Raw genomic sequence first — 115,343 nt, 5'->3', positions numbered from 1 at the left:
CAATCGAAAAAGCAGCTGATTATAAAATTATGGTGAACGCTCACGAAGCAGTTCGCCCGACAGGAATTGCAAGAACGTATCCAAACTTAATTGGAAACGAAGCTGCAAGAGGAACAGAATATCAAGCTTTTGGAGGTTCTAAACCAAATCACGTTACAGTTTTACCTTTTACACGTTTAATTGGAGGTCCAATGGATTACACGCCTGGAATCTTCGAAATGGATATCAGCAAAATGAATCCTGAAAACACATCTCATGTAAACAGTACAATTGCAAACCAATTGGCATTATATGTTACCATGTACAGCCCATTACAAATGGCAGCTGACACTCCGGAGAACTACAATCGTTTTCCAGATGCATTCCAATTCATTAAAGATGTAGCGGTAGACTGGTCTGAAAGTAAATATATCGAGGCTGAGCCTGGAGATTTTATCACCGTTGCCCGTAAAGCAAAAGGAACAAACAACTGGTTTGTTGGTAATGTAAACGGAGAAACTCCTCGTACATCAAACATCGATTTCAGTTTCCTTGAAAAAGGTAAAAAATACACCGCAACAATTTATGCTGATGCAAAAGATGCGCATTATAAAACAAATCCGCAGGCTTATACTATCAAGAAAATTGCTGTAACAAACAAATCAAAATTATCGCAGTTTTCTGCTCCTGGAGGAGGATATGCGATTAGTATTATTGAAAACAAATAATTTAATTAACCATATAAGAAATGTAAGTCCATTTAAATAGAGATCTCCCCAGTTTTTGTCTTAAATGTTCTTACATTTCTTATATGGTTTAAATTCTACTCACTATGAACAGCCTAAAAATAAACCATCATATCTTTAGATTAATACTATTGGTTTTGTTGTTTTCCGCTTCCGCGAAAGCGCAAATCCAAAAAGTAGAACCGCCATTTTGGTACGCAGGAATGAAAAATTCGGAACTGCAGATTATGTTCTACGGAAAAAATATTGCACAATACGAAGCTTCGGTTTCAAATAATGTTGTGATTAAAAATGTAGAAAAAACAGAAAATCCAAATTACCTTTTCGTAACAATTGATACAAAAGATGTAAAAGCTTCTGAATTGGTTTTCTCTTTCAAAAACAAAAACAAAGTCGCATTTACTCAAAAATATTCGCTTAAAGAAAGGAGAGCCAATTCTGCTGACAGAAAAAGTTACGACGCATCAGACATGATTTATTTAATCATGCCGGATCGTTTTGCTAATGGAAATCCTAAAAACGACAGCGACGCCAATTTAACAGAAAAAGGAAATCGTCAAGACCCAAGCGGACGTCACGGTGGTGATATCGAAGGAATCATTAAAAATTTAGATTATATTTCGTCTCTTGGTGCAACTACAATCTGGAGCACGCCTTTATGCGAGGACAATGACAAACAGCATTCATACCACACTTACGGGCAGTCTGATGTTTACAAAATTGATCCACGTTACGGAACGAATGATGATTACGCTCGCTTATCAGCAGAAATGCACAAAAAAAATATGAAACTGGTGATGGATTATGTAACCAATCACTGGGGAATTACACATTGGATGATCAAAGATTTACCAACAAAATCTTGGATCAATCAATTTGAAAACTACACGCAAACACACCACAGACGTGAAGTAATTACAGATATTCATGCTTCAAAAATAGATCAGGAAGTTTGTGTTGACGGCTGGTTTGTACCTTCTATGCCAGACTTAAATTTAAGAAATCCGTTAGTTGCAAAATACTTAACTCAAAACGCAATCTGGTGGATTGAATTTGCGAATCTTGACGGTTTCAGAGTAGATACTTATAATTACTCCGATAAAACTGCTATGGCAAATTGGGCAAAATCTATTACAGATGAATATCCAAATTTTAATATTGTAGGTGAAATCTGGATGCACAATCAGGCGAATTTAGCTTTTTGGCAGAAAGACAGCAAAATTGGTGCGATTGAAAACTACAATTCAAATCTTCCAAGTGTAATGGATTTTACGCTTCAAAGTCAGATTACTTCTGCCTTCAGTGAAGATGAACCAAACTGGGATAGCGGATTGATTAAATTCTACAACAATTTTGCAATGGATTTTTTATATCCAAACACCAATAATATCTTAGTTTTTGCTGAAAATCATGACACGGATCGTATGAATGAAAAATTCAAATACGATCTTCCAAAATACAAACTGGCAATGACTTTATTGGCAACCGTTCGTGGAATTCCGCAAATCTATTACGGTTCAGAGATTGGAATGGGCGGTGATAAAGGAAAAGGCGGAGATGCTGATATTCGTAAGGATTTCCCAGGCGGATGGGCTGGGGACAAAAACAACGCTTTCATCAAAGAAGGAAGAACGGCTGAACAAGCGGCTTACTTTGATTTCTCTTCAAAATTATTCAACTGGAGAAAAACAAACGAAGCAGTTCATTTCGGAAAAATGAAGCATTATATTCCAGAAAATAATACTTATGTATATTTTAGATATACTGATGCTAAAACTGTTATGGTAATTTTCAATAACAATGCAAAAGAGCAAGTTGTGAAAACAAATCGTTTCAAAGAAAGCATCAAAAACTTTAAATCAGGAAAAGATGTTATTACTGGAAAAACATTTGATTTAAGTTCTGAAATTACTTTAGAACCAAAATCAGCTTTGATTTTAGAATTGGAATAAGCTTTAACCGCAAAGGTTCGCAATATTTTCTGTTACAGATTATCGTAGAGACGCACTGCAGTGCTTCTAAACAAAGTCATTCCGCCACGAATTCACGAATTATTTTTGACAATCTTGAGAATAAAAATTTGTGAATTCGTGGCGGAATCTTTTTATTATAAATCTTCGTTAAATTTAGAATAAATGAAAAAATACACTTTCCTTTTTTTATCTTTAGTATACTTAACAATGAGTTGTTCTGGCTCAAAATCAGTTACAATGAATAACGAAAATACTTCGAAAACACCTTTCGTCTGGGAAGGAGCAAATGTTTATTTTTTACTTACAGATCGTTTTTACAATGGAGACACTTCCAACGACATCAATTTTAACCGAACCAAAACTCCAGGAAAACTTCGCGGATTTGAAGGCGGCGATATCATCGGAATCATCAAAAAAATCGACGAAGGATATTTTGAGCAATTAGGAATAAATGCGATTTGGCTTACGCCGATTGTTGAACAAATTCATGATGGCGTTGACGAAGGAACTGGACTTAGTTACGGTTTTCATGGTTATTGGTCAAAAGACTGGACTGCTTTAGATCCAAATTTCGGAACGAAAGAAGACCTAGCCAATTTAGTAAAAAAAGCACACGCAAAAGGCATTCGAATAATTCTGGACGGAGTTATCAATCATACTGGTCCAGTAACTCCAGAAGATCCTGTTTGGCCTTCGGACTGGGTAAGAACAGGCGTTGTATGCGACTACAAATCTTTTGAAAATACTACAATGTGTACTTTGGTAGAAAATCTTCCAGACGTAAAAACGGAAAGTACTCAAAATGTGGAACTGCCTCCTTTTTTAATTGAAAAATGGAAAAAAGAAGGCCGTTACGAAAAAGAAATTGCTTCGTTGGACGAATTTTTCAAAAGAACAGGCTATCCGAGAAGTCCGAAATATTATATTATAAAATGGCTTACCGATTATATTCTCGAATTCGGAATTGATGGTTACCGCGCCGATACTGTAAAACATACCGAAGAAGGTGTTTGGGCCGATTTTAAAAAAGAATGTGAATATGCATTTGAAACTTGGAAAAAACATCATCCTCTACAAGTTTTAGATCAGAACCCGTTTTACACGATCGCTGAAGTTTATGGTTATGGAATAAGCGGTGGTCAGGATTATGATTTTGGAGATCGAAAAGTCAATTATTTTGAAAATGGTTTTAACAGCTTAATCAATTTTGAATTTAAATGGAATGCTGCGCAAAGCGATTATGAAGGTTTATTTTTTAAATATTCAAATGCGTTGAACAATGACTTAAAAGGATATTCTGTACTTAATTATATGTCATCACATGACGACGGCCAGCCTTTTGATGCAAATCGAGTTAAAAGCATAGAAACAGCTAACAAATTATTACTTTCCCCAGGAATGTCGCAGGTTTATTATGGAGACGAATCGGCAAGATCTTTAGTGATTGAAGGTACTCAAGGAGATGCAACTTTACGTTCAAACATGAATTGGGAGGATATTCAAAATAATCCTGAAACACAGAAAACACTTTTACACTGGCAAAAAATAGGTCAGTTTAGAAGAAATCATCCTGCCGTTGGAGCTGGTGTTCATAAATTAATTAATCCGTATCCTTATACTTTTTCCAGAACATTTACACAAGGCACTTTTACAGATAAAGTAGTTATGGGGTTAGATTTACCAAAAGGAAAAAAAGAACTTCCTGTTGGTGATGTTTTCCCAAACGGAACTAAATTAAAAGACACTTATTCTAATAAACAAGTTGAAGTGATTGACGGCAAAGTCATTATTGAAAATGATTTTGATATTGTTTTACTGGAAAAAATTTAAAGATTTTTCCACAAAGAAGCACGAAGATTTTCGCAAAGATTCGCAAAGATTCGCAAAGTTTTTTTAGCCACAGATTAAAGGATTAGCACAGATTTTGAAAATCATTTTTATTCCTTTAATCTGTGGCTATTATTTTTCCTTTGCTCCTTTGTACCTTTGCACTCTGAACCTTTATAAAATGAATATTTTAAAGATTGCACATCGAGGCGCAAAAGCCTACGAACCTGAAAACACTTTAAAAGCTTTTCAAAAAGCATTAGAATTAAATTCAAACGGAATTGAACTTGATGTTCATTTAAGCGCTGACCAACAAATCATCGTAATCCACGACGAAACAATAGACAGAACCACTAACGGAAAAGGTTTAGTAAACACTTTTTCTCTTTCTGAATTAAAATCGTTTTTGATTGATGGAAAATATCAAATTCCAACTTTAAATGAAGTCTTTGATTTAGTTGAAAAAAAATGTCTCATCAATATCGAATTGAAAGGTCTAGGAACTCCAAATAAAGTGGTACGGTTAATTGAACAATATATTTCAGAAAAAAACTGGAGTTATAATCATTTTATAGTTTCGAGTTTCGATTGGAATATGCTGGAAGAAACTTCAAACCTAAATCCGAATATTCCGATTGGTGTTTTAATAGAAGAAAATCTCGATACCGCTCTGGCCTTCGCTGAAAAAATTAAAGCAAAAGCCATTCATCCTGATTTTCAGTTATTGAATATCGAAAATGTAAAGAAAATTCAAGAAAAAGAATTCTTAGTTTTACCTTGGACAGTAAACTCTGAAGAAGACATTCAAAAAGTAAAAAGTTATAAAGTAGACGGAATTATCTCTGATAATCCAGACAAAATATAAAGTTTAAAATTTTAGCCACAGATTAAAAAGATTAACCCAGATTTGTCTGCCACGAATTACACAAATTTTAATACAATAAATTTAATTCGTGAAAATTTGCGTAGTTCGTGGCAAAGGAAAAATCCTTTAAATCTGTGTAATCTGTGGCAGAAAAAAATTAGTACCAATTTGTGACCCGAGCGATAGTAAACAGGCGAAGCAAATTCGTGGCAACTCAAAAAATATGATTAAAAATTTCGACATAATAATTGTTGGCGGAGGCGCTGCAGGTTTTTTTTCGGCTATTAATATTGCAGAGAAAAATCCGAAACTTAAAATTGCCATTTTAGAAAGAGGAAAAGAAGTCCTTTCTAAAGTCCGCGTTTCTGGTGGTGGGCGCTGCAACGTTACACACGCTTGTTTTGAACCCAACGAATTGGTTAAATTTTATCCTCGAGGCGAAAAAGAACTTCGTGGACCTTTCCATCAATTTTGTTCGGGCGATACAATCGAATGGTTTGAAAAACATGGCGTAGAATTAAAAATCGAAGAAGACGGCAGAATGTTTCCCGTTTCTAATTCGTCCCAAACCATAATTGATTGTTTTTTAAAAGCAACTGAAAAATTAGGCATAAAAGTGCTGACAGGGCAAAGCGTTCAGTCTATTTTCAAAAAAGAAAATCACTGGAAAATTGATACACAAAGTGATAATTTCGCAACAGAAAAATTAGTAATGGCAACAGGAAGCAATCCTAAAATTTGGGAAATGCTTCAGGAACACGGACATGCAATTGTAAGTCCCGTTCCTTCCCTATTTACTTTCAACATCAAAGATTCCCGAATCAAAGAATTACCTGGCGTTGCAGCACAAGTTACCGTACATGTAAAAGATACCAAGCTAGAGTCAACTGGACCTTTATTAATCACACATTGGGGAATGAGCGGTCCTGCAATTCTAAAACTTTCGGCTTGGGGAGCGCGCATTTTACACGATAAAAATTATCAGTTTACGATTTATGTGAATTGGCTAAATGATGTTGATTTTGAAGATGCTGAAAAAATCCTGAAAAATCTAAAACAAGAACACGCGAAAAAAGCCGTTTCTAAAAAATCTCCTTTTGATTTCCCAAATCGATTATGGGAAAGTCTGGTTTTAGCTTCAGGAATTGAAACAGAAACCAAATGGGCTGATTTATCTAAAAATCAATTGCAAAATTTAACTTCTCAACTCACAAAAGCCGAATTTAAAGTAAACGGAAAAAGCACTTTTAAAGAAGAATTTGTAACCGCAGGCGGCATTGATTTAAAAGAAATTAACTTTAAAACCATGGAAAGTAAAATTCATCAAAACCTTTATTTTGCAGGCGAAATTGTAAATATCGACGCTATTACGGGAGGTTTTAATTTTCAGAATGCCTGGACAAGCGGGTTTATTTTGGCTCAAAATATTTAATAGAATGAAATTTAAAGGAATTATTTTTGATTTAGACGGAACATTAGTAAACTCATTAGAAGATATTTCAGACGCAATGAATACCGTACTTACAGGTCTAAATTACCCAACTCATACTTACGACACGTATCAATATTTTATAGGAAGCGGTTTGCGAAATTTAGTGAGCAAAGCTTTACCGGCATCCAACAATTCAGAAGAACAAATTGAAAATTGTTTTGATTGTATGATCGACACCTATCGTGAAGTTTGTACGATTAAAACAAAACCGTACGAAGGCATTGTTGAATTATTAGATAATCTGGCTTCTCAAAATATCAAATTAGCGGTTTTCTCTAATAAAGCCGATGAGCTTACCAAAAAAATAGCTGCAGAAATATTTCCAGATTATTTTGATGCTGCAGTTGGTTTAAGTACCGAAGAATTAAAAAAACCAAATCCGTTTGAGGCGTTGGAAATTAGCAAGAATTGGAATTTAAAACCAGAAGAAATTCTTTTCGTAGGTGATTCTGATATTGATATGCAGACTGCAGTAAATGCTACTATGTTTCCGGTTGGAGTTTCATGGGGATATCGAATAGAAGATGAATTGATAGCGAGCGGCGCAAAAGTAGTTATTCATAATCCTTCCGATTTAATTCAACTATTATAAAGAACATCAGTCACATTTTTTATTCAAAGTCTTACAAATTGAAAACTTTCAGAATTCGTTTTAACAAGAATTTACAGATTCTGTAGGTTTTCATTAAGACAATTCTAATAATTTTACTTTCAACTAAATACCACTAGATGAAAGTAAAATTACTCACCACAATTTCCTTTTTTACGTACCAGTTTTCTATTTCTCAAACAGAAAAATTACTTCACGGAAAAGTTATTTCTAATAATAATCCAATTAATAAGGTTGAGGTTATTAATAAAACAGCAAAAACCAGCACCAGAACCAATGAATTGGGAGACTTCTCAATTATGGTGAAAGAAAAAGACAGTTTACTATTTTTTGTTAAAGATTACTTTTTTACCAGATTAAAAATTTCTCAGGCAAATATGGATCAAAACAATATTATTGTCAACATGGTTGTGAAAGCAGAAGAATTAAATGAAGTTGTAGTAACCAACATCAAATTTCCTCATGTAGGTACGGCTAATGCCTATTCGAATGTAATCCCTTCTTCCTCTTTGCAAAAATATACTGGAGTTAACGACGGAACCATTGTCAATGGTATGAATTTTATTGCCATAGGAGGTTTCATTGCTGATTTATTCAAAAAAGAAAATGAAGCACCTAAAAAGAAAGTTCCTGAAATAAATTTCAAAAAACTTGTAGCTGCATCAATTCCTTCCTCTTTTTTTACCAAAGATTTAAAATTAAACGTAGATGAAGTTGATTTATTTATTGATTTTTGCGATGCAGATCCACAATCTAAAAAACTTTTAGAAAACAATAACGTATTAACTACAATAGATTTTTTGTATGCAAAAAGCGACGTTTTTAAGAAGTTCAAAACAGAATCCCGTCAATAAAACTATTTATTCAGCCACCAAATACTGGCATTCAAAATGGTCGCAAACCCAACCCATGCCAAATACGGAATCAATAAGTAACCAGCTGTTTTGTTGATTTTGATAAACTTTAAATAAGTTTCGTAAATCATAAGCCATAAAAGTGCAATTTCAACTAACGCAAGCATCGGATTTTTAAATCCGAAGAATAAATACGACCAAATTGCATTAAGAATAAGTTGAATTATAAAGAAAAGAAGTGCTTTTTTAACTTCTTCTGTCTGCTCTTTTATTTTATCCCAGACTAATCCCGCAGCAACTGCCATAAAAATGTAAAGAATTGTCCAAACCGGCATGAAAATCCAGTTCGGCGGATTAAAAATTGGTTTTTCAATAGTCGGATACCAGCTTTCTACACTTGGTCTTGTTACCAAACTGGCAGAATATCCTACTGCTAAACAAATGGTTACAGCGATTACGATCTTAACTATTTTATTCATTGCATTAAATTTTGTATTCAAAAATAGTCAAAAGAAATTTTTAAACCATATAAGAAATATAAGTTCATTTTAGAAAACCCAACTTATATTTCTTAAATAACTTATATGGTGAAAAAATTTAAAAACTATCTTTGCCAAAATTTTACAATTCATGTTAACAGCAGCTGATTTTATACCAAATTCATATACTTCAACAATCGAAAACGGAAACTTTGAATGGAGCGCTCCAAGCAATATTGCCTTAGTTAAATATTGGGGAAAAAAAGACAATCAAATTCCAGCAAACCCTTCGGTAAGTTTTACGCTTAACAATTGTAAAACAATTACGAAATTGGGCTTTTCAAAAAAAGACAACCACGGAAATTTTTCTTTTGATTTACTTTTTGAAGGAAAACCAAAAGAAGATTTTAAACCAAAGATTCAGAAGTTTTTAGAAAGAGTTGAAGTTTATCTGCCGTTTTTAAAAGACTATCATTTTACGATTGACACTCAGAATACATTTCCACATAGTTCCGGAATTGCTTCTTCAGCGTCTGGGATGGCAGCTCTGGCAATGAATTTTATGAGTTTAGAGAAATTACTGAACCCAGAAATGACAGAAGATTATTTCTATCAAAAAGCATCTTTTCTCGCTCGTTTAGGTTCTGGAAGTGCTTGCAGAAGCGTAAAAGGAAATGTTGTAGTTTGGGGGAATCAGGCCAATATTGAAGGAAGTACTGATTTATTTGGAGTTGAATTTCCATATACTGTTCATGAAAACTTCAAGAATTATCAAGATACAATTTTATTGGTTGATAAAGGCGAAAAACAAGTTTCGAGTACTGTAGGACATGATTTAATGCACAATCATCCGTATGCAGAAAGACGTTTTGCTCAGGCACATGAAAACTTAGATCAGTTAATCAGGATTTTTGAAAACGGTAATTTAGATGAATTTATCAAAGTTGTAGAAAGTGAAGCTTTGACTTTACATGCTATGATGATGACATCGATGCCGTATTTTATTTTGATGAAACCAAATACGCTGCAAATTATAAATGCAATTTGGAAATTTAGAAACGAAACTAAAACTCCGGTTTGTTTTACGCTGGATGCTGGTGCAAACGTGCATGTCCTTTATCCCGAAAACGTTACTGAAAAAGTATTACAATTTATTCAAGACGAATTAGTTGTATTTTGTCAGAATCGTCAGTACATTTGCGACAAAATTGGCGAAGGCGCAATCGCATTATAATTTTGCGTATCTTTAATTAAAATTTTGATTATGGACATTCAATTAGAAAAACTTGAAGCGATGAATATGTTGAAAGAAACTAATGATCCTTCAATCATTATGGCTGTTGCAAAATTGCTAAGAAAAGAGAAAAAAGACTGGTGGAATGAGTTGACAGATGAACAAAAAGCAGATGTAGCTCAAAGTGAATTAGAATTTGAAAAAGGAGAATTTACTAGTTTTGAAGAGGTGATGAAAAAATACAGGTAGTGAATCTTAAAGTAAATATTTCAAAAACAGCTGAAAAGAATTTAGATGCTGTTTTAAATTTTATTGAAAATAAATGGTCTAAGAAATCGAAAGAGATATTTTTGTTGAAACTTCAAAAAGCAATTTCAATAATAAGTATGAATCCTGAAATTTTTCCTAAATCATCAGTAAATAAAAAATATCGAAAATGTGTCATAACAAAACAATCAAGTCTCTTGTATAGTTTTGTCTCAAATGAAATCAGGATTCACAATATTTTCGACACACGACAGGACCCAAATAAAATAAAAAAAGACATAAAATAAATCATGAAAGGACCATTATTTTACTCAAAAATATTACTCTTTGGAGAATACGGAATCATCCGCGACTCTAAGGGACTTTCTATTCCTTATAATTTTTACAATGGTGCATTAAAGAAGTCTGAAGAGCCTTCTGCAGAAGCTATGGCATCAAACAAAAGCTTACAAAGCTTTACTGCTTATCTGGAAGTTTTACAGACACAACAGCCAGAATTGGTTACTTTTGATCTGGAAACTTTAAAAAATGATGTTGAAACTGGTATGTATTTCGATTCTAGCATTCCGCAGGGATACGGGGTTGGAAGCAGCGGTGCACTTGTTGCTGCTATTTATGATAAATATGCTACCAACAAAATCACAGTTTTAGAAAACTTAACACGAGAAAAACTATTACATCTAAAAAATGTCTTCTCTCAAATGGAAAGTTTTTTCCACGGAAAAAGTTCTGGTTTAGATCCGTTAAACAGCTATTTGAGCATTCCGATTTTAATTAATTCTAAAGATAATATTGAAGCAACCGGCATTCCGACTCAAAGTTTTGACGGGAAAGGTGCTGTCTTTTTATTAGACTCTGGAATAGTAGGCGAAACAGCTCCTATGGTTAACATTTTCATGGAAAACCTAAAAGACAAAGGTTTCCGTGCAATGCTAAAAAATCAATTTGTTAAATATACTGATGCCTGTGTAGAAAACTTCCTGCATGGCGATATGAAGTCTTTGTTTACGAATACTAAAAAACTTTCTAAAGTTGTTTTAAATCACTTTAAACCAATGATTCCAGAACAGTTTCATGGAATCTGGCAGCACGGAATTGACACAAACGATTATTACCTAAAACTTTGTGGTTCTGGCGGCGGCGGTTACATTCTTGGTTTTACAGAAGATTTGGAACGTGCAAAAGCATCCCTAAAAGACTATAAATTAGAAGTCGTTTATCAGTTTTAATTCTCTAAAAGCAAAAGTTATTTGAGTAGATTTTCATAAGTTTTCATCCTAAAAAGTTATTTATTATGAAAAGTATTTTAAAAATATTCAAAGCAACTTTTTTAGGAGGAATTCTGTTTTTAGCACCTTTAGTCGTACTGCTTATTATTCTTGAAAAAGGATATGGCATTATTCAAAAAGTCACTCTTCCGCTTGTAAAAAATCTACCGAGAGTACATGTTTTAGGAATTGCACTGCAAGAACTTGTTGGAATAATAATTATAATCGTTTTTTGTTTCGCTGCAGGTTTATTGTCAAGAACTGCAAAAGCTAAAAAACTGATTCAGAAATTAGAAAACGGAATTTTAAGTTTTGTTCCCGGATATTCATTTATGAAAAATATGAATGAAAACATTATGGGAATTGAGTCTAACCAAGATTTAAAAGTAATTCTCGTTCCTACAGATGCCGGCTGGCAATTTGCATTTTTGATAGAACAAATAGACGAAAATAGTTTTACTGTTTTTATACCCGATGCTCCAAATCCGTGGAGTGGCTCTGTTGTTTTTGTTGAGAAAAAAGACATCAAAAACGTTGAGATTTCGCAAAAAGAAGCACTGGCATGCATCAGAAAATTAGGCTATGGCTCTAAAGAATTGTTAAAAAACAAACTGTAAATTTTTATAATCAAAAATATCCTTTAACTTCCCTTATCTAAACCTTTACAAACTATTTTATATGTTAAGCAGACAGCACAAACTTTTAGTAATGAAAATTGTTAGTCTGTTTTCTGTAGTAAGGGGTTACAATATTCCAATTATAGTTTTAGCGCAATATTTATCGGCTATTTTTATTTTGGCACCAGAAATTAGGGCGCTGGATATTCTTCTTGATTTCCATTTATTTCTAATTGTTTTTGCTTCGGCGATTACGATTGCTTCGGGTTATATTATCAATAATTTTTACGACAGCCAGAAAGATTTAATTAATCGTCCCAACAAATCAATGCTGGACAGATTAGTGAGTCAAAAAACTAAATTATCGGTTTATTTTTCTTTGAATTTTCTTGCTGTTTTAATGGCTTTTATTGTTTCTTGGAGAGCATTTTTGTTCTTCTCGGGTTATATTTTCCTGATTTGGTTTTATTCTCATAAAATAAAAAAATATCCAATTATCGGGAATTTAATGTCTGCACTGCTGGCTGTTACTCCGTTTTTTGCGATTTTACTCTATTTCTACAATAAAATTTCATTTGAAGAAATTGAAAATCATATGAGTCATTTTGTGGTAATTTCGGCACATGCAGTTTTCTTGTTTTTACTTTTGCTGATTCGAGAAATGATTAAAGATTTGGAAAACTTGAAAGGTGATTTGGTAACGGATTATAGAACAATTCCTGTTTTGTATGGTGAAAAAATCTCTAAGCAAGTTATTACTGCTTTAACGATTTTAACCATTTTACCTGTTTATGTTTTAATAAATATTTACGATGTGGGTTATATGGATATTTACTTTTATGCCTGCTTTGGGGTTTTGCTTTTTTTCTTGATTTATTTATGGAAATCGAATTCTAAAGAGCAGTTTTTAATGCTTCATAATGTTTTGAAATTCTTAATCGTTTCGGGTGTTTTCTGCATTGTTTTGATCAATCCAAGCGTTTTATGGCATGGGCGTGAATTGATTTCTAATTATTAATTTTTTTATTCCACTGAGATACACCAAGAGTTTCGCAGAGATTCACGAAGATTTTCTGGGGTTGCTTTGTGTAAACTTTGTGAACCTTTGTGCAATAACTTATTCCAAAATATTTAAAAGAAGCCAATTGTTTGAAATCTAGCCCCGATTGAAGTGGAAATCTTTTTATTTTTTTCTTTAAAAAATAAAAAATTGGAATGGAAAGCGGGAAATAATGCCTGAAAAAAAGCCAATTGTGATGCTCCTTACTTCTTAAAATTTATTGCTATTAATCTAAGAACATTGAACTTAAGATTTATTAGCAGGAAAAAACTATCTTTGCACAAATTAATGATTTTATGAACAACAAGGAAGGCAATAATAAAAGAGGCGGATCTAGACCAAACAGCTCAAGATCAAACTCTAGTAAGCCAAAACCTCCTATGGCGAAACGTGCGCAAGGGCCGAAAAAAGTGAAACCGGAGGTTAAAGCCGCTAATGCTGCTGCGGAAGAAAAAGTAAAAAAACAAAATCAGGCTCCGAAAAGACAAAAGGCTTCAGATGAAATTCGTTTAAACAAATACATCTCGAACTCTGGTATTTGTTCGCGTCGTGATGCTGACATTTATATTCAGTCTGGAAACGTTAAAGTAAACGGTGTTCCAGTAACTGAAATGGGATATTTGGTAAAATTGAATGATGTAGTAAACTTTGACGGTGTTACTTTGACTCCTGAAAAGAAAGAATATATTTTATTAAATAAGCCTAAAAACTTTACGACAGCTCTGGATGAAGGTCAAGAATATCGTAACGTTCTAGAACTTGTTCGTGGTTCTACAAATGCAAAAATTGCTCCAATTGGAAGAATGGATAAAAATACGACTGGTTTATTGGTATTTACAAACGATACAGATATGATCCGTAAGTTTACTTTACCAAATCAAAAATCGTCTAAAATTTATCAGGTTTCTTTAGACAAAAACTTAAAGTTTGAGGATCTTGAAAAAATCAGCAAAGGTTTGGTTCTTGACGGACACCGCGTTTTTGTTGAGGAAATTAGCTATATTGATAATGAGCCCAAAAGCGAAATCGGACTTAAACTTCGTACTTCGAATGTAAAAGTGGTGCGTTCTATTTTTGAGTCTTTTGAATATAATGTTTTACGAATTGATCGTGTTGCATTTGCTGGTTTGACCAAAAAGAATCTTCCTAGGGGAAACTGGCGCTTTTTGACTGACCAAGAGATCATCAATTTGAAAAACGCTAAATAGTTTTTCAAATTTTGTTATAATGAATCCTGTTTTCTTTGAAAATGGGATTTTTTTATTTTAGAAACTAAAGAAATTATGTCCGAAAAGGGTAAAAATTGATCTTCCGATAGATTGGTTTTTATCTTCTACTGTTTCGTAAGATGAAAAACCGAGGATGATTTTGATTCCAGGAGGAATACTGTTTAAAATGTCTCTTTTTTGGTCTTCGAGAAGTAATTTTAAACTTTCTAGTAATTGAAGATTATTTCTTAAGTAGGAAACTACAAGCAGTGCTGAAAAGTTAAGTATTTCTCTGGCTGTTTCGCTTTTAATACCGACTTCGTTTGAAACCATTTCTGAAATTCTTCCCTTTTTATTCGAGAACAATTCCTTAAGTAATGAATTTCCTTCTAAACGGTAACAATCATCAACTGATAAAATTCTACCTGCGTTAAAGTCAATTTCTTGGTAAAAAGTTGAATCTTCTTTTATCATCGAGGCTATTTCAGAATAAAAATCAGATTCTTCGGCTTTGTTGTAGAGTCCCATTAAAATTGTACCGATCGAGACATCAATTCCTTTTATTAAAAGGGCATCATTTTCAAAATAAAACTTGTTCAACTTGGAGACAACATTAGATGAAATAAAACGTCTAAGTTCAATTTGTAGGTTTGGGGTCATACGCGTTAACTTATTAAAGAAACATTATTTAAATTTGTTCAAAATAACCGATAAAGTGAGGCTTTTTATCGTTTATTGTGATAAAAATATAAAATAAATTAACATTTCCAAAAAATAAGTTAAAAATTTACATAGATAATAACCTCATGTTAACATAAAAAATGCGTAAACACCTGTAAACACAACCCTTTAGAACTCAAACACAAAAGATAAAAAAGTTAAGAAAATTTTGATGTTTTTATAAAAGGTAACGCAGAAGCTAGAAAAATGTTATATAATTAAAACAAAATGTTTCGATATTTCCACATTACGCTTAAAAAAATGCCCAAATAGACTACACAAAACATAAAATTAATAAAGCTCGAAGCAAGAAACCCAAGCAAGGAACCTGTTGCCGCTTTTAGTGCCCGTTTATGATTTTGTGAGTCGTATAACAATTCTCCGACAAGTGCTCCCAAAAAAGGTCCGATGATAACTCCAAAAGGAATTGGTGCCAAAATTCCGATAATTAAACCAATATTTGTCCCCCATATTCCATACGAACTTCCGCCGAACTTTTTTGTCCCCTGCGATGGGATTACGTAATCTAATATTGTTATGATTACCATTAAAACAAAAGTTATTCCTAAAACCCAATAATTATTTTCTACTGCTTTGGTTAGATATAGCAAAAGCAAACCCACCCAGCAGCTTGACAACCCAGGCAAAACAGGAAGAAAACTGCCAAAAATGCCAACAATCATGCATATAAAACCTAGTGTAACTAAAAGTAAATCCATATAGTTTTGATAAATTTGTTCTTACAAATTACTACTTTATTTTTTGCTATACAAACTTTAAAATTGTACCTTTAAAACATGAAGATTCCGCGTAATTGAAAGAATCTCTAAAAAAAATAATTGTATTTTTGTTTATTCATTCAACATTAAAATCTTGAGGCCGTTTTCACTTTTTTTCATCTGTATTATCTTTAATTCTTGTCAATATTTTGAGAAGCAGGTTCCGTCTGAAAAAGAATTACTTCAAAAAGAATTGAAATCGATCAACTGGAAAGAAGTAGACGAATACCCATCTGTCTCAAACTGCGAAAAAATAGCCGATAAAAAACTTCGCCAGCAGTGCTTTTTTGATGTAATGTCTGATCTTATTGAAGAAAAACTTAATGTTGATACTTTATCGATTATGTACCCAGAATTGGACACTATTGAAGTAAAAGTAACAATTTTTCCAAATGCAACTATGAAGTTTGAGCCTCAGTTTCCTAAAGATTCTGTTGCCTATGATACTATAAAAATTGACAGTATTCTGCATGCGCGTCTTGTTGATTTTCCAAAAGTAAATCCAGCTATAAAACGAGGCATTCCCGTAAAAACACAATTTATTCTGCCTGTAATTTTGAAAGCAAAGGAATAGTTTTACCCTTTTATGTAAAGTTATTTCATAAAGCGCCTGTCTTTCCATTCGTACGAACCAAATAAGCTATACAAAGCTACACTTGTACTAAAAAAAGGATAAAACAAACTACTCAATAAAAAGCTTTTAAGCCTTGTATTCTTTAAAAACTGATTTGTTTTTGAAAGCAAAACAAAATCAACCATAAACTTTAAAAAAGCAAATAAAACAAAAAACGGATAATTTAAAATTTGGAAGAGAAATAACAAAAAAGCAATTACAAAACTCAAATTTCCAAAGAAAACAACGAATCCCATAAATTTCCCGTAGCTACTTTTATACGAACTCGTCTTGGCCGCCCAGCGCACTCTTTGATGAAATAATGCTTTCCAGCTTTCTGTTGATTTTGTAGTTACTATGGCTTCTTGAGCTTTTAAATAATGAACTTCATTTGGAAATTTTTCAATTGCTTTTTGCAGTAAAAAGACATCATCTCCACTTGCAATAGTCTCATTTCCAGTAAAACCATTTAAACTTTCAAACAATGATTTGGTGTACGCAAAATTAGCTCCGTTACACATAAAACCTTTGTTCAAACCAAAACTTCCAATTGTTGCGCCTTGTAAACTTGTCAAATCTAATTGCTGAAAATGATGCAGAAATGAATCTCCACATTCATACGTTACTGCTCCCGCCAGCATCGAAACTTTATTTTCCTGAATATAATTATCAAAAGTTAAAAGCCAGTTTTCTGGAACAAGACAATCAGCATCTGTGGTAATTACCCAATTGTTTTTTACGTATTGCATTGCAGTCGTAATAGCATCTTTTTTGGGCGATTTTGAAACTCGAATATTGTCTATTTGTGAAATGTGAAATGTGAAATGTGAGACTTGAAATTTCTCTCTCGAATTATCATCGACTAAAATTACTTCAAATAAATCTGTTGGATAATTTAGTGTCGAAAAGCTATTTAAAAGCTTTGGCAGGTTTTCTTCTTCATTTCGAAACGGAACTATTATGGTAAAACTTGTCTGTGGCTTTAAATCTTTTTTTTGATATTTTTTGACTTTGAAAAAACCATAAATTAGCAAACTAATGTTTACAATGTAAATAGCTAATATGGCAAACAAAGCAAAAATCATGCTGCTGTTTTCGTTTTAAAATTCAGCACAAAATAACTCCCTAAAAATACTGGTAATACAACATTTAAAAACCACATCAAAGTGCTTATAAAAATGACAATCCATTCGTTAACGCCAAGAATTCCGAAAAAATAAATAGCGACGCTTCCTTTAACTGCAAAATCTAGAAACTGAAATGTCGGAAATGATGAAGCTAAAAAGTATACTGATGTAATTGCTGCCATTAAAGTTAAATAAGGCAGATCGACATCAAAAGCTAAAAACAAAAAGTAATATTGGTGCGAAAAAACCAAATATCTTAAAATGCCTAAAAAAATGTTTTTTCTATGAATAGGCTTCGGAATTTCGTTGATTTTATGAATTAGTTTTTCAATTGAATATCCTTTGACTTTTATTTTTTTGATTGAAAATAAAATAATCAGAATTAGCAGAAATCCTCCGAACAAGATTAAGACTGTTTTGGTTGTAATAACATTAAACTGTGCATTGAAATAAAGTAAGCCAAAAATTCCAAAAATGATCGTTAAAATCATTTGGATTCCGTTGCAGATTAAGTTTAGAAAAACAACTTTTTTAGCTTCCGATTTTGGATAATACAAAGCTTTTCCAGCGTACTCTCCCACTCCGTTTGGTGTAAAGATTCCTGCCGTTAAAGCGGCTAAAACCTGCTTAGTGGCTTCGTAAACCGAGATTTGATAAATTGCTTTGGCGAGATTCTGCCATTTTAGAATCTCAAAATAGCGATTCAAAACACTCAAAAGTAATATAAACGAAATGCCTAAAACCGACTGATTTTTTCGAAATAAAACAATGAACTTATTCCAGTCCAATTTGTCGTTGTTGGCCAGCTGATTGTAAATAAAATAAAATGCACCGCCAACAATCAAAAGTTTGATTAGAAGAACTAGGAATTGCTTAGCTTTGTGAGGAATTGAAATCATGCCGCAAAAGTAATCAATTTGGAAATTAGGCAATGTGACAATTAGAAAATGTGACAATTTTCTAAACCTGAAACTTGAAACATCAAACTTGAAACAAAAACTCTCTTGACAAAAGAACGCATCATATTAGGTATTGACCCCGGAACTACAATTATGGGTTTTGGATTGATAAAAGTCATCAATAAAAAAATGGAATTTTTGCAGTTAAACGAATTGCAATTGTCCAAATATGACAATCATTACCAAAAACTAAAAATCATTTTTGAAAGAACCATCGAATTAATCGAAACGCATCATCCTGACGAAATTGCGATTGAAGCGCCTTTTTTTGGTAAAAATGTACAATCGATGTTAAAACTTGGACGCGCACAAGGCGTTGCCATGGCAGCAGGCCTTTCAAGAGATATTCCAATCACGGAATACGAACCTAAAAAGATAAAGATGGCGATTACCGGAAACGGAAATGCCAGCAAAGAACAGGTTGCGAAAATGCTCCAACAGCTTTTAGGATTAAAAGAATTACCCAAAAATCTCGATTCAACCGACGGTTTGGCAGCGGCAGTTTGTCATCACTTTAATTCAGGAAAAGTCGTAGCAGGAAAAAGTTATTCGGGCTGGGATGCTTTTGTGAAACAAAATGAGGACAAAATTAGAAAATGAGATAATTAGATAATTTCTCCGAACTAATTTTCATTATCTAATTATCAAATTGACACATTATCTAATTAAAAAAAATGAGCGGTATCTACATCCATATTCCTTTTTGCAAACAGGCTTGTCATTATTGTGACTTTCATTTTTCGACTTCAATGAAAAAGAAAGATGAAATGGTTTTGGCTTTGTCCAAAGAAATTGGCATGCGTAAAAATGAGTTTGAGAACGATCCCGAATTCTCGGGAGTAGAGACAATATATTTCGGAGGTGGAACTCCTTCTGTTTTGACCAATGACGAAATCAATTTTTTAATTTCAGAAGTTTATAAAAACTATAAAGTCTCAGATAATCCAGAAATTACACTTGAAGCTAATCCCGATGATTTGTCTGCGGAGCGAATTTTTGAATTATCTAAAAGTCCGATAAACCGATTAAGCATTGGTATTCAGTCTTTTTATGAAGAAGATTTGAAGATGATGAACCGCGCTCATAATTCGGTGGAAGCCATAAAATGTTTACAAGAAGCGACAAAATATTTTGATAATATTTCACTCGATTTAATTTACGGAATTCCTGGATTGACAGACGAAATGTGGAAACAGAATATCGAAACGGCTTTGAGTTTTGGCATTCCGCATATTTCGAGTTATGCTCTGACAGTTGAACCGAAAACAGCCTTGAGCAAATTAATTCAGACTGGAAAAATCGCTGAACCGCAAGATGAAGCCGCTTCAAATCATTTTATGATTTTGGTTGAAACGCTCCAAAAAAATGGATTTATTCATTACGAATTATCGAATTTTGGGAAAGAGAATTATTTCTCCAAAAACAATTCGGCTTATTGGTTAGGAAAAAAATATATTGGAATCGGGCCTTCGGCGCATAGTTATGACGGCGAAAAAAGAGGCTGGAATATTGCGAATAATTCATTGTATTTGAAAGCGATTCAAAATAACGAACTTCCGATCGAAACAGAAATTCTGACTATTTCAGATCGCTATAATGAATATATTATGACTGGCTTAAGAACGATTTGGGGCGTTTCTTTAGAAAGAATTGAAAATGAATTCGGTTTGGAATATTTGAATTATCTGAAAAAACAATCTCAAAAATTCTTAAACGACGATTTGCTTTCAATTGAAAACAACATTCTAAAACCAACTTCAAAAGGAAAATTTTTAACGGATGGAATTGCAAGTGATCTGTTTTATTTAGATTTGTAATATAAATCTTAAATGAAATGAATTTAGAAACTGCAATATTAGAAATAAAAAAATTCTGGAATAATGATGATGATTTTCCTTTTGGAGAATCACAGAATAAAAGTCATATTCATCGTTTAGAAAATGAATTTAAAATTACATTACCTCACAATTTAAAAGATTACATAAGCAATTTTGCACCTCTAAAAGATTTTTATTTTTCTACGGTTGGTAATCCAATGTGTATTTATGGAGTTGAAAATCTAAAATATAAGCAAGATGGTTACAACTATAATTCAATAAAAAATACTGAAATTGGCGATTGGAACAAGAACTTTTTTATTTTTGCTGATGAAGGTGCTGATCCTGTTATTGTAGATTTTGAGGATCTGGAAAATGGCATTCAAAAACTTATGCATGGCGCAGGAAATTGGGAAACTGGTACAACAGCTGCAGATACCTTAGGACAGTTTTTACTTTGCAGCGCCGCGCTTCATCACGCCTTAAGCAATTTTGAAGATGAGTCTATAATTGATGATGAAAATGGTTTCAACCTTGCTGACAATGCTGCAAAATGGTACTTCAAAAATATGAGAAATTGGGCGGGCAAATATTATGACGAATGGTGTTCTGTTTTTGATAATCATTAATAAAAAATGGAATTAAAAGAGTCGCAAACAATCTTTAATAATCCTTGGCGCCCTTTGCGTAAACCTTAGCGACCCTTGCGGTTAAATCAACATGATAGCAAAAATCAACAACTTCGAAATCGACTTATCAAAACCCATTGATATCTCTATTCCATTAACCAATACAGACGAAAACCCAATTGCCTGGTATATCGAAAAACCAGTTATTGAACCTGTAGTTTTTGGCGATTGGATCGGAAAAGTTTCGGAAGGAAAATCATCAACGAATTTTAACAATATTTTCTTCAATCCGCATGGTCATGGGACACACACGGAATGTTTGGGACATATTACGAATGATTTTTATAGCATTAATCAATCACTTAAGCAATTTTTCTTTTCTGCTAAATTGATTACCATTGAGCCTGAGAAAATTGGGGATGATCTCGTTATTACGAAAGAAAGCATCTCGACTTCCCTCAATGTGACATCGTTCGAGGCTTTGATTATTAGAACACTTCCCAATCAAAAAGAAAAAAAATCAAGAAAATATTCAAATACAAATCCGCCTTATTTGTCTGAAGAAGCTGCCACTTTCATCCGCGAAAGCGAAATTCAACATTTATTGATTGATTTACCAAGCGTTGACAAAGAACATGACGAAGGCAAATTATTGGCTCACAAAGCATTTTGGAATGTAAAAGACACTCATAATCTTAATTCTGATGCACGACTAAATGCGACAATTACCGAAATGATTTATGTTCCAGACGAAATTGAAGATGGAAATTATATACTAAATCTTCAAATCGCTTCGTTTGAAAATGACGCAAGTCCATCAAAACCAATTTTATATAAGATTTAAAAAGTTTGCCACGACCCGAGCGAAAGCGAATTGGCGAAGCAATTACACTAATTCCCACTAATTTTTACATGCTTGAAGTGAAAAAATTAATTCGTGAAAATTCGTGAAATTCGTGGCAAGAAAAACAATAAACTATGATTAGCGTATCTACTGATAAAACCAAACTCGACGTTCCGTTTATACAAAACTTTTTAAAAGACATTTATTGGGCTGCAGGACGAACTATTGAAGAAGTGCAGACTACAATTGATGCTTCGGTTTGTTTTGGAATTTATTTAGATGACAAACAAATTGGTTTTGCAAGAGTAATTACCGATTACGCGGTATTTGCTTATTTAATGGACGTTTTTATAACCGAAGAACATCGTGGAAAAGGATATTCGTCGATCTTAATTGAAACGATGATGAAGGAACCTCAACTTCAAAATGTCAAAATTTGGAGATTAGCCACAACTGACGCTCACTTTTTATACGAGAAATTCGGGTTTACAAAACTCAATCATCCTGAAAAGATGATGGAAAAAATAGTCTAATAAACACTAATTTTACTAATTGCCAAGAAACACTTTAATTTGTGAAATTGGTGTAATTCGTGTTGAATCATAACTTTTTTATAATATGAATTTAGAAACGTTTTACGAATATTGTCTTTCGAAAAAAGGTGTCAGCGAACATTTTCCATTTGATGAAGACACTTTAGTTTTTAAAGTTGGAGGCAAAATGTTTGCTCTATCTTCTTTATCGCAATGGGAAAAGAACGAGCAATCGGTCAATTTAAAATGTGATCCAGACCGCGCACAGGAACTCAGAGCTGAATATGATGAAATACAACCTGGATTTCATATGAGTAAAGTACATTGGAATACGATTGCTTTAAACGGAAATCTTCCAGACAAATTTGTCAAAGAATTGATCGATCATTCCTATGAATTGGTTTTCAAAAGTTTGACAAAGAAAATTCAGAATGAAATTATCGAATTAGAAAATTAGGCATTACATTTGTAACGTCAGTAAAAAAACTCAGCAACTTAAAAGCTCAGTAACTTAGCAACTTAAAAAAATGAAAGAACAATTTAAAAAATTTCTGAACGAAGAACAAGATCCAAAAGCGATTGAAAAAATCACTTCGAAACTTACAGATTTATTAATGAAAGGCGAAGAAGTTGGATATATTGCAGTGCAAAAAAAGCCTGCTATTACTGTTTTTCCAGACAGCATTGTATTAACAAACAAGCGTATCATTATCTGTAAGCCTAAAAATTTAGGTCTTTCTATGGATTTTACAGATTACACTTGGGATGATATTGCGAGTACTTTTGTAAAAGAAAACATTTTAGGTTCTGAATTTTCATTTGGTACCAAAACAGATTTGGCTGTTTCTATTGATTATATTCCAAAAATTCAGGCTAGAAAAATTTATACTTACGCTAAAGAGCAATTGGATTTATTGAAAAATCCTGTTTCTGCTGCTGCACCAATTCAAGAAACTGTTGAACCAGAATACGAAGACGAAGCTGAAGAAGTTGAAGAAGTAGAAACTGAAGAAGTAACTAGTTTTGCTGAAATTTTGCCTTCTGCACCAGCTTTTACAGAAACAACTTATGAGCCGCTTCCAACACAGCCAGCTGGAGAACGTAAATTAAGTGACTTATCTAAAGAGGAACTTTTTGATAAATTACAGAATTACAAAAAACTCCTTGACAACGGATTGATCATGCAGGGAGAGTACGATGCTTATAAAAAAGAGATTTTAAGTTATATGTAAAATGTACTTTGTGAGAAGTGAAATGACTTCTTACTGAAAATAAAAAAGTCTTAAGTTCATTAGAGCTTAAGACTTTTTACATTTTACAGATTACATTTTACAAATTACATATTACCTTTTACAAAGTCGCTTTCTGCTTTTCTACAAATTTATGCGACTGCAGTTCTAGTAACTCTTTTGCATTTTTACGTTGCAAATCGTAAAGATTTTTATCTTCGGCAATATCTGCATAAACTTTATCGTGCATTTCTGCGCTGGTTTTTACCAATAAATCACGTTGGTATTTATTTTGTGCCAAAGTAGCTTTCATTGCTGTTTCGGCTTCTTCTTGTTTGAAATCGAATTCACCTTTTGGAGCTAATAATTTGGCAATAATTGGAGATGTTTCGATTGCTAGAAACAACAGCATTATAAAAAATGACGGAAGCCAAGGTAGCTTATTTAATGCATTAATACGCGCCATTAAGCCATCGAAACCTTCAATTATAGGCTGAGTCTGAGAGACTTTTTTATCTAAATCGGCTTGAAGTTTTACACCTGCTTTTTCTTTTTCAGCGATTTTAGCTTCGTTTGCTGTTTTTAAAGTTTCAAATTCTTTTAAAGATGCATCGTGTTTCTCGCGTTTTTCTTTATAAACAGGACCTTTTCCTAATTTTTTAGTTCCAGCAGTTCCTTCTGCTTCTGTAATATAAGTAGAATATAAATCGTTAACTTCTTTCTCTTTCTTTACAATATCTGCTTTTAAAGCTGCAATCTCAGCCTTATTTTTATCTAAATCTGTTTTGAAATACGTTCCAATTTGTTTTTTATTGGCCAACTCCATTTCGTTTTTCTCTTTCAATAAAACGGTATTGATTTCTTTTTCGAATATTTTAATTTCCAAAGGTTTAGAAATTACGATTGCAATAATAATCGCTAATAATATACGTGGAGTTGCCTGCAGGAATTCGTCCATAAAACGATCTCTCTTTTTAATGGTAGAAACGATAAATCGGTCCAAATTAAAAATCAATAAACTCCATACAAATCCGAAAATTAAAGCGGGATAAATAGAATCGAAAACGGTAAAAAGCGCATAAGCACTGGCTAAGAAAGCCATAACTGCCGTAAAAAATACAGTGGCGCCAATACCAACATATTTAGTTTGTTCGCCTTCTGAGCAATCTTTCAAGAGGTCTCGGTCGACTCCTGAACATAAGATAAAAAATTGTTTTAACATGATTGATGATTTTTGATTGTGATTGATATGGCAAATTTAGCGCCAAAAATTTAATTCTCAGACAAATAGTTGATTTGTTTTCACTTACCGCTACAAAATTCCTTTTTTTATTGAATGTTATTTTAACATTAATCTATTTCTAATGTTGGGTGGGAATCATAACACTATGTTAATTTTTTTTCAAGGGTTTAGTAATACAAGGGCTTTAGCTTCGCAACCAAAATCAAACTAAACACACACAATGAAAAAATTTTTAGTATTAACACTCTTTTTATTATCTCTAACGGGTTTTGCCCAAAAGGCGATTATATCTGGAAAGATATTAGACGCTGATGACAAACTGCCTCTTCCTGGAGCTATGATTCAAATAGTTGGCGAAAAAAAATATACCGTTTCTGACTATAACGGTCGTTTTGAGTTATTGAATATTAATGAAGGAACTTATAAAGTTGAAGTAAAATATATCGGATATACTTCTTTAACTCAGGAAATAAAAGTTGAACAAGGAAAAAACAATGTAATCGATTTTGCTCTTAAAACCTCTGGAACTGAGCTGAATGAAGTTATTGTTGGAGACATCTTAAAAGGTCAGGCGAAAGCATTAAATCAGCAAAAAAACAATAAAAATATTGGAAACGTAATTTCATCTGACCAAATGGGACGTTTTCCAGATGCCAATGTAGGAGACGCTTTAAAACGTGTTCCTGGTATTACAATGCAGAATGACCAAGGTGAAGCTCGTAATATTATTATTAGAGGTTTGGCGCCATCTTTGAACTCGGTTACTTTAAATGGTGACAGAATTCCTTCAGCAGAAGGAGATAACAGAAATGTTCAAATGGACTTAATTCCGTCTGATATGATTTCTACGATTGAAGTAAACAAAACTCTTACATCTGATATGGATGCTGACGCGATTGGAGGTTCTGTAAACTTAATTACAAGAGCAACTCCAAATGGAGAAAGAATTTCTGCAACACTTGCCGGAGGATATCTGCCAATTCGTGACCACGCTTCTTACACTGCTGGTTTTGTATATGGTAATCGCTTTTTTGATAATAAATTAGGCGCAGTTTTCAGCGGTTCTTACAACAATGTTGATTACGGATCTGATAACATCGAAAACGAATGGGTAAAAGATGATTTTGGAAATGAATACCTACAAGCTTCAGAAATTAGAAAATATGATGTACAGCGTATTCGCCGCAGCGGATCTATTGCTTTAGATTACAAATTTGACGAAAACAACACCATTTTTGCTAATGCAATTTACAACTGGAGAGACGATAGAGAAAACCGTTTCAGAACAACTTATGATGATATTGAACCTATTTACGATGGCGAAACAATTACAGGATTTGAAGGTCGTGTAAAACGTCAGACAAAAGGTGGTTTGGATAACAACAGAAACAAAAACAGAAGATTAGAAGATCAAAGAGTTCAAAATTATTCTCTTCGTGGAGAACACTTAATCAATTCTACATTAGATTTAGACTGGTCTGCAAACTACGCAAAAGCTAGAGAATACCGTCCGGGTGAGCGTTATATCGAGTACCGTCAAAAAGGTTTAGAAATGTTTGAAGATTTATCTAATCCAAAATTTCCATTAATGACAACTGTTGGCGAATCAACAGATGAATTTAAATTTGATTCTGTTACTGAAAATACAGATGAAACAAGTGAAAGCGAATTTGGTGCAAAAGTAAATATCCGTTTTCCTTTTTCTGTAATTGCAGGTGAAAAAGGAAGATTGAGAACAGGTCTTAGACTTCGTTTAAAAGAGAAAGAAAGAAACAATATGTTCTATTCTTATACGCCTTTAAATGATGACATGGAATTATTATCGCAAGTTCCAACAAGTTATTTTGATGGAAAAGATTTTAATCCAGGAAGTAAATATGTTCCGGGAACTTTTGCTTCGGCTTCTTATTTAGGAAGTTTAGACTTAAACAATGCTTCTCTATTTGAAAAAGAAGCAGATCCAGCAGAATATTTAGCAGTAAACTATAATGCTAAAGAAAGAATTACTGCTGCTTATGTAAGATGGGATCAGGATTTTAACGACAAACTTTCTATGGTTTTAGGTTTCCGTGTGGAGAATACTCACATTGATTATACAGGAAACCGTGTATTGGACGAAGAAGAATTAGAGAGCAAAATCAACAATACAAACTCTTATACCAATCTTTTACCAAGCATCTCATTCCAATACAATGCAACAAAAGATTTGATTTTAAGAGCTGCAGCAACAACAGCTTTAGCTAGACCAAACTATTATGCATTAGCTCCTTATGTAAACAACATTGCTGCAGACAAAGAAATCACAGCTGGAAATCCAGATCTTGATGCTACTTATTCATACAATTATGATTTCATGGCAGAGAACTATTTCAAATCTGTTGGTTTGATTTCTGGAGGTGTTTTCTACAAAAGATTAAATGATTTCATTTACAACTACAGCGACAATCAATATACTGATGCTAAATTTGCGGCAGATTTTCCTAATCAAGTAAATCCAATTCCAGCGGGAGAAAACTGGTCATTTTTACAATCAAGAAACGGAGACACTGTTGACGTTTACGGATTCGAAGTTGCTTTCCAGCGTCAGTTAGATTTCCTTCCTGGTAAATTCTTAAAAGGTTTTGGTATCTATTTAAACTATACTTACACAAAATCTAAAGCTAAAGGAATTGCAGATGAGGATGGAAATGAAAGAAACGACATTAGTCTTCCAGGAACAACTCCTCATATGTTTAACGGATCTTTGTCTTGGGAAAACAAACGTTTCTCAGCAAGAATCTCAACAAACTTTACATCTGATTATTTAGATGAATTAGGTTCTGAGTCTTACAAAGACAGTTACTATGACAAACAGTTTTTCTTAGATGCAAACGCTTCTTATAAAATTACTCCAAAACTTCGCTTTTTTGCAGAAGCTAATAACTTAACCAATCAGCCGTTGCGTTATTATCAAGGAGTTGCTGCTCATACGAAACAAGCAGAATACTATCAAGCTCGTTACAATTTCGGATTGAAATTAGACTTGTAAAATCAATCCTAAAAACTACTAAATTAGACAGGACTTAGCGGTTCTGTCTAATTCATTTAAAATAAAATACCAAAATGAAAAATAAATCGATACTTGCTTTTTTACTTTTAAGCCTTGCTTTTACAGCTTGTAAAGACGATAAATTAGCTCCTATTCAACCAAATGCTGTAAAACCAACAACTGTTACCCAAGCATTGCCTCATGATACAGATGATCCCTCGATTTGGATTAACCCAAACGATGCGTCAAAAAGTATTATTGTTGGAACTGATAAAGATACCGACGGTGGTTTGTATGCTTTTGATTTGAATGGAAAAATCCTTAAAAAATCAATTCCGTTAAAACGCCCAAACAATGTTGACATCGCTTACGGAATGATCATTGACGGAAAAAAAGTAGATATTGCCGTTACAACAGAGCGCGAAAGCAACAAGATTAGAATTTTCAGTCTGCCAAATTTAGAACCGATTGACAATGGCGGAATTCCTGTTTTTGAAGGAGATGCAGAAAGAGATCCAATGGGAGTTGCATTATACACACGTCCAAGTGATCAGAAAATTTTTGCTATTGTAGGAAGAAAAACGGGAGCTTCTGGAAGTTATTTATGGCAGTACGAACTTTCTGGAAACGGAAAATTTGCTGCTGCAAAAGTGGTTCGTAAATTCGGGACTTACAGCGGTAAAAAAGAAATCGAAGCTATAGCAGTTGATAACGAATTAGGATTTGTTTACTATTGCGACGAACAAGCTGGAATTAGAAAATACAAAGCAGACCCAGCTTTAAATGATAATAAAGAACTGGCTTTCTTTGGTCAAAAAGATTTCAAGGCAGATCACGAAGGAATTGCGATTTACAAAAAAACAGATTCTACAGGTTACATTTTAGTATCCAATCAACAGGCAAATTCTTTTATGGTTTATCCGAGAGAAGGAGCAAAAGGAAATCCTAACAGCCATCCTTTATTGGCAGAAGTTCCAACTTCAACAATTGAATGCGATGGTGCTGATGTTACAAGTGTAAACTTAGGTCCAAAATACAAAAACGGACTTTTCGTAGCGATGAGCAACGGCATGACTTTCCATTATTATGCTTGGGATTTGATCCAAAAACGCATAGACGAGGCTAAAAAATAAAGATTCAGTGTTGATTTGAAATTGCAGTTTTTCAGTACTTTCCTTTAAACTGTGCTGAAAACTGCGTTTCAATGTCTTTAAAAATTACTCATTGTCGGGCTGAGCGAAGTCGAAGCCCAGTTTCCAATTGAAGCGCCTTTCGACTTCGCTCAGGGAGACAAATAAGCAGTATCAGACATACACAAAAAACAAAAAAAGCTGTTCATCACTGAACAGCTTTTTTTAATTTGAATTAACTAATTCCTTTTATTCTGTAATCGGTGCTCCCGCTAAGATTTCAGCGTTTGCAAACTCTTCAAATTTGGCAAAATTAGCTTTGAATTTTTGTGCTAATTCTAATGCTTTTTGATCGTATAAATCTTTGTCTTCCCAAGTATTTCTCGGATTTAAAATCTCTTCCGGAACATTCGGGCAAGATTGTGGTTTTGCAATTCCAAATACTTTATGATCTGCATACTCTACATTATCCAATTCTCCTTTTAAAGCAGCTGTAATCATGGCACGAGTATATTTCAATTTCATACGGCTTCCAATTCCGTAAGGTCCGCCAGTCCATCCTGTATTGATTAACCAAACTTTTACGCCGGCATCTTTCATTTTTTTGCTCAACATTTCAGCATAACGAGTTGGATGTAAAGGCATAAACGGTGCACCAAAACAAGCTGAGAAATTAGGCTGAGGCTCAGTTACACCAGCTTCTGTTCCAGCAACTTTTGCAGTATAACCAGAAATAAAGTGGTAAGCCGCCTGACCTGGGTTTAATCTTGAAATTGGAGGCAGAATTCCGAAAGAATCAGCCGTTAAGAAAAATATATTTTTTGGATTATGTCCCACCAAACCTGGCTGTACATTATCAATATGAGTTATTGGGTAACTTACACGAGTATTTTGCGTGATCGAAACATCGTCAAAATCTACTTCGTTTGTTCCTGCTTTAAAAACCACATTTTCTAAAAGCGCTCCTTTTTTGATTGCTCTAAAAATGTCTGGTTCGTTCTCTTCTGTTAAGTTGATTACTTTAGCATAACAACCACCTTCAAAGTTAAAAACAGTATTTTCATTTGTCCAGCCGTGCTCGTCGTCTCCGATCAATTTACGTTCTGGATCTGCAGATAAAGTTGTTTTCCCTGTTCCAGATAATCCGAAGAAAATTGCTGTATCTCCGTCTTCTCCAACATTCGCACTACAGTGCATAGGAAGTGTATTTTTGAAAACTGGAAGTATAAAGTTTAATGCAGAGAAAATTCCTTTTTTCATTTCTCCAGTATAACCTGTTCCTCCAATTAAAGCGATTTTTTTAGTAAAATCCAAAATTGCGAAATTAGACTGTCGTGTTCCGTCTACAGCAGGATCTGCCATAAAACTTGGTGCACAAACTACTGTCCATTCTGGAGTAAAATTAGCCAGTTCCGATTCTTCTGGACGTAAAAACATATTGTAACAGAACAAATTTGACCAAGCTGTTTCGGTTACAACACGAACATTTAATCTATAATTTGGATCAGAGCAAACATAAGAATCGCGAACAAAAACTTCTTTGTCTGATAAAAATGCTGTTACTTTATTATATAGCTTTTCAAAAGCTTGAGGTTCAAACGGGATATTTACATTTCCCCACCAAACTTGATCCTTTGTAATATCATCTTTTACAATGAAACGATCTTGTGGAGAACGACCTGTAAATTCACCTGTATTAATTGCCAACGCTCCGGTAGAATTCTCAACACCTTGTCCTGACTGCAAAGTAATCGCATGTAATTCATCTGCAGATAGTTGATAACGAACTTTTGCATTTTCAATTCCTAATTCTTTTAACGAAATCGATTGCGCGAAAACTGTGTTAGTGTCCATAAATTTTAAGTTGTGTGTGATATTTATTTCAGAAGCAAAATTACAGATTAATTCTTATTCGTTTTAAAATAATTAAATTTCACTTTGATTTATACGAAAAAAGAGAAATTTCACTTTAAAAATTACAAAAAGAAAAAAATAACTGCTTCTAATTTGTTTATTTACAACCTTATAAGCGAATTTGTTATATTATTTTAGTTTTAGAACCTAAAATAGAAAAAATTCACATAACTAAAGTTATATGTTATTTATGAGACAAAATTAAAGATTAATTCTTAGACAGAATTTTTTTTTCGGGATTTTATGATTTTCTCTTCAAAATCGTAAAGAATAATAGCGTCCAAGCGATAATTAATAGAAAACCACCCACAGGAGTTGCGAATACTATAATTTTAAAATCAAACAAAGTGTAGTCTTTTGTTGCCAATAAATAAATCGAACCGCTAAAAAGAACGACTCCGGCAACTACTAAATTATAGATAGCTTTTAATGTTTTTTCTGCAATATCTTTTTGCGTAGATAAAAACAACAGAAAAAGAGCGTGGTACATTTGGTAACGAACACCAACTTCAAAAGTATTTAATTGATCAACCGAAAGATATTTTTTTAATAAATGAGCTCCAAAAGCACCCAAAATAATAGCTAACATACCTATAAAAGCTCCAGTAAGAACAATTCTTCGTTTCATGATTTATATCTTTTGAAATTTGAAACAAAAATACTTCAAACAAACCAAAAAACCGCTTTAGTTTCTCGATTATTTAGAATAGAATAACATTATTTTTTTACTCAAAACAAAAAATAAAAATTAACTTTATTCAATTAAAATTGTTATAATTGTAACATTTTAATATATTTGTGTTAAATATTTAAAGCATGAGAAACGTTTTAATAATTGGAGCAGGAAGATCTGCATCTTCTTTGATTCGATATTTGTTGTCAAAATCTAACGAAGAAAAACTGCATTTAACTGTAGCAGACCTTTCATTGAATTTAGCGAAAGCAAAGACACAAAATCATCCGAATGCTACTCCGCTTGCCTTAGATATTTTTAATGCCGAAGAAAGAAAAAAAGCTATTGCCAATGCTTCGATTGTGATTTCGATGCTGCCTGCACATCTTCATATAGAAATTGCAAAAGACTGTCTTGAGTTTAAAAAACATTTAGTTACGGCTTCTTATATAAGTGATGCCATGCAGGCTTTGAACGAAGAAGCTCAAAAAAACAATTTAATTTTCATGAACGAAATTGGTCTTGATCCAGGAATCGATCATATGAGCGCCATGAAGGTTATTGATGAAATTCGATCAAAAGGCGGCAAAATGCTATTGTTTGAATCTTTCTGCGGCGGACTTGTAGCTCCTGAATCTGATAATAATTTATGGAATTATAAATTTACCTGGGCGCCTCGAAATGTCGTTTTGGCGGGGCAAGGCGGCGCAGCCAAATTTATTCAAGAAGGAACTTATAAATATATTCCGTACAGTGCTTTATTTAGGAGAACTGAATTCCTAGAAGTTGAGGGCTACGGGAAATTTGAAGCTTATTCAAATCGGGATTCTCTTAAATACAGATCTATTTACGGTTTAGACGATATTCTCACTTTATATAGAGGAACTATTCGAAGAGTGGGATATTCTAGAGCTTGGAATATGTTTGTACAACTCGGAATGACAGATGACAGTTATATTATTGAGGATTCTGAAAATATGAGTTATCGTCAGTTTGTGAATTCCTTTCTTCCATATCACCCGACAGATTCTGTTGAAATCAAAACACGCTTGATTTTAAAAATTGATCAAGACGATATTATGTGGGATAAACTTTTGGAACTGGATTTATTTAACCCACACAAAAAAGTGAATCTGCCTAACGCTACACCTGCCCAAATTTTAGAAAAAATCTTAACCGACAGCTGGGCTCTTGAACCAGATGACAAAGATATGATTGTAATGTATCATAAGTTCGGATATGAATTAAACGGAGAAAAGAAACAAATTGATTCTAAAATGGTTTGTACTGGAGAAGACCAGACTTATACTGCTATGGCAAAAACAGTCGGGCTTCCGGTTGCCATTGCAACATTATTGATTCTAAATGGAAAAATAACAACTCCCGGAGTACAGCTTCCGATTAAAAAAGAAGTTTATGAACCTATTTTAAAAGAGTTAGAAGAATATGGGGTAATTTTTAACGAACAAAAGGTACCTTATTTTGGATATAATCCAGATTTATTTTAATCTGGATCTGCATGTTAATTTTTAGATTTTTTAGTTTGTAATTTTATCCGCTTCCAGAAATTGAAGCGGATTTTTTTTGTTTTTTAAGGGACAAAGAAGCAGAGGTTCAGAGGGACAGAGTTTTCTGGTAGACTAATCTTTGGCAAAGTTTAAAACTTTGACGAAGAACTTAGTATCTTAGAATCTTAGCAACTTAGAACCTTAATAAAGAAAGCGTTCTCTCCACTTCTTCCAAATCAATATAAAAATTCTCCTCTTTTTGAATTCCAACAACAAAGCTGTAATTGATATTCTCCATATCTGTAGTATTTTTAATGACAGCACTAAAACGATTTGGAGGTTGAAGGACCAAAACCGAAGCTCCTGACTCAAGAGTCATGAGTCCGTGAAATAAATGACTGCCTTCAATGCCTATAAGAATTTTGGCACCAGAACACGCCGAAAGTATTTCTGAAACACTATTCTTGGTAACATCGACAATTTTAAATCCGTATTTTTCTCGGAGTTGTTCGGCGATTTCGATTTCATTCAACATAACCCGGGAAATTCCGGAATTTCGACGCAGGATGAAAACTCCATGATGTGAAGCTGCGGGAAACAAAGACAATAATTTGTTTCTATTAGCAGCGAATCGGGTATGTTTATTTTGATTATTTCCCCAATTATCATCAAAGAAAATAGCATTTTTTAAGTAAGCCGCATTTGTTCGAATTGGATTCATTTCTAAAAATGATTCATATTCAAGCATGTGCGAATAAGGAATAATATTCGAAGTTACTGGAACTCCTTCAGCTGCAGCCAAGGCATAATTAGCACAATCATCGGTCAGCCAAAGTCCAAAATATTGATTGCCTTCTGATGTGCTATAAATTGTAGCATCATTAATTTCTGCTTCTATAATAGCGGGCGGAAAATAATTCATCTTTTTAGAAAGTTGAAAAGAAGGATGAAGTCGGAAATTATGAAGTCCTTTATAAATAAACCCATTCATCATCCAAGCATCTTTTAGCTTATAAGCGCGTGTTGGGGCATGTTCGACACTAAAACCGCCATGCATTGCAGCATAAGGATCATCGGTATAAGCTGTGCCTGTAATGCGTTCTAACTGGCCGTCGAGAAAATAAGCTTTTGGCGAAACGGTGGTATTTCCAGGAGCAATTTCCCATGATTTTGATGCGAGACTTTCCAAAATTTTTCCTTCCCGAAACATCGAATGAGGTTTTTTCAAACCTTTCAGATATCTCGTGTACCCAATGGGCGAAAATCTAACCTTTTTTTCTATTAAGCCCATTCTTCAATATTAAAGCAACATTAAAATAAAATTATAAATTTTTAAAACATGGAATTATTTTCATAATACAAACAAAATGAATGATAAAAATAACTAAATTAAGTTAATTTATTCAATAAAAAACAAAGAGAAAATTAAAAATTTTAATGTTGAAAGTTTAAACCCCGTATTTATAAGAACAAAAAAAATCCGCTCATTTCTAAACGGATTTATATCTTAAAGGATTTGATACTCTTTTCCTTTTTTTTTAACGCAAAGAGCGCAAAGCATTTTTTAAGTACGTTTATAAACGAAAAGTTCGCAAAGCTACATAATGAAGCTTTGCGAACTTTTATAAATTCTTACCTAAAAAATCTTAGCGAACTTTGCGATAAACCTTAGTGCTCTTTGCGGTTAAAATCTACTTAGAAGAAAGCTCCACAAAATACTTGTAAAACAACGGAATAGTCTCAATTCCTTTCAAGTAATTAAAGATTCCGAAATGTTCGTTTGGAGAGTGAATCGCATCAGAATCCAAACCAAATCCCATTAGGATTGTTTTGCTTTTTAATTCTTTCTCAAACAAAGCCACAATCGGAATACTTCCTCCAGAACGAACAGGAATTGCAGGAACTCCAAACGTTTCTGTATAAGCTTTGTTTGCTGCCTGATAACCAATGCTGTCAATTGGCGTTACATAACCTTGTCCACCGTGGTGAGGCGTTACTTTTACCGTAACTCCAGCTGGAGCAATGCTTGTGAAATGTTTTGTAAACAATTCTGTAATTTCTTCCCACTCTTGGTTTGGAACCAAACGCATCGAGATTTTAGCAAAAGCTTTACTTGCGATAACCGTTTTAGCACCTTCGCCAGTATAACCGCCCCAGATTCCGTTTACGTCTAATGTCGGACGAATTGAGTTTCTTTCGTTGGTTACATATCCTTTTTCGCCGTAAACATCAGCAATGTTCAAAGCATTTTTATATTTTTCTAAACTAAAAGGCGCTTTTGCCATTTCAGCTCTTTCTTCTGCAGATAATTCCTGAACTTTATCGTAGAATCCTGGAATTGTAATATGATTGTTTTCGTCGTGAAGAGAAGCAATCATTTTTGCTAAAATATTAATTGGGTTCGCTACTGCCCCGCCGTATAAACCTGAATGCAAATCGCGGTTTGGACCTGTAACTTCTACCTCAACATAACTCAAACCTCTTAAACCAGTTGTAATTGATGGTTGTTGGTTAGAAATCATTCCTGTATCTGAAATCAGGATAACGTCATTTTTCAGTTTTTCCTGATTGCGTTCTACGAACCAAGCCAAACTTGCAGAACCCACTTCTTCCTCACCTTCGATCATGAATTTTACATTACACGGCAACGTATTGCTTTGTACCATTAACTCAAGCGCTTTTACGTGCATGTACATCTGACCTTTGTCGTCACAAGCGCCACGCGCGAAGATTGCGCCTTCTGGGTGAATATCTGTTTTTTTAATAACGGGTTCAAATGGTGGCGAAGTCCATAATTCTAACGGATCTGGCGGCTGAACATCGTAGTGTCCGTAAACTAAAACCGTTGGAAGATTTGGATCTATAATTTTCTCTCCGTAGATAATTGGGTAACCTGGAGTGTCGCAAGTTTCGACATAATCGCAGCCTGCTTTTGTTAAACTTTCTTTTACAGCCTCTGCTGTGTCAATAACATCTTGAGAATATGCAGTGTCGGCACTAACCGACGGAATCTTTAATAATTCGATCAATTCATTGATAAACCGATCTTTATGTTGTTGAACGTAGGACTTAATATTTTCCATTTAAATTATTTTTATAGAAACTCAAAAATACAAAAAAGAGAATTAATAATTTTTTTAAAAAAATGCTTTGAAATTTAGAAGTTATGTTTATCTTTGCACCCACAATTGAGCGGATATGGTGAAATTGGTAGACATGCCAGACTTAGGATCTGGTGCCGCAAGGCGTGTAGGTTCGAGTCCTATTATCCGCACTAAAAAAAGCTTCTGAAGATTTTTCAGAAGCTTTTTTGTTTTTGGGATATTTATATTTATTAAGCATATCTTTTCTATATTTGATTAAATAACATCATTATAAAGAAATTATGATAATAGGAATCTCATCATTTTGCTGGGAGTGTTTCAATGAAACAGAACAAACACCAGAGGACTATCAACGATTAAAACATGAATTAAATTCTGATATTGATTTTGAGGTAGAACTTAATGATAAAAACTTGTATGAATTCATTTGCCCAAAAAAACATCGATCATTAACACAACTTCAAGAGCAAAAATTCGAAATATTATTTGACATCGCGTCATTAGCTTTATTAGATGGATATACTAAAGAAGCTGTTTCTACTTACTCAAGTTCTCTTGAAAGATTCTTTGAATATTGCATTTTAGTTTTTTCATTAAAAAATTCAGTTAAAAGTGGAGATTATGACGGAATGTGGAATTTAATGGCAAAGCAATCAGAACGTCAACTTGGAGCTTTTTTAGCACTTTGTTTACAGGAAGGAATAACTAATAGAATAGTATCAAAAAAAATAGAATTTAGAAATGATGTTATACATAAGGGATATACGCCCTCATCACAAGAGGCAATAGATTATGGTCAGTATGTGTTATCTTTTATTCAAAACACTCTTAAAGAATTAAATCAAAATAGTAGTGATTACTTACAACAAGCAATAAATATTCATCTTACAAAAAACACAAATAAAATACCAAAAAATGTTCGCTTAAACACTGCTTCAATGCCAACAATTATTAGCTTAAGAAGTTTGAATAATGAAGACTATGGCAATGTTCCTCTAATTGATTCCCTAAACTCGCTAAAAGAAAATGGCTTTTACAAACATTTCTACAGAAAGAAAATCCAATAAAAGCAATATTTCCTAGACGGCTCTTCGCATAAAAAACACCAAATCCTATCATTACGAGGAACGAGAAATCCCACTCGTAGCTCCACAAAGATTGGCGATTCGCTTTGAAGAGTTACTTGCGAAGATTTCTCTCCCGAAGCCTCGGGATCGAAATGACAAACTATATGGCAACCTGCATTATAATTCACCTTGACGAAAGGAGATTACAGCAAAATGACGGGTGTACAACATGAAAAAAATTAAGAAACAATATCATTTTGTCGATTTGCTGTTTTCGTTTCTCCTTTCGTCGAAATGAAATGATTCTTCTACTTAATCAACATCCAAATAAGGATCCAGAGCTTCTGCTAATCTATTGAGCCAATAAAAATTATCTTCGAGATTGTTGAATTCAGTTTCTACAGTTTCGCATCCGCGCATGGAACATAACGAAAGAATATAATTTACCTCTCGTATTGTTTTCGCCATGTCTTTTGGATCGATAACATCAGTAAAAAAGGCTTTTAGTCTATTTTCAAGTTCATTTGAAACAATTACTGTAGTCATTATCTTATATTTTGTTCAAATATAATAATTATTGACACAAATTTGTGTCAAAACAAAAAATAATTGTTATGACTTTTGAAATATGAATATTTCAGAAGAAACTTTTATCTCAAATCTTGGAACTCACATAAGACAGCTACGTGAAAAGAAAGGCTTATCACAACAAGCTTTAGCTGATGATTGCGACATTACAAGAAATCAAATTGGGAGAATTGAGAGAGCTGAAATAAATACTGGTATAAAAACTTTAATAAGAATATCAAATGCTTTAGATATTGACCTTAAAGAATTACTTGATTTCCCTTTGAAATAATAATTCGGCTAAAGCCTTTTCCCTTTCAAACATAAAAAAACCTCCAGCTAAAGCAGGAGGCAATTCATCTGATTTATTTATTTTTTTTAAGTCTAGTTTGTCATTTCGATCCCGAGACTTCGGGAGAGAAATCTTAACAAGAAATTCTACAAAGATTGACTTTTCGTTGCGGAGTTACTTGCGAAGATTTCTCTCCCGAAGTCTCGGGATCGAAATGACAAAAAATGCGGAAAAGCTTTACGTCTCTGCTCCGATATCGGAATTGCGGGAGTAAAATCCTCCAAAGCTTAGCAATTCAGAAATTTCTCAAATTATTTTATGTTTTAATCTCTAAATATTCTTATTTTTAAAAAACCAAAAACCTAAATCTGCATATTTTATTTTGTTTTTAAATCTCTAAAACCATTTAGAACACATGAGAAAATACAGATTATTAATTATTCTTTTAGGAATTATTGCGGTTTTTTACTTTGCAAGAACAGTTCGAAGCTTTACCGTTAAACAGGAAATCCGAACTCTTAAATCGGAACATTTTATTATTTCCTACAGCGGAATTTATAAAAGTGAGGCTGAAAAAGTCAGCACTCATCTCGAGAACAATTATGCGAAAATAAGAGAAAATCTAAAAGATGTACAACACGACTTGATAAAGGTTTTTGTTTATGGTTCGCAATACAAATTTAATAGCGCTACTGGTTTAAAAGAAAATACAAAAGGCACGAGCCGTGGTCCAAATGAATTTCATTTTGTGTGGACGAATTGGTTTAATTCTATTTTTCCAGACGATCCGCTCAAAACTGCTCTTCACGAATTTACGCACTGCGTTCAACTCAATATATTAATCGACAGGGCAAAAGAAACAATCATCACCCAAGACCGACTTACTTTTGAAAAGGAATTTGATAAAAAGTTTAAAGCCGAATATCCGCGCTGGCTTTGGGAATCGATCAGTATTTTTGAGGCTGGAGAAGTAAATTCGCTAAGCGTAAAATACGCCAAAAGCAAAAACCTGACTTTAGAAGAGCTTAATAAAAGCAATCAGATTTATAATATCGGCTACACAATCATCGAATATATGACCCAAAAATGGGGAAAAGACAGCCTGCCCAAACTAATTGCTTCATTTGGCAGCATCGAAAAAGCACTTAACATAAAACCCGAGGAATTTGAAAAAGGCTGGATTGCTTTTTTGGAGGAAAACTATTGATTCGGCTAAAGCCTTTTTCTTTTTCAAAACACGAAACCTCCAGCTAAAGCAGGGAGGCAATTCATTTATCTTATTGTTTTTTTAGAGTCTAATTTGCCATTTTGATCCCGAGACTTCGGGATCGAATAACAATACTTGGTGGTAATTTGTGATGAGAAACAAAAACACAAAACACTATTAATCAATAAATTAACACTAAAACCAGTTCACCAAAAAGATTTATTCCGTAACTTTGCTAATCCAAAAAAATCTGCCAAAAACTCTTCTCTTTGCCTATTTGCAGAACAAATTCCCCAAATTTTGTTTCGGTTATAAAATTCGTTTTCAACAACCTAACAATAAACAAAATGGAACCACAACTACAAGAAATTCGGGAACAGCAAAAAGCATCTTGGAACAAATTTTCTCCAGGCTGGAAAAAATGGGATCATGAAATTCTGGATTTTATGAGGCCTTTTGCCGATGAAATCATTCGTTCGATAAACCCAAAAGGATCAGACGTAATTCTAGATGTCGCAGCTGGAACTGGCGAACCAGGTTTGAGCATTGCTGCGATGCTTTCTGATGGAAAAGTCATTATTACCGATCTCGCTGACGATATGCTTACCATTGCCCGCGAAAATGCTTTTAGAAAAGGAATTACAAATGTCGAATTTAAAGCTTGCGATGTCACCGAGCTTCCTTTTTATGACAATACCTTTGATGCGATAAGCTGTCGAATGGGTTTTATGTTTTTTCCTGATATGCTTTTAGCAGCAAAAGAAATGTATCGGGTTCTGAAACCTGGCGGCAAAATCGCAACTGCGGTCTGGAGCGGACCTGAGAAAAATTTCTGGGTCACCGCTGTTGGCGGAACGATTAACAGAAACATGCAGCTCACCCCTCCGCCTCCCGAAGCTCCGGGAATGTTTCGCTGTTCAAAAAGCGGTTTAATAAGCGATATTTTCCAACAGGCTGGGTTTAAAAATACTACCGAAACAGAACTGACTGGCAAATTAAATTGTGGTACTGCAGATGTCTATTGGAATCTGATCACAGAAATTGCCGCGCCTTTTGTCGCCGCACTCAGCAATGCCGATGATGCAATGAGAGAAAAAATCAGACAAGAAGTTTTTACTTTAGTAAATGAAAAATTCCCTGACGGAAATGTTATTATTGATGGAAATGCACTTGTAATTGCTGGAGAGAAATAGTCTTAAAAGTTTTGTCAAGAAAAAACCTTTGTCAAAGTTTAAAACTTTGACAAAGGCATCTCGTACAGTTTGGAATTTGGAATTTATTTATTGGAATTTAATATTTCAATAATCTTATCCACATTAATTTCACTATAATCATTAATATAAAAATCACATACAGGAAGCTGTTCTTTCGTATGTGTACTCAAAACGCCAACAACTTTCATTCCTGCATTTAATCCCGCTGTAACGCCCGAAAAAGAATCTTCGAAAACCACACAATCAGACGGAGAAACTCCCACACGCTCTGCCGATTTTAGATATACTTCTGGGTTTGGTTTATGAAGTGTTACATCTTCGCTGGACATCATCGAATCCATTTTGTCTGAGATTTTTAAAGCGTTTGCAATCAAATCCAGATTCGCACGCGGCGCCGACGTTGCAACAGCCGTTTTAAATCCGCGAGCTTTTAATTCGTTTAAAAAATCCAAATAATGCGGAATCGTATCTACTTTGTCTTTATAAATCTCGCGAAACATTCCTTCTTTTTCGTCTTCGAGTTTCAGCAGTTCTTCTCCCGCAATTGGGCGCTTGAAAAAATGCGTCATGATGTAACTGTTATGTTTTCCGTACATATGTTCTTCGAATTCTTCATTTGTATAAGGAACATTATATTTATCGAAAAACGCCTCAAAAGCCTTCACATGATGCGGATTGGTGTGCGAAATCACGCCATCCATATCAAAAATTACACATTGCTGTTTCATTTTATATTTTTTATTTTTTAACGTTTGCAAGATAGGGTAATAAAGGGTTATTTCACAGAGATTCTCGGAGGTTTTTCGCAGAGATTCGCTGAGATTTTATTTTTTTTCGCGTATTGTTTGTCATCCTGAGGAACGAAGGATCACACTAGAAGCTCCACAAAGATTGGCGAATTTCTGTGCGGAGCTTCTAGTGTGATCCTTCGTTCCTCAGGATGACAAAATAAACTGAGAAAAAACCTGAAACCTGAAACTTGAAACAAAAAAACTATCCAATCCAAATCTTACTTTTAACCAAAGTCATTGTCTGTCTCAAATGCTGATTACATGCTATTAGAATAATCAAAACCACCAAACCATAACCAACAATCGTATAAATTTCCATATCGGCTAATAAAGTCGCTTGTTTCGCAACTGTTCCGAAGACTTTTTTAAGTGCCAAAGTATTTGCGTTATCTGCAGAATATCCTTTTGCCATAAAACTCTGTGTTGCTGAAGCAATAGTTTGCTGTGCTTCGGGATTATCGCCTGTTACGAATTGACTTAATTTTAAAAAGTGCTTTTTGTTTAAAAATACAACGGCATTCTGCATCACGCAAAAACCAATTGTACTTCCCCAAAAACGACCCGAAACTCCAACAATTCCCGAAGAAACCGCCATTTTTGCCGGAACCGATGATGTGGTAAATAAGATGAGCGGAACAAATAAAAACCCAACACCGATTCCTTGCAAAATATACGGAACGATAATATCTGATAAAGCCACATCGGGCACAAAAAGAAACGTAAACCAAAAATGAAACAATGCAATTAGCGAAAATCCAATAATGAAAATAACTTTGGTCGAAACAGATTTCATCAGAAAATAGGCCGCTAAAATAAGTCCGATTACATTTCCTAGCCCGTTTATGTATTGCACGCCCGCAACTCGTGACGGATCCCAATTCCAAATAGAAAACATCGCCGAATGACAAAGACTCAGCGTTGCTCTGCTGATATAGAAAAGAAAAAACAATAAAAACCCAATTCGCAGGTTGGCATATTTAAAGACTTCAAAATCAAAAGTCGGTCTTTTTACCAAGCGTTCTTTAAAGATAAATAAACCTCCTGTGATGAGTGCAATCATCAGCATTACAACCATGTGCGAAGACTCGAACCAATATTTTTTTTCGGCATAAACAAAAAAGTAAGCACCGCAAAGAATGGCAGTTAAAACCAAAAAATAACTCATCCAGTCGATTTGATACAACGGAATTTTCTTTGTGATTCGGTGCCCACGAAAAGTAACTAAGATTAAAAAGACATTCAAAACCTGCAAGCCGCCCGAAACGTACAGCATGTATTTCCAATCGTAATGATCCAGAAACCAAACCGCAATATTCATAATAAATGGCGTTGACAATAACAGCGAACCGTAGTAAAACGAAAAACCTATTATAATGGCATTTTTAGAATTAAACTGCTCAATTAATAATTGTCTGATCGTAATTACCGGAAGCGCCATTAAGATTCCTTCTACAATTCTCAACATTAAAAAAAGATAGAAATTGGTAATATAAGCCGATGAAACAATCGTAATCCCGATTAAGGAATACACCGCCATCAGGTAATTTTTTGCAGGAAAAAAACTCGAAAATCTGCTTTCGATTAAAATTGTGGCGAGTAAAGTTCCGTACGTAACGCACATCGCAAATTGCAAATCTTCTGGCTCGATGTCCAGAAAACTCGCTGCGTAAGTTACGTTTGAAGTATAAACTCCCAATAAAATCATGGAATGCAAAAGGCAGACAAACAAAATAATAATGATTGCCCATTTTGGAACCCAGGATTTAAAAATACTTTTATCTTCCATTTTAGTGTGCCGCGATCACGGTGATATTCATTCCCGCTCTTAAAAAATCGGTTTTTTTGTCAGTGTCTTTTAACTGAATTCGAACTGGAATTCTTTGTTCGATTTTAACGAAGTTTCCTGTTGCATTATCTGGAGGAAGCAATGAAAATCTTGCCCCGCTCGCAGGCGATAAAGAAGCAATTGTACCAACGAAAGTTTTGTCGCTCAAAGCATCGGCTTTAATTTCAACTTCCTGCCCAACGGTTAAATATTGCAATTGCGTTTCTTTAAAATTGGCGGTAATCCATTTTTCTTTGCTCACGATTGAAAGCAGTGATTGTCCTTCTTTTACCAATTGTCCAGGCTGTAAAGTTCGTTTTCCAACCCAGCCGTCGTAAGGCGCTGTAATTATAGTGTATGAAAGAAATAATGCGGCATTATCTGCCATAGCTTGTTTGGATGCGATATTCGTTTGTGTTGTCGGAACATTAGCCTCGGCCACAGAAGTACTTAAATCTGCCGAATGAATTCTATTTTTCATTTCCTGAAAATGTGCCTGCGCCGATTCATAATCTGCCTTTACTTTCTCTAATTGCTGAGAAGTTGCGGCTTCATCCTTCACCAAAGCCTGATATCTTTCGTATTCTAATTTTGTTTTCCAAAGATTCGATTTTGCAGCATCTAATTGCGCTTCGTTAATTGCAGTTGCGCTGGCCGTATTTATCGCATTTTTTTGTGCTACAACGCTGTTTTGTTTGGCGTTTTGAACATCGGCCAAAGCCACATTCAATTTTGATTGATATTCTCTGTTGTCAATCACCACCAAAGTATCGCCTTTATGCACAAATTGGTTTTCATTAAAACGAACTTCCTGTACATAACCTGTAATTCTCGACATAATTGGCGTTACATATTGTTCTACTTGTGCGTCATTGGTTTCTTCGTGATTTCTGTTGAAAACGTAAAACCAAATTCCCAAAATAACCCCGCTCGCCACAAGCGCACACGCAATAACCGTTATTAGTATATGAAACGTTTTGTTTCTTCTAGTTTCATTTTTTATCTTAACCATAAACTCTATATCTTTTCTTGTCTATTTTCTATTATCTACTTCTAAATCTTGCCTCTTGCCTCTTTCTTCTAACTTTTCACATCTAACATCTAACTCTGAGGAAGAATCCCCGCCGTATGAAGCAATTCGTAATGTTTCAGAACTGCATCCAATCGCGTAGAAATTTTGTTGTATTTCGCCTGAAGCAAAGCATTATCGGCATCGACCATTTCCGTTATTAAAACCAATTGATTTAAGTATTTCAGCTTTACAATTCGGTAATTTTCATTGGCTAAATCCAAAGCTTTGTCGACCACCACAAATTTTTCAAGGATTTCCTGATATTGCGTATGCTCTTTATACAGTTGATCCTGAATTTCATCTTTTATAATTTCAGACTGCATTTGCTGCCATTCGATTTTTTTATTCGCCTGTTCTACTTTGGTTTTGTTTTTATACAAAGCCGAAATATCAAAATGTGCTTCAATACCCACCTGCCCTAAAGTGTACAAATACGGATTTGGCGGAAAAAATTTGTAGTTAGGATAATAAAAACCATAATTCCCGAAGAAATTTACCGTAGGCAGATAATTTCCTTTAACCAATTGCAGTTCCGTTTTTTTGATGTTTAATTCTTGACTGGCAATGCGCATTTCTTCGTTTTGCAAAGCTTTATTCATATAAAAATCGTAGGGATCTAAACCATTCAATTCGTCAAGATTAGCTGTTGTATCGATCGCAATTTCTTCGTTTTCCGGAATCTGAAGCAGTGTTTTCAGATCGTGAAGCGCAATTTTAATGTTTTTGGAGTTTGTAAGCGCATTTAGTTCACGATCCGAAAGCTGCAATTCGGCACGAATAACCTCGTTTTTCGTAACCGTTCCATGTTTTTGAAGCGACTGTACTTCTTTCAATCGGCTTTTTTCTTCTTTGATGTTTTCTTCAAAAATCTTCTGAAGTTCCATCATTTTATAAATCGAAAGATAATTGGCTACGACTTCGAGCTCAATATCATTTTCGGTTTTTTCTGTTTTTATTTTCGCAATTTCGCTTTCCTGATTCGCAATTTTGATGGCGTTGTTGATTTTATTTCCAGCATAAATTGGCACTTTAAAAGTTGAATTCACCTGATAAATTTCAGGAATCGCTTTTGTTACTTCTTTTCCATTCAAGAAACCATTTCCTTTGAATTCGGTAATATTAGTAATTCTGGAATACTCGCCGTTTAATTCGATATCCGGCAGGCGGAGTTCTTTACTTTCTTTTATGTTTTGCTCTGAGAGCGTGATCTCCAATTGAGATCGAAGGATTTTTTTGTTGTTTTCTTTAGCCAGTTTCATCGCTTCTTTTAATGAAACCGTATGAATTTCCTGTGCTTGTAAACTATTTAATGCCAATAAAATTAGCAATAGCAACAATTTTTTGAGAAAACAATCGTCTGTAGAATTTGTTATTTTAAGGAACATGAATACATAAATATTTTATACTGCAAAGTTCCTTCATTTTTACGATGACTGATAATTCTAAAAAGTCAATAACATATTCATTTCGGACAAATGTTAAAATCTTATTTTCCGAAAACGTTATATTAAAACATTGAAAAACAATTTATTACAAAATGGATTTGGTTTATGATATTCACGCAGATTTAAAAAACTACAAAATATCCTCCCCATTTAAATAATCGGAAGGTCTTTGTCCTAAAATCTTAAAAAATGTGTTGCTGAAAGTCGGAACGCTATTGTAACCTACTTCTAGAGCTACCTCTTTTACAGAAAGTTTTCTTTCTAATAAAAGTTCGATTGCTTTTAAGATTCTTCTAATGGTATAATATTGAATAAAAGACATTTTGAGATCTTTTTGAAACAAGCGATACAAAGAGCGTTCGCTGTAACCGAATTCGTGAGCAACATCTGCAAACAGAATCGTTTCGCCTAGATTGTTTTCTATGTAACGCAAAATTTTACTAAGCCGTTTGTCTTTGGGCTGAGGCAATTCTAACGGAAGATTATTAGTGCAGATTTGAGGAAGAATTGCTTTTATTGCTTTTGCAATGGTAAAGTTTGGCGTTCCTTTTTTAAGATCACCATTCCAACGATTGGTAAAAAGCATCATTTGCAACAATAAATTATTGACGGGATAAATACCTTCGACCTGATAAAATTCATCTTCTCCTTTTTCAACCGGAAAATATAAATTTCGCATCATCACATTTTCAGATTTCGGCTGAATACTGTGTTCCACTCCACTCGGAATCCATATAAAATGTCTTGCGGGCAGAAAATAGGTTTTGGTCTCCGTTGTTACAAAAACGACATCGCCTTCTGCATAAAGTAATTGGGCTTTATCATGTTTGTGTGTAGGAATAAACAATTCTCCCATCAAATCGTGGTGGCAGTAAATGCTTTTTTTATCAGCATCTACTTTTTTGATGTAATATTTATCTAGCTTTTGACCGGAATGTTCCATTGAAGTATAATGACATATAAATATAAGAAGAAATAAATAGTTTGGAGTGTAAAACAGTAGTGATTTAACCGCAAAGTACGCTAAGATTTAATTTTACTGTACGCATAGAAAACACAAAGTTCGCAAAGCTGGATCAATACAAAGCTTTGCGAACTTTGTGCTTTCTAAAAAAGCATACTTTAAAATCTTAGCGTACTTTGCGGTTGAATCCAAATTGTTATAAAAAAAAAATGCCTATCGTAATGATAGGCATTTTTAACAACTTAGGCGGTCTGGACGGGACTCGAACCCGCGACCCCATGCGTGACAGGCATGTATTCTAACCAACTGAACTACCAAACCCTGCGTTATTGCGAGTGCAAAAATACAACAGAAGTTGGATTCTGCAAGGGTTTTTAGGAATAAAAATTGAGAAATTTTTAATTGCTTAAATTCCAATATTTTAAAAATTGCCCGCAAATTAAAAAAAGAAGAACTTTCTTTCTTTTTCTTAACCGAGAAGGTTTTCACATAGAAATATTTATCATTTTTCTAAACACAGCCCACGGTTTCAGCCATCGGCAACGATTTATATCCATTGTGCTTGCCTTGGTTGAAACCAAGCGCTATTTTCAATATATGAGTAGAAAATCTTTATAGAATTGCTTGCGGAGATTTGCTACGCCAGTTCGCTGTCGCTCGAGTCTCCTTCGTCGAAATGACAAACGTTGTGGAATTGGAATTTGGAATTTAATTTTGAGGCTTCAAAATCTTTGGAATTTGCCTTTTATCATAAAGGCTATAAATCAAAAAAGCCATCCACAAAAGTGGAAAGCTTTTCATTGGTCTAACTACTAAACCAGCTACGAGTTACAAAGTCGTAGCAAAACAACACAACTAATCTTAGATACCGTTTTTGGGCAAAAAAGCCTTTCTTAAAAGAAAGGCTTTTCCCAATATTGCGGTCTGGACGGGACTCGAACCCGCGACCCCATGCGTGACAGGCATGTATTCTAACCAACTGAACTACCAAACCTCTGCGTTATTGCGGTTGCAAAGATAGTACAGAATTTCATTTCTGCAAGTGTTTTTGTAAAAAAAATGAAATAAATTTTCAAATATTTATCCAAAGTTTTGTTTTTCAACCAAATATGTAGTCAATATTTTTTCAAAATTGTCACCAACATTTACCGGAACGTACTTAATTTGGTTCTTAGCACAGGTTAAAGCTAGGTTTTTAAAATAGGTTTCTACCCTTTTTTCGTATTCTGCTTTAACGTTATCTGCAAAAATAGAAACCTCTTCTCCTGATTCTAAGTCAATGAACTTTCTTGGCGTATTGTCAAAATCAAATTTCAATTCGGTTTCATTATCAACCACATGAAACAAAACTACTTTATGTTTATTGTGCTTTAAATGCTGCAAAGCGTTAAAAAGCTTTTCATCATCTTCAGTCTGAAACATATCCGTAAACAAAATAATCATCGAACGGCGATGCATTTTCTCTGCTATTTGATGCAGATACGTAATGGTATCGGTTGTTTTTTTGACTTTTGGCTGCACTAATAATTCTTCCAGTTTATTCAACAGCATTCTATGATGGCGATCGCTTCCTTTTTCTGGTGCGTAATATTCATATTTATCGGAGAAAACGCTTAAACCAACTGCATCGCGTTGTTTCTTTAAGATATTCATTAAAACCGCCGAAGCCAAAACTGCAAATCCGATTTTCTTTTCATAGAATGGCTGATTTGATTTGAGTTCAGGATAATGCATGGAAGAGGAATTGTCAACAATTAAATGACAGCGTAAATTGGTTTCTTCCTCAAAACGTTTCGTATACAAACGATCGGTTTTGGCAAATAATTTCCAATCGATATGTTTAGTGCTTTCGCCTGCATTATACACTTTATGTTCAGCAAATTCAGCCGAAAATCCATGAAACGGACTCTTGTGCATTCCCGATATAAAACCTTCCACAACCTGATTGGCCAGCATTTCAAGATGCTGAAAACTGGAGACTTTCTCTATTTCCGATTCGATTTTCATTCGGTTTCTTTTTTAATATTTTGTGCTTTATAAAGCAAATCTGTCGATTGAAATAATTTCCTTTTTAAAATAGGACTAAAATTAGGGTTTTCTTTTAAGAATCGCTGTACTTCATCAAAGGCAAATTTCGAAGAATATTTTCCAACTGTATTATCCAGCCAGTCTTTCGGGAAGAAAATATCTCCCGTACGCTGAATTTCATCAACCAAATCTAATGAAAATCTGATATATTTTTGTGCATTTTCCTGACGAAGCGGATGATGAATATTCGCTAATCCAACAGAAACCCACGATTCTTTTTCACGGTTTTTATCCTCTTTTAAAGATTCCATAAAAGCATCTCGAATCGATTCGTCTTTGGATAATGATGGAAGCAGAAACTCAAAACGCTTTTGTTTATCAGGATTTGTAAATGTTGTTCTGGTTTTTTCCAAAATTTCATCTGCTTTTGGATGTTTGAAAATTGCGAGATTCATTGCCATGTTGGTATAATCATCTTCGTTTAATTTTAAATTCGGAATCGAGATTTCTCTGTTCCAAACTTTATATAAACTGGCTTTTGCCGAATTAGAATAGGCAATCGAACTGAATAATCCGAACAATGTCTTTTTGATATTGGCTGATAAATTAGCTTGTAAACGTTCGTACAAAATACCTTCAAGCTGTTTCTGAACTTTACTTTGTTGTTTTTCTGTAAAAAATCTCCAATAAATTGTATTTAAATTATTAGATGCAATTCTCAAAACCAATTCGTTTTCTTCTTTTTGAATTGCTTTCAGAAAACAATTAAACGCTTTATCTGGTGAAACATTTTCTAGCAGTGTATTTTCATAAAGATTGCTGTAGCTCGACGCTCTTGCAACCTCATCTTTCAATGTAGAAATATAATCCAAATTATTCCCGTCAAGCGGAAAAACTCCATACCCAAAACCATTGTAATTGTAAACAACGGCAATTGGTTTTTCAAGTCCGACGGCTTCTTTTAAAACGGTGTTTTTATCATTAATATTTATCGTCAGAACTTTTACATCATTGGCATAAACCAAACCAATCTGAAAAACCTGAAGCCAGATATTATTGGAGTTGTCTTCTGCTTTTTGCTGAATGTCAAAAGTTTTAATTCGGTTTTTAGAATCGTATTCAATCTTATCCGTAAAAATCGCTCTTCCAGATTTGTTTACCCAAACGTCACTCCATTTTTTCATATCGAGCGGCGTTTCTGCATCCAGAATTTCTACCAAATTATTCCAATCGGCATTGTCATTGGCGTATTTTTGAATGTAGTTTTGAATTCCTTTCTGAAAAGCTTCCTTTCCCATCGAAGCTTCTAACTGACGCATCATAATTGGCGCTTTATTGTAAATAATGGCTCCGTACAGCGAACCAGCGTCTTTTAAATTCGCCAGATGCTGTTTGATTGGATGTGTTCCTAAAGAACGATCTTCCGCGTAAGCGCTAGGATAATGCGCGGTAAAAAACTGCAGATTATGATTGACTTTCGGAAAAATCGGGTTCATTATTTTATCGGACATGAAATTGGCAAAAACCTCTTTCATCCAAACATCATCAAACCATTTCATTGTGACCAAATCACCAAACCACATGTGTGACGTTTCGTGCGCGATGAGTTTTGCTCGGTTTAATTTTTCACTATCCGTTGCACTGTTGTCCAAAAACAAAGTTGATTCTCGGTACTGAATCGCGCCAACATGTTCCATTCCGCCATATTGAAAAACGGGAATCGAAGCAAAATCCAACTTTTGAAACGGAAACTTATAATTGGTATATTTTTCTAAAAAATCTAAGGATTGCTGATGCAGATTGAAAATAGTATCTGCGCTTACGCGGAATTTTTCTGGACTGTTTTCACGATACAGCATCGTCATTTCTAAACCTGGTTTTTGCGTCGTGCTTTTGAATTTCCCTGCTACAAAAGAGAATAAATAGGTGCTCATTTTATCTGATTCTCCAAAAATATATGTGATAAAATTACCTTTATCGATTTTCTCTTTTACATCGGCTCCAGCCAAAACCGACCAATCTTTTGGTACAGAAAGACTCAATTTGTAAGCAGCTTCTTAATATCCGGCTGATCGAAACATGGAAATAAGGTACTTGCGCGATCTGGAACTAAAAGTGTATATAGAAAATCGTCATTTCTATTTAACGATAAATTACCCGCGATAAAGGAAATTGAAATTGCATTTTTTCCTAAAATTAAACCCGAGGAAGGAATTACAATATGCCCGTTTTGGTAAACAATGGGAAGACTTTTTCCGTTTATGGCAACTGTTTTTATGTTTGAAGTTTTCTCTTTAAAATCAAAAAGTAAAGGCTGACTTAAATCAGATATATTCAAATTTACCGTCAAATGGGCATTTATATTTTCTTCTTTCTGATTGGGAATCTCGAATGACAAATTATACTGAACTTCTGAAATCTGCTTTTTACGAAACTGCGCCAATTGTTCTGAAACCCCATTTTCTAACAGCACACTTTCTTTTTCTTTTGATTGGGAAAAACCATTAGAAATCAACATAAAAAAACAAAGAAAGGTGTATAGAATTTTCATTTTTAAAGGAATATAAGATTTGCTAAAAATAGAAAATAAGTTCCAAAAAAAAGACCTAACAGGTTTTAAAAACCCGTCAAGTCTAAAAAAAACAAAATGTATTTTTAACGAAAAAGGCTTGACTACCGCCAAACCTTTTCCTTTACTAATTCAAAGCTATCCAAAAAAAAGAATTATTCTGTTTGTTGAAATTTAAATGTAACGTCACCTGCATAATAGGTATTACGTGCATTTGTTGGGAAAATAGTTTCTGCAGCCGTACTTGAGATATACGCATATCCTGTAATAGTGATATTTCCAGCCACAATTGGATAAGTCACTGCCGATCCATCTGTTTTTGTTCTGTTGATCCAGCCGTCACTATTTACTGTAAAAAAGTACTCTTTATCTTTAGTTAGTGCGATTGGCGAAATTGCTTTTTCGACTGTAACATTAGCTGTAGCAACATTTATAGTTTCAGATTTTATAACTGTTTTGGTTGCAGCATCCCATAAAGTAACTCTTAAAGTTGGATTTACATCTGGAATTTTTACAATTAAAGAGTTTATTTTTCCCGTTACAGTTGGTTTAAAACTAAAACCATATTCATAAATTCCTGAATTTTTTACATCAACAGCTTTCTGGCTAAATCCAGATCCTGCCATATAAGCGTCTAGAGGATTTTCTTCATTATATTTAACAGCATCTTTATCGTCATCGCTGCTGCATGAAACCGTAGAAACGGCAATTAATAAAAGGGTCAAAATAGTTTTTAGAGCTTTCATAATATATATTTTAATTAATTGATTTTATTTGATTTCAGAATTAAGGTTTGATGTTAAAATGCGCGCAAACTTCTTCGTAACTCATTTTAGAATAATCCAACTTTGCAGTTTTCGCTGTTGCCGTTACTCCGCCAGGAATTAAAATATATCGCCAGCTAAGCGTTGTTGGCAGGTTTACCGTTCCGCCTCCATCATGTCTAAATCTAAATAATTTGATTTTCTGAGGATTAGAAATTGCAGTAATTGTATTTGCAAATCCTCCTGCGGTAGATGTGTATGGCAATGTGTAAGTACCTGATCCAAAAGACACATACACTAATATGGTTCCTTTAGAAAGAATGTCTGTTGATAGTTCTGGTGCATTAATAGTAGTAGACATTCCTGCAGTACCGTCTATAGTTTCTGCAGCTGCTGCTGGTGCTGTTAGCCATGCGCTGTAAATAACATTTGCTGTCCCGGCTGCTCCTGGCGCTCCGTCAGCTCCATTAACACCATCAGTTCCGTCATCGCCGCTGCATGAAATTGTAGAAATGGCTAGTAAGAAAATTGTAAAAATGGTTTTTGAAAATTTCATAACAATTTGGTTTTAAAAAATTAATTAAATACTTCTTTTTTAATTCAATAGCTTTATTTTTGCAACAATCAACAGGAACTTTTTTTTCCTTGTGATTTAATTACAGGACAAATTTGCGCCAATAAGTTCAAGCTAAAAACAGCCAATAGACGAACAACATTTTAAATAGACAGACAACATAAATTAAGTTTGAATGATGAAAAAATACACTTGTATTATTGTTGATGATGACGAAATTGATAGACTTACAGCAGTTTCTTATGCTAAGAAGTTCCCTGTTCTGGATATTTTAGGCGTTTTTGAATCGGCTGAAGATGCTGTTCCATTTTTAGAGAAAGAGAAAATCGATATCTTGTTTTTGGATATTGATATGCCGGGTTTAAACGGAATTGAGTTTAGAAAACAAGCTCTCGAAATTCCAGTTTGTGTTTTTATTACGGCGCATCCTGAACATGCCGTAGAAAGTTTCCAGATTGAAACTCTTGATTTTATCGTAAAACCTTTAAAACTTGATCGTTTTACACAAACTGTAAATCGTATTGAAGAGTTTATGGAAATTAAACTCAAAGCTTCTTTGTTTGAAGCCAGCATTGGCGGTGATACCATTTATATAAAAGAAGGCCACGAACAGACCAAAGTTAAGCTGCATGAGATTTTGTATCTCGAAGCTTTAAAAGATTACACTTTGGTAGTTACAGAACGAAAAAGACATTGTGTGCTTTCGAGCATTGGAAATCTTTTGAAAGAAGATCATTTTCAATCTTTTGTGCGTATCCACAGAAGTTATGCCGTCCAGAAACAATATGTTCAAAAGATAAATTCAACCGAAATTATCTTGAATAATAATGCCGTAATACCAATTGGAAGAAGTTACAAAGAAAACTTAAATTTAATTGCATGAGAAATCTCAAGTTCTTGCTGCTCTTATTTATAAGTTGGAATGCTTTTGCACAGCAGGAACCTAATTTGGCACGTTACAGCACGACAAATGAGAAACTTAAAATTTGGCTTGCATACACTAGAAAAATCTTTGATGCAGAAGATTATCCTAAACTCATAACTGCGGCAGAAAAAGGAATTTCGCTCGCTAAAAATCATAATGCTTATTTAAGCCGGTTTTATATTCAAAGAGGACTCGGATATGAATTTACCAACAATCAATATCAGAAAGCTTTAGAAAATTATGAAATTGCCTGGAAGTACGCCCGCAAAGCCAGACATCTAAAAACCGAGACCACTGCTTTGATGCGTCTTAATTATGTTTATTATTCCGTTCAGGATACTGTGAAGGGCAAATCTTTGATACAATATATTAAACGAGTTGTGGATACCACAAAAAGCGACTACACAAAATCTGTTTTAAACGGGAGTATAGCCGAATACTACCAGAATAACTCGGAATATGAAACTTTTATTGATTATCAATTAAAGGCGATTTCATACAAAAAACTGCTTAAAAGAGACATAGCGAGTACTGAAAACATAGGAATATCCTATCTTCAAATTGGGAGCGCTTATACTAAAATGAAGCAGTTTAAAAAGGCTATCGAATATTTTAACGAAGCCAAACCGTATGTAAAAAACTCTCCGTATGTAAGTGCTTTTTTATGCAACTATTACCTGCACAGCTATGTTGCTTTAAAGCAAAAAGACAGCATTCGAAAATATTACAATTTAGTATATACTTATCCAACAGCAAAAGATTCTCTTTTTATCAATTTGAGTTTTGCTAATCGAAGCATGTCGGAGCATTTTGCAGACGAAGGCAAAATAAATCAAGCTTATAATTTTGCAAAAAAATCTGTTTTCTACGCTCAAAAATCGAATGATCCGGATATTATAATGGAAGCAAATACCAATTTCGGAAAGGTTTTAAACGAAAAAGGAGAATATAAAAAGGCCATTGAAGTATTGAAAAAAGCATCTGAAAAGGCTTTGAAATACGACAAAGAGTCTTTTGTAATGATTAATAAAAAGCTATCTCAAAGTTATGCCGCGCTGGGGCAATGGAAAGAAGCTTATTTTTATAACGAAATCTACAGCAAAAACAATGACGAAATGATGGCACAGTCTGCTAAACAGAATATTGCAAATGCCGAAGCTCGTTATCAGAACAAAACAAAACAGCAGAAAATCAAATATCTTTCTACGGAGAATACAATCAAAAATATTCAAATTGAAGATGCCAAAATACAGCGCATTTTCTTAATTTCTGGAATTACTTTGGTCTGTATTATCGGGTTATTATTATTCAAACAAAATCAAAACAGAAAGAAAACCAATTTAAAACTTCAGGCTTTAAACCAAGAATTGGATGAAGCGAACAAAATCAAAGCGAGATTTTTTAGTATTTTAAATCATGATTTGAGAAGTCCAGTTTCCAACTTGATTCATTTTCTGCATCTTCAAAAAGAAAATCCCGAGTTAATCGACGAAGAAACTGCAATCAGAATGCAGCATAAAATTACAACCGGCGCCGAAAATTTATTATCATCGATGGAAGATATTCTGCTTTGGAGCAAAGGACAGATGGAAAACTTTAAACCTCAATTTAGAAAAACCGAAATCAATGTTTTATTTGAAGAAACTAAAAAACATTTTTCGAGTATAGAAAATATTGAACTGGTATTTGAAAATCCAGAAAATATCATTTTAGAAACAGACGAAAATTATTTAAAAACCATTATTCGAAATCTTACTGGAAATGCCATTAAAGCTTTAGACAAAACTCCGAATGCAAAAATCATCTGGAAAGCATGGCAGGAAAATCAAAAAACTTATCTTTCAATTACTGATAATGGACCGGGTGAAACGCAGGAAAAATTTAAAGCGCTATACGACGAATCTGAAGTTATCGGAATCAAATCTGGTTTGGGTCTGCATTTAATTCGCGATTTAGCAACGGCTATTCATTGTAAAATAGAAGTGAATTCTAAACCAGATGCTGGAACTACTTTTACTATTGTTTTTAAACACATAGATACATAGTTTTATTTTTGAAAAATTCTGCCAAAAAAATCCAATAAAAAAGGTCTGACTTTCGTCAAACCTTTTTTATATCAATCGTAACCTTTTAAAGATTACAATAAAGCGTCTAAACTATCTGCGTAGGTTTGTTTAGGAGCAACTCCTACTTGTTTTCCTACTACTTCACCGTTATGAAAAACCAAAACGGTTGGTATGTTACGCACACCATATTTTGCAGCAAATTCTTGGTTAGCATCTACATCTACTTTACCAACAACTACTTTACCAGCGTACTCATCGCTTAATTGGTCAATGATTGGACCAACCATTCTACAAGGACCACACCATGCTGCCCAAAAATCTACCATTACTGGTTTATCTGATTTCAAAACTACTTCATCAAAAGTAGCATCTGTTATTGCTAATGCCATAATATATTAAGATTAAAATTATGTTTGAATGATTAACTTTCAAACTACAGTACAAATTTAAAAATTTAAAACAAATCAAACACGATTACTAAATTAGTTTTCATTATAAATGTATTGTCATTTATTATCAACTCTAGAATGTTTTTTGATATCTCAATTTACGACATATTAAACTGAAAACCAAACTAATAAAATGTTAATATTTTTTGTAGTATCTTTAATACTCCAAAAGATTTAATCTAAATGCAGCAAATTTTACTTCAAATAAAAACATTTCTTCAGTCTGATCCTTTTAAAAAATATGCCAAACGGTTTGGATTTTTTATTCTGGGGTTAGTCGCAATACTTTTAATTGCCTGCGGCTGCTTGTCTCTTTATTTCAATCAAAATAAAGCCGAAATTATTGCTAAAGTCAATCATAAAATCAATGAAAATATTAATGGAAAATTTCACGTTACCGATTTCCATTATAAGTTCTTAACTGGTTTTCCGAATTTTACTTTGGCTTTAAAAGAAGTAGAAATAAAAGACAATCAATGGCAAAGTCATAAACATACTTTACTAAAAGCCAACGAAATAGAAGCTCGTTTAAATATTTGGAGTTTACTGCACAACGAAATCAACATTCATAAAATTCTAATTAACGATGCTCAAATTTATATTTACAAAGCCGAAAATGGTTATTCCAACGTAAACATCTTTAAGCCGAAAAAGAAAAAAACAGAAACCAATAAAGAAAAACCCGAAACAACGATTGATGAAGTAAACCTCAACAATGTTCATGTCATTATTGATAATCATTTGGGTCATAAATTATTTGATTTTCATGTAGCAGACTTAGATTCAAAAGTCGAGTATGACGATGAAAACTGGCACACTAATTTATTTTTAAAAACAAAAATTAATAGTCTTGCTTTTAATACAGTTCATGGAAGTTTTGCCAAAGAAAAAATGCTCGAAGGTAATTTTGATATTTCCTATTCTGAAGAACATCAAAAAATAGATATTAAAACCCAGAAACTTAAAATTGGTTCTGATGCTTTTGATATTGTGGCTTTTTTTAATATCGGAAAACAAAATTCGCTTTTCGGAATCAATATTGAAACTAATATTTTATGGAAAAATGCTTCTAATTTATTGTCGGGAAATATCAGTTCCAAACTCAATCAGTTTGATTTAAAAAAACCGATCGAAGTTAACTGTGATATTAAAGGAGATCTGAATGTTGAAGGAGATCCCAAAATTGTGGTTCAGGCAGATATTAGAAATAACGAACTTACAATTCCCGATGGCTTGTTTACCAATTGCAGTTTCAAAGGAATATTTACGAATAATTTCAAACCCGAAAAAGGTTTTAGCGATCCGAACTCGGCGATTATTTTAACCCATTTTAAAGCCGATTATGAAAATATTCCACTACAGATTCCTCAGGCAGTTATCAATAATCTGGAAAAACCAATTGCAACTGGATTTGTAAATTCTGATTTTGACATTTCAAAACTTAACGGAATGACGAATGAAAAAATACTGCATTTTGAAAGCGGACATGCAAAAGCTAATTTAAATTTTCAATTTGATATTGTCGATTTGTACATTAACAAACCGCGTTTTACGGGCGAAGTAGCTATCGATAACGCCACATTTGATTATATTCCGAAAAATATTCATGCCGAAAAAACGGCTGTGCAGTTATCGTTTACAGAACAAGCACTTTATATCAAGAAAATAGCTTACAAACATAAAAACAACATCATCCGCATTGACGGAAGAATCGATAATTTTCTGAATCTGTACTATGACGCGCCAGAAAAAATGGTCGTAAACTGGAATATTTACTGCCCGAATATTGATGTCAAACAGTTTTTAGGCATTTTGAAAAATTCTCCATCTCAAAAAATGGCTCAGAAAAAACAAGTAAAAAAGAAAAATGTCAATTTTACGAATCAGCTAAAATCGGTTATCGAGAAATGTACTGCGGTGATTAATCTAAAAGCCGATAAAATTACTTACGGTTCACTTACCGCAACCAACACAAAAGCAACATTGCAAATGCTGAATTCTAAATTGCTTCTTAAAAATGGAACTTTACAGACTTCTGGCGGCAGTATTACCTTTAATGGGGCCATTCAGCCAAGTGGAAACCAATATATTTTTAGTTCGACAGCTCAAGTAAGTCGTGTAGATATTGCGAGTTTTTTAAGGTCTTTCAACAACTTCGGAATCAAATCTTTTAGTCCAAAAAATATTCGCGGCCGCCTAACGAGCAATGCTAATGTTATGGGTTTAATGAACAGCAAAGGCGATTTGATTGTCAACTCCATGAAAGGGAAATTAGATTTTAATGTCAATCAAGGTGCGCTGCTCAACTTTGATCCTATTGTAAAAATTGGCAAGTTTGCTTTTCCGCGACGTGATGTTGAGAATATTACTTTCAGCGACTTATCGGGTTCGCTTAATCTTCGCGGAGAGCAAATCGACATTAATAAATTAACCATAAGCTCGAGCGTCTTAAACTTTGACATAGACGGAATTTACTCTTTCGGCCGAGGCACAAATCTAGCGCTTACGATTCCGCTTCGAAATTCCAAAAACGACGCCAGTCTTTCTACTAAAGAAGAACGAAAAGCCGTTCGCGAACGCGGAATTGTACTCCATTTGATTGCCTATGATAATGATGGGAAAATGAAGATTAAGTGGGGGAAGAAGGATAAGGGGTAATTTTTTTTCTTGAAAAAAGTCTTTTTATAGATTTCAAAGAGCACTTAAATATTTTTATATTTTTACGTGAGATAAATAATACAAGTAATAATTCATGGCAGTAGAAAATTGGACTCGAGAACAAACAGTAGTAGCCTTAAATACGTATTGCAAAATTCCATTTAATAGAGTTTCATCAAATCATCCTGAGATAATCCGGATCTCTAAGATCATAGGCAGAAGCGCTAATTCCTTAAAAATGAAAATCGGAAACTTTGGAAGTTTCGATTTAGAATTAAAAGCAAAAGGAATTGTTGGATTAGCGAACGCAAGTAAACTTGATAAAATCGTTTGGGATGAATTTAGTAGCAATTGGGAAAATCTCGGCTACGAAAGTGAATTAATTATTTCTAATTTTGCAAATAAACCTATTGAAAAAACTTCAAAAATTGATCTCGATAATTTACCATTAGGCAAAGAGAGAGAAGCAATTATAAAAGCAAGAGTCAATCAGAATTTCTTTCGCTCAACAATTCTTTCATCATACAATTCTAAATGTTGCATAACAGGATTATCAATTCCAGATTTCCTTGTTGCAAGCCATATAATTCCCTGGGCTAAAGATGACAAAATTAGATTAAATCCTCATAATGGAGTTTGTATAAATTCAATTCATGATAAAGCTTTCGATAAAGGCTTCATAACTATTACAACCGATTATAAAATAAAAGTCTCCAAGTACTTCAGCGATTATAAATTTGATAATGCTGTAGAAGATTTCTTTTTAAAGTATCAAAATAAATCAATCCTTTTACCTGACAGATTCCTTCCCTCCAAAGAATATTTAGATTTTCATCAAACAACAATTTTTAAAAAATGAAATTTATAACAGAAATAATTTTTGGCAAAGAGCAAATAACAAAATATTATAACAATCAATCCTTTGATGATTTCGAAAAGGTGATTAATGTAAAAAAATACACTTTTGAAACTCAATCAGAAAGGAATGCCTTTTATAGAGGAATGGCTGAAGCAGTTGGCTGGTTAGAATTTGAAGTAATAAAAGAATTTGAAGAGAATAATCATAAAGTTGTAAAAGAAAAAGAAGAAGATAAATTTGATTACTGGTCATTTATTGAGAAATTTTATCCAAGATACTATCAATGCAATAGTGTTTTACTTAGCAACATTTTAACAAAAAAACTTGATGGTGAAGAAATTTCCGAAAATGATAAGAAGTATATCAAAGGGTCGAATGTTAGAAAAGAATTATTAGAAATTGATAAAGAGTTATTATGTAAAGCTTTCGAAAACTACTTCAATACTATTTACCCAGAAAACTAGTAATAGTATATAATTAAAAAGCCACTTCCCAGTGGCTTTTTTAATTTCTATTCAACATCTAAATAAGGATCTAAAATCTCCGCCAATTTATTCAGCCAGTAAAAGCTTTCATCCAGGCTGATATTTTCTTGCTGTAAAAATTCAGTTTCGTGCATTACATTTAAGGCAAGAATATAATTTACTTGTCGAATGCTTTTTGCCATACTTTTGGCATCAATAGAATTGTTGAAGAATTCAGTTAACCTTAATTCTGTTTCTTTTGAAAGGGTGTTTGTACTCATAGTCTGAAAGTTTAGAGAATATAAAACCCGCAAGGGTTAGCTGTCCTACGCCTTTCAGAGCGCTGCGGTTGTTTCCAAGACCGCCAGCATACCACGCGGGCAAAAGTTTAATTGTTTTCATAGTCTGAAAGTTTGAGGACTACAAACATACGAAAACAAAAAATAAATTGTAGGTTTTTTCTTTATTAAAACTTGTTGATTCTAAGTCGCAATCTAAATTACAAAATTGAAAAATAAATCTCCCGAAAATTCATAATATTTCCTTAACTCACTTGGCTTTTCCTTCTAAAATGGATAGATTTGAGAAACAATCATTAAATATAATCCGTTATGAAAGTACAAATCAACACCGACAAGAACATTGATGGACATGCAAGATTAGAAAGTTACTTTTCTGCAGAATTAGAAAAAGGTTTAGCTCGTTTTGAAGATAAAATTACCCGAATAGAAGTTCATTTTGGAGATGAAAATGGAGAAAAATTCAGTCTGCAAGACAAAAAATGCGTAATCGAAGTTCGTCCTGTAAAATTACAGCCAATCACTGTTACAGAACACGCTGATACACTGGAAAAAGCATTCAGCGGCGCTTTGGCAAAAGTCAAAAAATCGTTAACTACAACTTTCGAAAAAATAAAAGCACATTAATATTTGCGCTTATTTCTATAAAAAAGGACGTTTCAAATGAAACGTCCTTTTTGTTTTATATCAATTCGATTACTGATTTATGACTTTGGCAGCGGAGCTCCAACTGCAATATCGCAGCGATGTCCAGGTTTTCCGTGTGCTGGGTTTAGTCCGTCTGCTACTGCGTTATCGGTACTTTCTGTACTTAACAATGCCGGAACTGCATTTGATGGCGGAGGTGTTACGGTAAAACTTTGAGAAACCGATCCGCTTTGTGCTGTATTTGGAGTTGCTGCAGTAGTTTTTGCTGTAGGCGAATTTAACGGCGCTCCAACTGGAATATCACATCTATGTCCTGGCTGTCCGTGCGGCGGATTCATTCCTTTGGCAACTTTAACTGGCGTAGCTGTTGTTGTAACTACCTTTTGTTGAGTCGGATTTACTTGAACAGTTTGTCCTTGAGTCGCTTGTACTTGTTGTGTTGGCGCAGAATTTAAAGGTGCTCCAACAGCAATATCACAGCGGTGTCCTGGCTGTCCGTGTGCTGGGTTCAGTCCTTTTGTATCGCTCAAAACTGTATTAGGGTTTGCTGCTGGAGTTTGTACAACCGGTGCTGCAGCTTTTGTAGTATCTTTTGCAAGTCCTAACCTTACCAATTCAGAGGTTGCTGTACTTTCTTGAGGCTCTAATTCTTTTTTACAAGAAACAAATAATAGAGAAGCTATAGCGAGTGAACTTATAAGTATTTTTGGATTCATTGGGGCGGTATTTAAAAATCTCTCAAATATAATCGTTTTTTCGTGATTACGCCATATAAGAAATGTAACATAATTTATTGTAATGATTTTTTGTTTCACGCAGATTCAGCAGATTTAAAGAGATTTTTTTAGACTCTTTTAAAATCTGCGTGAAACCAGAATTATAAAAACTTCCACTTTCTTATATCAATTATATGGTTCAAAAAAATTAATACCTTTAAACTCAAATAATACATCTCATGAAAAAAACATTTTTATTTCTTTTATTCGTTGCTTCTTTTGCAAATGCTCAAATTGAGAAAGACAAAATAAATCAAACTTTAGATGATTGGCACAAAGCCGCTGCCGACGTAAAATTTGATGCTTATTTCAATACTTTGGCAGAAGATGCTATTTATATCGGAACTGATGCAACCGAAAATTGGCAGAAAAAGGATTTTAAAACTTGGGCAAAACCATATTTCGATAAAGGAACAACATGGAATTTTAAAGCATTAGAACGTCATATCTTTTTTGACAAAACTGGAAAATTAGCTTGGTTTGACGAATTATTGGACACTCAAATGAAAATCTGTCGTGGCTCTGGAGTTTTGGTAAAAGTGGGTAAAGAATGGAAAATCCAGCATTATGTTTTATCCATGACTATTCCGAATGACGAAGTTGATGCTGTAACCAAAATCAAATCTCCAATTGAAGATGCTTTAATAGCAAAGCTTCAAAAGAAATAAAACATTTTAGGCTTTTCTTATTATAAACATAACTTTTATAGCACTTTACGAAACGTATTGAGAAATTAATTTTAATAAATTCGGCAAAAACGATACTTTTTTGTAACTTTAAAATAGGAGACTGTCAAAAAAAGACCCCTTATTTTAAAAAATCAACCAAAATAAAGCCCGCACCTCTATTTTAACAGCCTTCAAAACAAGAATCTTTATTTTTTTTTAACTTTGACCCCAAAAAAAATAGGGTTAACAAAGTATTTTAAAAATGAAAATAGAAAAACGCTGGATTATTTCCTTTATCATGATCAGTGTCGTATGTACGATAGGTGCATTTTGGCCAACAGTAACAGAAAATAGTTATGTCCTATCAGAATTTGGAACTACAGATCATATTGTTCCTGCCGATGTTGCCTGGATGCTTACTTCAAGCTGTCTGGTACTCATCATGACTCCTGGATTATCTTTCTTTTATGGCGGAATGGTTGGTAAAAAGAATGTAATTTCAACTATGCTTCAAAGTTTTATTTGCCTAGGAGTTGTAACGCTTTTATGGGTTGTGGTAGCTTTTAGTCTTGCTTTTGGAGAGCCGGTTGGTTTTGGTTCTGGAGATCATTTTTACAGCTTTTTCGGAAATCCAACAACTTTTGCTTTTATGGATTATGTTGGGGTTCTGCCTCATAAACAATTGGCAAATACGATTCCGTTTATGCTTTTTGCTTTGTTTCAAATGAAATTTGCCATCATTTGTCCTGCGATTATCACGGGTTCATTTGCAGAACGTGTTCGTTTTATTTCTTATTTAGTTTTCATTAGTTTATTTACCATTTTTATATACGCTCCTTTATGTCACGCCGTTTGGTATCCGACAGGTGTTTTAGGAAGCTATTTTGGGGTAAAAGATTTCGCTGGAGGAACTGTAGTTCACATGAGTTCTGGTTTTGCAGCTTTGGCTGGTGTTATTGTTTTAGGAAAAAGAAAAAACAGCCAGCATATTCCAACCAATATTCCATTTGTATTATTAGGAACTGGAATGCTTTGGTTTGGATGGTTCGGTTTCAACGCTGGATCTGCTCTTGCTGCCAACGGAACAGCCGCTATGGCTTTTGCAACTACTACAACCTCATCTGCAGCCGCAATGTTAACGTGGATCTTCTTTGACAGAATGAACGGAAGAAAAGTTTCTGCATTAGGTGCCTGTATCGGGGCTGTTGTTGGTCTTGTGGCGATTACCCCTGCTGCGGGATATATCTCTGTACCAGAAAGTATGTTCTTCGGATTTGTAACGGCTTTGGTTTCTAACACGGCTGTAAATTGTAAATATTCAAAAAGATTTGACGATACGCTTGACGTTTTTGCCTGTCACGGTGTTGGTGGAATTATGGGAATGATTTTAACGGCTATTTTTGCTCACGGAGAAAATGCTAGTTTACTTCACGGAGGCTGGAATGTTTTTGGACATCACATGATGGCATTGGTATTGGTTTCAATCTTTACTTTCTTCGGAGCTTATTTCTTGTTTAAAGTAACCAATTTCATTATTCCGTTAAGGGTTTCTGAGGAGTCAGAACACATCGGACTGGATTTATCACAACACGACGAAACTTTAGATCCAAAATCTAAACCAATTACAGAGCCTCATTACGGTTAATATTTGTTGCCACGAATTTCACTAATATTCACTAATTTCTTTTCGCACTCAGTTAAAATTGATTCGTTAAAATTTGTGAAATTCGTGGCAAAACAAAATATACTTCATAGAAATTCGTTGCTGATAAAATTTAAACCGCAATTACATCTTATCCATTCGTTTATATTCCTTAATTTTGCGGAAAATTTTTGTAAAAGTGGGAAGTAAAAATAAACTTAAGAGATTCAGAGAAAACGAAACATTTCAAAACGTTTTTCAACCAACCAGAGAAGAAGTTGTTGGCGATTTAATACCTTTAAGAGGAAAATGGAATTCTGATTTCTTTAAAAACGATAATCCTTTAGTTTTAGAATTAGGATGCGGTAAAGGAGAATATTCTGTTGGATTAGCTGAAAAATACCCAGACAAAAATTTTATCGGAATTGACATTAAAGGCGCGCGTTTCTGGCGTGGTGCTAAAACAGCTGTTGAAAACGGTTTGCATAATGTTGCTTTTGTACGTACTCAAATCGAATTGATCGATCATATTTTTGCTGAAAATGAAGTAGACGAAATCTGGATTACTTTCCCAGATCCGCAGATCAAATACAAAAGAACCAAACACAGAATGACGAATTCTGAGTTCCTGAAATTATACAAAAAGATCCTGAAAAAAGACGGTGTCGTAAACCTTAAAACCGACAGCGAATTTATGCACGGATATACGCTTGGATTGCTTCATGGTGAAGGCCACGAAGTTTTATATGCTAATCATAATGTTTACAAAAATGAAGGAAGCCCAGAAGTTGTAACTTCAATCCAGACATTTTATGAGAAACAATATTTAGAAATTAACAAGGCAATTACGTATATTCGTTTCAAAATTAAAGACTAATTTTAGTTCTGAAAACTATCTTTTAACCACTTAAACAACTGAATGGTATATCTTACTCCATTACTTTCAGGTTTTATTGCCGCCGCTATTGGGATTATTCCACCAGGATTAATCAACATGACAGCAGCCAAAATAAACTTGAAAGAAGGAAAAAAGAATGCTTTTTGGTTTGTTATTGGTGCGGTTTTGGTGATTTTTTTCCAAGTTTATGTAGCTGTTTTATTTGCTCGTGTAATTGACAACCGCCCAGATGTGGTAACGCTTTTGCGCGAAGTAGGTTTTGTTATATTTTCTATACTTACAATTTACTTTTTGTTTATTGCAAAAGATCCGATAACCAAGAAAAAATCAAAAATAAAGAAGAGTAGTAAAAAAAGCCGATTCTTCCTCGGGATGCTGCTTTCGAGCTTAAACTTTTTTCCAATTCCTTATTATGTTGTGGTAAGTGTCACTTTGGCTTCGTACCATCTTTTTGTATTCGAAAACAATATCATTTTTACCTTTGTGCTCGGTTCGGTAATAGGTTCATTTGCCGTTTTATACAGCTATATTGCCTTCTTCGGCAGAATTGAAAAGAAAACCGATTACCTGATGCGAAATATGAATACTATCATTGGAAGCATTACGGGCTTGGTTGCAATTGTAACACTTTTTAATATTTTAAATTATTATTTCGGTTAATTTTATAGCCACAGATTGAAAGGATTAAAATGATTTTCTATTTTGTGGTGAATAATTTTTCACGGAGATTTTGCAGATTCAAACAGATATTTATACTGCAGATTAATTAAGTTTTGTTTCAATTTTAATCTGCTTAAATCTTTAAAATCTGCGTGAAACTTGTAGTTTAATATGTGGTAAAAATGATAAAATCATGGCTGAGGAAAATTTTTTCGAAAGAGTTTATACAATCGCAAGACAGATTCCGTACGGAAAAGTAACCTCTTATGGTGCAATTGCAAAAGCCTTGGGAGCCGCCCGTTCTGCCAGAATGGTTGGCTGGGCAATGAATGCCTGCCATAATATGGACGATGTTCCAGCTCACAGAGTTGTAAACCAAAAAGGACTTTTAACAGGAAAGCATCACTTTGACGGAACGAATTTAATGCAGCAGCTTTTAGAGAACGAAGGAATTAAAGTTGTCAATAACCAAATTGTAGATTTAGAAAAACACTTTTGGAAACCAGAAGTCGAACTTTAAGTTTTTTGAACCATATAAGTTCTTTTTAAGCTTGCTTTACTTTATCAATTAATCGCGCAAAGACGCAGAGTCGCTAAGTTTTCCTTTTTAAGTTTTCCTTTGCGACTCTGCGTCTTTGCGCGATTAAATACCAATAAATGCGTAAAATTTATACGCAACGTTTAAATGAACTTATATCTTATATGGTTCAAAAAAATCAAATCAAGCAAATAACAAAATCTGTTTTCTCTTCATCGGTTTGGTAGCTTAAATAACCGCCGTGTGCTTCGATGATATTTTTAGAAAGCGTTAAACCAATTCCTGCCCCATCTTTTCTGGTTGTGAAAAATGGAAGAAAAACTTTATCTCTAATTTCGGGATCTACTCCTCTACCATTATCAGAAATTACAATAAAGAAGCGATTGTTTTCGGTATAGCTGGAAAGTATTAATTTCTTTTCTGTTTTTTCTTTTAAGGCATGAATACTATTGGTAATCAAATTAATAATCACCTGCTCCATTTGATTTTTATCTATCAAAATAGAACGGGAACTATTGATTTCATTAACCAATTCTATGCCTTCTGCTTTCAAAATCGGACTCATGATTCGCAGACAATCTTCAAACAATGCATTAATAGGCGTCATCTGTTTATTTGGTGTCGGAAGCATTGCTAGTTTTCTATAATTTTCAACAAAAACCTGTAAATGATCGCTCCGGTTTATAATGGTCGAAATACTGCTTTTAATGTCTTCAAAATCATCTTCTTCGAGCTTTTCCTGATCTACAATGTGAAGTAAATTCTGTGAAAGCGCCCGAATCGGAGTCAAGGAATTCATTAATTCATGCGAAATGATTTTCATTAAATTAATCCATGCTTCTTTTTCTTTTTTCTCAATAACACGCTGAATGCTGTCTAATAGAATAATAAAATATTCTTTATCATACGTTGATGTATGCGAAGTCTGCAGCATAAAAGTCTGCAGATCTTGATCTTCAATTTTTATCGAAATAGCGGTTTTTAGTTCTGTAAAACCAACATTTTCGATTTCACTGCAAAGCGCAGGAATATAATTTTTTAGATATTTCCAATGACTCACTTTCGGCACTTTGAATAAGTTCGAAAAGCAGTCATTCATTATAAAAATCGACCAAGTATCATTGTCTTTTTCTAAAATTAAAGCTGCAGTATCGATACTGTTTAATATCGAACGATAAATCAATTCTTTTGAAGTCTGCTCCTGTTTTTGAACTTTTAAAGTATCGTACAAAAGATATAAACTCTTGAAATTGTCTTTTTTATGTTCTTCTTGAAAATGCGTAGAAAAGTCATTGTGCAAAATGGAGTTTATCGTTTTGTCATAAAACAATAATTGGTTCTTGACAAAAAAGTACATTTCGAACAGAAAAATCAATACAAAAAAACCAACTAAAATGGCATTGAATCGAAATCCTTTGTAAAGCAGCAAAACACTGCATAAAAAAAGAATCATGACAAACAAAACCCTTACAAACAAAGCGTTATAAAATTTCCAATTCTTCATGTTTTATTTTTTCTTGCCATAGATTTTAAGAATTAAAAAGATTGATCTTAATCATCAACCTAAATTAAATCTAAACCGCGCAGCATATAATAATCATTTTTAATCGTCTAAATCTGTGGCAAAACTTAATTTAAGTCTAATTCTTTAAATCGTATTTTTCGATTCTTCGATACAGGGCGGCGCGTGACAAACCTAGTTCTTCGGCTGTTTTAGAAATATTTCCGTTATGTTTAAATAATGCTTTTTCGATTGCGCTTTTCTCCATTTCAGACAACGGATTTTCATCGTTTTCCTGAATTTCTTCAAAATCTAGAATATCCAAATCGATTACAGAAATTGTATTGTTTTCAGATAAAATTAAAGCTCGTTCGATCTTATTTTCCATTTCACGAACGTTTCCTTTCCAAGGATATCGCTCTAAATATGGAGCCGCATTGTCATCAAAATGCCATTCAGAAGCGTCGGGACCTTGATTGTATTTTTCTGCAATCTGCTGCAGGATAAAATTTGCCATTGGCACAATATCGTCTTTTCTTTCGCGCAGGGATGGCAGATTTATTTCCATAGTATTTATTCTATACAATAAATCTTCGCGAAAAGTTTTGTTCTTTACTTCGGCTTTAATATCGCTGTTGGTCGCGGCAATAACACGTACATTTAAAGGTCTGGGTTTGCTTTCGCCTAAACGCGTAACGGTTTTAGTTTGTAAAACATGAAGTAATTTAGCCTGAAGATGAAGCGGAATATTTCCTATTTCATCTAAAAAAATCGTTCCGTTTGAAGCGTTTTCAAAACGTCCAGGAGTGTCAATTTTTGCATCTGTAAAAGCTCCTTTTGCATAACCAAAAAGCTCGCTTTCGAATAAATTATCACTTAACGAACCTAAATCGACATGTACAAAAGGCTGATTTTTTCTTTCAGAATGCTGATGAATAAATTCGGCAAAAACATATTTACCAGTTCCATTTTCACCTAAAATCAAAACATTGGCATCCGTCTTAGCTACTTTTTCAGCTATGGAATAGGCTTGTTTTATTTTGACTGAAGTTCCTACAAAGTATTTCTTTTCGGTTTTTTCATTTTTATCCAAAGATGTTTTCTTGCTGTTCTTTCTGCTTTCAACTACAGCTTTATCAATCGTCTCTAAGAGTTTTTCATTGTTCCAAGGTTTTAGAACATAATCAAAAGCTCCAATTTTTATTCCCTCTACAGCCGTTTCAATTTTACCAAAAGCTGTCATTAAAATCACAATAGTCTGCGGGGAAAGTGTTTTAATTTCTTTCAGCCAATGAATTCCTTCCCTCCCATCTTCAAAACCAATTCGGTAATTCATGTCAAGCAAAACCACATTTATTTCATTTTCGCTTAAAATTGAAATGATTTTTTTGGGACTATTTGTTGTAAAAATCGTCTCAAAATGCTTTTTAAGAATCATTTTTGCCGAAAAAAGAATTTCTTCCTGATCGTCTACAACTAATATTTGGGCTTGTTTCTTTCTCATGTGGTATTTTTTCTGTCCGCTTCCGAACGGTCAACTGTTCATTATCGAACACTAGTTTTTCTAAGCGGTTTTAAAAGCTTCTTTAAAATCAAGACTTTACAAATAATAAATTTTATGGCACAGTATTTACCTATTGATTATCAGTAAAATATTAAAAAAATGGACAAGATAATTCCTCGTAAAAGTAAAAAATTTAGATATCTCGCAATAGCAATTGCTGTTTTTTTAGCTTTGGCGGTAATCATCATTTTTGCTTTTAACACCAAAAGAACTTTAAATGTAAAAACTGAAGAATTGGTCATTCAAAAAGCTGAAAAAGCTTTTTTTGAAGACTTTGTTGTTTTTCAGGCAAAAGTTGAACCTTTAAATGTAATGCTTGTAAACGTTACGGAAGGTGGTTCTGTAAAAGAAATTTTTGTAGAAAATGGTGCAATGGTGACCAAAGGGCAATCGCTTGCTCGTTTATACAATCCGAATACAGAATTGAATTATTTGACTCAGGAAACGGCTATTATCGAACAAATCAACAACTTAAATACAGGGAAATTAAATATCCGAAATCAAGAACTAAATTTAACCAAAGATTTTGTTTTAATCGAACATGATTACAATGACGCCAAAAGATTATATGATGTAAACGCTAAATTGTTTGCCAAAGATGTAATCTCGAAAAACGATTGGAATACTTTTAAGGAAAGTCTTCGTTTTCAGGAAGAACGCAAAAGAACGATTCAGCAGAGTATTCAAAAAGAGAAACAAACCAATCAAATTCAGATTTCTCAAATTAATCGTTCGATTCAAACTATGGAGAAAAGTTTGGAAATCCTTAGAAACAACAAAAAGAATTTTTTAATCACAGCGCCAGAATCTGGAAGATTAACTTCTTTTGAACCTGTTTTAGGAAAAACTTTTCAAGCTGGGGAAAGCATTGGAAAAATCGATTCAAAACGCGGTTACAAACTTTCTGCCGATGTTGATGAGTTTTATTTAGAAAAAATTAGAGAAGGCTTAAAAGGCCAGGTTGAATACAAAGGAAAAAATCTTGAGGTTTTGGTTACCAAAGTTATCCCAGAAGTAAAAAGCGGCCACTTTACAGTTGAATTGGTTTTTACTTCAAAAGAAGATATTGCACTGCAAGACGGACTTAGCTTTGGCGTGAAACTAATTTTATCTGAAAAGAACAAAACCCTTGTAATTCCAAAAGGAAGTTTTAATCAGGAAACAGCAGGAAAATGGATTTTTGTAGTAAAAGGAAATAAAGCCGAAAGAAGAAATATAAAACTAGGACGCGAAAATCCTGCTTACTATGAAGTTTTAGAAGGTATAAAAGAAGGCGAATCTGTAATTACTTCTTCTTATTCTGATTATAAAGATATCGAGGAACTTTCGCTTGAGAAGTAATTTTTGTTTCAAGTTTCAGGTTTCACGCCGCCAACCAACCTGAAACCTGAAACTTGAAACTTGAAACAACAAAAAAACAAAAAAATCATCGTTTCAATCATCAATCAAAAAACGTATTTAATAACATTTCAAAACCTAAAAAATTATGATCACAATTCAGAATTTAACCAAAGTTTTTAGAACAGAAGAAATCGAAACTGCTGCTTTAAGCGGAATTAATTTAGAAATAAAAAAAGGAGATTTTCTAACAATTATGGGGCCTTCGGGCTGCGGAAAATCAACTCTATTGAATATCATCGGACTTTTGGATAGCGCGAGCGACGGAAGCTATAAATTATTAGATCAGGAAATGATTGGTCTAAAGGAAAAAGGAAGAGCTAAGGTGAGAAAAGAAAATATCGGTTTTATTTTTCAAAACTTCAACTTAATCGATGAACTTTCTGTTTATGATAATATCGAATTACCGTTGCTTTACAACAACGTAAAAGCTTCTGAAAGAAAACAAAAAATTGAAGCTATTGCCGAGAAACTGAATATTTCTCATCGTTTGAAACATTTCCCGCAGCAACTTTCGGGCGGACAACAGCAAAGAGTTGCCGTAGCAAGAGCTTTGGTGAATGATCCGAAAATTATTTTGGCCGATGAGCCAACTGGAAATTTAGATAGTAAAAATGGTAATGAAGTGATGGAACTTTTAACCGATTTACATGCTAAAGGCGCTACAATTTTGATGGTTACCCACTCTGATTATGATGCTTCTTTTTCGCAAAGAACGATTCACATGAAAGACGGAGTTATATTTTCTGAGAAATTAAACCAACGTAATGTTGATGTTTTTATGGATGCTAAATAATTAAATGATGATTAAAATTATTGTTACTGCACTCGTAGCTCTGGTAGAGCTGGCCTGCAAAATATTTACTCTTCTTTAGAACCAAACAGTTTTATAAACTGCCATATCAACTATAAAAATATACATCAAAATGATTTTCAACTGGTTTAAAATATTTGTTTATCATTTAAGACAAAGCAAATTGTTTTCGTTCTTAAATGTTTTAGGATTAAGTATCGGAATTTCTGGTGTCATTTTCGCCATTTTATATTGGAACAATGAACACGCATACGATCAATGGAATCCTGAAAAAGAAAATGTCTATCAGGTACTTAATAAAATAGGCGCAACTGGAGACACTTGGACCACAAGTTCAATTCCTTTTGGACAAACTTGCAAAACTACAATTCCTGAGATTGAGCAAATTTGTTTCTTAAACGATTGGTACAGCGAAGCTGTAATCAAATATCAGAATAAGAAAGTAATTGATAAAAAGATAACCGTAACCGATAATAACTTTTTTGATTTTTATCCTTTCCCAATAATCAAAGGTGCCAAAAAAGACATTCTGAAAGAAAAAAACAGCGCGGCTATTTCGGAAGAACAGGCGAAACTGCTTTTTGGAGATGAAGATCCGATAGGAAAATCTATTACTTATGACGATAAGTCTTATACTGTAAAATCTGTTTATCGCATTGTAAAACCTTCATCTGTTGAACCTAATTATGTTTTTGGAGGGATTTTGCGTGAAAACGATCTTAATCAATGGGGGAATTTTAGTTATGGTTTGATGATTAAAACCAAAAAAGGTGTTGACGTTGCAACGGTTTTAAAGAAAATGCAAAACGTAAATTTTGTAAACAGAACTTTAAAAGATGCTAAAGCAAGCGGCCAAACTGTTGAGCAGTACATAAAAGAGAATGGCGAAGTCAAAGTTATACTTGACCAGCTGAAAACACGCTACTTGCATGGCACAAAATCTTCAGGTTCAGCATCTCCAGAAGGGAAAGGAAATTTGCAGCTTTTGTATATTATGGCAGGTTTATCTCTTTTAATTTTAGTTTTATCATTGGTAAATTACATTAATCTAGCGACTGCATCTGCTATAAAACGTGCTAAAGAAGTTGGTGTCCGCAAAATTGTGGGAGCTTCAAAAAACCAGATTGTTGCACAGTTTATATTCGAAACAGCAATAATTGTAACACTGGCGATTTTGTTTGCGCTGGCAATCGTAGAACTTTCTCTACCGTATTACAATACTTTTTTAAGAAAAACTTTGACTATGAATGGCAGTGAATTTTACCTGCAGCTCATTTTAATATTTGGATTAGTAATCATTCTTGCGGGTATTTTCCCTGCCATTTATATCTCAAATTTCGAAACCCTAAAAGTTTTAAAAGGTAATTTTTCTAGAAGTAAAAGCGGCATCTGGATTCGAAATTCGATGCTTATTTTTCAATTCGGAATTGCAGCATTTTTCATTATCGGTGCTTTAATTGTAAATTCTCAGGTTGATTACATGATGAATAAAGATCTTGGTTTTAGCGGTAATCAAGTAATTCGTATTCCGTTTAATTATCAGGATTACAGCAAAAAAGGTCAAAAATACGAAACCACAAAACAAGAAATTCTTAAAATGCCTGGCGTTCAAGAAGTCTCTACTTTTGCAGGAACTTTTGGAAACAGTACGAATTCTAGTTCTGGTTTTACTCATAATGGCATTTTTGTACAGCCAAGAAATGTCGAAATGGATTTTGGCTTTTTGGAAATGATGAAAATTAAAATTGTAGAAGGCCGTAATTTATCGCCAAAATTTGCTTCAGATACTATAGACAACTGGCTAATAAATGAAACCTTAGCAAAAGAATTAATGCTTAAAAACCCTATAAATAGCGTTATCACTTCGGGATGGGGCACCGAAAAAGGAACTTTAAAATTTAAGATTGTAGGTGTTGTAAAAGATTTCCATATTACAGGTTTACAAAATAAGGTGCCGCCAATGGTTTTTATCAACATGAAAACTCTAAAATGGAATAATTTTCAAAATGTTTATGTAAAAGTTTCTCCAAATAATTTGAGTGAAACATTATCAAAATTAAAAACATATTGGGAAGCTAATATTAACCCTGACTATCCGTTTGATTATGAATTCGTTAATAAAGGATTCGCGAAAACTTATGAAGAACAAGTAAAACAAAAAAACCTCTTTTTTATCTTAAATTTAGTAGTAATCATCATTGCGATCTTCGGATTGTTTGCTTTGGCATCATTTTCGATGGAGAGAAGATTGAAAGAAATCGCTATTAGAAAAACTTTAGGAGCAGAAACAGATGCTCTTTTAAAAGAATTGTCAAAACAATATATTGTTTTTTGTCTAATAGGATTTGGAATCGGAATTGTTCCTGCCTATGTTTTATTGCAAAAATGGCTTGAAGATTTTGCTTTTAGAATCGGAATATCAACTGTTCCTTTTGGCATTGCACTGATTTCTCTTTTGTTTTTAACTTTATTAATTGTTTTAACAAAAGCTTTCCAAGTAACTAAAATAGATGTTTTAAAATATTTAAAATACGAATAAGCTTGTAGACCCATTTTTTTTAGAACCCGGCAGATTCCCAAGAAATCTGCCGGGTTTTTATTTCAATTACTTCATACTTACCGAATCAGAGTAAAGCAGTTTGTCTAAATTTTCATCTCTGCTGTACACATCTGGGAAAAAATTTATTTCGCCATCATCCTGAACCCAAGCTGTAAAATATCCAATATAAACTGGAATTTTATTTTTAAGCATGCAGGTTGTTTCTTTTTCACCGCTCATTGCTTTATCAATTTTATCTACCGGCCAGTCTGGATCATCTTTTAAAATTGCCAATGCTAATGCTTTTGCTTCTTTTACATTAATACAGCCGTGACTAAACGTACGATTTTCAAATTCGAACAAACTTTTTGCAGGTGTATCATGCATGTAAATATCATTCGGATTGGGAAACATAAATTTTACCAGTCCTAAAGAGTTTTTAGGTCCAGGTTTTTGTCTCACTTTCCCGCCATTCCATTCCATATTATGATCTGCCAAATAATTTTTATCATTCGCCATCTGGAGTTTTAATTCGTTTTGAATAATGCTGTTTGGAACATACCAGTAGGGACTAAATACGATTCGGTCCATAGTACCGCTAAAAATTACAGTTTCGCTCAATCTGTTACCAACGAAAATATCAGAGACGAGTTCGTATTTTCCATCTTTTACATAAAACATTCTAAATGACGGAATATTAACCATTACATATTCATTCGCTCTGGCCAATTTAGTCGGAATCCATCTGCATCTTTCCATATTCAGCATTATAGTTTTAATTCTTTTGCTGATCGGTTCATTCATTTGGTTGATATGATCTCTCGTTATAACGTAGTTTAATTTTAAATTGTACCGCTTTTTATAGTTCAGTATGCCGGCCATCAGCTCTTCATCATAAACATCACTTTTAGAATCCTGCTTTAAATCTCCCACAACAAATAAGCGATTTCTAATTTGCTGAATAGCAATACCCTTATCATCTGGTCTCAATTCCTTAAAGTTTACACTATCAATTGTTATCTTCTGCCAAAGATTATCAGTTTCTATTTTTCTGTATTTTTTTAAGGCATCTTTCAGCTTATAATATTGGCTAAACAATAAATAATCGTCTTCATTTAATCGATTTGTATCGACAATCAGCGAATCTAGAATTCTGGAATACGAAATAGTTTTAGCCGGTAAGTACCAGCCAATTTTCTTTAAAGTCGCAGGATCTACACCAGAGTAAACATTACTGGCATAAAAAATATACATACTTGTGAGGAGTAATTCTGTATCTATTTGCGGAGGGGTGATATTATCACTTTCATTAAATGCTTGATCGATTACTTCTTTATAAGGCATTTCATTATCTATGCCCTGGTCTTTAAGCACATTTACTTTTTGATACAGTAATGCCCCAAATTCGGTTATGCTTTTATCATCATACCAAATAGATTTGTATTGTTTGTTTTTGTAGATATCCTCTACATCTTTTTGATACTTTTTGAGCTTAGGATATTTTTTAAAAAAAGCATTTATAGATGCCGCATCTATAGTTATGATCGAAGCATATTTATAATTTACTGCAGCTTCTTTGCTTTTTTGGTCTGAAAATGGCTTAAATGAAAATGCAAAAAAGCTAATCGCAAGAACGATTGTTGAAAAAGTAAAATTTCGCATATTTTTAAAGTTTAGAATGATAGAATAACTTTTGCAAAAAATATCGAAAACCCAATAGACACTACTTAAAAAACTAGTTTTCACATACTTTTTTATTAACTGGAAATTATCGATTTGGGCAATCAAATATAGCGAAGATTTATGAGATTCTAATTTGAAAAAGCAGAATATTTATACAAAAATTACAATTTCGGCTTAATTTGAAAGCTGTAATAATTTTGATATTTGATCTTTTACTCTTATTTATTCAATACAAAAAAAGCTTTTAGAGGCTATTGAATAATTTTGAATAATCTCTCTATCAATAATTACAATTCAAAATCGCTTAATTCCGAACTTAATCTGTTATCTTTGCACCCTGAAATCAGTTTAAATAAACATAATATTTAAACCGACTTCAAACAATAGAAAAATAGCCCATTACAATGAAATTAGATAGAAAAGAAATTCTTAAGGCTTTAGAAACAATTACTATTGCTGGAGAAGGAAAAAATATGGTTGAAAGCGGCGCTGTAACCAATGTTATTACTCTTGGTGATGAAGCTGTGGTAGACTTAGTGCTGCACACTCCCGCGATGCACATTAAAAAAAGAGCTGAAGATGATATTAAAAAGACAATTCACGAGTTAATATCGCCTGATGCTAAAGTAAAAGTAAATATTAAAGTAGAATCTCCAGAGAAGCCTGAAATCAAAGGCCGTGCTATTCCTGGAATCAAAAATATCATTGCAGTTGCTTCTGGTAAAGGAGGAGTAGGAAAATCTACTGTAACTGCAAATCTTGCTGTTACACTTGCAAAAATGGGATTTAAGGTTGGTGTTCTCGATGCCGACATTTACGGTCCTTCGATGCCGATTATGTTCGACGTTGAAAACGAAAAACCAGTTTCTATTACCGTTGACGGAAAATCAAAAATGAAACCTATTGAAAGTTATGAAATCAAAATGCTTTCAATCGGATTTTTTACGGCTCCAAGTCAGGCTGTAATTTGGAGAGGTCCAATGGCAGCAAAAGCATTAAATCAAATGATTTTTGATGCAGACTGGGGAGAATTAGATTTTATGCTTCTTGATTTACCTCCAGGAACTGGAGACATTCACTTATCTATCATGCAGTCTTTACCAATTACTGGAGCTGTTGTAGTAAGTACTCCACAAGCTGTAGCTTTAGCAGATGCTAAAAAAGGAGTTGCAATGTTTATGCAGGATAATATTAATGTTCCTGTTTTGGGAATTATTGAAAATATGGCGTACTTTACACCAGAAGAATTACCTGACAATAAATATTACATCTTTGGACAAGAAGGTGCTAAAAACCTTGCTGCAGATTTAGATGTGCCATTTTTAGGAGAAGTTCCTATTGTACAATCTATTCGTGAAGCGGGAGATTACGGTCGCCCAGCAGCATTGCAGACAGCTTCTCCTATAGAAAAAGTATTTGAAGAAATTACACGTAACGTTGTACAGCAAACAGTAAACAGAAACGAAAGTTTACCAGCAACAGAAGCTATCAAGATTACAACTATGGCTGGCTGCTCAGCAGTAAAAAAGAATTAGATAATTTAGACAATGAGGCAATGAGATAATGATTTAAAGTAATTTAGGATAATTTTAAAATTATCTAATTAACACATTATCTCATTGGCACATTATTTAATTGACACATTAAATATTATGACAACAGAAGAATTAACAAATAATGTTTTATTGGCTTTAGATGAGATTAGGCCATTCTTGAAATCTGATGGAGGAGACATTTCATTAATTTCTATTGAAGACGATAAACATGTAAAAGTTCGCCTGGAAGGAGCTTGTATTAGCTGCAGCGTAAATCAAATGACGTTGAAAGCAGGTGTTGAAACAACGATAAAAAAATATGCACCACAAATAGAAACGGTGGTAAATATTATGTAATAAAAAATTCATTTTTTTTGAAAGTAAAGTTTTATAATTAACAAGAATAATAAGCCTTATTATGATTTGTTTAAAAAAATACTAAAAATACCTTCAAAAAGCAATGGTTTTTGCGACATTCACAAAAAACAACTCAAAGTTTTAAGAGTTTTAGTTAGAGATTTGTTACATTTTAATTTAAATTTGTAAACATAACCCTAAAATCTAAACTTATGAGAAAATACTACGCTCTTTTTATATTATTGTTTACAAGCGCTGTAAATTATGCTCAACAGAGTCAAACGCTTTTTGCCGACAAAGCATGGGTAAATGAATCTGAAGAATGGTCTGACTTTCAATATTCGGGACAGATTATTTTTTCGACCAAAGGAACAAATGAAGAAGGTACCTTGAGAATTGGCAATTATGATTTTTTATATGACCTTTGCGAAGGAAAAGCTAAATTTTCAAATAAAGCAACTTACAGCTCTGCCGAATTCGCACACCCAAGAAAACTTAGTGCACAGACAGACAAACAAGGAATATTAAATTCTACTTACGAGGGAACATTAATATTTCAATCAGATAAAGATTATTATTCTGTTATTTCAGTTGTCACGATATTAGAAAAAGGAGGCAATATTATTGGTGTAAAAATGCGCCTTAAAGACAGTAATCGAAAAGAATATGCTTTTAGCTTAAAAGAAAAAAGTTAAAATTAATAAGGAATTTGAACACGTTTTCAAATTCTACAATAAAATTCCAATAATTAAAAATGGATGTATTAATAAAGATTAAGGATCGAGAGGGAGTTATACACGAATTACAGGCTCCAACTGATATGGCAATGAATATAATGGAGTTATGCAAAGCATACGAACTTCCTGTTGAAGGAACCTGTGGCGGAATGGCCATGTGCGCTTCCTGCCAGTGTTATGTTCTTAATGATGTTGCATTACCAGAAATGGGAGATGAAGAAGAAGCCATGCTTTCGGAAGCATTTTATGTTAAATCTAATAGTCGTTTAGGCTGTCAGATTCCAATTACTACAGAATTAGAAGGGCTGGAATTAGAACTGGCTCCGGAATATTAAAAATAAGAAAAAGCGAGAATTTAAAAGTTTTCGCTTTTTTTATGAAATTTTTACAACAACAAAAGCATTAAGCTTTTCTGCTTCTTCGTAAAATCTTTTAAGTTCGTTGAATTCTTCTTTCAAATAAACAAATTTATCAGGATGTATTAGTTTATAAACTATATTCTGCATTTCTTCTAGATTATAATATTTAATAAGCTCATCAAATTCAACACATTTTAGAAGATTATAAATTTCGTTCACTTTTTCCTGATTTATATACTCAAATCTTAAAAATTGCGAATCATTTTCAATCATAATTCCTGAATAGAAAATCTCTGAGACCTTAATTTTGTTTTTATCCTTTAAATAATGTTTTAAGAGATAATTAATGGTATCGTAGCCTCGTGTCCGACTATAAAAGTTATAATTTTCAATATTTTGATTTGGATAAAAATGGACAACCTTAATCGAGTCCTCTATTAACTCTTCTAATCTATTTTCAGTATTTACATCTAAATTTCTCTGGATCATTTTTAAATGAAGCCTTAAAGTTTTAACATCTAAAATTTTATCAAAATCTATAGCATAAAACAAGTTTGATTTTGCTTTCTCAATAACAAAATCAGCTTTTCCTGGAATTGAAAAAAGATGTAAATCTAATCCCATCATTATGAGTTAAAAAAATGAATTTAAATTTTCTGTTTGATAAAATCAAGGTTTTATTTCCACTTCCAATCTAGTTCTGAAAGGAAATCGATTTGTTGTTTTTCAGTAATTGTTTTTAATTTATTTCTTAGATTTTCAACATTCTCAATTTTATCTTTAGGAATCATCAAGTTTCCAGATGCTTTAAAAGTAATAAAAAAATAATCTGCAATTTCAATTATATTCTCAAATGAAGAAAAATTCAATTCTGCTTTTCCAATATTCTCACTAGTAGTTTCAAATAAATCTTCTTTAAAAATTATACTTGACACAATACCAACTCTCTCTTTAAGATTTTCATTTACATATTTTTTAAAAAGTCTTTGATAATAATGTTTTAAATATATTGGAAAAATAAAAAAACAAACAATTCCAGCACTCGTAAAGTAACAAGCCTCAACTAAACATTTATTCAAATAAAACAAAAATCCTATTAGCAACAGTATTAGTGTCACAAATACTCTAGCTAATTTTTTTTGTTTTTTAATTAGTTTACTTTTTGATGCTAGATAGAGTTGTTGTTGTAAAAAGTCGTTTTCTGTTAGGGTAAAATTTATTTCCATATTTTTATAATAATGCTACATCCGTAATTTGATAGTTTTAGTTTCAAAACTTATACTTTCTGCAAAACAAATACTATAAACACCTTTGCAGTGACCCCTAAAGACATAATTATAATATTATAAGGTTTTATTTCGAAATATATTTGTCTTTTTATAACACTATTATGTCTTTTAAAGACCAAACAGTCCTTTCTTAAAAATTACTTTTGCGAAAAATTAGAGCAACAAAAATCTTCTTAAGCTCTTTTTAAATTATTTATAATTAACAACAATGACCAAAATGAAAGGAATTTTAAGCTTTATCGGCATTACATTATTGACAGTTACTTTATTCTCTTGCAACAAAAACGAATGGACACCAGAGAAAGAAGCCATCTTCAAAAAGGATATAAAACAGAATATACAAACCAAAGAAAAAAGTATCCTTTCAGATAAGCAGATCAATTATATCGCTGATTGCATTTTTGAGCAAATTAAGAGCAAAAATTTAAACCAAGATGATACTAGGAAACCTGAAAATGTAGAAATGATAAAAAAGATGGAAGCTGAGTGTGCTAAAAACTCGTTTATAAATACATTGACTAACGCTGATGTAGCCAAAGTTTGGAATCCAGAAATCAACAAATTATATAAGGCTACTTTAAAAAATATTTTTCTTGAAAACGGTTTAAAAAGCGAACAAGCATCAGTCATTGCTGATTGTACCGCTTATTATTTAATGATGCAAAATGTAAGTCTGGCAGATTTAAATGATCCTAATTATAAGGATGTCATTCTAAAAACCGGAACGTACTGCTCGGAACAATTACAAAAAACAACTAAAATGAACAACTAAAATGAACAAATTTCTAAATTACATTGGTATTGCCCTGATTGCTTTGACATTATTCTCTTGCAACAAAAATGAATGGACACCAGAAAAAGAAACCGAATTCAAAAAGGCATTCAAAGACAGTTTACAGAGCGCAGGAAAAGGTATATTCTCTGAAGATCAGATAATTTACGTTTCTGATTGTGTTCTTGAGAAAATGAAGAGTAAAAATTTAAAACCGAATGACGCGCAAACACCAGAAACTTCTCTAATTGTTATGAATATGGGAAAAGAATGTGCACAAGAATCATTCGTAAAACGCAAAACGCTATCCAAATCTGAAGTAAAAAATAGCTGGGATTCAAATACTGAAGAAAAATACAAAACAATTTTAAAAGATGGTTTTGTTCGTACTGGTCTAAGCAGCGAAAAAGCTTCTTTTATTGCAGATTGTGCCATTTCTAAATTGAAAGAACAAAATATAGGCCCTGCAGATTTACAAGATTCAAAAAATGGTGATTTGGTTCAAAAAATTGGTAAAGCTTGTGGTGAAGAATTAATGAGAAAGAAATAATTTTCAACTTTAATTAAAATCAGAAAAGCCGTAATTACAAGAATGTAATTACGGCTTTTTCTTTATAATATTTTTTATTAAACAAATTTAAATAGCTGACTACGATTCAATTAATCCTTTTATATCTTCTGCAACTTGTTCATAATCTCCAGTTTCATGATGCCACAGATAAATATGTTCACTTAATTTTTTATTGTTATCTAAAGAAATAAGAATTAAGTAATCACCACAGCCGTTTCCTGCAATAGCAATTGCATTTAACGGAAAATTATCCCATTCTCTAGCTTGTTTGGTTTCTAAAACAATATGATTGCAAGTTCTGCTTATTCTCTTCTTATCGCTCTTATCAAAAAACGGGTAAAGATTCCAATTATCGTTTTCGGTTATAGCTTCACCTCCATTTTCTGCTGTCATTTTTTCTTTGAATAAAGTAGGAAAGCTTACTCCTAATTCTTCTTCCGTTTCAATTATATATTTTAGATCGACTGGAAATGCCATAAAACTTAATTTAACTCTATTTACAAAAGTAATTTTTAAACACTAGATAACAAAAAAACAATCCTATAGAATTCAAAAAAGCCGTAATTACAATCTTGCAATTACGGCTTTTTCTTTATAACAATTTTCTTTAATCTCTCAGATTATACCAAACCTGCTTGAATTAAATATTCAGCGATTTGAATCGTGTTTGTTGCAGCGCCTTTTCTTAAGTTGTCAGCAACGATCCACATGTTTAATGTATTTGGCTGGCTTTCGTCACGACGAATTCTTCCAACAAAAACATCATTTTTACCTTCTGCGTATAATGGCATTGGGTAAGTAAAGGTATCTAAATTATCCTGAACCACTACTCCATCAGTATGATGAAGGATTTCGCGAACTTCATTTACATCAAAATCATTTGTAAACTCAACGTTTACCGCTTCGCTATGTCCACCTACAACTGGCACACGAACTGCAGTAGCTGTAACTCTAATCGTGTTATCACCAAGAATTTTTTGAGTTTCACGAACTAATTTCATTTCTTCTTTAGTGTATCCGTTTTCTTCAAAACTATCGCAGTGTGGAATCGCGTTTCTGTGAATTGGATATTTGTAAGCCATATCACCTTGAATTCCTGCGTACTCATTTTCTAATTGTTTTACCGCTTTTACACCAGTTCCAGTGATCGATTGGTAAGTAGAAACAATGATTCTTTTAATGTTGTATTTTTTGTGCAATGGAGCCAAAGCCAATACCATTTGAATAGTAGAGCAGTTTGGGTTTGCAATAATTTTATCTTCTTTTGTCAATACAGAAGCATTGATTTCTGGAACTACCAATTTTTTAGTAGGATCCATTCTCCAAGCAGATGAGTTGTCGATAACAGTTGTTCCTGCTGCAGCAAATTTAGGAGCCCATTCTAATGAAGTATCTCCACCTGCAGAAAAAACAGCAATATCCGCTTTCATATCGACAGCTGTTTGTAAGCCTACTACTTTATATTTTGTTCCTTTGTATTCAATTTCTTTTCCTACTGATCTTTCAGAAGCAACAGGAATTAATTCTGTAACTGGAAAATTTCTTTCCGCTAAAACTTTAAGCATTACTTCGCCAACCATTCCGGTAGCACCTACAACTGCAATTCTCATTTTTATATTTTTAAATAATTCAATAATCAAATTTTATAGGACAAAAATAAGTATAATAAAAGTCTAAACAAGGTGATTCACAAAAAATAACAAAATGTTACAAAATAAACATTTTGTAAAAAAACCGCCTCTTTAGAAGGCGGTTAAGTTAGACTTAGTGTAGCGGTATTATATCTTATTGTTTGTTTTTCAACAAATCTCTAATTTGAGTAAGTAATTCTTCCTGAGTTGGTGCTGCAGGTTGATTTGGAGCTGGTTCTTCTTTCTTTTTAAGACTGTTTAATCCTTTAATTATCAGAAATAAAACAAAAGCCACAATAATAAAGTTAATTACTGCCGAAAGAAACAAACCATACTTAACGCCACCAAAAGCTGTTAAATCTTCTATTTTTGACAAATGAGCTGCATCTAAAGCAGGTTTTAATACCAAAGGAGTAATTACATCTTCGATAAATGAACTTACAATTTTACCAAAAGCCGCTCCAATAATTACTGCAACAGCAAGATCAACTACGTTGCCTTTCATTGCAAATGCCTTAAATTCTGAAAAAAATCCCATATCTAACGTGTTTGTGTTTATAATAAGTAAATATCGAAAATACGGAATTTTATTGAAAGTTTTTAAGATTATCGGAAAAATACCCGTTTTACGCGCTGCGAAATACTCGTCATAATCTCGTACGGAATTGTTTTTAAAGCTGCTGCCATTTCAATAACGGTTGGGCTTTCGCCGAAAATAATTACAGAATCGCCTTCTTTGCAATCTATTTCGGTTACGTTTACCATCAGCATATCCATACAGATACTTCCAACAATTGGTGCTTTTTGATTTTTTATGACAACAAAACCAACTTCATTTCCCCACAATCTGGCAATTCCGTCCGCATAACCAATTGGAATTGTAGCAATTTTAGTTTCTTTTTCGGCCATAAAACGGCGTCCGTACCCCACGCTGTCTCCAGCGGGAATAGTTCGAACCTGTGAAATAATCGATTTTAAGGTTCCAACATTTTCCAAATATTTTTGTTCTAATGGATCGTTGGAAACTCCATACAAACCAATTCCTAAACGTACCATATTGTATTGCGCATTCGGGAAATTACTAATTCCAGAAGTGTTTAAAATATGACGAATCGGATTGATATTTAATTCGCTTATTAATTTTGACGACAGTCTATCAAATAAGTTGATTTGTTGGTTTACAAATGCATAATGTTTTGGTTCATCGCTTGTTGCCAAATGCGATAGAACACTTTGAACACGAACTGTTGAATTTCCTTTTAAAGTAGCGATCAATTCGTCGATCGTATTGTCTTCAAAACCTAAACGATGCATTCCAGTATCAATTTTAATATGAATCGGAAAATCTTTTAGATTCTTTTCGCGGGCAATTTTCAAAAAGGCATTCAGCCCTTTTATGCTGTAAATTTCAGGTTCTAACTGATATTGTATAATAGATGGAAAACTTGTCGATTCTGGATTTAAAACCATAATAGGCAGTTTGATACCACCGTTTTTCAACAAAATCCCTTCATCGGCGAAAGCCACACCTAAATAATCTACTTTATGATGTTCTAATAATTTAGCGATTTCCAAACCTCCGTTTCCATAACCAAAAGCCTTAACCATTACCATCATTTTCACATTTGGTGCCAGTTTCGATTTGTAGTAATTAAAGTTATGACTGATTGCATCGAGATTAATTTCAAGAACTGTTTCGTGTGTTTTCTCTTCAAGCATTGAAACAATTTCTTCAAAATGAAACGACCTTGCTCCTTTTATTAAAATGGTTTCATTGGCAAAATTTAAACTTTCAATGGCCTCGATAAAGTCATTTTTAGTTGGAAAAATAGTAATGTTTGAAAATTTAGAGGCGAAAGCGCTAATCGTTTCTCCAATTCCAATTATACGGTTTATTTTATTAGAAGCAATTAAGTCAGCAACTTTTGAGTATAGTTCTTCATTGGAAAATCCGCTTTGAAAAATATCCGACAAAATAACTGTTTTAGCAGCATTCTTTTTTTGGCTTTCCAAGAAATCTAAAGCGATTTTTAACGATTGAAAATCGGAGCTGTAACTATCATCTATTATACTGCAATTGTTAATTCCATTCTTAACTTCAAGGCGCATTCGAACGGGATAAAGCATCTGGATTCGATTTTGAATCGCTGCCTGATCATAGTTGAAATGCAATAAAACCAATAAACAAGAAATACTGTTTTCTACAGAAGCCGAATCACTGAACGGAATTTCTAAATCAAAAATTTCATTTTGATATTGATATTGAATTTGGGTGTGATCGTTTTTACTTTCTTTTTTCAGAATAAAAACATCAGCCCTTTTATCCGTAAAACTCCATGAAAAAAGTTTTCGAGGATGAAGCATATATTCGGCTGCAAATTGTGTCAAACAAGAATCTACAACTTCATTTTTTTGATAAATAATAACTGGGCAGTCTTTAAATAAAAGCAATTTCTCATCAATCTTCTGCACTAAATTTAAAAAGCCTTCATCGTGTGCGCTTCCAATATTTGTGAGCACGCCAATTGTAGGTTTAATGATTTTTTCGAGATTAACCATTTCGTTAACCGTAGAAATTCCAGCTTCAAAAATTCCGAGATTGTGTTTTTCGTTAATGGCAATTACCGAAAGCGGCACGCCAACCTGCGAATTGTAACTTTTTGGACTTCTGATAATATTGCATTCTGGGCTTAGTAAAAAGTTAAGCCATTCTTTTACTATCGTTTTTCCGTTACTTCCCGTTAATCCAATAACTGGAAAATGAAAAAGATTTCTATAATATGCAGCAAATTTCTGCAATGCTTCCAGCGTATTTTCAACAACCAAAAAATTAGCTTTTCCAGAATAATTATCGGGAATATATTGCACAACAAAGTTCTGCACTCCTTTTTCTATTAAATCGGGAATAAATAAATGAGCATCATTGTTTATGCCGGCCAAGGCAAAAAATAATGTCTGAGGTCCGTTTTGGAGTGAACGGCTGTCAATCGAAATATGATCTATAGAAATAGACTCATCAGAGCCAACCCATTTGGCATTAAGAACTGAAACTAGGCTTTTTAAATTTAGGCTCATTTAGGAAAATCTTTTTTTCAAAATTAAGATATTAAAGATAGAAAAGAGTTGTGATTTTCTTAAAAAATAAAGCGTTTTAGCTTCGCTATTTATATTTCTGTATATTTGTTTATTACCACAAATTTGAGCGTTTTGAAAAAGTTACTTCCTATTTTCTCCTATATATTACACCCCATTTTTATATCGTTGTATGCAACATTGTTTTATTTATTCTATAAAGGAGACATTTTTAGCACACAGGAAAAATATTTTGTTTTAATCCAGATTTTGGTGATTAATGTGGTTGTTCCTGTTTTATTTTATTTATTGCTGCGATCCACTGGACATGTAAAATCGATCATGCTGAGCCAGACTTCAGAACGCACCATTCCGTTAATTTTACAGTGCTTTTTGTATATTTTACTGGTAAAACGAAGTATAGTTATTATTCGTTATCCTGAACTTCATTTCTTTTTTCTGGGAGCCTTGTTTAGTACAATTTTGGCTTTAGTAAGTACACTATTTAAAGTAAAGGCAAGTTTACATATGGTTGCTATTTGTGGTTTTGCCATTTTTGTAATTGGCTTAAACATTCACCTGCAAATGCATAATCCATATTGGCCGGCTTTGCTTATTTTATTATCTGGAGTTGTGGCTTCATCCCGTTTAGAGATGAATGCACATACTTCAAGAGAAATATTAATTGGATTATTTATTGGAATTATGCCCCAGCTTTTATTTTTATACCTGTGGTTATAAAATATAAAAGATCAATCCAGCATTTAAAGTTTTCAAATTGATTTTTTCGCCAGCCCCAGTAGTGGCAGAATTAAACAACGGATTTAAACCGTAGTAAATATATATGTTCCATGTATTATATCCCGCGGCAAGATAAGGTCCGTATTGAAATTTGTTGATATCGGGATTATTATTGATTTTATAGGTTTTCTCTCCATCATCCAAAATTGATGCACTCGAAAAAACATAACTCAATTTCACCCCGCCATAAATACGCCAGAACTTAGTGCTTTCATAAGTTGAATTTCTCCATCTAAATTCTATCGGAAGATCTACAGAATATTGTTTATAACGATTTGAAACAAATTCTCCGTAATCATTTACCCCATAAGCAATTGCACCTGATCCATCTTGAAAAATGGTTAGATTTTGATAATAATTTTGATAGCTTAATCCTAAACCGGCAGCAATTGATACTGTTCTTGATTTGTTAACCGGCATATCGCGCAGAAAACCTCCAGAAAGTCCCAAAGAAAATTTATTCTGTTTAAACTTATCAGGAATATCAGTAAACATGTTATAGGTAACCGAAAAGAAAAACTGATCTTCTCGATATAAAGAATCAATTTTGATTACTGGTTTTACTTCAGGTTTAACTTCTTCCTGTGCAAAAGAGTTAAAAAAAGTGAGTAAAAACAAGCAGCTAAAAATAATTCGCATATCGTGGTTTGGTTTTAAAGAGGTTTTAAAAATAAACGCTCTTCTGCGTCTATTTATTTCATATACAAATATAACATATTGCTTTTTCTAGTAACGATAAGAAATATAAATATTCTCTTTTTGTTGGAGATTAAAATTAATTGCTGCGTTTTTTGCAATAAATCAATAGGGATAAGCAAAAAATAAATGAATTTTCTTTTTATCTTTTATACCTTTGCTGGAAATGAAGAAAAAACAGCTCATATTAAGTTTATCTTTTGCTGTAACAATATTGTTCTCGATATTGTTTCAGTCGATACACAGTTATGAGCATATTGCAAAACAGCTTTTAGAAAAGCAGTGTCATCATAATTATAATGATCCCAGCGGCGAAATAACGCACCAGCATCATAATTATGAAGTTTGTTTTGTTTGTAATTTTGCGTTTGAATCATTTGTGGTTCCGCAAGATTTCTCTTTTCAGTTTTATTATTTCAACAGCGATATTCCTTATTTCTTTCCGCTGTCAGAAAAGATTTTTTCTGTTTCCCCAAGTGCCTATTTATTGCGCGGACCTCCTTTTGCTGTAGTTTCTTAAATTTTTCGGTTTCTAAAAAAATTACATTTTCTTTTTATTTTAAATTGAAACTGCGTTGAGTTTCCTAATCCTAACTTATTTTTAATTAGGATCAGAATGCTTTGCTGCTTCTTTTGGTTTTCATTCAAAAAGGAAAAATCAATTTAACTATAGCATCATTTTCAAATGAAAAAAATTATAATTGCCCTTATTTTAGGGTTCTCGAGCATTCTTACTGCTCAAAATTCGGTTTCAGGTATTGTAACCGATGCTCAAAATCAGCCATTACCAGGAGTTTCAGTTTACGCACCTGAATTACATAAAGGAACAACAACAGATGTGAACGGAAAATACGAATTAAAAAATCTTCCAAACGGGAGTCTTCGCATTGCTTTTTCTTATGTTGGATATGCTAATCAGAATCAAACTATTGCGAAATTAGTAAAGGAAAACACCCTTGATATTATTCTTTTAGAATCTGTTTTAGAAATGGATGAAGTGGTTGTTTCTACGCCTTTTAATAAATTGCAATCGCAAAACGTAATGAAAATTGAGCACGAAAGCATCAAAACATTACAGCAAAAAGGTACCTCAACCTTAATTGAAGGTTTAGCAACAATTCCTGGAGTTTCTCAGATTTCGACTGGAACTTCTATCGGAAAACCCGTAATTCGCGGACTTAGCGGTAATCGTGTTTTAGTATATTCTCAAGGCGTTCGTATCGAAAATCAGCAGTTTGGAGACGAACATGGTTTAGGTTTAAATGATGCCGGAATCGAAAGTGTCGAGGTTATAAAAGGACCAGCTTCCTTATTATATGGTTCTGATGCTTTGGGAGGTGTTTTATATTTTAACCCTGAAAAATTTGCTGATGCTGGAGATTTTAAAGCTAATTTCAGTCAAAAGTATTTCACTAATACGCAAGGAAGTAATTCTTCTATCGGATTAAAAACTTCGACAGATAATTGGAAATTCTTAGCTCGTGGAAGTTACAACACACATTCTGATTATAAAATTGCCGATGGCGATCGCGTAACCAATTCACGCTACAATGAAACTGATTTTAAAACTGGAATTGGATACAGCAATTCAAGCTTTTCAAGTGTTTTAAGATACAATTACAACAAACTAGATATCGGAATTCCAGAAGATGGAATTGCAGAACAATCTTCAAGCAAAGACACTCAATTTCCGAGACAAGGAATTTTTAATCATTTATTGAGTTTGAATAATGTTATCTTTTTTGAAAACTCAAAATTAGACGTTGACTTAGGTTATATCGCAAATGATAGAAGCGAATTTGAAGACAGTAACGAGGCTTCTCTTCATATGAAATTGAATACTTTCAACTATAATGCAAAATATCATTTACCTAAATTCGGAAAAATCGAAACTATTTTTGGAGTTCAGGGAATGCATCAAACCAATAAAAATTCTGGTGAAGAATATTTAATTCCAGATGCTACAACAAATGATTTTGGCGTTTTTGGAACTGCGAATTACGAATGGGACAATAGTGTTATTCAAGCCGGATTGCGTTTTGATAACAGAAATATTACTTCAATTGCTCACGGAACTGAAGGCGAAGAAGGCTATTTTCAAGCTTTAGATAGATCGTTTGACAGTTTTAATGCTTCTTTGGGATATAAAACAAAACTGGCGGAACCGTTGACGCTTCGTTTAAATTTGGCAACTGGTTTTAGAGCACCAAACTTAGCCGAATTAACTTCAAACGGTGTTCACGAAGGAACAAATCGTTATGAAATTGGAAATGCTAATTTGATAAACAGAACAAAACGTTCAGACTGATTTGAACTTAGAATACAAAAACACACATTTCGAATTCTTCGTTAACGGATTTTACAATCACGTAAACAATTATATTTATACCTCTCCAACTGGAGACGTTTTAGATGATAATGATGTTTTTGCTTATGTTCAAGATAATGCAAAATTGTTTGGAGGCGAAGTTGGTTTACACTTTCATCCGCATCCTTTAGATTGGTTACATTTTGAAACTAGTTTTGAAACTGTAACAGGTAAAAAAGACAATGATGATTATCTGCCTTTAATTCCTGCTAACAATTGGAACAACACGCTTAGAACTGAATTTAATATCAAAGATTGGTTAAGCGAAGGTTTTGCTTCATTAAATGTTTCGTCTACTTTCAGCCAAGATAATGTAAGCGGATTTGAAACTGCTTCTAAAGGTTATACTTTAGTAAATTTAGGTTTTGGAGGAACTGTAAAACTAGGAAAAACAGCATTTGACATTAACTTAAACGGAAACAATTTATTTGATAAAAAATATATTGCACACCTTTCTAGATTAAAAACAGACGGAATTCCGAACATTGGAAGAAATATCGTTCTGGGAGTTAATTTTAATTTGTAACATTTTTAAACCATATAAGTCATATAAGTAAAATTAAGCAAAGCGTTTAAGTGAATTTATATGTCTTATATGGTTTAATTTTTTCATTCAATTTTCACAACAAAAAGTGCTATTTTTGTTACAACAGATAAAAACTAACTATGAAAAAAACATTTTTATTAATGACACTTACAACCGCAGGAATTTCATTCGGGCAGCTAAAATACCCTGAAACAAAAAAAGGAGAAACTGTTGATGTATATTTTGATACCAAAGTAAGCGATCCGTACCGCTGGCTTGAAGACGACAAATCTGCAGAAACTGGAGCTTGGGTAAAAGCAGAAAATGAAGTTACTTATGGATATTTAGATAAAATTCCGTTTCGTGAAGAACTTAAAAAACGAATGGAAAAACTATGGAACTATGAAAAAATAGGTGCTCCTTTTAAAGAAGGAAAGTTTACTTATTATTCTAAAAATAATGGCCTTCAAAATCAATCTGTTGTTTATAGAAAAGATGCAAATGGAAAAGAAGAAGTTTTCTTAGATCCGAATACATTTTCTAAAGACGGAACAACTTCTCTTGGAGGTTTAGATTTCTCTAAAGACGGAAACAAAGCCGCTTATTCTATTTCTGAAGGAGGAAGCGACTGGAGAAAAGTAATTATAATTGATGCTCTTTCTAAAAAAGTTTTAGAAGATACTTTGGTTGATGTAAAATTCAGCGGGGTTTCTTGGCACGGAAATGAAGGTTTCTACTATTCTAGTTATGACAAACCTAAAGGAAGTGAATTATCTGCCAAAACAGATCAGCATAAATTGTATTTTCATAAACTGGGAACTTCTCAAAAAGAGGATAAAGTAATTTTTGGTGCAGATCAAAAAAGAAGATATGTAAGCGGTTACGTTACCGAAGATGATCATTTTTTAATTATTTCTGCAGCCAATTCTACTTATGGAAATGAATTGTACATCAAAGATTTGACGAAACCTAATAGTCCAATTGTTACGATTGTAGACAATTTCAATAGTTCAAGCTCAATTATTGAAAATGAGGGAACTAAGTTATTTATAGAAACTGACTTAAATGCCCCAAACGTACGCGTAGTTACTGTAGATGCTGCAAATCCGAAGGTGGAAAACTGGAAAGATTTTATCAAAGAAACTGAAAATGTTTTATCTCCTTCAACTGGAGCAGGATACTTCTTTGCTAATTATACAAAAGATGCTGTTTCGTTTGTACAGCAATATGATTACAACGGAAAATTGGTTCGCGAAATCAAACTTCCTGCTGTTGGAACTGCAGGCGGATTTGGCGGCAAAAAAGAAGAAAAGATTTTGTACTACAGCTTTACAAATTACACAACTCCAGGAAGTATTTATTCTTTTGAACCAAAATCTGGTAAATCAGAAGTATATCAAAAACCAAAAGTTGATTTTAAAAGTGAAGATTACGAGTCTAAACAAGTATTCTACAATTCAAAAGACGGTACAAAAGTTCCAATGATTATTACTTATAAAAAAGGAACAAAATTAGACGGTAAAAACCCAACTATCCTTTACGGTTACGGTGGATTCAATATTAGTTTAACTCCAAGTTTCAGTATTGCAAATGCTGTTTGGATGGAAAACGGAGGTATTTATGCAGTTGCCAATTTAAGAGGCGGCGGCGAGTACGGTAAAAAATGGCATGATGCAGGAACAAAATTGCAAAAACAAAATGTATTTGATGATTTTATTGCTGCGGCAGAATACTTAATTGCTCAAAAATATACTTCATCAGATTATCTAGCTATTCGCGGAGGATCGAACGGAGGTTTATTAGTTGGAGCAACTATGACGCAGCGTCCTGATTTAATGAAAGTGGCTTTACCAGCGGTTGGGGTTATGGATATGCTTCGTTACAATGCTTTTACAGCTGGTGCAGGATGGGCTTTTGATTATGGAACTGCTCAAGACAACAAAGAAATGTTTGAATACTTAAAAGGATATTCTCCTGTTCATAATGTTAAAAAAGGAACTCATTATCCTGCAACAATGGTTACTACAGGTGATCATGATGATCGTGTGGTTCCAGCGCATAGTTTCAAATTTGCTTCTGAATTACAGGAAAAACAGACAGGAGAAAATCCAGTCTTAATTAGAATTGATGTTAAAGCTGGTCACGGTGCAGGAAAATCTGTTGCTGCTTCGATACAAGAAAATGTAGACATTCAAGCTTTCACACTTTACAATATGGGTTTTAAAGCTTTACCGAAAAAGTAAAACTTTAAACTGGACTTTTTTAAGCCACGAATTCACGAATATATTTTGTGAATTTGTGGCTTTCTTTTTTGCCACATATAAAAGGATTAAAATGATTTATTCGCGTGCTTTTAATTTAATCTGTGAAAATCCTTTTATCTGTGGCAAAAATTCAAAAAATAAATTCGTGGCAATTCGCGTAATTCGTGGCAAACCTTTTTTAAATTTGAGAAACTAAAAAACCAAACGATGAAAATTATAAAATGGGGAATTATAGGCTGTGGAAATGTAACCGAAGTAAAAAGCGGACCAGCTTTTCAGAAGGCTCCAAACTCTGCTTTAGTTGCTGTAATGCGAAGAGATGCCGCACTTGCTGAAGATTATGCAAAACGCCATAATGTTCCGAAATGGTACTCAAACGCCGCAGATTTAATAAACGATCCAGAAGTCGATGCTGTTTATATCGCAACTCCTCCCTCATCTCATAAAGAATATACTATTTTATGTGCCAAAGCCGGAAAACCAGTTTATGTTGAAAAACCAATGGCGCTGACTTTTGAAGAATGTAATGAAATGATCAGCGTTTGCAAAGAACATAATGTTCCGTTGTTTGTTGCTTATTATAGAAGAGCTTTACCGCGTTTCTTAAAAATAAAAGAAATTATCGACCAAGGAAAATTAGGAACAATAAGACATGTAAACTGTGTTTTATATCATCCTTTTGAACAGCGCTATGATGATGAAATCAATCTTCCGTGGACTGTTCTGCCTCACATTTCCGGGGGTGGAATTTTTGTTGATTTAGCGTGTCATACTCTAGATTTTCTAGATTTCGCCTTAGGTCCGATAAAATCAGTTCGCGGTCATGCAACTTCTCAATTACAAGCTTATCCTGCTGAAGATGCTGTTTCGATGTCGTTTTTATTCGAAAACGGAATTCACGGATCTGGTCTATGGAATTTTGCCAGTTTTGAACGTTATGATAATACTGAAATTGTGGGTGATAAAGGAAAAATTTCTTTCTCAACTTTTGGCAATGATCCTTTGCATATTCAATATGCAGATGGAGAAAAAGAAAGTATTACGATAGAAAATCCATTACATATTCAACAGCCATTTATAGAAACTGTTATTGCTGAACTATTAGGAGATGGCGCTTCTCCATCAAAAGGAATTTCTGGTTCAAGAACGACTTGGGTTATTGATGAAGTTTTGAAAGAGTTTAGGAACACAAAATCCTAATTTGTCACTCTGAGCGAAGTCGAAGAGCGAGTACTTTTTATAATTTTCTCATCCTAACAAAGGAATACTCTGCGATCAAAAATGCCAATCTTTGTAGAATCTCTTTGGTGGATTCGATTCCGCTCAGCCTGACAAATCAAACGAAAATAAATAGAAGAAAATTCTAGAAATAAAAAGAGGATATTCGTTATGAATATCCTCTTTTTGTAAGCTATAAAAAGCTATAAAATTATAGGCTGTATTTGATCCCTAATGTTAATCCTAATCCAGAAATTCCAACATAAGAACTTAATTCGTCCATTGGTTTATCCTTATTAACTCCATTTGGATTTGTTAAAGCATTGTTTGAATTTACATCTAAACCATCTCTGTAATTAGTATGGATTTGAGCTGTAGTTCTAGAAGCTAAAGCATCATTTCCATTTACAGTAAAATCAGTTGTTTCTTTTGTTTTACCATGAACTGTAAAGTTACGGTATTCTAATTCTGCAAAAGCTGAAAGATGCGAAGTAAGTTTATAAGTTGTACCTACAGCAGCTGTAAATCCGATAGTTGGATTTGGTTTTACTTTGTCAACACTATGAACATTTCCAAAAACTGGAGCACCAGTACCTGGATTAACTCCAACTGGAGCAACAGCATCAGTTTTGATTTCTAAATCTCCGTGAATTGGAACTAAAACTCCAACTTTAGTATAAGGCTCAAATCCTTTAGATTCTCCTAAAAACATAACAATTGCAGGAGCTACATCAAATGCTGTAATTTGACCAACTGATTTAAAGTTGTAAATTCCTGTAGTTGCAGATGTAGGGATATATGGCTGATCTGAAGTAGTCTGTGCCATAGTTTTATCATTACTAGTATAGTAATTAACTCCTAATTCAACTCCTATACGTGTTGAAAAACGGTAACCTGCAGTTATACCAGTTCTAAAACCTTGTCCAAAAGAACCTGTAATACTTTTTTCAGAAACCAATTTTCCTCCTACATAAGTTCTATCTAATGCAGCATTTCCTCCAACAGTTGGAAATTCAGTTGAAGCAGTTTGGTTGAAATAAGATCCCCCCAATTTAAAATACCAGCTTTCTGGTTTATCTGCTTTTTCTGTTTGCGCCATTGTGGCCATAGAGCAAACTAATAATCCTAATAAAAATAGGTTCTTTTTCATAATTCTGATTTAATTGATTAATACAAACTTAGAGTATTTTAACATATTCTTGTAGTTTGTAAAGTTAGACTTGGCACGAAAACGTTGTAATTTTGGGCAATATTACTAAAAAAGTATTATGCATGCATATTTTTAACTAAAAAAATTAACATCTGGTTAAATTTTAACTGTTAATTTTTTAGTTCAATTTAAAATTGATCTGCATTTTCTCCAATTCCTGCAATAATTCAGTTGAAATTCTCACTTTTAAACGACGACTTGGCATAGTTAATTTCGTCACGACTTTTATTTCTTCAACCTCATTTACCTCTTGCACTTTTGTACTTTCAAGTACTTCATCTTCGTTTTCATTTTCATCTTCAAAAACGGCATCATCGGCTTCAAAATCTGTTGGTGTTTCTACCTCAACTAATCGTTTTATCTTTTCTAATTCCATGATTTCAAAAGTCACAGAATTATCTCCCTTGTTCTCGTTAAACAAATGACTCAGCTTATGAATAAATTCTGCCTGAATATCTTTAATATTTAATAGGACAATTAGTTTCTTAGCAAAAGCTTCTAAAATATCCTGCAGTTGTCGTATCTCTACAAACTGCATCCTCGGTTCAGATTTTTTACCTGTGTCATGATTTACCCAACCGTCTTTTATCAATATCTTTATGTAGGCAAAATTATTCTGAATCAGGAAATGACGGAATTTTAAATATTCTTCACCAAAAATTTTAAACTCATAACTTTCGTCATATCCTTCTAAATTAAATACAGCCCAGCCTTTTCCATTTTTAGCTACACGGTGCTGTACGTTATTAATGATTCCGGCGAAGTTTAAATTTTTACCCACATATTCATTCATACTTTTTAATGCTTCTAATCGGGCATTACAGAAGTATTTCATTTCAAATCTAAAATCGTCCAGAGGATGTCCAGAAATATAAATTCCGACAACTTCTTTTTCTTTGGCCAGTTTTTCCATTGTACTCCAGTCCTCGCATGGAGGCACAACTGGTTCTGCAATTTGTACTTCGCTGGTTTCCCCAAATAAACTTACCTGAGAGGAATTTTCATTTTCCTGAAACTTCGATCCATAACGCATTGCTTTTTCATAAAATGTAATTCCGTCGCCATCATCATGAAAATACTGCGCTCTGGTTGTTCCTTCAAATGAATCAAAACCACCGGCAAGAGCTAAATTCTCAATCGCTTTTTTATTGGCAGCACGCAAATCAATTCGCTTCGCCAAATCAAAAATCGATTTATATCTTCCGTCTTTTCTGTTGGCTACAATAGTTTCAACGGCTCCAGAACCAACACCTTTAATCGCTCCCATTCCGAAACGAACAGCATATTCATCATTTACCGTAAATTTATAATACGATTCATTTACACAGGGACCCAAAACCTGTAATCCCATACGCTTACATTCTTCCATGAAAAATGACACTTGTTTAATATCATTCATATTATTCGAAAGTACCGCTGCCATATATTCTGCAGGATAATGCGCTTTCAAATAAGCCGTTTGATACGCAATCCAAGCATAACAAGTCGAGTGCGATTTGTTGAAAGCGTAACTCGCAAAAGCTTCCCAGTCTTTCCAGATTTTCTCTAGAATTTTAGCATCGTGACCTTTAGCAGCAGCTTGTTCGACAAACTTCGGCTTCATTTTATCTAGTACGTCTTTTTGTTTCTTACCCATCGCTTTACGCAAAACGTCGGCCTCACCCTTTGTAAATCCTGCCAAAGACTGAGACAAAAGCATTACCTGCTCTTGATAAACCGTAATTCCGTAGGTTTCAGACAAATATTCGGCACAGGCATCTAAGTCGTATTTAATTTCTTCGTCACCATTTTTTCTTCGAACGAAAGACGGAATATACTCCAAAGGTCCCGGACGATAAAGTGCATTCATGGCAATTAAATCTCCAAAAACTGTTGGTTTCAGATCTTTCATGTATTTCTGCATTCCAGGTGACTCGTATTGGAAAATACCTACCGTTTCACCTCTTTGGAAAAGCGCATACGTTTCTTCATCATCAATCGGGAAATTATCTGGATCTAAATCAATTCCTGTTCTATATTTTACCAGTTTAACGGTATCTTTTATCAGCGTAAGGGTCTTCAGACCCAAGAAGTCCATTTTAAGCAGTCCCGCACTTTCTGCAACCGAGTTATCAAATTGGGTTACATATAAATCAGAATCTTTTGCGGTTGTAACGGGAACATAATTCGTAATATCCGACGGCGTAATGATTACCCCGCAGGCGTGAATTCCAGTATTACGCATTGATCCTTCCAGGATTTTTGCCTGCTGAATGGTTTCTCCTGCCAAATCATCTTCATTGGCAATCGCGATTAATTCTTTTACATTATCAAATTCGTCAGAACGAAGTGCTTTTTTTACCTCTTCTTCACTTTCAGAAATAAAACGTGCCAAATTCCATTTTGACGGCATCATTCCCGGAATCAGTTTGGCAATTCTGTCGGCTTCGAACAAAGGTAAATCCAATACACGAGCGGTATCACGAATTGCCGATTTGGTTGCCATTTTACCATAAGTGATAATCTGAGCTACCTGTTTTTGACCATATTTATTGATTACGTAATCCATTACACGTCCACGACCCTCGTCATCAAAATCGATATCAATATCGGGCATCGATACACGGTCAGGATTAAGGAAACGCTCAAAAAGTAAGTCGTATTTAATAGGGTCAATGTTGGTAATTCCGAGGCAGTACGCAACGGCAGAACCTGCCGCAGATCCACGTCCGGGACCTACCGATACGTCCATTTTTCTGGCTTCGGCGATGAAATCCTGTACGATCAAAAAGTAACCTGGATATCCAGAATTCGAAATCGTTAATAATTCAAAATCCAAACGTTCCTGAATCGATTCTGTAATTTCGCCATATCTTCTTTTGGCACCTTCCATAGTAAGGTGTCGCAGGTATTTATTTTCCCCTCTAACACCGCCGTCTGCTTCATCTTCGGGAACCATAAATTCTTCTGGAATATCAAATTTCGGAAGCAATACATCTCGATAAAGAGAATATCCTTCAACCTTATCTATAATTTCCTGAATATTGATAATCGCTTCTGGCAAATCGGCAAAGAGTTTTTTCATCTCTTCTTCCGACTTGAAATAATATTCCTGATTTGGAAGTCCGTAGCGATATCCTCGACCGCGTCCAATAGGTGTTGCCTGCTTTTCACCGTCTTTTACACAAAGTAAAATATCGTGGGCATTGGCATCTTCTTTTGTTTAAATAATAAGTATTGTTGGTCGCAATTAATTTGACATTATGCTTTTGTGAAAACTCAATCAGGGTTTTGTTTACGCGATTTTCATCTTCCTGATTGTGGCGCATTACCTCTAAATAGAAATCTTCGCCAAATTGTTCTTTCCACCAAATTAAAGCTTCTTCTGCTTGATTTTCACCAATATTCAAGATTTTACTCGGAATTTCTCCGTATAAATTCCCAGACAAGACCATGATATCTGCTTTATATTGCTCCACAATTTTTCGGTCAATTCTCGGAACATAATAAAATCCCTCCGTGTAAGCAATCGAAGCCATTTTCGCCAGATTATGGTAACCAGCTTTATTTTTCGCCAGTAAAACAACCTGATAACCGTTGTCTTTTTTGCTTTTATCTAAATGATTTTCACAGATATTAAATTCACAGCCAACAATTGGTTTTACCTCAGTTTCTGTTGGCTCTTCTCCCGCTTCAACCAGAGCTTTGTTTTTTCCAGATGCTGCTTTGTTATGGTTCATAACGGCACTCACAAAGTGAAAAGCTCCCATCATGTTTCCGGTATCCGTCATGGCAACTGCAGGCATTCCGTTTTTGGCTGCAGCCGCAACAATATTTCCGATTCCGATAGTGGACTGCAGAACCGAAAACTGTGTATGATTGTGTAAATGAGCAAATTTTGCTGCTTTAAAATCTGCTTTATCAGATTCTGAAACTACAGTTGGAGTATCATCAACTTGTAAAGCTTTGATTTGTTCCCTAACTTTTTCAGAAGCCGCTTTTAAATTGATATGCTTTAAACCAATCAGTTTAAATTCCTGCGGATTTCTATCTTGAAATTCTTTAAAATATTCCTTCGGAACGTCTAATTCTTCTTTGGTAAAAACTTCTCTTCTTACCAATTCCAAGAAACAACGCGTAGTTGCCTCAACGTCGGCAGTTGCGTTGTGCGCTTCCGCGAATGGCTGATTGAAAAGATAACTGTGTAATTCTGTTAAGGTTGGAAGTTTGAATTTTCCTCCACGACCTCCAGGAAGCTGCAATAACGAAGCCGTAACTTCTGTACAAGTATCTAAAACCGGCATTGTACCCATAGGAGAATCCACGCCCATTCTATGAAATTCAGCTCCCATAATATTAACGTCGAAACCTAAATTCTGACCAACGATAAATTTGGTTTTGCTTAAAGCGATGTTGAATTTTTCTAAAACTTCGGCCAAAGAGATTCCATCGGCTTCAGCCAATTCAGTCGAGATTCCGTGAATACGTTCGGCATCATACGGAATATTAAATCCTTCTGGTTTTACCAAATAATCCTGATGCTCAATAAGCTGTCCCATTTCGTCATGAAGCTGCCAAGCGATCTGTATACAGCGGGGCCAGTTATCAGAATCGGTTATCGGGGCATCCCATCGTTTTGGTAATCCGGTTGTTTCGGTATCGAATATTAAATACATAGAGTTGTAAAAATCAAATTTTAAAGCTCCAAAATTTCAAATCCTACACATTGCAAAACATTGACAACATGAAACATAACAAAATGCGAAATGAAAAATGGAAGAATTTCAAATTTACGCTTTTTTTAGAGAAATAACGAAGCGAAAGTTGTTAACAAAAGCACTTTTAACACCTTGTAAAATGTAATTCTTAAAAAACTCAAAATATGGATTTCAACGCGGATGACACAGATTCGTTATCACGAAAGACGCTGATTAAAACGGGTTTTTCAGATAAAATACAAAATCCGTTTTAATCAGCATTTTTGCAAAGCAAATCCGTGTCATCCGCGTTATAATTTTACGTTAAATCATCGATTATTCATTTTGAACACTCATTACACCAAAATGAACACTTTTAAACTGTGATGTATCCTGAACTTTGCTTCATCAAATTATAACAATTAAAAAATAATAATCATGAAAACAATTTTTATCACAGGTGCATCATCAGGTTTAGGAAAAGCAACAGCAAAATTATTCCACGAAAAAGGATGGAATGTAATTGCAACTATGAGAACTCCAGAAAAAGAAACAGAACTTTCTAATTTAAAGAACGTAACGCTATTACCGTTAGACGTTACAGATTACGATCAAATACAAAATACAGTTCAAAAAGCACTTGAAATTAGTGACATCGATATTGTCTTTAACAATGCTGGTTATGGGTTAATTGGCCCTCTAGAAAGCTTTTCAGATGATCAGATCACAAAACAATTGAATACTAATTTATTGGGAGTAATTCGTGTTACAAATGCTTTTATCCCGTATTTCAGAGAAAGAAAAAGCGGATTATTTATTTCGACAACTTCAATTGGCGGATTGATTTCTTTTCCTTTAGGATCAATTTATCACGCAACAAAATGGGGGTTAGAAGGCTGGAGCGAAAGCATGGCTTATGAATTAAATCCATTTGGAATAAATATTAAAACAGTTTCTCCAGGAGGGATCAAAACAGAATTTCTTCATGGTTCTCTTGACACCGGAGTTAAACCTGAATATCAGGCAATGGCAGACAAAATGTTTAAAAATGTAGATGCAATGTTTGAAATGGCATCAACTGCAGAACAAATTGCAGATGTAGTTTACGAAGCCGCTACAGACGGAAAAACTAAATTAAGATATGTAGCCGGAGAAGATGCTAAAGCACTGTACCAGCAAAGATTGGAACAAGGCGACGAAGCTTTTCGTACTGCATTTGGAAAACAGTTTTTTGAAGCATAATAATTCCTGATGAGGCAATCCAAAAAGTATTTTACGTTCTTTTTATTAAGCTCCAGCGGAGCGAAATACAACAGTATTAAAAATATTTCGCTTCTCCGAAGCTGATGTTTCATAAATCAAAGAGCTTGTTTAATACTTTTCGGAAAGCCTCATTAGTCTTTTAATGTCATATTTTATATTTTTATATTATGGAAAAGAAAAAAAATAACCCTGCAAAGATTTCCTCTATATCGCAGTTTCATGACCTGCTTAAACTGCAAAAACCTCTTCATCCGATGGTGAGTTTAATAGACAATACACAATTGGTTATAAACGAAGATTTGGCAAACTATGCCTTTTTACTTGATCTGTACAAAATATCTTATAAATTTTCTACCAATGGAAAAATGGGTTATGGACAAGGTTTTTATGATTTTAATGAAGGCGGATTACTATTTTCTTCTCCCAATCAGCTAATCTTTACCGAAAATGAAGAAGGTGCTGAATATGGCGGCTATACGCTGCTTTTTCATCCAGATTTTATTCGAAATTATCCTTTAGGGAAAAACATCAAGAAATATGGTTTCTTTTCTTATGACACCAACGAAGCACTGCATCTTTCTGACAGCGAAAAAACAATTATTATAGGTTTATTAAACAGTATTGACACTGAACTTCGGAACGCTATAGACGAAATGAGCCAGGATGTAATTGTTTCCTATATTGATGTTTTGCTGAATTACAGTAATCGTTTTTATAAACGTCAATTTATTACCAGAAAAACAATCAGTCACGACTTATTAGTCAAAGTTGAAGAAACACTGGATAATTATATAAATAATGCCGAAACCCTAAAAGACGGTTTACCAACAGTAGATTTTCTTGCCTCCAAAATTAACGTGTCTACTCACTATCTAAGTGACATGCTCCGCAATTTAACCGGACAGAATACACAGCAGCACATTCATTCAAAACTGATTGAAAAATCAAAGGATTTCCTAATTACTACCGATCTTTCAGTCGCAGAAATTGCGTATCAACTGGGTTTTGAATATCCACAGTCGTTTAGTAAATTATTTAAAAAGAAAACAAACCTTACTCCTCTCGAATTTAAAAATTCATTGAACTAATTTTCAAAATTATTAGCAGCAAAAATTCCCTTTTTGACTAAAAAAAACATAAAATTTTATAAAAATATACTTCTTGGATGTCGTAGTATTTTGATACTTTATTGAATCTAAATAATGTCCATAAAACTCCTTTAAAAGCTTTAAAAAACCGCAAAAGCATAGTTTGCACACAGAAATCAAAACTAACAATTATTACTATTTTTATTCATTTTGTTAGATTTTTTTAATTAAATCCTTATATTTTATAGCGATTTTGAGATAAATTTGCAAACTATTAAAACAAAAAACAAACAAGGAAAATTAAAGCCGAAAAAGAAAATCAAAATCAATTTCTTTATCATTTTTCTTTCAAATTTTAATGCATAAAAGCAGTTTCGCAATTTGTAATTTAATTTGGGTATCGTATATAATGAAATATTGAAATTGACGCTTTTCTATCTTTTTTTACTTTTGTTTTGCTATTATAATGAACAGGAGATTGCTGTGGTTATAGAAATTACAATTAAAAAAAATAAAAATGAGTAAGACATTATTTGACAAAGTATGGGATTCACATGTAGTGCGTAAAATTGAAGATGGACCAGATGTGTTTTTTATTGACCGCCATTTCATTCACGAAGTTACGAGTCCTGTTGCTTTTTTAGGATTAAAATCAAGAGGCGTTAACGTACTATATCCAGAACGTACTTTTGCAACTGCAGATCACAATACACCAACCATAAACCAACATTTACCAGTTCAGGATCCGCTTTCTGCTAATCAGCTTAAAGCTCTTGAAGACAATGCAATCGAATACGGAATTTCTCACTGGGGATTAGGTCATCAAAAAAATGGAATTGTACACGTAGTTGGTCCTGAAAACGGAATTACTTTGCCAGGTGCTACTATTGTATGCGGGGATTCGCATACATCTACTCACGGTGCTTTTGGAGCTATTGCTTTTGGTATCGGAACTTCTGAGGTTGAAATGGTGCTTTCTACTCAATGTATTATGCAGCCTAAACCAAAGAAAATGCGTATTAACGTAAACGGTCAATTAAGCAAAGGTGTTGGTCCAAAAGACGTTGCACTTTATATTATCGCTCAATTAACTACTTCCGGAGGAACAGGATATTTTGTTGAATATGCTGGTGATGTTTTTGAAAACATGACTATGGAAGGCCGTATGACAGTTTGTAATTTAAGTATCGAGATGGGTGCTCGCGGCGGAATGATCGCTCCTGACCAAACTACTTTCGATTTCCTTGAAGGAAGATTATATGCCCCTAAAGGTGAAGCTTGGACAAAAGCTGTTGAATATTGGAAAACTCTTAAAACGGATGCTGATGCTGTGTTTGATGCTGAATTAAACATTAAAGCGGAAGATATCGAACCAATGATTACTTACGGTACAAACCCAGGAATGGGAATTGGTATTACAAAACATATTCCGAATGCCAACCAAGTTGAAGGCGGTGAGGAAACGTATAAAAAATCTTTAGCCTACATGGGCTTCCACGAAGATGATGTGATGATTGGAAAACCAATTGATTATGTTTTCTTAGGAAGTTGTACAAACGGACGTATTGAAGATTTTAGAGCTTTCGCAGAAATTGTAAAAGGAAGAAAAAAAGCAGAGAATGTTACCGCTTGGTTAGTTCCGGGTTCTCACGTTGTTGAAGCTCAGATTAAAGAAGAAGGTATTTTAGATATTTTGACAGAAGCTGGTTTCGTATTACGCCAGCCGGGTTGTTCTGCTTGTCTAGCAATGAACGATGACAAAGTTCCTGCTGGAAAATATGCAGTGAGTACTTCAAACAGAAACTTTGAAGGCCGTCAAGGTCCTGGTTCAAGAACGCTTCTTGCAAGTCCAATTATGGCTGCTGCAGCTGCGGTTACAGGAAAACTAACAGATCCAAGAGAGCTTTTTTAAAGATTTATGAATGAAGATTAACGATTTCTGATTTAAGATTTCGGCACACTTCATTAAAAAATCTTCTAAAATTTCAATTTACATTTTACAAAAAAATTTAACGATTACAATTTTACGTTCTAGCAATAAATCTAAAATCAGAAATCGTTAATCTAAAATCAAAAATCAAATGGCATACGATAAATTTAATATACTTACCAGCAGTGCAGTGCCACTGCCAATTGAGAACGTTGATACAGATCAAATTATTCCAGCTCGTTTCTTAAAAGCTACAAAACGTGAAGGTTTTGGAGACAATCTTTTTAGAGACTGGAGATACAACGGAGACGATACTCCAAAAGCAGATTTCGTTTTAAATGATTCAACTTACTCTGGAAAAATCCTTGTGGGAGGAAAAAACTTCGGTTCAGGATCTTCTAGAGAGCATGCTGCTTGGGCAGTTTACGATTACGGATTTAGAGCTGTAGTTTCTAGTTTCTTTGCTGATATCTTTAAAGGAAACTGTTTGAATATTGGAGTTTTACCAGTACAAATTAGCCCAGAGTTTTTGGAAAATATCTTCAAAGCGATTGAAGCTGATCCTAAAACAGAATTAGAAATCAATCTACCAGAACAGACTATTACTTTATTGTCAACTGGTCAGCAAGAATCTTTTGCTATTAACGGTTACAAAAAGAACAATATGATTAATGGCTTTGATGATATTGATTATTTACAAGATATGAAAGAAGATATTAAAGCTTTCGCTGATAAACTTCCTTACTAAATAGAAATCTCATTCAGGATATTAGACCCGACAGGTTTCAAAGACCAGTCGGGTCTTTCTAGAATAATAGGACGCGGATGAAACTGATTTCCTTTCGCAAAAGCGCGGATTGCCACGGATTTTATTCTATTCAATATAAAAAAATCCGTTTTATCAGCGTCTTCGTAAAGCGAATCCGTAAAATCAGCATCAAAATTAAATAGGATATTAATAATATTCGACCCGTTAGAAACATCAATATGGAAAAAAGAAAAATTGAAATAATGGATACGACGCTTCGTGATGGTGAACAAACCTCAGGAGTATCTTTTTCTGCTGCAGAAAAACTAACCATTGCGCAATTATTGCTGGAAGAATTAAATATTGATAGAATCGAAATTGCTTCAGCACGCGTAAGCGAAGGAGAATTTCAAGCTGTAAAAGGCATTACTTCGTGGGCTGAAGAACGCGGTTATATTGACAGAATCGAAGTGCTTTCATTTGTTGACGGAGGTGTTTCAATTGATTGGATGAAAAAAGCTGGTGCTAAAGTGCAAAATTTGTTAACAAAAGGTTCAATGAACCACTTAACACATCAATTAAAAAAGACACCAGAACAGCATTTTTCTGAAATCGCTCAAATAATAGCTTTAGCTAAAGAAAATAATATTGAAACGAATGTTTATCTGGAAGACTGGAGCAACGGAATGCGAAATTCTCCTGAATATGTTTTTCAATTTCTGGATTTTCTAGCAACGCAGCCCGTAAAAAGAATTTTACTTCCCGATACTTTAGGAGTTTTAATTCCGTCTTTGACTTTTGAATTTATTTCGAAAATTAGAGCAAAATATCCTCAAATTCATTTTGATTTTCATGCTCATAACGACTACGATTTAAGTATCGCTAATGTTATGGAAGCCATAAAAGCTGGAGTAAACGGACTTCACGTTACGGTAAACGGAATGGGAGAACGTGCTGGAAACGCACCCCTTGAAAGTACTGTTGCTGTTATAAACGATTATCTGCCAGAAGTAAGCATTAATATTAAAGAGACATCTTTATATACGGTCAGTAAATTAGTGGAAACTTTTACAGGTTATAGAATTCCTGCCAATAAGCCAATTGTCGGCGATAATGTTTTTACACAAACAGCTGGAATACACGCCGATGGAGACAATAAAAACAATTTATATTTTAATGATTTACTTCCAGAACGTTTTGGAAGAAAAAGAAAATATGCTCTCGGAAAAACTTCTGGAAAAGCCAATATCGAAAAAAATCTTCAGGAATTAGGTTTAAAACTAAACAATGAAGATCTAAAATTGGTTACCCAAAGAATTATCGAATTGGGCGACAAAAAAGAAACTGTAACTAAGGAAGACCTTCCATACATTATTTCAGATGTTTTGGACAGTCATACTTACGAAGAAAAAATAAAAATTGAGTCCTATATATTAGTACACTCAAAGGGAATGCGTCCATCGACCACTTTGTGTTTAAAATTTGGCGAGGAAATCATCGAAGAAAATGCACAGGGAGACGGTCAGTTTGATGCTTTTATGAATGCTTTATCCAAAATCTATAAAAGCAAAAAATTAACGCTCCCAAAATTAATTGATTATGCAGTAAGAATCCCGCCAGGAAGTAGTTCTGATGCGTTGTGCGAAACCATCATTACATGGGTCAACAACGGAAAAGAATTCAAAACCCGCGGATTAGACTCTGATCAAACCGTTGCAGCGATTATTGCAACGCAGAAAATGCTTAACGTAATAGCCTAAGGTGCTAAGAGACTAAGATTCTAAGTTACTAAGATTTTTTCTTTGACCTTAGAATCTTAGCAACTCAGAACCTTGGAACCTTTTAAAAAAAATTAAGTCACTAAGAATAAAAACCTTAGAATCTTAGCAACTCAGAACCTTAGAATCTTAAATAACACATAGAATGAAATTAAACATAGCCCTTTTAGCTGGAGACGGAATCGGACCAGAAGTAATAAATGAAGCTGTAAAAGTATCTGATGCTATTGCAAAAAAATTCGGACATGAAATCACTTGGAAACCAGCTTTAACTGGAGCTGCTGCAATTGATGCAGTAGGCGAACCTTATCCAGATGCAACACACGAAATTTGCAAAAATGCTGATGCAGTTCTTTTTGGAGCAATCGGCCACCCTAAATACGATAACGATCCTTCTGCACCTGTAAGACCAGAACAAGGTTTGTTAAAAATGCGTAAAGCGTTAGGTTTGTTCGCAAACGTTAGACCAACTTTTACATTCCCTTCGTTATTAGATAAATCTCCATTAAAAAGAGAAAGAATCGAAGGAACTGACTTAGTTTTCTTAAGAGAATTAACTGGCGGTATTTACTTTGGTGAAAAAGGAAGAAGAGACAATGGCGATACTGCATTTGACAACTGTGTTTACACAAGAGCTGAAGTACAGCGTTTGGCTAAAAAAGGTTTCGAATTAGCAATGACACGTTCTAAAAAATTATGCTGCGTTGACAAAGCTAACGTTCTAGAAACTTCACGTTTATGGAGAGAAACAGTTCAGGCAATGGAAAAAGATTATCCAGAAGTTGAAGTGAGCTACGAATTTGTTGATGCGGTTGCTATGCGTTTAGTACAATGGCCAAACTCTTATGATGTATTGATTACTGAAAACTTATTTGGAGATATTTTAACAGATGAAGCTTCTGTAATTTCTGGCTCAATGGGATTAATGCCTTCTGCTTCTATGGGAGCTGAAGTATCTTTGTTTGAACCTATTCACGGTTCTTACCCGCAAGCTACAGGATTAAACATAGCAAACCCAATGGCTACTATTTTATCTGCTGCTATGATGTTCGAAAATTTCGGATTGATGGAAGAAGGAAAAGCAATGAGAGATGCAGTAAACAAGGCTCTAGAAGCTGGAGTAGTTACCGAAGATTTAGCTAATGGAGGCAAAGCATACGGAACTAAAGAAGTTGGTGACTGGTTAGCTGCGAATGTATAATTAGTTAATTTTTGTTTCAGGTTTAAAGTTCCAAGTTGCTCGAACTTGAAACCTGAAACTTTAAACAAAAAAAGGGATCAACTTGCGTTGATCCCTTTTATATTGTAGAAAAAAAATATTAATATCCTCCTCTGTTTCCGCGGTCATTTCCTCCACGGTTGTTTCCATAACTTCCACGAGAGTCTCCTCCACGGTTGTTATTAAAACTTCTTCTTTCGCCTTCTGGTTTTGGCTCAGACTTATTAACAACGATTGTACGTCCTGAAACAACAGCACCGTTCAATTCGTCGATAGCTTTCTGAGCTTCGCTATCATTTGGCATTTCAACAAAACCAAAGCCTTTACTTCTTCCAGTAAATTTATCAGTAATAATTTTAACAGAGTCAACTGTTCCATAAGCCTCAAAAGACTCTCTTAAATCTGCTTCCTCAATACTGAATGGAAGGCTTCCAACAAAAATATTCATAGATATTTATTTATAATAATAAGCAAATGTACTCTTATTATTCTGTAATCTACTATATATTAGTTTATTTATGTTTTTATTTTGATTTTAAAACCTAAAAAGCCTCAAAAACCTTAATCTATGGTAAATTTAGGATCTAGTTCAACGGGGATTTTATAGAAAACACCTTCTGTAAAATGTATTTCTTTTTTTTCAGCACCATTATTTACATTAATGGCTGTAAATTTAAATGTACCCGAAATTGTCTTATCAATAGTATTGTATTCTGTAACTATAATTTGCCCACTGCCTTTGCCTTCTCCAGTAGTAAATTCTTCTTCTTGTCCTGGATAAGTATTTTTAAATGTCGCTTTTGTAACATCATCTACACCCAAAATATATGTTTTTTGAGATGGTGCAGGGAGCTGAAAACTTATTTTTTCATAACCCAAAGAACCTTCAACAACAAAAATTCCAGTTGTTTCTGTTCCCGACTTATAGCTCTGAGCCCTCCAAAAAACATTATCTTTTAAAGTTTGAAAAGCAGGATTATTAAACCTAATATCCTCTGTGCATGATGTTAGTAAAAATATAAGTGGTAAAAAGTAAAAGTATTTTTTCATATTCTTAGGATGAATTTGGCACAAAAATACCGCATTACAATTAATAAACGTTTGAAAGGAAAAGCAAAAACAGCCAAAAAAATGGTAAAAATTTATCTTAAAGATATTTAATACTTTTTGAAACGCATTATTGATAAAAAAATTATATCTTTGCGCCCTTAATTAACAGAGGTCGAGTACCTCAAAATTTAATCACAAGATTATGTCAGTAAAAATTAGATTACAAAGACACGGTAAAAAAGGAAAACCTTTTTACTGGGTTGTAGCTGCAGATGCACGCTCAAAAAGAGATGGTAAATACTTAGAGAAAATCGGTACTTACAATCCAAACACAAACCCAGCAACTGTTGAGTTAGACCTTGACAGCGCAGTTAAATGGTTACACAATGGTGCTCAACCAACTGATACTGCTAGAGCAATCCTTTCTTACAAAGGTGCTTTATTGAAACACCACCTTGATGGAGGTATCCGTAAAGGAGCTTTAACTCAAGAGCAAGCTGACGCTAAATTAGCTGCTTGGTTAGAGGCTAAAGCTGGAAAAGTTGATGCTAAAAAAGATGGTTTATCAAAAGCACAAGCTGATGTTAAAGCTAAAGCTTTAAAAGCTGAACAAGAAGTTAATGCTAAACGTTTAGCTGCTGCAGCTCAGGCTGAAGCTGATGCTATCGCTGCTGCAACTCCTGCAGTTGAAGAAGAAGAAGTTGCTGAAGTTGAAGCTGCAACTGAAGAAGCTCCTGCTGCTGAAGAGAATAACGAAACAACTGAAGCATAATTTTACTTAGCGAGAATGCGTAAAGAAGAATGTTTTTATTTAGGTAAAATCGCTAAAAAATTTAGTTTCAAAGGTGAAGTCCTAATCTATTTAGATACGGATGAACCTGAGTTATACGAAAATCTGGAATCAGTGTTTGTTGAACACAACAAACACTTGGTTCCTTTTTTTATTTGAAACAAGTTCTTTACATAAAAACGACTTTCTAAGAGTTCGTTTTGAAGATGTAAATACAGAGGAAGAAGCAGATGCCCTAGTTGGTAACGCGATTTATCTTCCTTTAACCATGTTACCAAAACTTACAGGTAACAAATTCTATTTCCACGAAGTTATTGGTTTTGAAATCGAAGACAAACGTTTAGGTGTTTTCGGAAAAATAACTTCTATTAATGACTCAACTGCTCAACCACTTTTTGAAGTTTTAAATGGTGAAGTGGAAATCTTAGTTCCAATGATCGACCATTTCTTGGTAAAGATTGACCGCGACAACAAAAAAGTAATCATGGATCTTCCAGAAGGTCTTGTGGAGATGTACCTTTAGGTTTAAATTCCAATTTTTTAAAATTTCAAATTCCAAACTAGAATGAAATTCCAAATTCTAATTTGGTATCGAAGTTTTATGGCTCTATATTTCTATTAAAGAAAAAACCTACATAAATATAAATTCTTATTTTTGAACTTCAAATATTGGAATTTAAAAAATTTGAAAATTATTTTCTTTATGAATAAACCCTATGATTTAGAAGAGAGGACTTTCTTGTTTGCAAAAGAATGTCGAACATATATTAGAACTTTATCGAAAACAACATCCAATATTGAAGACGGCAAACAATTAATAAGATCGTCTGGTTCTGTGGGAGCAAACTACATTGAAGCGAATGAAAAATTAGGTGATAAAGATTTAATATTTAGACTTAAAATATCCCGAAAAGAAGCCAAAGAATCTAAATTCTGGCTGCGCTTATTACACGAACTAAACCCTGATCAAAGAATGATTTCTGATTCTTTATTATTTGAAGTAGAAGAATTGCGTAAAATTTTATCAGCAATAATCACGAAAACTTCAAAATAATTATTAAGATTTTAATCTTACTTTTGCCAACAATAAATCATACTGATTTACTGCTTTCATTTGGTTTGAGAATTTCGTTTTTGGAATTTACACTATTTGGTTGGAATTTGGAATTTAAAAAAAATTGGAATTTTTCACTTATGTTTTCATTTAAGCAATTTACCATTAATCAAGATCGTTGTGCAATGAAAGTTGGTACAGACGGCGTTTTATTGGGTGCTTGGGCTCCAATAAATCACAATCCGTTTAGTATTTTGGATATTGGTGCAGGAACAGGAATTATAGCTTTGATGCTGGCTCAGCGAACTCATGCTGAACAAATCGATGCTCTTGAAATTGATGAAGATGCTTATGAACAAGCCGTTGAAAATTTTGAAAGTTCTCCTTGGGGAGATCGTTTATTTTGCTTTCATGCTGGTTTAGACGAATTTATCGAAGAACCTGAAGACGAATATGATTTGATTGTTTCGAATCCTCCTTTTTATGCTGAAAATTACAAAACAGAGAATGAACAGAGAGATTTAGCACGGTTTCAAGATGCAATGCCTTTCGAAGAAATCGTCGAAGCTGCAGATTTATTGCTTTCAGAAAACGGAATACTTGCTATAATTATTCCTTTTAAAGAAGAAGAAAAATTCATCGCTTTAGCAAAAGAAACTGAATTGTACCCAATAAAAATCACAAGGGTAAAAGGCACTCCAAAATCAGAAATTAAGCGAAGTTTACTGGCTTTTAGCCGCAATGAAGTTTCCACAATTGAAATCGATGAATTAGTTATCGAAATCGACAGACATGTTTATACTCCAGAATATATCGAACTAACTAAGGATTTTTATTTGAAATTCTAAACTTGTTCAAATATACTTTTAAATTGATACAAGATTCTTTCAATTAATCGTAAATCTTCTGTCACAATTTCGGCACTTCCTTTCATTTCCTGCTGGAAAATAATTTGTTTATTATAGGATGTTTTTAAGCCGTTTGGAAGTGCGACGTCCAGCAATAAGTTTCCATCTTTATCGGGCACTAACGAAATATTTTTGATTTCACCTTTCAATACACCAAACTCTCTATCAGGATAATTGGCCAGCCGGATATTGACTCTCTGCCCTACTTTTATTTTTCCTGAATTCAGAGCAGGAGCTTTTACTTTTCCAACAAAACTGTTTTTAGCATCTGGAATTATAGAGAACACATTATCCCCCACATTTATAGTCTGATTTTCGTTCCAAACCTGCAGAAAAGTAACAACCCCGCTTACAGAAGATTTTAATGTATAAGCAAGTTCCCAGTCTTTTATCACTTTTTTCAGCTGATAAAATGACTGCGCCATACTCCTTCCAAGATTAACCTCCTCTTTTGTGCTATTTATGTGCGAATTTTGGCTCGATTTTGTATTGTCGATCAAAGAGGACCTTAATTGGGAAATCGAGGTTAAAAGGCTTTTATAACTCTTCATTGCCTGAAGATAGCCCAGTTTCTTCAATTCCATTTCCTGAGCAGAAATAATTCCTTTATTGAATAAAACTTCAAAACGCGCTATTTCATTTTTCTGCAGTTCCAGTTCACTTTCATTAATTACCTTTTGCTGCTGGAGAATATCCAGTCTTTCTTTGATCTGGATTTTCTCTGAGCTCTGCGCCCTGCTTTCAATTTCAAAAGGATGCAGATTTTCGTTTAATTCCTGAGCCTGATAATCTTTCTGAAAAACAGCAAAGGCACTTTCTATTTCACCTAGCTGTTTATTTTTCAGCATCGCAAACGGAAATACTTTTTTAGCATTAATATCATAGCTATCTACAATGCTTTTTAATAAAAAAACATCCTTGTAGTCAGCGGTATTTTCAATGATGGCTAGCGTGCTGTTTTTAGGAACCAAAGTTTTGTTTTTTACCAAAATTGCCTCAATACGACCAGAAGATTTCGAAACAATTCTCTCAGGAGGAATATTAGTGGTAATTACGATTTCGGTATGCACAACATCTGGATATTTGACAAACCAGGAAACAAAAAACAGCATTACAATTATGGCAAATATCAGCACTGTTCCCCATCGGATCATCCAATGCGGTACTTTGGTCAGGATATCCTGAACTTCTTCGCTTCTTAATTCAAATGTATCTTCAGCCATGATTAATTTCCTAATTGCAGTTGATTTCTAACCAGTTCAAAATAATTTCCCTTCTGTTCTACTAATGCTGAATGACTTCCGATTTCGATAATTTTTCCTTTATCTAAAACCACAATCTGATCTGCATTCATAACAGTACTCAATCGATGCGCAATTACGATTACCGTTTTATCTTTGAAAAAAATATCTAATTTTTTCATTATTTCTTTCTCATTATTGGCATCTAATGCAGAAGTAGCCTCATCAAAGAAAAGTATTTCTGGGTTTTTATAAACAGCTCTGGCAATAAGAAGTCGCTGCTTCTGGCCTGTGCTCATTCCAATACCTTCCGCTCCTATTTTAGTATTAAAACCCAACGGCAGACTGCTGATGTATTCTTTAATATTTGCCACATCTGAAGCGTAGATTAATCTTTCTTTATCAATCCTGTCTACTCCAAAAGCAATATTATTAGCAATTGTATCACTAAAAATAAAGCCTTCCTGCATTACAGCACCAATATTTGACCTCCAGGCTTTTTGAGATATATTTTTAAGCTGTGCATTTCCAATTAAAACCTCTCCTTTTTCGGGTTCGTAAAATTTCAAAAGCAGTTTCATCAGGGTTGTTTTACCGCTTCCGCTGACACCCACAATTGCAGTTACTTTATTGGCCGGGATGATTAAACTTAAATTATCCAATACTGGAATATCCGACCCTAAATAACGATACGAAAGATTTTTAATCTCAATATCAACATCATTCGGCACTTCAGTTGTCTGGTGCACTTCCTGCTGCAGTTCATCTTCTTTTTGATGAATCTCGGATAATCTGGCAAGTGAAATTTTAGCATCCTGCAATTCTCTAACAAATTCTATTAACTGAGTAATTGGGCCATTTAAATTTCCAACAATTGCGCTTATCGCGAGCATCATCCCTAATGTAATGGATCCATCAATTACAAGTTTTGCAGAAAGAAGAATTATAAAAATGTTTTTAAGCTCATTGATAACCGACGAACCGATCGTTTGTGCCTGTTCTAAAACCAAGCCTTTTATTGAAACCCTAAAAAGTCTTGCCTGCACATACTCCCAGCCCCAGCGTTTTTGTTTTTCGGCATTATGAAGCTTTATTTCCTGCATGCCGTTTATCAGCTCCATTACTTTACTCTGTTCGTTTGAAACTTCTGCAAAACGTTTATAATCTAAAACTTCTCTTCTTTTTAGGAACATTGTTATCCATGCAAAATAGAGTACGCTTCCTAAAAAGAAAACTAGGAATATCTGCAGATTGAAATAGGCTAAAACCGCTCCCATTATAAACATATTTATTACAGAAAACAGCACATTAAGAGAGGATGTGGTAAGTATTCTCTCGATACGGCGGTGATCGTTTATTCGCTGCATAATATCTCCTGTCATGCGGACATCAAAATAGGAAATAGGCAGATTCATTAATTTAATAAAGAAATCTGAAATTAACGAAATATTGATTCTCGTTGATAAATGAAGTAAAATCCAGCTTCTAATTAACTCCAAACCAGTTCTTCCTGCAAAAATAAAAAGCATTGCAAAAAGAATTAAATAGATAAAATGAATGTTCTGATTCTGAATCCCGACGTCGACTATACTCTGGGTTAAAAATGGAAAAATAAGCTGCAGCAGACTGCTGGCTACAAGTCCAATTGCAAGCTGTATAAGAAATGATTTGTATTGAAATAAATATTTAAAAAGAAATTTAAATCCTAAACCAGAATTTTCTTCTTTGTCAAAATCAGATTGAAAAAAGTTTGGTGTCGCTTCGATCAGTAATGCAATTCCTTCCTTTGTCTCATCGCCTGCATTATTACCAATCCAGAACTTAACAAAATCTTCTTTGTTATATTCTAAAAGTCCAAAAGCGGGATCGGATATATAGTATTTACCTTTTTTTATTTTGTAAAGAACAACATAATGATCTTTATTCCAATGCAGAATACATGGCAGCGGAGCTTCCTCTATTCTCTTTACAGACAATTTAACCCCTAAAGTCCTAAAACCGATTTTCTCGGCAGCATCACTCAAAAAAAGCAAATTACTTCCTTCACGAGTTGTTTCGCTAAAATCTCTCAACTCCTGAATATTGATTGTCTTACCGTAATATTTAGCTATTATCTTTAAACATGTCGGCCCGCAATCTTTATGATCGGCTTGTCTGTAATGAGTGAATTTTTTCAATTTCAATTTGATTTATTCAAGGCCAATTTAAGAAAAAAAATTCTTGTTAATCCATAAAAAAACAGAGAAGATATAAATCTTCTCTGTTTGGGTATTTAAAAACAAAATTACCAGTAACACAATTTCTTTAGGACATGGCCGCGGTTTACCCTAACCAATTAAAATTAACACAGCGGCCAACTCCTAAGAATCCCAGTACCAATCATCAATACTGAGAATTTGCTCAATGTTCCACGATCGAGCGCCTATACATTCAAA

At 33.7% G+C, this 115,343-nt stretch carries 102 protein-coding genes, 3 tRNA genes and 3 pseudogenes (1 of these 108 cut by a window edge); 65 read left to right on the top strand and 43 right to left on the bottom strand.

All coding sequences use genetic code 11. The annotated features are described in order from the left end of the window. From QE431_RS01305 to QE431_RS01275, 7 genes are all read left to right on the top strand, one after another. On the top strand, window positions 1-707 hold the 3' end of the coding sequence (locus QE431_RS01305) for a glycoside hydrolase family 97 protein (RefSeq protein WP_307291830.1). It extends 1,408 nt beyond the left edge of the window; 707 of the gene's 2,115 nt are visible here — the last part of the coding sequence; its start codon lies beyond the left edge, outside the window; the stop codon is at window positions 705-707. 104 nt (window positions 708-811) lie between these two features. Continuing rightward, the gene (locus QE431_RS01300; RefSeq protein WP_307291828.1) at window positions 812-2,677 is read left to right on the top strand and encodes a glycoside hydrolase family 13 protein; all 1,866 of its coding nucleotides are present in this window, start codon (window positions 812-814) and stop codon (window positions 2,675-2,677) included. Window positions 2,678-2,860: 183 nt separating this feature from the next. Continuing rightward, window positions 2,861-4,528, top strand: a complete 1,668-nt coding sequence (locus QE431_RS01295; RefSeq protein WP_307291827.1) for an alpha-amylase family glycosyl hydrolase — start codon at window positions 2,861-2,863, stop codon at window positions 4,526-4,528. A gap of 178 nt (window positions 4,529-4,706) precedes the next feature. After that, window positions 4,707-5,390 (top strand): glycerophosphodiester phosphodiesterase family protein, encoded by a 684-nt coding sequence (locus QE431_RS01290; RefSeq protein WP_307291826.1) that lies wholly within the window; start codon window positions 4,707-4,709, stop codon window positions 5,388-5,390. Window positions 5,391-5,613: 223 nt separating this feature from the next. Then, the gene (locus tag QE431_RS01285; RefSeq protein WP_307291825.1) at window positions 5,614-6,822 is read left to right on the top strand and encodes an NAD(P)/FAD-dependent oxidoreductase; all 1,209 of its coding nucleotides are present in this window, start codon (window positions 5,614-5,616) and stop codon (window positions 6,820-6,822) included. 4 nt (window positions 6,823-6,826) lie between these two features. Beyond that, window positions 6,827-7,474, top strand: a complete 648-nt coding sequence (locus tag QE431_RS01280) for an HAD family hydrolase (protein WP_307291823.1) — start codon at window positions 6,827-6,829, stop codon at window positions 7,472-7,474. Between the two features lie 137 nt (window positions 7,475-7,611). Continuing rightward, window positions 7,612-8,346 carry a hypothetical protein gene (locus QE431_RS01275; protein ID WP_307291822.1) on the top strand — a complete coding sequence of 245 codons (735 nt, stop codon included), beginning with the start codon at window positions 7,612-7,614 and terminating at the stop codon, window positions 8,344-8,346. A 2-nt stretch (window positions 8,347-8,348) separates the two neighbouring features. Here the strand turns inward: QE431_RS01275 and QE431_RS01270 are convergent, their stop codons facing one another. Further along, entirely contained in the window at window positions 8,349-8,825 is a 477-nt protein-coding gene (locus QE431_RS01270) for a TspO/MBR family protein (RefSeq protein WP_307291821.1), read from the bottom strand. Window positions 8,826-8,976: 151 nt separating this feature from the next. Between QE431_RS01270 and QE431_RS01265 the strand changes: the two genes are divergently transcribed. The 7 genes from QE431_RS01265 (at window position 8,977) to QE431_RS01235 (ending at window position 14,479) form a co-directional block, all read left to right on the top strand. Continuing rightward, a complete protein-coding gene (locus tag QE431_RS01265) occupies window positions 8,977-10,059 on the top strand; it encodes a diphosphomevalonate/mevalonate 3,5-bisphosphate decarboxylase family protein (RefSeq protein WP_307291820.1) in 1,083 nt (360 codons plus the stop codon). Window positions 10,060-10,089: 30 nt separating this feature from the next. Beyond that, window positions 10,090-10,308, top strand: coding sequence for a hypothetical protein (locus tag QE431_RS01260; protein WP_113677295.1), 219 nt, complete (start codon window positions 10,090-10,092; stop codon window positions 10,306-10,308). Continuing rightward, a complete protein-coding gene (locus QE431_RS01255) occupies window positions 10,308-10,613 on the top strand; it encodes a type II toxin-antitoxin system RelE/ParE family toxin (RefSeq protein WP_307291817.1) in 306 nt (101 codons plus the stop codon). Before QE431_RS01260 ends, QE431_RS01255 begins: the two co-directional genes overlap by 1 nt. A 3-nt stretch (window positions 10,614-10,616) precedes the next feature. Next, complete coding sequence (locus tag QE431_RS01250; RefSeq protein WP_134139113.1) at window positions 10,617-11,555, top strand: mevalonate kinase; 939 nt, start codon at window positions 10,617-10,619, stop codon at window positions 11,553-11,555. A 65-nt stretch (window positions 11,556-11,620) separates the two neighbouring features. Further along, window positions 11,621-12,211 (top strand): DUF502 domain-containing protein, encoded by a 591-nt coding sequence (locus QE431_RS01245; protein ID WP_307291814.1) that lies wholly within the window; start codon window positions 11,621-11,623, stop codon window positions 12,209-12,211. Window positions 12,212-12,272: 61 nt separating this feature from the next. After that, a complete protein-coding gene (locus QE431_RS01240; protein WP_057115936.1) occupies window positions 12,273-13,229 on the top strand; it encodes a geranylgeranylglycerol-phosphate geranylgeranyltransferase in 957 nt (318 codons plus the stop codon). Between the two features lie 338 nt (window positions 13,230-13,567). Beyond that, the gene (locus QE431_RS01235; protein ID WP_057115935.1) at window positions 13,568-14,479 is read left to right on the top strand and encodes a pseudouridine synthase; all 912 of its coding nucleotides are present in this window, start codon (window positions 13,568-13,570) and stop codon (window positions 14,477-14,479) included. Between the two features lie 57 nt (window positions 14,480-14,536). Here QE431_RS01235 and QE431_RS01230 read toward each other — a convergent pair whose 3' ends face one another. Together QE431_RS01230 and QE431_RS01225 are read right to left on the bottom strand one after the other, a co-directional pair. Next, window positions 14,537-15,139: a DUF937 domain-containing protein gene (locus QE431_RS01230; protein WP_057115934.1), complete on the bottom strand. Its 603-nt coding sequence runs from the start codon at window positions 15,137-15,139 to the stop codon at window positions 14,537-14,539. 278 nt (window positions 15,140-15,417) lie between these two features. After that, window positions 15,418-15,918, bottom strand: a complete 501-nt coding sequence (locus QE431_RS01225; protein WP_134139110.1) for a DUF456 domain-containing protein — start codon at window positions 15,916-15,918, stop codon at window positions 15,418-15,420. Between the two features lie 154 nt (window positions 15,919-16,072). Between QE431_RS01225 and QE431_RS01220 the strand changes: the two genes are divergently transcribed. Further along, a complete protein-coding gene (locus tag QE431_RS01220; protein WP_057115932.1) occupies window positions 16,073-16,552 on the top strand; it encodes a hypothetical protein in 480 nt (159 codons plus the stop codon). Between the two features lie 20 nt (window positions 16,553-16,572). On the opposite strand, the gene QE431_RS01215 is transcribed toward QE431_RS01220, so the two are convergent. Then, window positions 16,573-17,676 carry a glycosyltransferase gene (locus QE431_RS01215; protein ID WP_307291809.1) on the bottom strand — a complete coding sequence of 368 codons (1,104 nt, stop codon included), beginning with the start codon at window positions 17,674-17,676 and terminating at the stop codon, window positions 16,573-16,575. Next, window positions 17,673-18,617, bottom strand: coding sequence for a lysylphosphatidylglycerol synthase domain-containing protein (locus QE431_RS01210; protein ID WP_307300482.1), 945 nt, complete (start codon window positions 18,615-18,617; stop codon window positions 17,673-17,675). The genes QE431_RS01215 and QE431_RS01210 overlap by 4 nt, the downstream gene beginning before the upstream one ends. 105 nt (window positions 18,618-18,722) lie before the next feature. On the opposite strand from QE431_RS01210, the gene ruvC reads away from it, so the two are divergent. From ruvC to QE431_RS01175, 7 genes are all read left to right on the top strand, one after another. Beyond that, window positions 18,723-19,277 (top strand): crossover junction endodeoxyribonuclease RuvC, encoded by a 555-nt coding sequence (gene ruvC / locus QE431_RS01205; RefSeq protein WP_134139107.1) that lies wholly within the window; start codon window positions 18,723-18,725, stop codon window positions 19,275-19,277. Window positions 19,278-19,351: 74 nt separating this feature from the next. Then, the gene (hemW, locus tag QE431_RS01200) at window positions 19,352-20,494 is read left to right on the top strand and encodes a radical SAM family heme chaperone HemW (protein WP_307291807.1); all 1,143 of its coding nucleotides are present in this window, start codon (window positions 19,352-19,354) and stop codon (window positions 20,492-20,494) included. 17 nt (window positions 20,495-20,511) lie between these two features. After that, window positions 20,512-21,123: an SMI1/KNR4 family protein gene (locus tag QE431_RS01195; RefSeq protein ID WP_307291804.1), complete on the top strand. Its 612-nt coding sequence runs from the start codon at window positions 20,512-20,514 to the stop codon at window positions 21,121-21,123. Window positions 21,124-21,214: 91 nt separating this feature from the next. Continuing rightward, on the top strand, window positions 21,215-21,967 hold the full coding sequence (locus tag QE431_RS01190) for a cyclase family protein (RefSeq protein ID WP_307291801.1): 753 nt from the start codon (window positions 21,215-21,217) through the stop codon (window positions 21,965-21,967). A 134-nt stretch (window positions 21,968-22,101) separates the two neighbouring features. Continuing rightward, window positions 22,102-22,500: a GNAT family N-acetyltransferase gene (locus QE431_RS01185; protein WP_057115926.1), complete on the top strand. Its 399-nt coding sequence runs from the start codon at window positions 22,102-22,104 to the stop codon at window positions 22,498-22,500. An 85-nt stretch (window positions 22,501-22,585) separates the two neighbouring features. Next, entirely contained in the window at window positions 22,586-22,957 is a 372-nt protein-coding gene (locus QE431_RS01180; protein WP_134139100.1) for an MmcQ/YjbR family DNA-binding protein, read from the top strand. A 70-nt stretch (window positions 22,958-23,027) separates the two neighbouring features. Further along, a complete protein-coding gene (locus QE431_RS01175; protein WP_307291797.1) occupies window positions 23,028-23,732 on the top strand; it encodes a PH domain-containing protein in 705 nt (234 codons plus the stop codon). A 118-nt stretch (window positions 23,733-23,850) separates the two neighbouring features. Here QE431_RS01175 and QE431_RS01170 read toward each other — a convergent pair whose 3' ends face one another. After that, window positions 23,851-24,951 carry a DUF4407 domain-containing protein gene (locus QE431_RS01170; protein ID WP_307291795.1) on the bottom strand — a complete coding sequence of 367 codons (1,101 nt, stop codon included), beginning with the start codon at window positions 24,949-24,951 and terminating at the stop codon, window positions 23,851-23,853. 241 nt (window positions 24,952-25,192) lie between these two features. Here QE431_RS01170 and QE431_RS01165 point away from each other — a divergent pair, with 241 nt between their 5' ends. Next, window positions 25,193-28,000, top strand: a complete 2,808-nt coding sequence (locus tag QE431_RS01165) for a TonB-dependent receptor (RefSeq protein WP_307291794.1) — start codon at window positions 25,193-25,195, stop codon at window positions 27,998-28,000. Window positions 28,001-28,074: 74 nt separating this feature from the next. Further along, window positions 28,075-29,133 (top strand): phytase, encoded by a 1,059-nt coding sequence (locus QE431_RS01160; protein ID WP_307291792.1) that lies wholly within the window; start codon window positions 28,075-28,077, stop codon window positions 29,131-29,133. A 246-nt stretch (window positions 29,134-29,379) separates the two neighbouring features. On the opposite strand, the gene pckA is transcribed toward QE431_RS01160, so the two are convergent. Together pckA and QE431_RS01150 are read right to left on the bottom strand one after the other, a co-directional pair. Next, complete coding sequence (pckA, locus tag QE431_RS01155; protein ID WP_281867228.1) at window positions 29,380-30,984, bottom strand: phosphoenolpyruvate carboxykinase (ATP); 1,605 nt, start codon at window positions 30,982-30,984, stop codon at window positions 29,380-29,382. A 301-nt stretch (window positions 30,985-31,285) separates the two neighbouring features. After that, window positions 31,286-31,672, bottom strand: a complete 387-nt coding sequence (locus tag QE431_RS01150; protein WP_134139092.1) for a DUF423 domain-containing protein — start codon at window positions 31,670-31,672, stop codon at window positions 31,286-31,288. A 188-nt stretch (window positions 31,673-31,860) separates the two neighbouring features. Here QE431_RS01150 and QE431_RS01145 point away from each other — a divergent pair, with 188 nt between their 5' ends. Continuing rightward, window positions 31,861-33,225, top strand: a complete 1,365-nt coding sequence (locus QE431_RS01145; RefSeq protein ID WP_134139091.1) for a saccharopine dehydrogenase family protein — start codon at window positions 31,861-31,863, stop codon at window positions 33,223-33,225. Window positions 33,226-33,418: 193 nt separating this feature from the next. Here the strand turns inward: QE431_RS01145 and QE431_RS01140 are convergent, their stop codons facing one another. Next, complete coding sequence (locus QE431_RS01140) at window positions 33,419-34,516, bottom strand: glycosyltransferase 61 family protein (RefSeq protein WP_307291788.1); 1,098 nt, start codon at window positions 34,514-34,516, stop codon at window positions 33,419-33,421. Window positions 34,517-34,916: 400 nt separating this feature from the next. Then, a complete protein-coding gene (locus tag QE431_RS01135; protein ID WP_307291787.1) occupies window positions 34,917-36,308 on the bottom strand; it encodes a dipeptidase in 1,392 nt (463 codons plus the stop codon). Between the two features lie 109 nt (window positions 36,309-36,417). Between QE431_RS01135 and QE431_RS01130 the strand changes: the two genes are divergently transcribed. Both QE431_RS01130 and QE431_RS01125 read left to right on the top strand, forming a co-directional pair. After that, a tRNA-Leu gene (locus tag QE431_RS01130) sits at window positions 36,418-36,499 on the top strand. A gap of 111 nt (window positions 36,500-36,610) precedes the next feature. Beyond that, complete coding sequence (locus QE431_RS01125; RefSeq protein ID WP_307291785.1) at window positions 36,611-37,396, top strand: hypothetical protein; 786 nt, start codon at window positions 36,611-36,613, stop codon at window positions 37,394-37,396. 312 nt (window positions 37,397-37,708) lie between these two features. Here the strand turns inward: QE431_RS01125 and QE431_RS01120 are convergent, their stop codons facing one another. Next, the gene (locus QE431_RS01120; RefSeq protein WP_134139086.1) at window positions 37,709-37,942 is read right to left on the bottom strand and encodes a hypothetical protein; all 234 of its coding nucleotides are present in this window, start codon (window positions 37,940-37,942) and stop codon (window positions 37,709-37,711) included. 82 nt (window positions 37,943-38,024) lie between these two features. Between QE431_RS01120 and QE431_RS01115 the strand changes: the two genes are divergently transcribed. From QE431_RS01115 to QE431_RS01105, 3 genes are all read left to right on the top strand, one after another. Then, a complete protein-coding gene (locus tag QE431_RS01115) occupies window positions 38,025-38,255 on the top strand; it encodes a helix-turn-helix domain-containing protein (protein ID WP_134139085.1) in 231 nt (76 codons plus the stop codon). Between the two features lie 415 nt (window positions 38,256-38,670). Then, entirely contained in the window at window positions 38,671-39,462 is a 792-nt protein-coding gene (locus QE431_RS01110) for a hypothetical protein (protein WP_307291781.1), read from the top strand. Window positions 39,463-39,809: 347 nt separating this feature from the next. Further along, window positions 39,810-40,655, top strand: coding sequence for a class I SAM-dependent methyltransferase (locus tag QE431_RS01105; protein ID WP_307291779.1), 846 nt, complete (start codon window positions 39,810-39,812; stop codon window positions 40,653-40,655). 83 nt (window positions 40,656-40,738) lie between these two features. Here QE431_RS01105 and QE431_RS01100 read toward each other — a convergent pair whose 3' ends face one another. The 11 genes and pseudogenes from QE431_RS01100 to QE431_RS01050 form a co-directional block, all read right to left on the bottom strand. Next, window positions 40,739-41,404, bottom strand: coding sequence for an HAD family phosphatase (locus QE431_RS01100; protein WP_307291778.1), 666 nt, complete (start codon window positions 41,402-41,404; stop codon window positions 40,739-40,741). A gap of 265 nt (window positions 41,405-41,669) precedes the next feature. Next, window positions 41,670-43,253, bottom strand: a complete 1,584-nt coding sequence (locus QE431_RS01095; RefSeq protein WP_307291777.1) for an MFS transporter — start codon at window positions 43,251-43,253, stop codon at window positions 41,670-41,672. Between the two features lies 1 nt (window position 43,254). After that, the gene (locus QE431_RS01090; protein ID WP_307291775.1) at window positions 43,255-44,304 is read right to left on the bottom strand and encodes an HlyD family secretion protein; all 1,050 of its coding nucleotides are present in this window, start codon (window positions 44,302-44,304) and stop codon (window positions 43,255-43,257) included. 89 nt (window positions 44,305-44,393) lie between these two features. Next, on the bottom strand, window positions 44,394-45,692 hold the full coding sequence (locus QE431_RS01085) for a TolC family protein (protein WP_307291773.1): 1,299 nt from the start codon (window positions 45,690-45,692) through the stop codon (window positions 44,394-44,396). 247 nt (window positions 45,693-45,939) lie between these two features. Continuing rightward, a complete protein-coding gene (locus tag QE431_RS01080; RefSeq protein ID WP_307291771.1) occupies window positions 45,940-46,752 on the bottom strand; it encodes an AraC family transcriptional regulator in 813 nt (270 codons plus the stop codon). A gap of 268 nt (window positions 46,753-47,020) precedes the next feature. Then, window positions 47,021-47,094: transfer RNA gene (locus QE431_RS01075), tRNA-Asp, on the bottom strand. 599 nt (window positions 47,095-47,693) lie between these two features. Further along, window positions 47,694-47,767: transfer RNA gene (locus QE431_RS01070), tRNA-Asp, on the bottom strand. Window positions 47,768-47,853: 86 nt separating this feature from the next. Beyond that, on the bottom strand, window positions 47,854-48,780 hold the full coding sequence (locus QE431_RS01065; RefSeq protein ID WP_307291770.1) for a DUF58 domain-containing protein: 927 nt from the start codon (window positions 48,778-48,780) through the stop codon (window positions 47,854-47,856). Beyond that, a pseudogene (locus tag QE431_RS01060) lies at window positions 48,777-51,352 on the bottom strand (M1 family aminopeptidase). Before QE431_RS01060 ends, QE431_RS01065 begins: the two are co-directional and overlap by 4 nt. Before the next feature lie 173 nt (window positions 51,353-51,525). Beyond that, window positions 51,526-52,116, bottom strand: a complete 591-nt coding sequence (locus QE431_RS01055) for a hypothetical protein (RefSeq protein ID WP_307291769.1) — start codon at window positions 52,114-52,116, stop codon at window positions 51,526-51,528. Between the two features lie 40 nt (window positions 52,117-52,156). Beyond that, window positions 52,157-52,690 carry a hypothetical protein gene (locus QE431_RS01050; RefSeq protein WP_307291768.1) on the bottom strand — a complete coding sequence of 178 codons (534 nt, stop codon included), beginning with the start codon at window positions 52,688-52,690 and terminating at the stop codon, window positions 52,157-52,159. Window positions 52,691-52,883: 193 nt separating this feature from the next. Between QE431_RS01050 and QE431_RS01045 the strand changes: the two genes are divergently transcribed. Together QE431_RS01045 and QE431_RS01040 are read left to right on the top strand one after the other, a co-directional pair. After that, entirely contained in the window at window positions 52,884-53,591 is a 708-nt protein-coding gene (locus QE431_RS01045) for a LytTR family DNA-binding domain-containing protein (RefSeq protein WP_307291766.1), read from the top strand. Next, the gene (locus tag QE431_RS01040) at window positions 53,588-55,678 is read left to right on the top strand and encodes an ATP-binding protein (RefSeq protein WP_307291764.1); all 2,091 of its coding nucleotides are present in this window, start codon (window positions 53,588-53,590) and stop codon (window positions 55,676-55,678) included. The genes QE431_RS01045 and QE431_RS01040 overlap by 4 nt, the downstream gene beginning before the upstream one ends. A 92-nt stretch (window positions 55,679-55,770) precedes the next feature. Here the strand turns inward: QE431_RS01040 and trxA are convergent, their stop codons facing one another. Next, on the bottom strand, window positions 55,771-56,088 hold the full coding sequence (gene trxA / locus QE431_RS01035) for a thioredoxin (RefSeq protein WP_012023423.1): 318 nt from the start codon (window positions 56,086-56,088) through the stop codon (window positions 55,771-55,773). Window positions 56,089-56,331: 243 nt separating this feature from the next. Between trxA and QE431_RS01030 the strand changes: the two genes are divergently transcribed. The 3 genes from QE431_RS01030 (at window position 56,332) to QE431_RS01020 (ending at window position 60,129) form a co-directional block, all read left to right on the top strand. Further along, window positions 56,332-58,806 (top strand): AsmA-like C-terminal region-containing protein, encoded by a 2,475-nt coding sequence (locus QE431_RS01030; RefSeq protein WP_307291750.1) that lies wholly within the window; start codon window positions 56,332-56,334, stop codon window positions 58,804-58,806. A 94-nt stretch (window positions 58,807-58,900) separates the two neighbouring features. Next, window positions 58,901-59,665, top strand: a complete 765-nt coding sequence (locus QE431_RS01025; RefSeq protein WP_281867212.1) for an HNH endonuclease — start codon at window positions 58,901-58,903, stop codon at window positions 59,663-59,665. Then, window positions 59,662-60,129, top strand: a complete 468-nt coding sequence (locus QE431_RS01020) for a hypothetical protein (protein ID WP_281867211.1) — start codon at window positions 59,662-59,664, stop codon at window positions 60,127-60,129. Before QE431_RS01025 ends, QE431_RS01020 begins: the two co-directional genes overlap by 4 nt. 47 nt (window positions 60,130-60,176) lie before the next feature. Here QE431_RS01020 and QE431_RS01015 read toward each other — a convergent pair whose 3' ends face one another. Continuing rightward, window positions 60,177-60,410, bottom strand: coding sequence for a hypothetical protein (locus tag QE431_RS01015; protein WP_307291747.1), 234 nt, complete (start codon window positions 60,408-60,410; stop codon window positions 60,177-60,179). A 330-nt stretch (window positions 60,411-60,740) separates the two neighbouring features. Between QE431_RS01015 and QE431_RS01010 the strand changes: the two genes are divergently transcribed. Then, window positions 60,741-61,055: an HPF/RaiA family ribosome-associated protein gene (locus tag QE431_RS01010; protein WP_134139063.1), complete on the top strand. Its 315-nt coding sequence runs from the start codon at window positions 60,741-60,743 to the stop codon at window positions 61,053-61,055. A 77-nt stretch (window positions 61,056-61,132) separates the two neighbouring features. Here the strand turns inward: QE431_RS01010 and QE431_RS01005 are convergent, their stop codons facing one another. Further along, window positions 61,133-61,792 (bottom strand): hypothetical protein, encoded by a 660-nt coding sequence (locus tag QE431_RS01005; protein ID WP_307291745.1) that lies wholly within the window; start codon window positions 61,790-61,792, stop codon window positions 61,133-61,135. A 239-nt stretch (window positions 61,793-62,031) separates the two neighbouring features. Here QE431_RS01005 and QE431_RS01000 point away from each other — a divergent pair, with 239 nt between their 5' ends. The 5 genes from QE431_RS01000 to QE431_RS00980 all read left to right on the top strand — a co-directional run bounded on the left by QE431_RS01000 (window position 62,032) and on the right by QE431_RS00980 (window position 66,240). Further along, window positions 62,032-62,520, top strand: coding sequence for a nuclear transport factor 2 family protein (locus tag QE431_RS01000; protein ID WP_307291744.1), 489 nt, complete (start codon window positions 62,032-62,034; stop codon window positions 62,518-62,520). Window positions 62,521-62,782: 262 nt separating this feature from the next. Further along, window positions 62,783-64,165: an ammonium transporter gene (locus QE431_RS00995; protein WP_057115893.1), complete on the top strand. Its 1,383-nt coding sequence runs from the start codon at window positions 62,783-62,785 to the stop codon at window positions 64,163-64,165. Window positions 64,166-64,361: 196 nt separating this feature from the next. Next, window positions 64,362-65,039 carry a tRNA (guanosine(46)-N7)-methyltransferase TrmB gene (gene trmB / locus QE431_RS00990; protein ID WP_307291743.1) on the top strand — a complete coding sequence of 226 codons (678 nt, stop codon included), beginning with the start codon at window positions 64,362-64,364 and terminating at the stop codon, window positions 65,037-65,039. 42 nt (window positions 65,040-65,081) lie between these two features. Further along, window positions 65,082-65,720 carry a LysE family transporter gene (locus tag QE431_RS00985; RefSeq protein WP_057115888.1) on the top strand — a complete coding sequence of 213 codons (639 nt, stop codon included), beginning with the start codon at window positions 65,082-65,084 and terminating at the stop codon, window positions 65,718-65,720. A gap of 193 nt (window positions 65,721-65,913) precedes the next feature. Beyond that, window positions 65,914-66,240 (top strand): MGMT family protein, encoded by a 327-nt coding sequence (locus QE431_RS00980; protein WP_057115886.1) that lies wholly within the window; start codon window positions 65,914-65,916, stop codon window positions 66,238-66,240. Between the two features lie 196 nt (window positions 66,241-66,436). Here the strand turns inward: QE431_RS00980 and QE431_RS00975 are convergent, their stop codons facing one another. Then, window positions 66,437-67,762, bottom strand: coding sequence for a PAS domain-containing sensor histidine kinase (locus tag QE431_RS00975; RefSeq protein WP_307291739.1), 1,326 nt, complete (start codon window positions 67,760-67,762; stop codon window positions 66,437-66,439). A 136-nt stretch (window positions 67,763-67,898) separates the two neighbouring features. Beyond that, a complete protein-coding gene (locus QE431_RS00970) occupies window positions 67,899-69,263 on the bottom strand; it encodes a sigma-54 dependent transcriptional regulator (RefSeq protein WP_307291737.1) in 1,365 nt (454 codons plus the stop codon). A gap of 159 nt (window positions 69,264-69,422) precedes the next feature. Between QE431_RS00970 and QE431_RS00965 the strand changes: the two genes are divergently transcribed. The 3 genes from QE431_RS00965 to QE431_RS00955 all read left to right on the top strand — a co-directional run bounded on the left by QE431_RS00965 (window position 69,423) and on the right by QE431_RS00955 (window position 74,074). Beyond that, window positions 69,423-70,664: an efflux RND transporter periplasmic adaptor subunit gene (locus tag QE431_RS00965; protein ID WP_307291735.1), complete on the top strand. Its 1,242-nt coding sequence runs from the start codon at window positions 69,423-69,425 to the stop codon at window positions 70,662-70,664. Between the two features lie 145 nt (window positions 70,665-70,809). Continuing rightward, window positions 70,810-71,517, top strand: a complete 708-nt coding sequence (locus QE431_RS00960; RefSeq protein WP_057115876.1) for an ABC transporter ATP-binding protein — start codon at window positions 70,810-70,812, stop codon at window positions 71,515-71,517. Between the two features lie 130 nt (window positions 71,518-71,647). After that, window positions 71,648-74,074 (top strand): ABC transporter permease, encoded by a 2,427-nt coding sequence (locus QE431_RS00955; RefSeq protein ID WP_307291734.1) that lies wholly within the window; start codon window positions 71,648-71,650, stop codon window positions 74,072-74,074. 66 nt (window positions 74,075-74,140) lie between these two features. On the opposite strand, the gene QE431_RS00950 is transcribed toward QE431_RS00955, so the two are convergent. Further along, the gene (locus QE431_RS00950) at window positions 74,141-75,736 is read right to left on the bottom strand and encodes a L,D-transpeptidase family protein (RefSeq protein WP_307291732.1); all 1,596 of its coding nucleotides are present in this window, start codon (window positions 75,734-75,736) and stop codon (window positions 74,141-74,143) included. Window positions 75,737-76,161: 425 nt separating this feature from the next. Between QE431_RS00950 and QE431_RS00945 the strand changes: the two genes are divergently transcribed. The 4 genes from QE431_RS00945 to QE431_RS00930 all read left to right on the top strand — a co-directional run bounded on the left by QE431_RS00945 (window position 76,162) and on the right by QE431_RS00930 (window position 78,721). Further along, window positions 76,162-77,292 (top strand): Mrp/NBP35 family ATP-binding protein, encoded by a 1,131-nt coding sequence (locus QE431_RS00945; RefSeq protein WP_307291730.1) that lies wholly within the window; start codon window positions 76,162-76,164, stop codon window positions 77,290-77,292. A 117-nt stretch (window positions 77,293-77,409) separates the two neighbouring features. Then, window positions 77,410-77,649, top strand: a complete 240-nt coding sequence (locus QE431_RS00940) for a NifU family protein (protein WP_057116000.1) — start codon at window positions 77,410-77,412, stop codon at window positions 77,647-77,649. Window positions 77,650-77,861: 212 nt separating this feature from the next. After that, on the top strand, window positions 77,862-78,344 hold the full coding sequence (locus QE431_RS00935; RefSeq protein WP_057115869.1) for a hypothetical protein: 483 nt from the start codon (window positions 77,862-77,864) through the stop codon (window positions 78,342-78,344). Window positions 78,345-78,403: 59 nt separating this feature from the next. Further along, window positions 78,404-78,721: a 2Fe-2S iron-sulfur cluster-binding protein gene (locus QE431_RS00930; protein WP_026982672.1), complete on the top strand. Its 318-nt coding sequence runs from the start codon at window positions 78,404-78,406 to the stop codon at window positions 78,719-78,721. A gap of 39 nt (window positions 78,722-78,760) precedes the next feature. On the opposite strand, the gene QE431_RS00925 is transcribed toward QE431_RS00930, so the two are convergent. Further along, window positions 78,761-79,369, bottom strand: a complete 609-nt coding sequence (locus tag QE431_RS00925; RefSeq protein WP_307291713.1) for a DUF1877 family protein — start codon at window positions 79,367-79,369, stop codon at window positions 78,761-78,763. A gap of 53 nt (window positions 79,370-79,422) precedes the next feature. After that, entirely contained in the window at window positions 79,423-79,971 is a 549-nt protein-coding gene (locus tag QE431_RS00920) for a YcxB family protein (protein ID WP_134139051.1), read from the bottom strand. A gap of 280 nt (window positions 79,972-80,251) precedes the next feature. Here QE431_RS00920 and QE431_RS00915 point away from each other — a divergent pair, with 280 nt between their 5' ends. Both QE431_RS00915 and QE431_RS00910 read left to right on the top strand, forming a co-directional pair. Further along, complete coding sequence (locus tag QE431_RS00915) at window positions 80,252-80,806, top strand: hypothetical protein (protein ID WP_128414934.1); 555 nt, start codon at window positions 80,252-80,254, stop codon at window positions 80,804-80,806. Window position 80,807: 1 nt separating this feature from the next. Beyond that, complete coding sequence (locus tag QE431_RS00910) at window positions 80,808-81,356, top strand: hypothetical protein (RefSeq protein ID WP_057115860.1); 549 nt, start codon at window positions 80,808-80,810, stop codon at window positions 81,354-81,356. Window positions 81,357-81,455: 99 nt separating this feature from the next. Here the strand turns inward: QE431_RS00910 and QE431_RS00905 are convergent, their stop codons facing one another. The 4 genes from QE431_RS00905 to QE431_RS00890 form a co-directional block, all read right to left on the bottom strand. Then, a complete protein-coding gene (locus QE431_RS00905) occupies window positions 81,456-81,854 on the bottom strand; it encodes an SMI1/KNR4 family protein (protein WP_057115859.1) in 399 nt (132 codons plus the stop codon). Window positions 81,855-81,997: 143 nt separating this feature from the next. After that, window positions 81,998-82,987 carry an aspartate-semialdehyde dehydrogenase gene (locus QE431_RS00900; RefSeq protein ID WP_057115858.1) on the bottom strand — a complete coding sequence of 330 codons (990 nt, stop codon included), beginning with the start codon at window positions 82,985-82,987 and terminating at the stop codon, window positions 81,998-82,000. 175 nt (window positions 82,988-83,162) lie between these two features. After that, complete coding sequence (gene mscL / locus QE431_RS00895) at window positions 83,163-83,546, bottom strand: large conductance mechanosensitive channel protein MscL (protein ID WP_057115857.1); 384 nt, start codon at window positions 83,544-83,546, stop codon at window positions 83,163-83,165. Between the two features lie 68 nt (window positions 83,547-83,614). After that, a complete protein-coding gene (locus tag QE431_RS00890) occupies window positions 83,615-86,083 on the bottom strand; it encodes a bifunctional UDP-N-acetylmuramoyl-tripeptide:D-alanyl-D-alanine ligase/alanine racemase (protein WP_307291705.1) in 2,469 nt (822 codons plus the stop codon). A gap of 132 nt (window positions 86,084-86,215) precedes the next feature. On the opposite strand from QE431_RS00890, the gene QE431_RS00885 reads away from it, so the two are divergent. Then, window positions 86,216-86,821, top strand: a complete 606-nt coding sequence (locus QE431_RS00885; protein WP_057115999.1) for a hypothetical protein — start codon at window positions 86,216-86,218, stop codon at window positions 86,819-86,821. Here the strand turns inward: QE431_RS00885 and QE431_RS00880 are convergent. Next, window positions 86,816-87,520 (bottom strand): porin family protein, encoded by a 705-nt coding sequence (locus tag QE431_RS00880; protein WP_307291702.1) that lies wholly within the window; start codon window positions 87,518-87,520, stop codon window positions 86,816-86,818. The two genes, QE431_RS00885 and QE431_RS00880, sit on opposite strands and share 6 nt — an antisense overlap. A 223-nt stretch (window positions 87,521-87,743) precedes the next feature. On the opposite strand from QE431_RS00880, the gene QE431_RS00875 reads away from it, so the two are divergent. The 4 genes and pseudogenes from QE431_RS00875 to QE431_RS00860 all read left to right on the top strand — a co-directional run bounded on the left by QE431_RS00875 (window position 87,744) and on the right by QE431_RS00860 (window position 93,935). Next, complete coding sequence (locus QE431_RS00875; RefSeq protein WP_307291700.1) at window positions 87,744-88,097, top strand: hypothetical protein; 354 nt, start codon at window positions 87,744-87,746, stop codon at window positions 88,095-88,097. 165 nt (window positions 88,098-88,262) lie between these two features. Continuing rightward, window positions 88,263-90,471: pseudogene (locus tag QE431_RS00870) on the top strand (TonB-dependent receptor domain-containing protein). 140 nt (window positions 90,472-90,611) lie between these two features. Then, a complete protein-coding gene (locus tag QE431_RS00865; RefSeq protein WP_307291698.1) occupies window positions 90,612-92,714 on the top strand; it encodes a prolyl oligopeptidase family protein in 2,103 nt (700 codons plus the stop codon). 228 nt (window positions 92,715-92,942) lie between these two features. Next, complete coding sequence (locus QE431_RS00860; protein ID WP_307291696.1) at window positions 92,943-93,935, top strand: Gfo/Idh/MocA family protein; 993 nt, start codon at window positions 92,943-92,945, stop codon at window positions 93,933-93,935. 229 nt (window positions 93,936-94,164) lie between these two features. Here the strand turns inward: QE431_RS00860 and QE431_RS00855 are convergent, their stop codons facing one another. The 3 genes from QE431_RS00855 to QE431_RS22495 all read right to left on the bottom strand — a co-directional run bounded on the left by QE431_RS00855 (window position 94,165) and on the right by QE431_RS22495 (window position 99,818). Next, window positions 94,165-95,103, bottom strand: coding sequence for an outer membrane beta-barrel protein (locus QE431_RS00855; RefSeq protein WP_307291694.1), 939 nt, complete (start codon window positions 95,101-95,103; stop codon window positions 94,165-94,167). 178 nt (window positions 95,104-95,281) lie between these two features. After that, the gene (dnaE, locus tag QE431_RS00850; RefSeq protein ID WP_373428949.1) at window positions 95,282-98,338 is read right to left on the bottom strand and encodes a DNA polymerase III subunit alpha; all 3,057 of its coding nucleotides are present in this window, start codon (window positions 98,336-98,338) and stop codon (window positions 95,282-95,284) included. Continuing rightward, a complete protein-coding gene (locus QE431_RS22495) occupies window positions 98,313-99,818 on the bottom strand; it encodes a PHP domain-containing protein (protein ID WP_373428824.1) in 1,506 nt (501 codons plus the stop codon). The genes dnaE and QE431_RS22495 overlap by 26 nt, the downstream gene beginning before the upstream one ends. A gap of 459 nt (window positions 99,819-100,277) precedes the next feature. On the opposite strand from QE431_RS22495, the gene QE431_RS00845 reads away from it, so the two are divergent. The 4 genes from QE431_RS00845 (at window position 100,278) to leuD (ending at window position 104,868) form a co-directional block, all read left to right on the top strand. Further along, window positions 100,278-101,081: an SDR family oxidoreductase gene (locus QE431_RS00845; protein ID WP_307291693.1), complete on the top strand. Its 804-nt coding sequence runs from the start codon at window positions 100,278-100,280 to the stop codon at window positions 101,079-101,081. 188 nt (window positions 101,082-101,269) lie between these two features. After that, window positions 101,270-102,190, top strand: a complete 921-nt coding sequence (locus QE431_RS00840) for an AraC family transcriptional regulator (RefSeq protein ID WP_307291692.1) — start codon at window positions 101,270-101,272, stop codon at window positions 102,188-102,190. A 517-nt stretch (window positions 102,191-102,707) separates the two neighbouring features. Next, window positions 102,708-104,102, top strand: coding sequence for a 3-isopropylmalate dehydratase large subunit (leuC, locus tag QE431_RS00835; RefSeq protein ID WP_307291689.1), 1,395 nt, complete (start codon window positions 102,708-102,710; stop codon window positions 104,100-104,102). Window positions 104,103-104,271: 169 nt separating this feature from the next. Then, window positions 104,272-104,868, top strand: a complete 597-nt coding sequence (gene leuD, locus QE431_RS00830; protein WP_057115845.1) for a 3-isopropylmalate dehydratase small subunit — start codon at window positions 104,272-104,274, stop codon at window positions 104,866-104,868. Here the strand turns inward: leuD and QE431_RS00825 are convergent. After that, window positions 104,865-105,002 carry a hypothetical protein gene (locus QE431_RS00825; RefSeq protein ID WP_307291687.1) on the bottom strand — a complete coding sequence of 46 codons (138 nt, stop codon included), beginning with the start codon at window positions 105,000-105,002 and terminating at the stop codon, window positions 104,865-104,867. The genes leuD and QE431_RS00825 overlap by 4 nt on opposite strands. A 105-nt stretch (window positions 105,003-105,107) precedes the next feature. Between QE431_RS00825 and QE431_RS00820 the strand changes: the two genes are divergently transcribed. Beyond that, window positions 105,108-106,628, top strand: a complete 1,521-nt coding sequence (locus QE431_RS00820) for an alpha-isopropylmalate synthase regulatory domain-containing protein (RefSeq protein WP_057115844.1) — start codon at window positions 105,108-105,110, stop codon at window positions 106,626-106,628. Between the two features lie 163 nt (window positions 106,629-106,791). Then, entirely contained in the window at window positions 106,792-107,847 is a 1,056-nt protein-coding gene (gene leuB / locus QE431_RS00815; protein WP_057115842.1) for a 3-isopropylmalate dehydrogenase, read from the top strand. A gap of 118 nt (window positions 107,848-107,965) precedes the next feature. On the opposite strand, the gene QE431_RS00810 is transcribed toward leuB, so the two are convergent. Both QE431_RS00810 and QE431_RS00805 read right to left on the bottom strand, forming a co-directional pair. After that, window positions 107,966-108,313, bottom strand: a complete 348-nt coding sequence (locus QE431_RS00810) for an RNA-binding protein (protein ID WP_057115840.1) — start codon at window positions 108,311-108,313, stop codon at window positions 107,966-107,968. A 113-nt stretch (window positions 108,314-108,426) separates the two neighbouring features. Beyond that, window positions 108,427-108,915: a DUF6252 family protein gene (locus QE431_RS00805; RefSeq protein WP_281867188.1), complete on the bottom strand. Its 489-nt coding sequence runs from the start codon at window positions 108,913-108,915 to the stop codon at window positions 108,427-108,429. A 202-nt stretch (window positions 108,916-109,117) separates the two neighbouring features. On the opposite strand from QE431_RS00805, the gene QE431_RS00800 reads away from it, so the two are divergent. The 4 genes and pseudogenes from QE431_RS00800 to QE431_RS00785 all read left to right on the top strand — a co-directional run bounded on the left by QE431_RS00800 (window position 109,118) and on the right by QE431_RS00785 (window position 111,607). Beyond that, entirely contained in the window at window positions 109,118-109,687 is a 570-nt protein-coding gene (locus QE431_RS00800; RefSeq protein ID WP_057115836.1) for a 30S ribosomal protein S16, read from the top strand. A gap of 15 nt (window positions 109,688-109,702) precedes the next feature. Further along, window positions 109,703-110,228 (top strand): annotated as a pseudogene (rimM, locus tag QE431_RS00795) (ribosome maturation factor RimM). A gap of 180 nt (window positions 110,229-110,408) precedes the next feature. After that, on the top strand, window positions 110,409-110,759 hold the full coding sequence (locus QE431_RS00790; RefSeq protein ID WP_057115831.1) for a four helix bundle protein: 351 nt from the start codon (window positions 110,409-110,411) through the stop codon (window positions 110,757-110,759). Window positions 110,760-110,899: 140 nt separating this feature from the next. Beyond that, the gene (locus QE431_RS00785) at window positions 110,900-111,607 is read left to right on the top strand and encodes a tRNA1(Val) (adenine(37)-N6)-methyltransferase (protein WP_307291681.1); all 708 of its coding nucleotides are present in this window, start codon (window positions 110,900-110,902) and stop codon (window positions 111,605-111,607) included. Here QE431_RS00785 and QE431_RS00780 read toward each other — a convergent pair. After that, window positions 111,604-112,890 (bottom strand): HlyD family secretion protein, encoded by a 1,287-nt coding sequence (locus QE431_RS00780; RefSeq protein WP_281867184.1) that lies wholly within the window; start codon window positions 112,888-112,890, stop codon window positions 111,604-111,606. The two genes, QE431_RS00785 and QE431_RS00780, sit on opposite strands and share 4 nt — an antisense overlap. Window positions 112,891-112,892: 2 nt before the next feature. Further along, on the bottom strand, window positions 112,893-115,085 hold the full coding sequence (locus QE431_RS00775) for a peptidase domain-containing ABC transporter (protein ID WP_057115997.1): 2,193 nt from the start codon (window positions 115,083-115,085) through the stop codon (window positions 112,893-112,895). Window positions 115,086-115,343: the final 258 nt, after the last annotated feature.

This window comes from Flavobacterium sp. SORGH_AS_0622, assembly GCF_030818825.1.
Taxonomy (GTDB): Bacteria; Bacteroidota; Bacteroidia; order Flavobacteriales; family Flavobacteriaceae; genus Flavobacterium.
The sequence above is the reverse complement of the archived record's forward strand: the minus strand, read 5'-3'. Positions and strand labels throughout refer to the sequence as shown.

Bases quoted from the DNA above. Each gene is read 5' to 3' on its own strand.
- QE431_RS01300 (WP_307291828.1), top strand. From the start codon at position 812: ATGAACAGCCTAAAAATAAACCATCATATCTTTAGATTAATACTATTG.
- QE431_RS01295 (WP_307291827.1), top strand. From the start codon at position 2,861: ATGAAAAAATACACTTTCCTTTTTTTATCTTTAGTATACTTAACAATG.
- QE431_RS01290 (WP_307291826.1), top strand. From the start codon at position 4,707: ATGAATATTTTAAAGATTGCACATCGAGGCGCAAAAGCCTACGAACCT.
- QE431_RS01285 (WP_307291825.1), top strand. From the start codon at position 5,614: ATGATTAAAAATTTCGACATAATAATTGTTGGCGGAGGCGCTGCAGGT.
- QE431_RS01280 (WP_307291823.1), top strand. From the start codon at position 6,827: ATGAAATTTAAAGGAATTATTTTTGATTTAGACGGAACATTAGTAAAC.
- QE431_RS01275 (WP_307291822.1), top strand. From the start codon at position 7,612: ATGAAAGTAAAATTACTCACCACAATTTCCTTTTTTACGTACCAGTTT.
- QE431_RS01270 (WP_307291821.1), bottom strand. From the start codon at position 8,825: ATGAATAAAATAGTTAAGATCGTAATCGCTGTAACCATTTGTTTAGCA.
- QE431_RS01265 (WP_307291820.1), top strand. From the start codon at position 8,977: ATGTTAACAGCAGCTGATTTTATACCAAATTCATATACTTCAACAATC.
- QE431_RS01260 (WP_113677295.1), top strand. From the start codon at position 10,090: ATGGACATTCAATTAGAAAAACTTGAAGCGATGAATATGTTGAAAGAA.
- QE431_RS01250 (WP_134139113.1), top strand. From the start codon at position 10,617: ATGAAAGGACCATTATTTTACTCAAAAATATTACTCTTTGGAGAATAC.
- QE431_RS01245 (WP_307291814.1), top strand. From the start codon at position 11,621: ATGAAAAGTATTTTAAAAATATTCAAAGCAACTTTTTTAGGAGGAATT.
- QE431_RS01240 (WP_057115936.1), top strand. From the start codon at position 12,273: ATGTTAAGCAGACAGCACAAACTTTTAGTAATGAAAATTGTTAGTCTG.
- QE431_RS01235 (WP_057115935.1), top strand. From the start codon at position 13,568: ATGAACAACAAGGAAGGCAATAATAAAAGAGGCGGATCTAGACCAAAC.
- QE431_RS01230 (WP_057115934.1), bottom strand. From the start codon at position 15,139: ATGACCCCAAACCTACAAATTGAACTTAGACGTTTTATTTCATCTAAT.
- QE431_RS01225 (WP_134139110.1), bottom strand. From the start codon at position 15,918: ATGGATTTACTTTTAGTTACACTAGGTTTTATATGCATGATTGTTGGC.
- QE431_RS01215 (WP_307291809.1), bottom strand. From the start codon at position 17,676: ATGATTTTTGCTTTGTTTGCCATATTAGCTATTTACATTGTAAACATT.
- QE431_RS01210 (WP_307300482.1), bottom strand. From the start codon at position 18,617: ATGATTTCAATTCCTCACAAAGCTAAGCAATTCCTAGTTCTTCTAATC.
- hemW (WP_307291807.1), top strand. From the start codon at position 19,352: ATGAGCGGTATCTACATCCATATTCCTTTTTGCAAACAGGCTTGTCAT.
- QE431_RS01195 (WP_307291804.1), top strand. From the start codon at position 20,512: ATGAATTTAGAAACTGCAATATTAGAAATAAAAAAATTCTGGAATAAT.
- QE431_RS01190 (WP_307291801.1), top strand. From the start codon at position 21,215: ATGATAGCAAAAATCAACAACTTCGAAATCGACTTATCAAAACCCATT.
- QE431_RS01185 (WP_057115926.1), top strand. From the start codon at position 22,102: ATGATTAGCGTATCTACTGATAAAACCAAACTCGACGTTCCGTTTATA.
- QE431_RS01180 (WP_134139100.1), top strand. From the start codon at position 22,586: ATGAATTTAGAAACGTTTTACGAATATTGTCTTTCGAAAAAAGGTGTC.
- QE431_RS01175 (WP_307291797.1), top strand. From the start codon at position 23,028: ATGAAAGAACAATTTAAAAAATTTCTGAACGAAGAACAAGATCCAAAA.
- QE431_RS01170 (WP_307291795.1), bottom strand. From the start codon at position 24,951: ATGTTAAAACAATTTTTTATCTTATGTTCAGGAGTCGACCGAGACCTC.
- QE431_RS01165 (WP_307291794.1), top strand. From the start codon at position 25,193: ATGAAAAAATTTTTAGTATTAACACTCTTTTTATTATCTCTAACGGGT.
- QE431_RS01160 (WP_307291792.1), top strand. From the start codon at position 28,075: ATGAAAAATAAATCGATACTTGCTTTTTTACTTTTAAGCCTTGCTTTT.
- pckA (WP_281867228.1), bottom strand. From the start codon at position 30,984: ATGGACACTAACACAGTTTTCGCGCAATCGATTTCGTTAAAAGAATTA.
- QE431_RS01150 (WP_134139092.1), bottom strand. From the start codon at position 31,672: ATGAAACGAAGAATTGTTCTTACTGGAGCTTTTATAGGTATGTTAGCT.
- QE431_RS01145 (WP_134139091.1), top strand. From the start codon at position 31,861: ATGAGAAACGTTTTAATAATTGGAGCAGGAAGATCTGCATCTTCTTTG.
- QE431_RS01140 (WP_307291788.1), bottom strand. From the start codon at position 34,516: ATGGGCTTAATAGAAAAAAAGGTTAGATTTTCGCCCATTGGGTACACG.
- QE431_RS01135 (WP_307291787.1), bottom strand. From the start codon at position 36,308: ATGGAAAATATTAAGTCCTACGTTCAACAACATAAAGATCGGTTTATC.
- QE431_RS01125 (WP_307291785.1), top strand. From the start codon at position 36,611: ATGATAATAGGAATCTCATCATTTTGCTGGGAGTGTTTCAATGAAACA.
- QE431_RS01120 (WP_134139086.1), bottom strand. From the start codon at position 37,942: ATGACTACAGTAATTGTTTCAAATGAACTTGAAAATAGACTAAAAGCC.
- QE431_RS01115 (WP_134139085.1), top strand. From the start codon at position 38,025: ATGAATATTTCAGAAGAAACTTTTATCTCAAATCTTGGAACTCACATA.
- QE431_RS01110 (WP_307291781.1), top strand. From the start codon at position 38,671: ATGAGAAAATACAGATTATTAATTATTCTTTTAGGAATTATTGCGGTT.
- QE431_RS01105 (WP_307291779.1), top strand. From the start codon at position 39,810: ATGGAACCACAACTACAAGAAATTCGGGAACAGCAAAAAGCATCTTGG.
- QE431_RS01100 (WP_307291778.1), bottom strand. From the start codon at position 41,404: ATGAAACAGCAATGTGTAATTTTTGATATGGATGGCGTGATTTCGCAC.
- QE431_RS01095 (WP_307291777.1), bottom strand. From the start codon at position 43,253: ATGGAAGATAAAAGTATTTTTAAATCCTGGGTTCCAAAATGGGCAATC.
- QE431_RS01090 (WP_307291775.1), bottom strand. From the start codon at position 44,304: ATGGTTAAGATAAAAAATGAAACTAGAAGAAACAAAACGTTTCATATA.
- QE431_RS01080 (WP_307291771.1), bottom strand. From the start codon at position 46,752: ATGGAACATTCCGGTCAAAAGCTAGATAAATATTACATCAAAAAAGTA.
- QE431_RS01065 (WP_307291770.1), bottom strand. From the start codon at position 48,780: ATGAAAATCGAATCGGAAATAGAGAAAGTCTCCAGTTTTCAGCATCTT.
- QE431_RS01055 (WP_307291769.1), bottom strand. From the start codon at position 52,116: ATGAAAGCTCTAAAAACTATTTTGACCCTTTTATTAATTGCCGTTTCT.
- QE431_RS01050 (WP_307291768.1), bottom strand. From the start codon at position 52,690: ATGAAATTTTCAAAAACCATTTTTACAATTTTCTTACTAGCCATTTCT.
- QE431_RS01045 (WP_307291766.1), top strand. From the start codon at position 52,884: ATGATGAAAAAATACACTTGTATTATTGTTGATGATGACGAAATTGAT.
- QE431_RS01040 (WP_307291764.1), top strand. From the start codon at position 53,588: ATGAGAAATCTCAAGTTCTTGCTGCTCTTATTTATAAGTTGGAATGCT.
- trxA (WP_012023423.1), bottom strand. From the start codon at position 56,088: ATGGCATTAGCAATAACAGATGCTACTTTTGATGAAGTAGTTTTGAAA.
- QE431_RS01030 (WP_307291750.1), top strand. From the start codon at position 56,332: ATGCAGCAAATTTTACTTCAAATAAAAACATTTCTTCAGTCTGATCCT.
- QE431_RS01025 (WP_281867212.1), top strand. From the start codon at position 58,901: ATGGCAGTAGAAAATTGGACTCGAGAACAAACAGTAGTAGCCTTAAAT.
- QE431_RS01020 (WP_281867211.1), top strand. From the start codon at position 59,662: ATGAAATTTATAACAGAAATAATTTTTGGCAAAGAGCAAATAACAAAA.
- QE431_RS01015 (WP_307291747.1), bottom strand. From the start codon at position 60,410: ATGAGTACAAACACCCTTTCAAAAGAAACAGAATTAAGGTTAACTGAA.
- QE431_RS01010 (WP_134139063.1), top strand. From the start codon at position 60,741: ATGAAAGTACAAATCAACACCGACAAGAACATTGATGGACATGCAAGA.
- QE431_RS01005 (WP_307291745.1), bottom strand. From the start codon at position 61,792: ATGAATCCAAAAATACTTATAAGTTCACTCGCTATAGCTTCTCTATTA.
- QE431_RS01000 (WP_307291744.1), top strand. From the start codon at position 62,032: ATGAAAAAAACATTTTTATTTCTTTTATTCGTTGCTTCTTTTGCAAAT.
- QE431_RS00995 (WP_057115893.1), top strand. From the start codon at position 62,783: ATGAAAATAGAAAAACGCTGGATTATTTCCTTTATCATGATCAGTGTC.
- QE431_RS00985 (WP_057115888.1), top strand. From the start codon at position 65,082: ATGGTATATCTTACTCCATTACTTTCAGGTTTTATTGCCGCCGCTATT.
- QE431_RS00980 (WP_057115886.1), top strand. From the start codon at position 65,914: ATGGCTGAGGAAAATTTTTTCGAAAGAGTTTATACAATCGCAAGACAG.
- QE431_RS00975 (WP_307291739.1), bottom strand. From the start codon at position 67,762: ATGAAGAATTGGAAATTTTATAACGCTTTGTTTGTAAGGGTTTTGTTT.
- QE431_RS00970 (WP_307291737.1), bottom strand. From the start codon at position 69,263: ATGAGAAAGAAACAAGCCCAAATATTAGTTGTAGACGATCAGGAAGAA.
- QE431_RS00965 (WP_307291735.1), top strand. From the start codon at position 69,423: ATGGACAAGATAATTCCTCGTAAAAGTAAAAAATTTAGATATCTCGCA.
- QE431_RS00960 (WP_057115876.1), top strand. From the start codon at position 70,810: ATGATCACAATTCAGAATTTAACCAAAGTTTTTAGAACAGAAGAAATC.
- QE431_RS00955 (WP_307291734.1), top strand. From the start codon at position 71,648: ATGATTTTCAACTGGTTTAAAATATTTGTTTATCATTTAAGACAAAGC.
- QE431_RS00950 (WP_307291732.1), bottom strand. From the start codon at position 75,736: ATGCGAAATTTTACTTTTTCAACAATCGTTCTTGCGATTAGCTTTTTT.
- QE431_RS00945 (WP_307291730.1), top strand. From the start codon at position 76,162: ATGAAATTAGATAGAAAAGAAATTCTTAAGGCTTTAGAAACAATTACT.
- QE431_RS00940 (WP_057116000.1), top strand. From the start codon at position 77,410: ATGACAACAGAAGAATTAACAAATAATGTTTTATTGGCTTTAGATGAG.
- QE431_RS00935 (WP_057115869.1), top strand. From the start codon at position 77,862: ATGAGAAAATACTACGCTCTTTTTATATTATTGTTTACAAGCGCTGTA.
- QE431_RS00930 (WP_026982672.1), top strand. From the start codon at position 78,404: ATGGATGTATTAATAAAGATTAAGGATCGAGAGGGAGTTATACACGAA.
- QE431_RS00925 (WP_307291713.1), bottom strand. From the start codon at position 79,369: ATGGGATTAGATTTACATCTTTTTTCAATTCCAGGAAAAGCTGATTTT.
- QE431_RS00920 (WP_134139051.1), bottom strand. From the start codon at position 79,971: ATGGAAATAAATTTTACCCTAACAGAAAACGACTTTTTACAACAACAA.
- QE431_RS00915 (WP_128414934.1), top strand. From the start codon at position 80,252: ATGAAAGGAATTTTAAGCTTTATCGGCATTACATTATTGACAGTTACT.
- QE431_RS00910 (WP_057115860.1), top strand. From the start codon at position 80,808: ATGAACAAATTTCTAAATTACATTGGTATTGCCCTGATTGCTTTGACA.
- QE431_RS00905 (WP_057115859.1), bottom strand. From the start codon at position 81,854: ATGGCATTTCCAGTCGATCTAAAATATATAATTGAAACGGAAGAAGAA.
- QE431_RS00900 (WP_057115858.1), bottom strand. From the start codon at position 82,987: ATGAGAATTGCAGTTGTAGGTGCTACCGGAATGGTTGGCGAAGTAATG.
- mscL (WP_057115857.1), bottom strand. From the start codon at position 83,546: ATGGGATTTTTTTCAGAATTTAAGGCATTTGCAATGAAAGGCAACGTA.
- QE431_RS00890 (WP_307291705.1), bottom strand. From the start codon at position 86,083: ATGAGCCTAAATTTAAAAAGCCTAGTTTCAGTTCTTAATGCCAAATGG.
- QE431_RS00880 (WP_307291702.1), bottom strand. From the start codon at position 87,520: ATGCGAATTATTTTTAGCTGCTTGTTTTTACTCACTTTTTTTAACTCT.
- QE431_RS00875 (WP_307291700.1), top strand. From the start codon at position 87,744: ATGAAGAAAAAACAGCTCATATTAAGTTTATCTTTTGCTGTAACAATA.
- QE431_RS00865 (WP_307291698.1), top strand. From the start codon at position 90,612: ATGAAAAAAACATTTTTATTAATGACACTTACAACCGCAGGAATTTCA.
- QE431_RS00860 (WP_307291696.1), top strand. From the start codon at position 92,943: ATGAAAATTATAAAATGGGGAATTATAGGCTGTGGAAATGTAACCGAA.
- QE431_RS00855 (WP_307291694.1), bottom strand. From the start codon at position 95,103: ATGAAAAAGAACCTATTTTTATTAGGATTATTAGTTTGCTCTATGGCC.
- QE431_RS22495 (WP_373428824.1), bottom strand. From the start codon at position 99,818: ATGTATTTAATATTCGATACCGAAACAACCGGATTACCAAAACGATGG.
- QE431_RS00845 (WP_307291693.1), top strand. From the start codon at position 100,278: ATGAAAACAATTTTTATCACAGGTGCATCATCAGGTTTAGGAAAAGCA.
- QE431_RS00840 (WP_307291692.1), top strand. From the start codon at position 101,270: ATGGAAAAGAAAAAAAATAACCCTGCAAAGATTTCCTCTATATCGCAG.
- leuC (WP_307291689.1), top strand. From the start codon at position 102,708: ATGAGTAAGACATTATTTGACAAAGTATGGGATTCACATGTAGTGCGT.
- leuD (WP_057115845.1), top strand. From the start codon at position 104,272: ATGGCATACGATAAATTTAATATACTTACCAGCAGTGCAGTGCCACTG.
- QE431_RS00820 (WP_057115844.1), top strand. From the start codon at position 105,108: ATGGAAAAAAGAAAAATTGAAATAATGGATACGACGCTTCGTGATGGT.
- leuB (WP_057115842.1), top strand. From the start codon at position 106,792: ATGAAATTAAACATAGCCCTTTTAGCTGGAGACGGAATCGGACCAGAA.
- QE431_RS00810 (WP_057115840.1), bottom strand. From the start codon at position 108,313: ATGAATATTTTTGTTGGAAGCCTTCCATTCAGTATTGAGGAAGCAGAT.
- QE431_RS00805 (WP_281867188.1), bottom strand. From the start codon at position 108,915: ATGAAAAAATACTTTTACTTTTTACCACTTATATTTTTACTAACATCA.
- QE431_RS00800 (WP_057115836.1), top strand. From the start codon at position 109,118: ATGTCAGTAAAAATTAGATTACAAAGACACGGTAAAAAAGGAAAACCT.
- QE431_RS00790 (WP_057115831.1), top strand. From the start codon at position 110,409: ATGAATAAACCCTATGATTTAGAAGAGAGGACTTTCTTGTTTGCAAAA.
- QE431_RS00785 (WP_307291681.1), top strand. From the start codon at position 110,900: ATGTTTTCATTTAAGCAATTTACCATTAATCAAGATCGTTGTGCAATG.
- QE431_RS00780 (WP_281867184.1), bottom strand. From the start codon at position 112,890: ATGGCTGAAGATACATTTGAATTAAGAAGCGAAGAAGTTCAGGATATC.